Here is a 115343-nt window from a genome sequence, read left to right on the forward strand (position 1 = left end):
GTTAAAACTGTGTATGTTGATGATGGACCTGATGCTGTCGATTATAAAATTGTACAAATAGCGACAAGTGAGGACATTGTCATTACTCAAGATTATGGTTTGGCAAGTTTACTTATAGACAAAGTACGTGTAGTCATGCATCATAAAGGAAGTATATATCGTTCAGATAATATTCAAAGTTTGTTAGACCAACGTTATCTTAACGCACAAATTAGAAAGCAAGGTGGCCGTCATAAAGGTCCTCCACCTTTCACAAGAGAAGATAGATTAAAATTTGAACAAGCATTTTCGAAAATTATTAAACAACTTTAGGAGGTAAAACATGATAAGAAGAATCGCAGTTTATTGTGGTGCAAGCAAAGGAAATGATCCATCATATGTTAAAGAGGCTTATGAATTAGGTAAATATATGGCTGAACAAGGTTATGAACTTGTCTTTGGTGCTGGATCAGTTGGTATTATGGGCGCTATTCAAGATGGCGTACTTGATCATGGCGGTAAGGCTATAGGTGTCATGCCTAAGATGTTAGATGAACGAGAAATTACCAGTCAAAAAGTGAGTGAACTCATTTTAGTAGATTCCATGCATGAACGTAAAAATAAGATGACAGAATTAGCAGATGCATTTGTGATGGCTCCAGGCGGTGCTGGTTCTTTAGAAGAGTTCTTTGAAATGTATAGTTGGGCACAAATTGGCATTCACCAAAAACCTATCGGAGTTTTCAATCTTAATGGTTTCTTTGAACCGTTACAAGCTTTAATTGAACATATGATTAAAGAAGGATTTATTGATAAAAAATATAAAAAATTAGCACCACTGTTTGATACTAAAGAAGCATTGATAGAAGGTTTACACAACTATAAACCTCTTGGTGTACGTACATACGATTAAATGAAACGCATCTATAAGCAATTGAACACGCTTATAGATGCGTTATTAATTTAGGTTTTGAAAGAGAAAGTTGACTATATATAGGCAGTAGCTGACTGAATTGAAAATGCGCTTATGCTAAACTTTCTTCAACTCTAGTCATCCTTGCCGGGGCGATAATACGAATTCTTAAATTCTAGAATTCTGTATCGCTCCCATTGCATTAGAACTACTAACCTTCACTTTGTGAAGGAAGTACCCTCAAGGTTTACAATAACTTTGTTATTGCATAAGAGTTACTAACCTTCACTTTGTGAAGGAAGTATATTCAAGGTTTACAATAACTTTGTTATTGCATAAGAGTTACTAACCTTCACTTTGTGAAGGAAGTAACTCTTTATAATATCTGACGTGGCGTTTGAGTGGGTGGTATTTGCTGAGGTCAGGAAATTCAAAGTTATCTAAGAATGTCATACCAATTTTTTCCATTACCTTTCTAGAGGGTAAATTGGTTTCTGAGGTGAAACTATATAATTCAGTAATTCCTTTTTCCATCGCATAATCCATTACAGCTTCAGCGCCTTCTGTGGCAATACCATTCCCCCAAACTTCAGGAATAAGTCTCCAACCAATCTCGTATAATGGTAGTTCTTTAAAAGGATATTTACTCTCTTTAGGAAGATAATTCACTCCAATGAATCCTATCCATTCACCTGTTTCTTTTAATTCGACAGCAAAAAGTCCAATTCCCTTTTCTTTTATAATCTCATCCATTTTCCTCATATCTAATTCAGAACGACGATAACTTAATAAACTTGGAAAGTATCTTCTCACTTGGCGGTTCGCGTTCATTTGTTGAAAAGGTAATAAATCTTTTTCTTCCCAATCACGTAACTTTAAACGTTCAGTTTCAATGTAAGTTCCCATGTTAAACACTCCATTTTACCGAAAAAGCTAAATATATCCTTATTTTAATACAAAATTAACGCGTTATGAAGCTGTCCCCACTTTCATATCGCGCTAATTGAATAATATTAATATTAGTGATTTATGCCTTTGAGATATAACTAATTAATTCCACGTGAACTGGAATTTCTTTTAATCGGTCACGTTGTTCTTTAGGTGCAGTAAACGTTGCATCGATAAAATCATTTTGATGATTTAAACGATAAGTAGCAACGAATGTGTCAGTATCCGATTCAAAGTTTGGTAGGTGCGCAATGACACGTTTAATTTCACTAGTTGAATCGACGATTGTACGTCCTGTAATGTTTTCTAATTCTCTCCCTAATTCAGGCAGTGTAAGATTTTTACCTTCTAAAATATTAAAATCTTGTTCATGCATCGTTAATCTCTCCTCTTAAAGATGTATAAAATCAGTCATCTTTTGAAATTTTGAATCCAAAACTATGTTAAATGTTTAATTTGATTATTCATTAGAGTAATTTATCAATTATAATACCCGCTTCAATGCACCATCAAACGTTGATTAAATGGCAAGTTATGAGTTAGACGTGCTCTTTGAATCTTTGTTTTTATTTGTTGACGCTTTGTCCTGTGTTTTTTTATCAACATTTTGATTCTGTTCACTGGACTGCTTAGCGTCCTTAGATGATGCTTTAGATTGATCTGACTTCGATGTTTCTGTTGATTGTTTTGAATCGTTAGAAGATGCCTCGTCTGAACCATTTTCCTTACTAGAATTTGATTTGCTCTCTTTAGATGATTTTTTTGAAGTATCTTCAGCAGGCAGTTCATCAATATCTTTCTGAAGACGATCTTGCTTATCTTTGAGTTTATCTTTTTGAGTTTGTAAGTCTTTCTTTTGTTTCTTTAAATCTTTATTCTCTTTCTCTAATTGATTAATGCTTTTTTCTAAAGAAGCTTTTTCGTTACTTTTACCGCATGCTGTTAACATTAAAGTTGAGGCTAAGAGTAAAGTTAACCATTTTTTCATGATAGACTCCTTTGTAAGTACTTATAAATACAATTTATTTTAACATGATTTTTTAATTTATTCATTTTTTCCCTTTAAATTTTTAGTCATTTTCAAATGCGTTGTATGATATCCTAAATGATTATTCAGTTGTATCATGGAATGATTATCAATATTCACTGTACTTTCAATCACTGTCGCACCTATAGAAATTGCCCATTCCTCAATCGTGTTTTTAAGATGTGTGGCGATGCTCTGTTTTCTATATTCAGGTTTAACATATAATACCTCAATTTGAACAACGCTCATTTGCGGTTCATAGTGTGCCCATATAAACCCCTCGAGAGTAGTATTTTGTTCACTGACAAAAATCGCGTCTTGAGAATATTTTAGACGGGCTTTAAGCATTTCATATCTTAGAGAGATAGACGTTGTGGTAACTTGATAATTGGATTCATTTTCAGAAATTAAATGTTCATGTATTTTCGCAATTTCGTTCAACCATATTTTATCTTCTATGGTAATGACTTTCATCTTAAAAACACCTCAATCGTTAATGATATGATGAATACATTTATGATATTATTAGTCATAATAACATGCAAAACGTAGATGAGTTATCAATATATGATGGCTCACTGGTTTTATTTTCAGACAATAAAGGAGCACTTCAATTATCATGAAATCAACAGCACAATTAACAAAGGAGAATAATGTTAAATCTTTACGACTTAACAATACCGATCGTGAGATATTTGAAAACTACATGACGTATATCCGTGCCGATTTAAGCGTCAATCCTCATGACTCTGAGCTGATGTTAAATCGCATATTAAAGCATTTAATTCGTGCTGAAGATAAGGGAATGCTTGCGATGGAGTTCTTCGATCATGATCCTAAGGCACATGCTAAAAAAGAACTTAAGTCGCTACCTAACGAAACGATTAGGAATATTTTCAAATATATATACCATAATTTCATTTTCCTAATTGGAATATTTTGCTTTTTAAAGGGATTTATCGGCTTTTTTATTGGTGGCGATAGTAATTATTTATATCTCTATACTTTCCCAATTACTGTTATTGTAGGATTGTTTATTATTTTCCTTTTCATATGGATGAGCTTTCGAACCGTGCAATTGCAATGTTTCAGTAATTCGTATTGGGTATGGTGGCTCACTTATGGCGTGATTGCACTACTTTTAGTCGCGCTATTTTATGTGTTTTTTATTCCACAATCATTTTTAGCTTTTGGACCATACATTAACGTTAGTAATTGGACTTTTATAATTATTGCTATTGTAATTACGCCAATTGCCTTCTATATTAACCATCATTTCTATAATAAAGACGCAAATACACGCGTATAAAAAGGGAGAGGGACAGAAATATAATTCAGCAAAATTATATTCGTTGTCCCACCCCGGCAAGGATGGCTAGGATTAAAAGAAGCTTGATATAAGTGCACTTTTAATTCAGACATCTACTGCCAATATGTTAAGAAGGCTGAGACAATTAATTATGTCCCAGCCTCTTTTCATGATTAGAAAACGATGATTTAATTAAATAAAAACACATCGATAAAGAACCATATCACCATAATTACCATGATGATAGCTTGAGCAACTGTACTCGCTAAAAAAGCAACAACTGAACCTAAACTTACTTTTAAAGCGTTCTTTACATCAAAGCCATTCAGTAGCTCAACGACAAATACTGCTACTAATGGCACTAAAATAATACCGAAAGGCGGAAATACAAAGCACCCTAGTATGACGCCTGCAAGTGCAGTATACTCACCTAACTTGCTCCCACCAAATCGAGCCACGAAATATTTATTCATCATGAAATCCGCAATAAGAATCAACACTGTGAAGATAATCATTGCTACGTAGAACACCCACGATAAATGACCATCATTAAAACCAAATTGATAAATTAAAAATCCTATCCACATCACAAGAATAGAAGGAATGATGGGTTTGACTAATCCTACAAATGCTAAAATAAACATAAGGATAATAAGTATCCATAAAATGACAGACATAATGATCTACTCCATATTTTCTTCAGTTATTTTTTGATCTTTCGTAAAAAATATCAGTACCATTCCTACAAAAATTGAGCCAGCTGAAACAAAGAATACATTTTCCAAACCAACCCAATGACTCATGGCACCACCCAATAAATTACCACATAACTGCCCTATGACCATAGCGTTTGCAAATAATGTTGAGGCATAACCTGGGAAATCAGGTAATATATCTTGAAAGTAACTGATTCCTAGTCCAAGCAAGATAGCCAAGAAAATTGCTAAACACACTTGTCCGGCTAACATCATATAGAAGTTTTTAAACACACCAATGCTAAAATAGAATGCACCACCAAAGATTGAACCAATAATCAATAATGTACGTGTTGGAAGTTTAGCAGAAAGTATACCTAGTATCACCATAAAAGGAACTTCTAAACCGGCACATAAACTTGCTAAATAACCGACATAGCCTTCCTTTTCCTTTAAGTAATCTGTAACAAATAATGGCATATTCATCGTATACATCCATTGACCAATATGTAATAGAATAAATGCTATAAATGGAACCAATAAAGTCTTATCTTTGAACATGTTTGGTGCAGCCTTTTCAACATGTTGTTGAGAGGAGATTTGTTGTTCAGCTGGTAAATTCTGATAGAAAAAGATTTGTAAAATGAGCGTAAATAATATAATGGCAATTGTACCACCAAATAACCCTGAATATCCCTTCAATTCAATTAATTGCGCACCAATAAAGGGACCAAATAAAAAGCCAAGTGAAAACATAGAACGTAAAACGGTGTTCGCAAACTTCGCGCGGTCTCGTGAACTGGAAATATTAATTGATTCTCTTGCTGAGGCATATAGTTGTGGCATAGCGGGAGCAAATAAACCTTGAAAAATTGCATATAAGACAATAAATAACCATATTTGATGTACGTAAAAATAAATTGAAAAGCTAACTGCGCCCATGAATAAAGCAGATATAATGAGTATCTTTCGATTGACGTTATGTGTATCTGAAAATCTTGCAATGATTGAATTAACTGTAAATTGACTTATCGCTGCAAGAGCGAGTAATAATCCATACTGAGTTGTTGTCATTCCTAAATCTTTTGTTGCGAATAAGACGAGGTAAGGTACAGTCACTGCTATACCCATGCCAAGTAATAACATATTCACAACAAATAACTTATAGTTCTTAATTTGCAACAGTGCTGTAAACATCTTTCCAACCTCTATTCTTCTATATAAAATATACTTTCTGTAGTATATTAGAAAACTGCTTAAAAAACTAACGAATAAAGTTCAACATTAAATTCACGAAGGAATCAACTTGTGGAAGTTGTAACATACTTCCATCATAACTCATGTATGTTGAACGTATGAGTGGTTCATCTTCAATACTTACCTTTTCAAATTCAAACATATTCTTATCAATATTCTTCATCATAATTTCAGGAAGAACTGTCACACCAACACCACTTAATAACATTTCTTTACATGTGGCAACTTGGTCTACTGTGATGGTTGCATGATAATCCTGTCCTAAATTATCGTTATACCATTGTTTAATTTGATTGATGTATATTGGATCTGCTTGGAATTCTATAAATGGTAATTTTGTAACATCCTCACGACGGTCTTTCGGATAGATAAAGTAATGTTCATCATTAAATAAATGCGTGTTAGATAAGTTCATCACTTTATTTCCTCGCGTGATCATCACATGATAATCGCGGTGATTGGCTTTGATTTGCTCAGTAGAACCGACTTGAACTTGTATCTCAACGTTTGGAAATTGTGTATTATATAAGCTCAATACTTCAGGTAGTAACGTTTGACCTATTAATGATGAACAACCAATTGAAATGGTGCCATTCACTTCTCCAATATGTGCCTGCATTTTATCGAAAAACAAGCGTTCACGTTTTAACATATCTCGTGCATGATCAATGATCATAGCTCCTTCGGTTGTTGTGATAAGTTGTTTCTTTGTACGTATAAATATTTCAACTCCGAATGAACTTTCAATAGCTTTTAAACGTTGTGTTACAGCGGGTTGAGAAATATATAATATCTCAGCAGCTTTCCGTAACGTCTTTGTTTCATCTAATGTGATGAGTAAACGATAATCATCAATTTTCATAGCGTCCCCCTAAATATTTCTGTCCTTAAATCTTGCTATGATATTTTAGATTTCAGTTGATAAACTTTCTAAAATATTGTCCTTTTTATATTTTAATTTGTCTTACGTCGGTGCTGTCTATGTTTATTTCTCGGTTTGAAAGGACGTTTCTGTTTGTTCTTTTGAGCCTTATGATTAATCTTATGATAACAACGCATAACCTTTTCTTGCACATCTGAAAAGTTTTCTTCAATTTCAATCATTAATTGATGCGCAATAATATACGCCTCATGATATTGTTTCTTAGAAATTTGTTTATTCTGTAACGCAAACATCAAATCATCTTCATCTACAAGTTCATATTCACCTGAAGGTAGTACAAGGACATCTAGACATAAATCTAATGTGCGTGCATTTCCTTTTTGAGTAATATTCTTTATATTAATATCAAAATAATATTCTAGCGGATGACCTTTATCATCAAACATGACAGTGATGCTGTATCGCTTTTTTTCTGGTAGTATCTGCAACCATTTATAATTGTCATCTGCGACTATTATATTTTGTCCAACTACCGTCACCTCTAAAGGCTCACGAACCTTTTTCATCGTGACCAAGCCGATAATACCTTTAAATCTATTATTATTAACTTTAACCTCTGTATACTCTCTCTCTATCAGGCGACGCCAGTGACGTTTATCTATATATTTTACTTTCACAGTCACCAACTCCTTGTTTTTATTATATTAAACTGGTTAGTTAATGTCATCTTATGTTTTAGATTGATGACTTTTACATTTAAATTCTCAAAAGTATATTAACTCTATTTTACTATAGATTGATGCAATTTACTTAAAATCGACAAAAATACTATGCTTTAATCATACAAAAAATGACAAACAACAGAGGACACTAACAACTACTATTTTACTTACTAATGTAGTACGAGCTCCCACTAAAAAAAGCACGTCCAAAATAAATGGACATGCCTTCTATTTATGCTTTATAGCATACTTGTTTATTATGTTTTCCAAATTTGGATACTGCTCAAGCAGTTGATTTCGTTCAAATAATTCAAAGTGCTCAAACTCAAATGCAGGTTGGCACATACAACCGACTAAACTATAGCCCTCATTACCATCTAACGAAGAAGCGAAAATCGTACCCTTAGGAACACAATACTGCAGTACATCACCGTCAGAAATATTGCGTCCCAAGCGAGCTGTACGATAGACCCCATCTGGCATAATCATGTGAATAGTTAAAGTCTCTCCAGCATGATGATACCAAACTTCATCGGCATCAATTCTGTGAAAATGTGAGATCTTCTCATGCGTTAATAGAAAATATATACTACTATATGGCGCTCTATTTACATCACTATCTCGAAGTGTTTCTCTGTAATATCCACCTTCAGGATGGGCTATCAGTTCAAGTTGTTGAATCCACTCTTGTGCTGTTTGCATTATTTTAAATCTACATTGTGGAATACATTTTGAACATCTTCTAAATCTTCAAGTGCATCCACTAACTTTTCAAATGTAGCTTGGTCTTCTGCAGATAACTCAATATCTGTTTGTGGTAACATCTCAAATTCTGCAACTTTGAATTCTTCAATTCCTGATTCACGTAATGTATCTTGAACTTGCGCAAATTGATCAGGTTCTGCATAGATAATTGTAAGACCATCTTCGTCTATAACATCTCTCACATCAACATCTTGTTCCATTAATGTTTCTAGAATTTCATCGGCAGATTTACCTTCAACACCAAAAGTAGCTGTATGGTCAAACATGTAAGCGACTGAACCAGACACGCCCATGTTACCGCCATTTTTACCAAAGGCAGCACGAACGTCAGAAGCTGTGCGGTTAACGTTGTTAGTTAAAGCATCAACGATTAACATTGAGCCACTTGGACCAAAACCTTCATATCTTAAATGGTCATAATTTTCTTCTCCAGCACCTTTTGCTTTATCGATTGCTCTATCGATAATATGGTTGGGTACTGAATATGTTTTAGCACGTTCTAATACTAAACGTAATGCTTGGTTAGATTCTGGATTAGGTTCACCAGATTTTGCTGCTACATATATTTCTTTGCCGAATTTGGCATAAATTCTACTTGTATTTTTATCTTTTTGGGCTTTTTTCTCTTTAATGTTGTTCCATTTACGTCCCATAATGTCATCTCACTTTCGTACTCTATGCTCTTCATTATATATTTTGGATGAATTTTTGTAAAATCACATAATTCAATGTAAACCATTGTCATATCAATATTTTAATCGTCAAACCTTCCCTATTTACTTAGCTGTTTCAACTATCTATACAAAAAAGCTGTCATCAAAGTGAACACCTTTGACGACAGCCTATCATCGAGAACTAGACTTATATTATAAATATATTTTAAATGTCGATGAAACCTATTACTAAGCATCGACACCTTTAAGTTAAATGTCTAAGAATTTCTCAACATCATTAAATAAAGCATTAAATTTCTTTAAGTTATCCTCATTCATATATAGAAAAATTTTCCGTTCATCTCTAGTTGATCTTACTTTGCTTAATCTTTCTTTATCTATCAATCTACGAATTGAAACCAATAATTTTGTTCTACTCAATTCTAATTCATTTATTGCTGTTTTTAAAAATGCCTGCATGAGCACTTGTTCTTCTAAACAATATTTTCTAACTAAATCTAATACAGCAAGATCATTTAATGTCAACTTATATTCTTTATCTATATATTCAGATAATGCTTTATATCGTTTGTAAAAATCTAGTAGCTTTTCTAGTTTCTGTTCATTCAAGACGTGCACCTCCAAATATAAGTAGACAATGTATAGTAACATTATCCTAAATATATGAGTCATTGTCTTTGGCATTTGTTTTTAATCATTTGTCAAAATTACCAATAAATTTAAATTGAATTGCGTCACGCCTTTTTTAATCTGTTATCTTTTTTATAAATCTTTATGAGATAAACAGCGTTATATTTTAAATTCACTTTTAAAGACTTATCCTTAAAATCATGCTCAAAAATCTCAACATACGGTTTAAAATTATCTTCAACTTTAATTAGAAACTTAGTAGACCAGTCGTATTTGCTTCGCAATTCTTGAGAAATAATGTGATTGATATTACCACTTTCATTATCAATTTTAGCCATTACACAAATGTATTCATCTGCTAATTGTGGATCCTCAAAACTAATATCAACTTCTATATCATTGAAATTGTCTCCTTTTGATTCACTTTCAATCACGCGCCAATCAAATAGATAAAGCAAATATCTGTCTTCATTCTCTACAATATTATAGAAACGTTTTTCACACTTATTTTGATTAATCATCCAACTTAAATCATTAAATATAAGTCCTAATGTTGTTTTAAAGCCATTTTCATCAAATAAATGAACTGCGTTAAATAGATTGGGGTGAGAAAATAAGTTTAATCCATAACCAGAAAAGCTTTCTTTCAATTTAGCAACAGATTGATATAAAAGTGGAGCACTATTACTTAAATCAATTTCTTCATTATTTAATAATTGGTGGTTCACTAAATTTAGAAAAATAAGATTCTCTTTGTCAAAATCAAACTGTTCTAAATTAACATTCAAGTGTTGCAATTGGAGTATATTCTTTAGGAACAGACCCCCGTTGCTTCCCATCAAATAAGGAGAAGTTAACTGCGCATTATCTATATAAAGATAATCAAACTTTAATCTCTTAATTTGAGATTCTAATGCTTTAAATTGAGTAGGATCATCAACCATACAACTGATATCTAATCCTACTTTGTATTTCAACGGCATGTTTTGCATTTTTAAGATATCTCTATAAATATCGCGTATTTCTTTTTCTTTTAAATTAAAAATGAATTGAACTTCATAATCTTTATCTATCACAGAGGATTTGTCACTGAATTGATTTAGCCCCCACATGAAACTCTCTTTTAGTTCATTGACACGTTCAATTTCTTCAATATGAAATGCGACATGTAATTCATTCTCGATAATGGTCTGACTGATATAATTTTTTTCGTTTTCTGTTAAATCATTGCTATATTCGTATAAATGAGGCATAAAGTAAAAGATAATATTAGAATCTTTGAAGCCAATTCTTTTATATAAACCCTCTAAGAAGAGAACTTTGATTTCCTCGACAGTATTAATTTGAATCACTGAATAAAAAGTTGATGCCTCTGTATGAGGGGAGGCATCAATTTTAATTTTATCGTAAGCATCAGAAACGTTATTAGGTGTGACAGAACGAATAAGTTTTCTTAGCGGCGCTTTACGATGATCAGGTATTGAATCATCAGAACAGCCATTGTATTTATCATATTTCTTCATCGTTCGATATTCGTTAGGTGTAACACTTAAATAATTTTTAAACTGTTTTGAATAGGTTGAAGCATTACTAAAACCTAATTTGTCGCTGATTTGACTAATCGTTTTATCTGTAGTCAATAACATCTCTATCGATTTACTAATTTTTAAAGTATCAACATATTTTTTGAAACCCATCCCCATTAATATATGAAATTGAGAGGATAAATTAGACTTGGATACATATAATTGATTTGATATATCTTTTAAAGTCAATCTTTCACTCATATGGTTATATATATAATCTAATTCTTCTTTTAAGTCTCCATAAAATGCATATATGTATTGATCTTCGGCTATTTTTTTATCGATACTTGCCTCTTTCGCAAGTGTTTCAACAATTTTATTAATAAGTTCATGCTCTTTATCAGTATTATCATCAAGAAAATTTAATGCAAGTTCAGCCATTAGATATTTAACTTCATTCGTAGATTTAATCAGTTCAGCAGTATAATGATAATCAAAGAAATTGTATCCTAACTCTGTAAACCAATCGCTAGAAATATATATTTCTAGTGTTGTACCATTACTATTAATACCAAATACATCCATATTATTAACGATATATAATTCGTTCGTTAAGGTTCTATGTTTTCTAAATGGTTGAAGGTGCATGCTTCCCTCTATTGGCCAAAATAAAAGAATCCCATCTTGGCAACGAGTTGTCGAATACTCGCTTTTAGAAAGTATATGCAAACAGGAATTTGTCATTACTTTACCTCTTTTCCTATTTAAATAGCCTAATATAAAAATGATTTAAACGTCACTCATATTTAACAAGCGCCAATCTAACACAATACGAATGATATATCAAAAATGAAATTATATATATAATCAATTGTTTTTTATGTGTCTATTCCATCTAATTATATAGTATATAAAAAGATGGGGCGTTAAAATTCCTTTAAATAAACAATGATCAAGTCAATTATATAACTTCATTTCTTCTCATTAGGAACCAATACACCCACATCTTGAATATCACATATTATAGATTTAATAATTTAATTTTTAAAGCGATTAGCTAATCTTAGTATATCTTTTATTATATTTAATAAATTGATAAAAAGATTGAATCCCATTTCTCTTGGTGAAAACTGACCTCTTTTCATTCTATTAAAATCATAAAGCGTATAAAGTAAAAACAACAATAAACTTACGACTGTTATAACTGTATGAAATAGCGAATTATGAATAAATAAGCCTATTAAACTTGCAATAATTAACGCGATTAATGTTACAAATAAATATTTGCCAATACTTGAAGCATCATTAATTAAGAAATACCCAACAATTCCAAATGCTATAAAAGCGCCGATTGCGAGTAGTATATTTTTATAAAATACTTCTGCTCCTAAATTTTGCAAATAAGAAGTGAACATAGCATATGACAATAAACCAACAATGATTGCATATATATGTGAAATGACTATCCCGTACTTACGTGCTCGTTTAATAAATAAAGTGGCTAGTAAAATAACAAATAATGCTATAGATAATGGTCTTCGCCAAGACAAAGGTAAATATTGGCCAAAGTAACAACCAATCCCAAATATAATCCAATAATACATAAAGAATAACCAAACTTTGCCATAAGCGTGAGACTCATGCTTATCTTTAGTATAACTTTGAGCATTACCTCTACTGTGTGTCGATTGCGACATCAAGAAAACTCCTTTTTCTATCATTAAAATAACCGATTACTAAAAGTTTACAACAATATGTAAGATTTCAAAAGTGTTTGATTTAATAATGTCTAAATATATTGAAGTTTTCGAAAATTTGTTATTAATAATTATTACATTATTACAATTTCGAAAATTTTAATTTCGCTTAATTAAATTAAACTTCCTACAAACCCTGTAAAATCAACTATCACACATCAAAGACTTAAAGTATACAAAATGTTAACAATATTACAAGATAATAACAAAGCACACAGACGCTATTATTTTTGTTAGTATTGGGTACGTAATAAGAAAGTATAGTAAAAAGTAATTAAAGAGTTCGATTCATGAAAAAGACTTTTAGGGACAATAGGTCTACATATTAAACTCAATTAAAAATTTTAATTACATTTAAGGAGGAGTCACTTTGAAAAAGTTAGCCTTTGCAGTAACAGCCGCTTCAGGTGCAGCCGCAGTACTTTCACACCATGATGCTGAAGCTTCGACACAACATAAAGTTCAGTCAGGAGAATCATTATGGAGCATTGCTCAAAAATACAATACTTCAGTAGATAGTATTAAACAAAATAATAATCTAGATAGCAACATGGTGTTCCCTGGACAAGTCATTAATGTAGGTGGAAGTGCTTCACAAAGCTCAAATTCAAACACTTCTTCAAACTCTGGTTCAGTTTCTACACACAATGTGAAATCTGGAGAATCATTAAACATCATTGCAAATAAATATGGTGTATCAGTAAATGCTTTAATGAAAGCTAATAATTTAAATGGTTATTTAATTACACCTGGACAAACTTTAAAAATTCCTAGTGGTGGTTCAGGTTCTGGTGGAGCTGCAACTACTCAAACTGGTAATGGTAGTTATAACTCACCTACTTTTAATCACCAAAACCTATACACTGAAGGTCAATGTACTTGGTACGTATTTGATAAACGTGCGCAAGCTGGTAAATCAATTAGCACATACTGGTCAGACGCTAAATTTTGGGCAGATAATGCAGCTAATGACGGTTATCAAGTAGATAACCAACCTTCAGTTGGTGCGATTATGCAAAGTACACCTGGACCATATGGCCACGTGGCTTATGTTGAACGTGTGAATGGTGACGGAAGTATTTTAATTTCTGAAATGAATTATACTAACGGACCTTACAACACTGATTATCGTACAATTCCAGCTTCTGAAGTATCACTTTATGCATATATTCATTAATTTGTGATCATCACATAAATTCAAAATAAGAGCTCTAAGACACTTTCTTTAGCGAAAGCGTCTTAGAGCTTATTTTTGTTAATTAGGTCTAGATAGAGAGGATATATCCAACTATCACTCATTCAATTTAGTAGTGTTAGTTAAATGATACGAAAGCACCTTATCTTAATAGTATTTAAGGGCTCAATTACATGTTAATACGAAGTATTGAATATAAAAGTAGCAGTAAGAAGATTTCCATTAGGAATCCTCTTACTGCTATTATTTCTGGAATGATATTCCATGCTCTCACTCGATATCAATACAAAGTTCATCGAATAAGAACTTCATCTTTGTATATGAGATAGCATATATTTTTGTATCTTTATTTTAAGAATAGATGAATGATAAAGTATATAATTCCAGCTAAGATTGCTGAAATCGGTAATGTAATAACCCAAGTCACTACCATACGTTGTGCTGTACTCCATTTAACGCCTTTCGCACGGTTAGAAGCACCTACACCAAGAATTGATGAAGACACAACGTGTGTTGTTGATAATGGGAAATGTAGTGATGATGCTACGAAAATTGTCAATGCAGACGAAAGATCCGCTGCTGCACCGTTAGCTGGACGAATTTTCATGATATTACCGCCTACAGTTTTGATAATTTTCCAACCACCTACTGCTGTACCAAGACCCATTGCAGTGGCACAAGCAATTTTTACCCATAACTGAGGTTCTACACTAGCACCATTCTGAAGATTTGCAACGATTAATGCTAGAGTGATAATCCCCATTGATTTCTGAGCATCGTTAGTACCATGTGAGAATGATTGTAATGCTGCTGTGAAGATTTGGAAAAATCTAAAGTTACGGTTTGCACGTGTTAAATTCGCATTCTTAAACACGACTTTCACGATGGAATACATGATAAAACCAACGCAAAATGCAATGATTGGTGAAATAATCAATACGATAATAATCTTCGTAAAACCATGATAATGTAGAACAGCGAATGATCCTTGTGACGCGATAGCTGCACCTGCAATTGATCCGATTAACGCATGTGAAGAAGAACTTGGAATACCATACAACCAAGTTACTAAATTCCAAATAATTGCTGCAATAATCGCTGCTAATACAACAACTAAACCATGCTGTAACTTAAATGGATCAACAATATCCTTAGTAATAGTTCCAGCTACTCCAGTAAATGTTAAAGCACCAATAAAGTTCATAACTGCTGCTAACAAAATAGCAGTTCTAGGTGTTAACGCTCTTGTTGAAACCGCAGTTGCGACAGCGTTAGCTGTATCATGGAACCCATTAATAAAGTCAAATATTAATGAAAATATAACTATAGCTATCGTGACAATTAAAATATATGACATAAATGAAGACTCCCTTAGCTATTTTTCATGATTATAGTTTCAAAATTATTAGCAACTGTTTGGCATTTATCAGCAATTTCTTCCATGCTTTGATAAATATCTTTTATTTTAATTAATGTGATTGGATCCGTTTCACTGTTGAAGATGTGTTTCATTGATTGTCTTAAGATTCCGTCACAGTTTGTTTCAAATTCTTTAATATTAATAGAATGAATACGCATGTGAGATAACTTTTTATCTACTAATAATCCTACAGCAAGCTTCATTTCAGCTACTGCTTTTTGGATATTTTCAACAAATTCAGCCATGTACTCATCAGTGTACTCAATTGAATACATTTCAAACATAGCAGATGTCTCTTCCATCGCATCTAAAACATCGTCGATCGCATTACATAAAGATAGGATATCTTCACGCTCGATTGGTGTAATAAACGTTTGGTTTAAGTCAGTGATAACTTGATGCATTAATTCATCACCATGTGACTCATACGTTTTAATATTATCAGAATAAGCTTTCAAATCTAGGTGTGTATTAAAATCCATCTTACCGAATTCAATTGCTGCACGATCTAGGTTGAACACCATTTCTTCTAATTGAACCATGAACTTATCCTTTTTCTTACTAAACATTCAAAATCCTCCATTTTGAGCGATTGTCACCAATCACATTCGTAAATTTTTAATCCATAAGACAAGTGGTTTAGGAACTTATTTACAATTTTCAGAAAAAAGTAGCAAGCAACTTTCTCATTGTAAATACTATGTAAATTTATTATAAAGTAAAACATTGCGGACGTTCTTAAATATACCGTTTTGTCCCTACTTGAAAATATCACAAAATTTACATAACTACAATTCTATTTACAAATTCTTAACAAATAAGAAACTTAAATTTTACATATTTTTCTGATCAGTGTGTCGAAATTCCGAACCATTTAAATAAGAAACCTATATATCAATACTTAATACCTACTTATAACGTTCCCAACCGCTATTAAGTGAAAATAAATTGATATATGTGTTCCATGACAAAGTTAACGATTCATTTAATAAAATTCAACTATTTATTCACGACAAGCGACTTAAACAAAATAAAAAGCTTAGCATCAAAATTAAATTTACATGCTAAGCCTTTATTTTCCAGAAATGTAATAATCCGTTCCTGTCATTTTTATATTAAATTGAATGTCTAATTGTGCGTTTCGAGTGATTGTAGCCAATCACTGCGAATACTGCATAAATACCAGTATACACAGCCATAACTATAAAAATAGGTAGTTGATTGGTTACGCCCATAATATGCATGTATGCGAGAGATGCAAAATAGCCATGTAATAAAGCAACAATTAATGGTAAGCCAAAGTTAAATATGACCTTTAGCTTAAGTCCCTTCGACATATCTTGATGCGTAAATCCAAGTTTTCGCAAAATAGAATAATTTTCAAGTTCATCCTCAGTTTCATCAATTTGTTTAATATATATAATACAGCCAGCTGCAATGAGGAACGTAATACCTAAGAAAGATGTAACAAATAGCAAGACACCTGTTAAGCTTGTGATTTCACTTGCTGCTTCACTACGTGTTTCGATATTTTTACTAATATTTTGCACAATATTCTCTAATTCTGGCAGGTCTTTCTTATGTTTAATATCAAATCCATATTGAGATACAATATTTTTACCTTTAGCGTGCGCTCTAAGACTTTGATAATCTTCATCATTTAACACTAATGTAGCCCCACCTAAATCTACATCAGCCATGAAATAAACTTTATTTATAGCTTTTCTTAATTTTACTTTGACATGATGTGCTTTCGAACCAATATAAGTCGAGCCTTTTTTATCTACTTTTACAACGTCTTTAATAGACCCTCTAGGAATAATAATGTCAGTTTGTCCCTTATCAATATTAACGTTAGGAATATACTTGTCACTAGTCACAGCGATGAAACTTGGTCTAGCAATACCTTCTGTAAACATATGATCCTTGTATAATTTAGCATAAACGACTTCTTTATAATTGTAGTAATGTTCAACGTTACGATTGTTGAGATCATATGCCAATTGATTTGCTTGCTTTTGACTTTTCAATGTAACGTCGTGCGGCGAATTAAGTAATACTTCATTAGTTAATGTACTTCGACTTAATGCAGCGAAACAAAGTACAGATACTGTAATTGCCGAAACGATGGCCATTACCGTCAGTGAAAAAGCATTCTTTTTGATGCGATAGATAATTGAGGATGTGAACATGACATCCGTCACACTGATATTGCCATTTCTGAAGTGCTGAATTGTCTTAAATACTAAGGACACTGTACTTCTAAAAAAGAAATATGACCCTAGCACCGTTAGAAATAATATAATGAATGGCTGTAAGATAGAGTCGATATTTTCTATTAATTTAGTAGATAAAAAATATCCTCCCACTATCATAATAATGCCTAGTAATCCTAATGTGATTTCACTAAACGTAATTTTTGTTTCATTCACTTCTTTTTTAGTTAAATCTGATGCAAGTTCTGAAATAGAACGTTTGCGAATAAAAATATAACTTTGAATGATAACAAGTAAATATGCTACAGAAATGAGTACAAGTGTTTCTATAATAGCGTGATAACTAAATATGATAGATACACTAATGTTAATACCTAGTAAACGTAGCACAATCATTAGGAGTATCTTTGAACCAAAAATACCTAAAATAATACCAACGATGGCTGTCATTACAAAAGTCATGAGTTGTTCTATCATAATCATTCTCATGATATTCGATCGTGTTAAACCAATAATTTGCAATAGCGATAGTTCTCGCCCACGTCTTTTCATAAATAAAAAATTAGCATAAAGTAAAAAAACGACGATGATGATAAAAAGAAAATAACTTCCAACTTGTGAGCCTTCTTTAAGAATGGGATAGGATTGATTGCCGTGAAGATGGTGAGCATACTTTAATGTGACAAAACTAAAATAGAGTATAACGCTGATGATAAGTGATAATAAATATATGGCATAATGTGCAATATTCTGCTTAAAATTCTTAAATATAATTTCATTAAAACTCATAGTTGACTCCACCAAGTACACTTTGGGTTCTGATGATTTCTTTATAAAATGTATGTTTATCATCGTCACCTTGATAAATTTCGGTAAAAATCTGACCGTCTTTTAGCATGACAACTCTATTTGAAAAGCTTGCAGCAACTGGATCATGGGTAACCATGATGATTGTAGTATTAAATTTTTCATTCATTAGTTTTAATCTTTTAAGTAAATCTTGGGTGCTTTTAGAATCTAAAGCGCCCGTCGGCTCATCAGCAAAAATAATGGATGGAACATTAATAAACGCTCTTGCAGCAGATGTGCGTTGACGTTGTCCACCTGACAATTCTGATGGATATTTGTCGCTGATATCACTAATATTTAATGCTTCTGCGATACGATGATAACGTCGATTCATCTCTTCTTTATCGACTTTTTGAACAGATAATGGAAGCATAATATTTTCTTTTACTGTCAATGTATGCAAAATATTATAATCTTGGAAAATAAAACCAATGTCTTTTTTTCTGATCTCAGACAATTGTTTATTCGATAACTTTTCAAGTTGCTTACCATTTAAAGTAATAGAGCCCTTCGTCATATAATCTATTGAACTGAGTACATTCAATAACGTCGTTTTCCCTGAACCTGATGGTCCCATAATAGAGATGAATTCACCTTCATCAACGCTCAAATTAATATCTTTCAAAACTTCTTGAGCTAAATTTTTACTGCCATAAATTTTTGATAATTGTTTCACTTCTAGAATCGCCAAATTATCACTCCTGTCTTACTTCACACAACTTATCTCTTTTAAAAGTCAAAGCTAAACATGACTATTATTTGTTATATATACTCTTTTATTATAACGACAATAAATTACAAATGTGATAATTGTAAGTAACAAAACGCATGTTTAAAATGACAATCTTGTCACTTTAGACATGCGTGCTACAATTTCATTTTGCTGTGGAAAAATGAAATAAAATGTTGTTCCTTGACCTACTTCTGACTCTACTTTCACATCAATACCCAATTGATCCTTGACGCTATGAACTAAGTAAAGTCCCATACCAGAAGATGCCGTTTCATTTCGATTCATCGTAGATGTAAATCCTCTGTCGAAGATTCTAGGTAAATCTTTTTTACTTATTCCTCTACCATGGTCTTTGATTTTTAATACGACATGACCATCTGCCATATAACTAGATAAATCGATAGTCGTATTTTCACTATATTTTAATGAATTGGAGAGAATTTGTCTTATCATCATTCTGCACCATTTCACATCTGTATAAACCTTATCAACATCTTCAAAGTTTAATTCAAACCCAATATCCTTCGCTTGACTAATATGGCGAGTTAATTGAATTTCATCAATAACCATACGTTTCAATTCAACATGGTCGAAGTACATATCACGATTCTGTGATTCCAATCGCGTTAAGTATAGCTGTTTATCTAGCATTTCATTAATTCTAGCCCATTCAAATAATAATGCTTTTTTACGTTGATCATCCGCTTCTTGATCAATCAGTAATTTCATTGCGGTCACGGGCGTTTTAATATCATGCACGAATTCAGTTATCGTTTGTTCATGATTTTTTATTTGTAATTGTTGTTCAACGACTTTATCTTTTTGTGTTGCAATATGACGATACAAATAATCGACCATATGTTGTTGAAATGGTGTTTCAGCTAAATCTTTATGCTTGATTTCCTCAATTTCCTTATTTTTATAAAAATGTTTCGACAAACGTACTTCCTTAACAAAGGTAAATAACAAGAAGAGCACGCTCAACCCAAGATTTAAGAACACGATGTAAGCAACACTTTCGACAGAGATATCATAATCAATATACGAGATACCTAACATGACGAGGTTAAGGAATATAATCCACATAATCCAGTTAATGCGTGATCTTACAAATAACCAAAACCATTGTAAATTATTCATGTGCCATATATCCTTTACCAACTTTAGTCTCTATCGCTTCATCCATATTGATATCTGCCAATTTTTTTCTGAGACGGTTCACATTTACAGTTAAAGTATTATCACTTACAAAGGCTTCATCATCCCATAAAGCTGTAATTAAAGTATCACGAGTCACGATTTGATTTTGTTTGTTAATCAACATTTCTAAAATAATCATTTCCGTTTTCGATAGAAAGATGGTTTTATCACCTTTTTGAATGCTATCTTTGGATAAATCAACCACAGTATCTTGCCAATTTAGTGTCCGTTTTTCTTCTACACCAAATTCATATACACGTCTATAAATTGCTTGTAGCTTTGCGATAAGTACATTCGTGTAAAAAGGCTTTTGCATATAGTCATCGGCACCGAGCTCCATACTCATCACTTGATCCATCGGGTTATCTCTTGAAGATAGGAATAAAATAGGGACATTAGATTCCTGTCTCATTTTTCTACACCAATAGAATCCATCATATTTAGGGAGTTGAACATCTAAAATAACAATTTCTGGATTAAATTTTTCAAATGTATCCATCACATTGCCAAAATCCTCTACCCCTGCAACATTGAAATCCCATTGTTCTAATTCTTTTTTTAATTCTTGAAATAACGTATTATCATCTTCGACCAGAAGTATTTGCATAAAACATCACCCGATATCTATTTTGTATATTTGAATTTCTCGCCTGACTGGACACGCCCTTGGAAATGTTTGATTCTACAATCAATTTCAAATCCTCTCATAAACAGTCCTTGAATAGGTGCTTGAATAAAGTAATAAATCGGCCAGAATAATTTAGGTATATAATCATATAAATGCACCATGACTAATGAGCTACCTTTCAGCAGTCTAAACTCTAGTTTCCCTTGCTTTTTCAGGTTAGGTTTGACCAATTTACCGCCAACTAAATGTAATGTAATAATATCTTCAGCTGTTTTTGTTTTCTTGAAAATTGCTAATGGCTTTTTACTATTTTTGCGATAAATAATGTAATCTTCATTTTCTTTTTTAGCATGGACGAAAGTCCCTTTCGTTTCATCCAACCATTGACAATAGTAGTCCACAAGTTGATTTAAAGTCCATTTTTTCGGTAATACCATTTTCATAGCAGTTCGGACATCATCATATTTAGATGGTTGTAGTTCAACATTAATATACGGCCGTTTAACTTCAACATTCGTTCGTTCAACAGGTGCACCATAAGCACCTAAGCGCTCCATTGTTTCATTATCATGGCGACTTCCAGGTATATAGATTAATTTCTTAATTTGGTTCAATGCTGCAGCCCTACCAAAATTATCTGCTGCAATTAAATTTAAATCTCTTGCAGTCGCTTGTGTTAATTTCGCAGAGTTTTTAGTTGGATCTAAATAAAATACTGCTATATCCATACCTGCCATTGACTCAACAACATTTTCATAATTAAATATATCGCTCTTTAACCACGTTATTTCTTCTGCCGAACCTTTATCTGGCTTAGGGTATTTAGATAATGCGTAGAGCTCTGCATCATTTTCAATCACGCTACTTAAATATTTACCGATGTAGCCAGTACCACCTGCAAGTAAAACCTTAGGCTTCATGGTTATCGACTCCTTAATTTCCTTATATTTAATAATTATTACTGATTCAAGCACAAAGTCCCAAACTATACTATAATAGAAACTACAATTTACTTAACTGAAAATGGAGTGTTTTCATGGCCCACGTAATTCGTGAAATTAGTATAAAAGACGTTGAAAACTTTATAGATTTGTTAAGCAAGATTTATGATGAATCAGAATTTACATTTTATAATCCTGGTGAATACTCACCTAGTATAGCGTCGGCTAGTCAAAATTTAGAAAACTACATTACCTCGCCGTCTAAAGCTATATATGTAGCAGAAAGTGACGAACAGCTTGTTGGATACGCCTTTGTCAATACCGAAACATACGAACGAACGCAACATGAAGCTGTCATCTATCTCGGTGTTAAAAAGTACTATCAAAAACATGGTGTCGGCCAAGCGTTAATTAACGCCATTGAAGCCTGGTCACTCAATCATAAAATCCGACGCATTGAAGCCACAGTTGTCACTGAAAATGGACGTGCCGTTGAACTCTTCAAAGGGACAGGATTCCAAATTGAAGGCGAACTTAAAGACAAGCTCTATATCAACGGACATTATTACAATGAATACGTAATGGCAAAAATATTGAATTAATGTTTTGTCTCATTTCAAATTTTACCACATATTAGAAATTTTAAATAACGCTATCAATTTAAAGATTGTTGCTATCAATCAACGCTCCATCAATATTGAAGTTTGATAATATTTTCGTTGTGACATCTAATTTGAATGATGATAAATAATAAGAGGCAAATCGCTATCATTTAAATTCATGATAACGATTTGCCTCTTTTTCTAGTTTATTCGTATGGATATAGTGACACACTGTTATTGGTTTGATTACCAGAATTCACATCTGTAGATTCTCCACTTTCTACACCTGAAGATGAAGTATTTCTACTTAAGAATAATAGTACTTTCTTAATATTTTCTTTCGATTCAGGCTTCTCTAAATGGAATTGATACTGATGATGTAAATGATGTGTACCATTATAAAATAGTGTATCGACAGGTACATTTTCTGATTTAAGTGCTTTATAAAATGACTTATTCTGACTGTAAAATGGATCAGCATCTCCAACTGATAAATACGTTGGCGGATATTGTTTAGTTACTTGATTAATCGTTGACATTTGAGATAAATTCTTGAAATTTGTTTCCCAATTATTCATTCCAGTATAACTTTTCATAAATAGTTGAATTCTAGGAAATTCTGTCGCTTTCACTGTTTTCATATCATAGAAACCGCCAAAGAAGATGGCTGCTTTAATCTGAGAAGGCTCAAATTGTTGTTCGAAATGCATTTCTTTACGTAAGTCTTTATTCGTTTGCATTGCAACGTATTGACTTGTTAATTGAGCCCCCGCTGAATCACCGCCAATCACAACTTGGTTGAAATCAATTGGAAGTTCATGTTTATTTTTCTTTATAAATTTGACTGCTTGATTAAGTTGTTCAAGAGGTGTTGGATATTTATATTGTGGCGCTAATGCATAATTAACATTCACGACGATGTAACCTTGTTCAGCTATTTTAGATAGTAGAGGATTTTTATATTGCTTGTCTCCTGCTATAAATCCACCTCCATGCATCCAGAAGATGACGGGTAATTTCGTATCCTTACTCATATCTGAAGGTGTTATAATATCTAATTTACTATTAGGTAATCCCTCGCCATAAGAGATATTTTGAAATAATTTTACATTCTTATTATTGATTCGTACGTGTTCTCTACCTTGTTGCTTTTCTTGTCCTTTGTCATAATGACTTTTCAAGTGCAAACCTAATACCACTGCAACTAAGATAATGATGAGTGACGTCACCAACAACCATTTATACTTTTCTTTCATTATTGATAATCCTCTCACGTCATGACTTTCTATATATTATTTATGTCTAAACTTGTTCAGGCTTATTACTTTTCCAGAAAATAAAGAAAAAGCAATTCACCTTTTAAATGAAAGACGAATTGCTTTTAAGATTAAATCAATCGTTTTAAATTGTAAAGTGTATGCAAAGTAACAACTTATGCAATATGGTCTTCATCATCATTTTTACGTTTAAAGTACTTAATGAGTACTGCTACAACAATGAAGAGACCTACGACACCCATAAATTTATATAGTACATTAATTAAATCAGCAAAACCTACGAAACTTAATACATAGGCTGCAATCATCATAATGACTATAAAGACATGGTATTTCTTACTATATGGTATCGTGAAACGTGCTGCGAATGAATAGCACAATCCTAAAATTGTATTATACATTACAGCTAACATGATAAATGTTAGAACAAGCCCAATCCATGGATGAATGTCATTAGCTAAATTTAATGTAGGAATATCTGCGTTTTTAATTTTCGGATATTCTGTTTGTAGTGAAAAGTTAATTAATGCGAGTAAGATGGTATAAACGACACCGCCGAACAATGCACCAGCACCGGAAACTCTACGTTTAGATGCATCGCCGCCAATAGCAACAATCGTACTAAATCCAACTGCAAACGCAAGTCCACCATAAACAAGCCCCCAGAAAATACCTTTCCAAATGCTTGTGTCAGGTACCGTACTATTAACTTCCGCTATAGAAATATTTCCTGTAAATAAATAATATACAGCAATCAATATAACCATAACGATCAAGAATGGTGTCACAATACCTAGAGCTCTTACAATTTTATTAAAATCAAGTAATAAAGTTAAATAAATAATGATTGTCATAATAAGGGCGCCTAACCAAGTGGGAATATTAAAACTTTGGTTAAACGTTGAACCTGAACCGGCAATCATTGTTACGGCAATTCCAAATAAGAAAAAGACAAGAATGTAATCGAAAACTTTACTAAATTTTTCGCCAAAAATGTATTGTAATGTAGATTCATGGTTCGTAGCTGAAAAGGCTGTACCAATTTTAGCTACTTGTCTACCAATAAATCCTAAAATGAAACCTGAAATTAAAACACCGATATACGACCATAATCCAAACGGTGTAAAGAATTGCATGACTTCTTGTCCTGTTGAGAATCCCGCACCTACAACGATGCCAACGTATGCAAAGCCTATTTTTATTGCTTCTTTATTCAGCCCCATTTAAAAGATAACCTCCTTAGATTTTCACAGTGAGCATTATAACGTACTGTTTTTTATTTTCAACCCTGCTTGATCAACTTATAACGAAATGTATAAATCTTAGAAAAAGTGTATAAAAATAGCCATTAAAGTTGGGTAACTCTAATGACTATATCGAGAATGTTATATAATTACTTAACGTGCATCTCTATGTTTGTTTAATTCATTAATATCAACAACAATGTTGTCCATACGTTTTGCAGTGTCTTTAAGCACATTACGTGCTACATTATTATTTGGATCAAGTTTAAGAATTCGTTTAGCTACATCGAATGCTTTCTTGTCAGAAATGACTGGTTCAGGAATAGCATGAAGCAATAACATTTGTAGTAAACTTTTAACTTCATTTCCGTTAGTGAGTTTTATGGAAGAATCAGCATGATAATAAGCTGAATCTAAAGCACCTTCATATTCGCTCAACGGATATACAAGTAATAAAAATGCCAAATCATGCAATTCTGATGATTCTTCAACTTTAATCATATCCAGAATACATGTGTAAAACATCATACTTTCTACTTCATGAGCGCTAGAAATATATGCCTCTTCAAATTCCATAAAATCTGTTTCGGACATTAATTGTCTTACCTGCTCAAATTCGCCATTCAATACATGTTTCTTTATAAGATGTTGCATGGCTATGTCCTCCTATTACCCAGATTTTATTTAACAGTTATATTAATAATATCATACTTAAAGCTAAGTTTCACTCGAAAAATGAGTATTGTTTACCTCTTCGATAGCTTCTTTCATATTGCCTCCAGTTGATAACTTCACTGCCGCGGTAAAACTACCTTCAACAAGAGGTGCATTGATTTTAACAATCTCATATTGACCTTCATACATTTCAATTGCCATATCTAAATTCATTTCCGAAGATCCTAAATCATAAAAGCATAGTGCATCATCTTCTATATGATTAATCATCTTTTGTATTTCATCAAATGACGTACCAATCGAACCATCTTCTGTACCACCATGAGCCTTGATGTCGACATTATTTACCATCTGTTCAAGTAAATCCTTTGTACCTTTTGCAATATCAGCACTGTGACTAACTAATACAATCGTTGTCATTACGACTCATCTCCCATTAAAGCGTTCAGAATGTAAACCATGCTTTGCGCTCCTGGATCAATATATCCTTTTGAATCTTCTTTAAAATATGACGCACGACCTTTCGTTGCTACCATATCTTTAGTATCATCCGCATAACTTTGTAATTTTTCTAAATTTAATTTTTCATCTTTTTGAAGTGCTTCATTCGCTCTCTCAACCACGTCGTACATTGTTTTTTCATTTAATTCAACTTTACCTCTTTGCGCAATCGCATCCGCAAACGTTTTTAGTAACTCTTTTAAATTATCGTTATCAATTTCGTCTTTAACGACACTCGCCATTTTGACGAAACTAAAGCCATATAACGGACCTGAGGCACCACCAATTTTAGACATAAGCGTCATCCCAGTTGTTTTAAATAGTGAAGCCATGTCACTATCGTCAATATTGCCCTCTAAATGAGAGAAACCTCGTTCCATATTCACACCGTGGTCACCATCACCAATGGCTCTATCTAAGTCTGTTAATTCCTCTTCTTTTTCTTTAAAAGTATCTGCTAAACTTAGCAATTGTGCTTTCATTTCTTTTACGTTCATCTCTGACACCTCTACATTGTATAATTATTCATCATTTACTTTTACGCATTAAAATAAAGGCTTGTTGTAGGTGCTAAAAAGGCTTTAAGCCATTCTTCTTTAGCAGGTACAAGTGTGATTGAGAAGCCTTGCATATCAAGTGACGTCATGAAATTACCTACGTACCAATGTTTTACCCCGTAATGCTTGTCATTAAATAATTCACTCAGATATTTCGTTACAATATTCAGTTCAGATTGAGGTGTGCCTCCCATACCATTGACCATGACAATATAATCATCGGCAGAGATTTCTTGTTCTAATTTTTCAACTAATGTTGAAATAATTTGATTAATTGGTTGGATGGATTCACGATGTAAACCCTTTTCTCCATGTATACCAACACCAATTTCCATCTCATTGTCTTCAATATCGAAACCATATCTACCTGTCGTAGGAACCATTGGAGGTGTTAAAGCCATTCCAATACTTTTAATTTCTGGTAGCAATATTTCTACTTTTTCTTTTATTTCATTTAATGCTAGTCCTTTTTCCGCTAAAAATCCTGCGTACTTATGAACCAAAACAGTACCTGCAACACCTCTACGTTGATCAGGCTCGCTAATAGCAATATCATCTCTAACTATAACCGTTTCAACTTGTATGCCTTCCATTTCAGCCATTTCTTGTGCCATTTCAAAATTCATGACATCGCCAGCATAATTTTTAACTATAAGTAATACCCCGTCGCCATTATCTACTGCTTTGATTGCTTCTAATATTTTATCTGGAGTAGGCGAAGTAAAGACTTCCCCACAAACAGCTGCATCTAACATACCTTGAGCTACGTAACCCGCATGTGCAGGTTCATGACCACTTCCTCCTCCAGATACAAGTGCAACGCCCGATTGTTTTTTATCTTTACGTACCACTACCGTATCTTCAATTACATCTAATTCAGGATTTGCAATTTTTAGGCCATCTAACATGTCACTTAAAAATTGTTGTCTATCTTTTATTAATTTCTTCATGAAAACCCCTCCTTATTAATTTATCATCAGTATAAAACACGTCTATATATCATCGCTAATGTTATGTGTGTCTTCTATAAAATGTTCACAAATAGACTTACCTTTTCTAAAAAATGATTTCATCTTGTTTGAAATATATACAAAAGCCGCCATTAAAATCGATTTGATTTTAATGACGGCTATAACAAATTTATACGCTTTTTGTTCTATACATGAGATATAAGAAGTATGGTGCTCCAATAATGGCAACAACAATTCCTGCGGGCACGCCAGATGGTTGTAAGATGACTTTTCCTAATGTATCAGAGAATACAAGTAAAAATGCACCAACTAAAATCGCTATAGGTAAGAAAAGTTGATGACGAGGACCCACGATGCGTTTAGCAATATGAGGTCCCATTAAACCAATAAATGAAATCGCACCAGCAACGGCTACAGCTACTGAAGATAAGATAACAGCGATAAAGAACAAGATTATTCTTTCACGTTCAACTTTAATACCCAATCCTTTCGCTATATGTTCATGCGTATTAATAATATTTAATTCATTAGATTTAAATAGAAGATACGGAACAATGACGATCATCCATGGAATAAATGCGATAACAAATGTCCAATCGTCTCCCCATATACTACCTGCAAACCATGAGGCCATAAACTCAGATTGATCTTCATCAAATTTTGACATCAGTGTTATAGAGCCACCATATAGTGCGGTTTGCATACCAACACCGATCAATACCATACTTGCTGGAGTTAGCCCATGATATTTATTGATACTGAACACAAATATCACTAAAGCTGTAGCAATGCCGCCAATTAAACTAATCACAGGTAATGCGTATACGAAGTTATCTGGCTTCACTTGACCGATTGTCACAAATAAAGCAATCGCGAAACCACCGCCTGCATTAATACCTAGAATGCCAGGTTCTGCAATAGGGTTCTTCGTTACACTTTGAATAACAGCACCACTCAAACTTAATGCAGCACCCGCTAAAATCGTAATGAGCATTCGAGGTAAACGGAAATCGATAAGAATGAGCGAATCTGTATAATCTCCTTGACCTAATAGTGTTTTGAAGAAGTTAGACACTGGAATTTTATATTCACCAGAAGCGATACTCCATGTACATGCTGCAAAAAGTAGAACAGCAAATATGATGAAAGTAATGATTTGCTTGCGTCTTAATCTAGGATCTATCATATTGAGCGCCCTCCTTTTTTAACAAGGTATAAAAAGTATGGCACGCCAATAAATGAAATAATCGCTCCTACAGGGGCTTCACCTAATAATCTTGCAAGCATATCGGCAATCAGAACTAAAATGCCTCCAAATAATGCTGTAAGTGGAATGACTTTAGAATAATCTGTACCTATAATAAAACGAACAATATGTGGCACCATCAAACCTACAAAGGCAATTTGGCCAACCATCGCAACCGCTACGCCAGCAAGTATCATAGATAAAATCATGCTTATCCCACGAATGACTGAAACATTTTGACCTAAACCTTTAGCGAGTGATTCACCTAAATTTAAAATTGTAAGTTGTTTACTAATTAATAAGATGAAAATTAACGTAATGATAACTATGGGGCCACTCCAAATTAATTGTCCCCATGTCGTACCAGAGACGCCCCCTGCACTCCAAAATGTTAGTGACTGATTTAATCTAAATACGAGTGCAACACCTTGGCTTAAAGCTGTAAGCAACGCACTGATAGCTGCACCTGCTAAAATGATTCTCATTGGGTTAAATCCATCTCGTCTAGAACGTCCTATCATTAAAACGATAAAACCACCGAGTAATGCACCTAGAAACCCTGAAACCATTAATAATAAAAACGGCGCTTCTGGGTAGAAGGCATAAGTCATCGCCAGCCCAAACGTAGCGCCTGAATTCAAACCTATTAAACTCGGATCAGCAAGTCCATTTTTTGTAACACCTTGGATAACTGCACCAGAAACCGCTAAAGCCATACCAACTAATACTGCACCTAAATCTCTAGGGATTCTAATTTCGCTAATAATATTATGATCTTGATTTTTTGGATTATAATTGAAAATTGCATCAAAAATAGTTGGAATACTAACATGTGCTTTTCCAAATATAATAGAAAGAAATAGTGCTAGAATTAGCACTATTATACTTCCTATTATGAGAGAAACGAACTTGATGTTTTCATTTTTATTTTTTTCAAACATGGTTATTTATCCCTTTTGCCTTCCCTATTACGAATACGTCTTGCAAAATAAATCATAAGTAACAAGGAGGGGTTTACCAGTTCGCGGATCTTGATCAAGAACAACATCAATATTAAATACTTTTTCTAAAATGTCTTTCGTAAGTACTTCTTGTGTTGAGCCATTTGCAACGATATTTCCATCTTTCATTGCAATAAGATGATCTGAGAAACGAATTGCTTGATTAATATCATGTAATACCATCACGATCGTACAGCCTTGTTCTTCATTTAATTTTTGGACGAGTTCTAAAATTTCTAATTGGTGGCAAATATCTAGATAAGTGGTAGGTTCATCTAAAAAGATAATATCAGTACGTTGTGCTAGAGCCATTGCTATCCACACACGTTGTCTTTGACCACCACTTAAGTCATTAATTGAACGATGACGGAAATCACTTGTTCCTGTAACTGTTAACGCCCAATCAATTTCTTTTTTATCTTCAGCTGATAAACGACCAAAGCCTTTTTGATGTGGGAAACGTCCATAAGAAACTAACTCACCAACTGTTAAACCATCAGCAACTTCAGGTGATTGAGGTAAAATTGCGATTTTCTTAGCAATTTCTTTTGTGGATTGCGCGTGAATACTTTCGCCATCTAAATTAATTGCGCCATCTTTAATGGATAATAAACGAGATAGCGCTTTGAGCAATGTTGACTTCCCACAACCGTTTGGCCCAATAATAGAAGTCACCTTACCATCTGGTATTTCTACATCTAAATTATTAATAATCGTAGTGTCTCCATAACCAATTTTCACTTGTTCTCCGTTTAAACGACTCATAGTTCCCCTACTTTCATTTATAAATAATGCATTTATATCGTAAAAACATAGTATTTTCGTTAAAAGTTTATCGTTTATTTGATTACCAACTGTAATTGATAATCATTATCATAGACTATATTATAACATCTCTATTCAAGATTGACTAACAAATATTGATATGAATTGTTTAATACATTTTAATTTTTTCGAAAACTAGACTAACGAAAACGAAGTTGCAACGAGAAATTTAATACTAAATAGATGATTAAATTATGGATAAAAAATTAAGCTCTAAGACAATTTCTTAAAATCATCTTAGAGCTAATATTTCAGGATCAATATCCAATTCTAGCGTCATTTTTATTTAAATTTATTCATCTACTAAAAAGCCATTACCATACACATCACGTACATCGTGAATAACGAGAAAAGCATTTTCGTCAATATTTCTAATGATACGTTTTGCACGTGAAACTTGTGTTTTAGAAATCACTACATAGAGCACATCTTTTTCTTCGCGCGTATAATAACCATGGCCGTTTAAAATTGTTAAACCTCTACCCACTTGTTCATCGATTGCTTTTGCAACTTCATCAGGTGTACTTGAAATAATTGTCATTGCCTTTTTCGTATTGAGTCCTTCAATCACATATTCCATTACTTTCGTTCCAATATATAGCGAAATCACTGTGACAAGTGCTTTATCTAATGATATTTGAGTTAGTGAAATCAATACCACAAGTAAATCAAAGAATAGTAACGCATAAGGTGTACTAATATCCAGATATTTATTAACAATTCTTGCTAAAATAACTGTACCAGCAGTAGTTCCGCCTGCTAATACAATAACTCCTATACCGACGCCGATACATATTCCACCAAATACTGCGTTAACAATCAAGTTACCAGTATGAACATGCCAAGATTCTGTTAGATCTAAAAATATGGAAATAAGAATCGTCGCAACGATCGTTAGATACATGCTGCGCTTACTCAAGTACTTATATCCAACTATGATTAAAATAGCGTTGACTACAAAGTTAGTAATCGCAGGTGATAAATGGAATGCATAATATAACACAATCGCTATTCCGGTAACGCCTCCCTCACCTAAATTACCAGAGATAATAAACGCATTAACACCTGCTGAGAATATGAATGAACCAGCAATAACTAATAATATATCTCGAATTGTTTTATTCATTCAATCACCCCTTTAATTTTTCTCTCATGTATCAAAATGGTAGCATACGCTTATAATTTCTCACAATAATATACTCACAAATAATTTTATTTTTAACAAAAGCATTAATTATAGAACACAAATAAATTATTTTTTTATCCATACTGTGCTAGCTCGTAAAAAAACAGGTTAATAAAACGCCAATAGACAAATAAATTTAAATTTTCTGAATTTTTAATTTACTTTTAAAGAAAGGTCTGCTATAATGATTTTAACTTCTTGAAAGAGAAGTTATCTCCTTTGTGTTGTTTATAGTAACAAAACAAATTTTGCTCGAAGTACTGTGACAGTACCTAGTCCTTACCGTTACAAGTACATTAATATTCATTTCCCATAAAAGCCAAGTATAAGAAGTGTCTCCTCACTTTCTATACTTGGTTTTTATCATTTTCCTAAATATAAATATACCTCATAAAATACAAAAGAGTGAACGTTCGCTACCTACGACGTTCACTCTTTTTCATACTCTATTTATTAGAAATCATATTACCAAGCAAATAAACCTACAAATGCTGCAGTAAGTAATGACACTAAAATACCTGCAAGAAGCATCATCGGTACATACTTAGATACAAAATCTGATGTTTTCTTATCAACAATTCCTTTTAACGTACCTACAATCATACCAATCGTTGAGAAGTTCGCAAATGATACTAAGAACGTTGATATCACAGCACGATGATGTGGTGAGAATGAATTCACTTGTTTAGAAATCTCACCCATAACAACGAACTCATTAGTTACAATCTTCTTAGCCATTTGTTGTGCGACATCCCATCCTTCGTTGAAAGGTAGACCTAATAATAAAGCAAATGGATACATGAAGACACCTAAAATTTGGTTTAGACCAAAACTTCCTTTCCAGCCAAAACCTTGAGCAATTAGACCGGTAATCAGATTAATGAAACGATCGATTAAGTCTGCCAATGCGACGAAACTAATAACAAATGCGATTATAATAAGTACTAATTTACCTGCTGCTAAAACTGAATCTCCTAAGAAAGAGAAGAAAGGTTGACGTTCGACTTGATGATCTTTAATGCTATAGATGATATCTTCTTTTTCTTCCACTGAAACAGGATTCAGAATAGACGATACAATTATTGCGTTGATAATATTAAGTGGTATCGCTGTCAGTACAAGCTCACCAGGAATCATTTGTACATAAGCTCCGACAATCGCACCTGAGACTGAACTCATAGACATCATAGCTACTGTCAGTACACGCATTTCGTTCATACGTTTCAGTTGTTCATTAGATACAGCCAACGCTTCAGTATTTCCTAAGAACATCATTTCAACACCAAAGAATGACTCGAATTTAGGCTGACGTGTAATCTTCGCGAGCACCCAGCCAATTCCCCCAATAATCTTTGGAAGTATATTGAAATACATTAATATATCAAATAAAGGTACGATAAGTAAGATAGGAAACAGGGCACTTACAGCCATATCCATTTGCTTTCCAGATGTGAAACTGGCGAAAGCGAATCCTGTACCCTGATGCGCGGATTCTATGACCCAAGCAATACCATTTGCCGCGCCTTTAACTCCATTTCTTCCCCAATCAAAATAAATAAAGAACCATGCTAAGAATAAATTCAAAATAACTAAGATTAATATCGATTTCCATTGGATATTTTTGCGATTTCTTGAACATAACACAGCCACACCAAGAAAGACGATTAACCCAATGATATTAATTAATAAAAACATTTGGCACCTACCTATTTAATATTTGTCATTTATATATTTATTTAAAACTCACTCAAAACTGTAAGACCATCAAATATTTGATCATAATTATCCCTATAAATATTGAACAATATAAGACTTTAATATTTTGAAAACGTTTGTTTTCCGTACTATTTGACATTATGTATATAAAAAGTTCTCTTAATCTTACAAAATTCATTATACCACTTGTAAATTTGGGTTAAAATAACGATTTTACAAAATATTTACGTAAATAATACTAAAAAAACACGCTCCACATTTTCGTGGAACGTGACTTGACGCTAATCTGATAATTTTTGAGATGTGACAAAGTTTTTATATTTTTCATGGGATTGCATTAATTCTCCATGTGTACCTTTACCAGTAACTTGACCTTTATCAATGAAAATAATTTGACCTGCTTTTTTAATAGTAGAAAGACGATGCGCAATCACAACAGTTGTTCTACCTTCCATTAATGTTTCAAGTGCTTCTTGAATCTTAACTTCACTTTCACTATCTAAGTTAGCGGTAGCTTCATCTAATAAAAGAATATCTGGATTCTTAACAAAACTTCTAGCTATATCAATACGTTGACGTTGGCCACCAGATAATTTAAGTCCTCGTTCACCAACCATAGTGTCATATCCTTCATCGAACTGCATAATGAATTCATGACAATTTGCTAATTTGGCATATTCAATTAATTCTTCGTCTGTTACTTCTCTATTAATACCATATAAAATATTGTCTCTAATCGTACCGCTCATCATTGAGTTAGACTGCATCACGTAACCGATTTTAGTACGCCATTTTGATAGTGGAATATCATAAATACTACGGTCGTTATATTTAATGTCACCACTTTCAATCTCATACATACGCTCAATTAAATTGAAAATAGTACTTTTACCTGAACCAGAAGGTCCTACAAAGGCACTTACTTTACCTTGAGGTATATCAAATGATACATCATCAAGAATCTTCTTGATGTCATATTTGAAATCTACATGTTCAAAGCTTAATTCACCATCTTCTACAAGGTCATTTTCAGACTCAGATAGTGCTTCAGTTCGTTCAATTGGCTCTTGCATGATTTCATAGATACGGTGACTTGCTCCGACTGCTTTTTTATAATCTGTAACCAAAGTAGATAGATTGATCAATGGCATAGATAATTGAATCACATAGAAAATCATTGCAATTAATGTACCTGGTGTAATAGCACCTGTTCCGATTTCTAATGCACCAAATCCAAGAATAATCGCAATCGTAAGTAACATCACGACGCCTGAGATTGGTTGAACAATTGCTGAAATTTTAGCTTGTTTTAAACCTAGATGATAGATTTTCTTTAAATTTACATGTGCATTATCTAACTCTAATCTTTCAGTATTAGAAACTTTAACCAGTCTCATTTCAGTTAACACTCTACCAAGTAAACCACTAAAATTAGCGATTTCAGTTTGTGTATTTGTAGAAATTCTTTGCATCACACGTCCTAATGGGATCATGATAAAGACAAATACTGGTATGGTGATAAAGGTTAGCAATGTTAATTTCCAATCCATGATAAATAACATGATTAATGAACCTATTAAAGTTAATACAGATGGTAATAAATTAGGTAACTTTTGAGAAATAAATTCATTAATAACCTTTGTGTCATCAGTGAGACGGCTCATTAATTGACCACTTTCGTTTTTATCAAAGAACGGCATTTTTAATTGGATGATATGTTCCCACAATATTGATCGAATGGCATATATAATTTTCTCACCAATTTTACTGAGTAAGTATAGACCAACACCACTCAGCAATGCATTGACTAAGAAAATTGCACCAAAGATAGCTATCATGCCCCAATTCATACTACTTACAGAAAATTTATCAACTAAACGTCCTGTAAATAGAGGCACTAATAAACCACTTAAACTTCCTAACGAAGTAATAATGACCGCTGCAATGATTAACCCGTATGGCCACGAAAGCCTTTTAAATAAGAAAAATAAAGGGTTTTGTTGTTTCATTTGTTATACCTCGTCTTTAATTGTCATATTTTCATTTTGCTCAATCATACTATATATCCATCTCAATCCCAAATAATAAAGTGATTCGCAATTTATTTTATTAAAGAAAACATTTAGCTTCATTGGATAGATTTATTCTTAAAAATAACTAGCACTTACTCATATATATACGAGGCTGGGACCTTTAACATTTATGCTCTGGGAAACCGATTAACGGCGTCCCAAAAGCAGGATTTTCGGCAGTAACACTCACAATTCGACAAAATTTGAGAAACAATTTTGCTCACTGTTCGGTCCTGATCAAATCCTAAACTCTTTTGTCCCGACCGCTTGTTCTACGTTCATTATAACTATGTTCTTCGTAATTGTTATTATAACACCTTTTGATTGAACTGACGAAAGTGTTTCCCTATTCTTTTATACTTTTAAATAATAAAAAACAGACATACCATCTTTGGATAGTACATCTGTTTGATATTCTAAATTATTTCGCGTCTTTACCATATAATTCTTGTTTAATCTTAGTTGTTGAGATTCCTTCTGTACGATTAAGATAAATCACTTCGCATTTATCCTTTAAGAAATCAAATTCGCCTTCCCAATCGTGGCCCATAACAAAGACATCAACATCAAAGCGATCAACATCTTTTTCTTTTTGACCCCAACCTTCTTCAGGAATCACTAAATCAACATAACGAATTGACTCTAGCATCATTTTACGTTGTTCATAATCATAATAAGACTTTTTATTTTTGATTTGGTTGAATTCATCTGTAGAGAGTGCAACGATAAGGTAATCGCCCATTTCACGTGCTCTTCTCAATAATTCGATATGACCATAATGTAACAAATCATATGTACCATAAGTAATTACTCGTTTCATGATACGTATTCTCCTTAACTTAAAATTTAATAAAAATTTACAATCTTAATGTAGCATAAATATTTAACCCTTACCATTAATTCAATAATAGTTGATAACTTGGTTTTTCACACTATAAATGTGCTCTAAACCGAAATTTAATGTCTCTTAACTACTTTCTCAACACACGCTTGAGTGATTGCTTCCCTGAAAATGATACACGTTTCGGTAGCACTGACACTTTAAAGCGTAAGTAACCCGGACGTCCGATGCCTACTTCACTTAAAGCCTTCCTCCACTGCTGATACAAATCCTTTGTCCAATTTGTCGCGCTTTGTTCAACCGCTCTAACAATTCTAAACATGGCATTTCCGGAATAATGTGTATGTTGCATGGAATGAATATATGATATCACGCTATCCATCAATGATTGCGTCATTTGGCTATTCTTCATTAAGTGCGCTTGAATGAGATAGCTGACAATTAAATTATCCATTCGATAACTATAATATGTCTTTTCATCAGTCAATAATAATAAATCCATTACACGTTGGCGCACCTTCAAGGCATCTTTCATATAAGGTAAGAACGTATCAGCGCGTTGAGCAGTGACTGACCCTTCTCTCTCATTATATCCATAAACGATGTTAGGTATGAGTTGAATATCTCGTGCTTTAGAAAATGCCCTCACGATAAATGTATGTTCCTCACAAAATACGACATCTTCATCAAAACGTAATCCTGCGTACTTAGCACTGAACAACTTCGCTCCAGGGCCAATGGATTGCATAATTTCAGGCTTACGATCAAGTGTAACTAACGCATCTTCCACTATATCTTCATGAGTAGGAATCACTTTCCATTCTCCATTTACACCTCTAGCAATTTGTCCTATCACTACGTCAGTTTCTTCATTTTTCTGAAAGGCTTCTACCAATAAATCAATTCTACTTGGTAAGAATTCATCATCTGCATCTAAGAACAGGAATCCTTCAACGTCATCAGACATTGCATCTAAACCAACATTTCTACTACGGGCTGCACCTTGGTTATCTTGATTAATGACCTTAATATTTGGATGTACTTTTTGAAGTTCTGTAAGAACGCGTTTCGTATTGTCAGTCGAACCATCGTTAACACATATAATCTCATAATCTGATTGTGTATCAACTGAGAGTATCGCACGTTTTATCGTATCTTCAGCATTATACGCCGGAATAATTATTGCTAATTTCATTGTTTCACCAACTTATTTATAAAATTAACTAACTGGCTTAAACTTGCTTTCGTATTATATTGATGCCAAGAGTGAAATAGAGGTTGAAATTCTTTCTTCGCTTTCCCTAATGCCTGAATTAAACTTGTTTCATCAGCAAATTTATATTTTTTCGGAATTTCATAATAGAAAGGATTTAAACCTCTTACTTTTTCATAGTCTTCCTCATCATAGTTATAAAATAACGTAGGTTTATTTAATAGACTAGCTTCAATAGGCAATGAACTGTAATCACTTATAATGACATCTGCCATCACCATTAATGAAGCAACATCTATATCTTGAGAAGTATCTCTTTCGCTAATGGAAGGATGCAAGTGACTCATTAATGTATATTCTGGTAATTGTTGCTCAAATATTTCTTTATTTATTGTTCGATTTGCAACCTTCGATTCTCTATATGTCGGTACGTAAACAGCTAATTTGTTCTTAATATGATACTTCTCTTTTAATCTTTGTTGTTCTTTTTCAATATTCATATTCAAATATTTCACTAATCTAGGAAGTCCAAACTTTAACATTTGTTCAGGTTGAGCTTCAAACGATGCTTCAAAACAACGTGCCATTTCATCTCCACCAACCAAGTAATAATCTGTTGCATTATAAACACGTTTATATTGCTCGACCATCGCTTTATTATTCAAATCAACTTGGTGATCAGTAAGTCCAAAATCTTTAAGTGCCCCCGAAGCATGCCATGTTTGAATAACTGTTTGCCCTTTTTTCTTATGATATCCACCCATCATTAAGTAATAAGTGTCGATAACAATCACTTTTGCTGTACTTAACGCTTTCATGTGACTCACAATATTTTTATTCCCCGCTGGAATGAATGTTGTATTTTCCAAGCCTTCAATAAGTGAGTGATCTTGTATTTTACCAATAATTGTTAAGTGATAACCCTGTTGATGAAGCGCTTCGATAATCGGAAGTACATCCTGCTTGAAGGTCATCATCACAACAATATGGTCACGCTTTAACTTTAGTGGCTTATATATCATATTTAATAACGTAATCATTATCATATATACTTTTTTAATTAGAATTCTCATGTTTTCACCGTCTTTAATTACTCAATCGTATTTCTAAATTATATACGATTCTCTCTCACTTAGAAAATGATAGCCGCCACTTTCACGCTCGTAAATAAGTCTTAGATGGTTTCATTTTCAAAAAATGCCTCGATCCTAAATGGACCAAGGCAATTGATATATAGTATTACAAGAAATCAGCAAAATGATCTCTATAACGTTTATGAAGTATTGAACCAATAATAAAGAATACGATGATGATGCAAATGTTATATAACATCAACTTCCAATGGTCGATAAAATACCATTGATGGAATAAAATTGCTGCACGATATGACTCAGCGATAAAGTACACTGGATTAAACATCATAATTTTGTGAATAATGCCACTTACACCATGGTTCTTTGGTACCCAAAGAATTGGAGACATATAGAATAATATTCTCATTAATGCTTGCATGATCATTTGCGTATCTCTAACAAGTATCCCTAATGTAGACGTTAAAAGTGCTACAGATGATGTTAATAAATATGCAAAAGGCACATAAATCAATAATTGTATAATATGAATGGTAGGAAAAATCCCTTTAAACATACATGCTATGATAATAATGACTAACAGTCCTAAATGACCATAGAATCTACTTGTAACAATATATGTTGGAATAATTGATAACGGGAAATTCATTTTAGCAACTTGATTAAATTTTTGTGAAATAGATTTGGTACCTTCAAGTACCCCTTGGTTAATAAAGAACCACATACTAATTCCTACGAGTAACCAAAATACAAATGGAATACCATGAATAGGTGCGTTACTTCTAATTCCTAGACCGAAAACAATCCAGTAAACCATAATTTGTAAGGCAGGATTTAAAATTTCCCATGCCATACCTAAATAGTTACTATGATTTGAGATTTTAATTTGAAATTGTGCCAGTCTTTGAATTAAATAGAAGTTTTTAATATGTTCTTTTAAAACAGTTCCAACTGCTGACATTAAACCCAACCACGCTTTCTCAATGCAATAGAACACGATCTATTGTAAAACTTTAATAATGAGTCTTTTAAACTTACTTTTTCAATTTAACTTTATTTGAAATGATAGCTTATTGTTTATTACAAGCTTATTATATTATACAATCATTTACGTTAAAAACTGTAACGATCATCATCTTTAAATTTTATGTGTATAATAAGATGCTTAAAGGAATGACAAAATTTTTAATACATTCGTTCGTTTCACATATTTCTTAAAATAAGTATATGATGATTTAAATTTTACTTAGTTTTAACAAAATCACCTATACACTTTACACCAGGTTAATAAATTTAACAACTGATGTGTTGTATATTATAATCTATACAAATGTATATAAGGAAGGTACCAAAATGAGTGTTTCGGTAAATATTGAAAATGTAACAAAAGAATACCGTATATATAGAAATAATAAAGATCGTATCAAAGATGCCTTAATACCTAAAAATAAAAATAAAACTTTCTTCGCTTTAGATAACGTTTCACTCACTGCCCATGAAGGTGATGTCATCGGATTAGTGGGCATCAATGGGTCAGGCAAATCTACATTAAGTAATATGATTGGTGGATCATTGTCCCCTACTTCAGGAGAGATCGAAAGACATGGCGACGTTAGTGTGATTGCCATTAATGCAGGTCTTAATGGACAATTGACAGGCGTTGAAAATATTGAATTTAAAATGTTATGCATGGGGTTCAAACGTAAAGAAATCAAAGAATTAATGCCAAAGATTATTGATTTTAGTGAATTAGGTGAATTTATTTATCAACCTGTTAAAAAATATTCAAGTGGTATGCGTGCGAAGTTAGGTTTTTCAATTAACGTCACTGTTAATCCTGATATTTTAGTTATTGACGAAGCATTATCTGTTGGGGATCAAACTTTCACTCAAAAATGCTTAGATAAAATCTATGAATTTAAAGAGGCTAAAAAAACTATATTCTTTGTTAGCCATAATATTCGCCAAGTTAGAGAATTCTGTACTAAGATTGCTTGGATTGAAGGCGGCAAACTTAAAGATTTTGGCGAACTTGAGGACGTCTTACCTAAATATGAAGAATTTTTAAAATCATTTAAGAAGAAATCAAAAGCTGAACAAAAAGCCTTTAGAAATGAATTAGACGAAACACGTTTCGTGGTCAAATAATTATTTTCAATTAATTTGAGCTTATCCCTTTTCAAAATACGAAACTCGTATTATGATGAAAATAAGAGTTACACAAAGTTGTCACAAATAAAGCGTAAATTAAAGAGGGTGACAGAGATAGTATCTAATAAGAAAACCCAACAATTTGCGAATTTAGTACGCTCTTATCGTAAATCTTATATTGGTAAAGGTCCAGAACAAGTTAAAGTCTTTTTCAAAGATAATTGGGCAGTTTGTCATATGTCTGGAAGTTTAAGTAAAGTTGAAAATTTTTATTTGCGAAATAAAGATTTTGAGAGTATGCTTAAATATGGACGTACTGAAGAAATTAAAGAATTATATAAACAAAATCCTCCTGTAGAGATGGAGGAACTTGTCGGAGCAAAATTCGTAAAACTTTTTACAGATGTTAATTTAGAAGACGACGAAGTAGTGTCGATTTTCGTTTTTGATAGATCAATTGAAGAATAAATTTAATATTATGGGATTGGTGTAAGGTACTCAGTGCTGTTTGCTAACCCACTTTGTTCGAATAATTATGTGAGTCATACATATATTTGAGGAGGTGGTTAAAACAAATAGGCTGAGTATTTTTTTATAAACGTTATAAGTGCTCTCATCATAGAATTACTAAAGTTTTAGTAAAAAATTCTAAATTTAGGAGTGTATAGATTATGAAAATTGTAGCATTATTCCCAGAAACAGATGAAGGTTTAGATAACCAATTATTAAACACTGACAAAGCAATCGGTCTTAGAGAATTCTTAAAAGATTCAGACCATGAATTAGTTATCTTAAAAAATGGTGAAGAAGATTTAGATAAACACTTAAGTGACATGGACATTGTTATCAGTGCTCCATTCTATCCTGCATATATGACTAAAGAAAGAATCGAAAAAGCACCAAACTTAAAATTAGCTATCACAGCTGGTGTAGGTTCTGACCATGTTGATTTAGATGCAGCAAGTAAACACGATGTAGGTGTTGTTGAAGTAACTGGTAGTAATACAGTAAGTGTTGCTGAACATGCCGTAATGGACTTACTTATTGTATTACGTAACTTTATGGAAGGACACCGTCAATCAGTTGAAGGCGAATGGGATTTATCTAAAGTTGGTAACCAAGCTCGCGAACTACAAAATAAAACAATCGGTATCTTTGGTTTCGGTCGTATTGGTCAATTAGTTGCTGAACGCTTAAAACCATTCAACGTAACGATTCAACACTATGACCCAATCAATCAAAAAGATAACGAAAACTCTAAATTTGTTGAATTCGAAGAACTTGTAAAAACAAGTGATGCAATCACTATTCACGCACCATTAACACCTTCTACAGATAACTTATTCGATGAAGATGTGTTAAGCAAAATGAAAAAAGGTAGCTATTTAGTTAATACTGCACGTGGTAAAATCGTGAACACTCAAGCATTAGTTGATGCTGTTAATAGTGGTCAAATTCAAGGTTATGCCGGTGACGTATGGTACCCACAACCAGCTCCAGCAGATCACCCTTGGAGAACTATGCCTAGAAACGGTATGACTATTCACTATTCAGGTATGACTTTAGAATCTCAAAAACGTATTGAAGATGGTGTTAAAGATATCTTAAATCGTTTCTTTAATAATGAAGCATTCCAAGACAAAGATGTTATTGTTTCTAGCGGAAAAATTTCAAGCTCAAGCTATACTGCTAAATAATTGCACTATAACGGAAAAATAAATGTTATTCTGATTCATTTTTGTTCAAAATAAAAACTCAACTATTTCAATAATTACAACCCTAACTACAAATGAAATATTAAAAAGAGGCATGGCTATTAAAAGCGCCATATCAGACTTAATAGTTACGATGTACTCTTTGTGCTTAAGTCAATGTCTAGAAGGCTAATGCGTTAACGTTATACCTTTCCCAAAAATCAAAATTGTTATTAGCCGTGTAAGTTCCCCTGTTCGCTTACACTAAGACATTGAACAAGCTTTCAACAACCTTGATATTATTTATAAATCTAATTACACACTCAATTACTTTCTACCCCTTCCCTGTGAAGTAATTGAGTAGTCAAAACCTTAAAATAATGTTATCCCTTTTCAAATAGAAAGAGAGAGGTGGCCTCCCTGAACCACCTCTCTCTATTTTTAATTATTTCGATTTCATTTTTCTTTTTTGTTTTGCTACTTTTAGCATAAATTTTGGAATACTTACCATTCTTCCAATTCTCTTCCAATCAATGAGTAATCTAAATACCCATTCAATATTTAGCTTTTGGAATATCTTAGGCGCACGCTTTTTGGCACCACTTAGCACTTCAAAAGAGCCTCCAACACCCATCATTACTGTTTGTAATAATTTATCGTGATGTTTATGGATCCATTGTTCTTGTTTAGGGAAGCCCATACCTACAAAAATATAATCTGGATTGAAACTTGTTATACGTTTGACGACCGTTTCATCCTCTAAATTGATGTAACCGTGATGATGTGCAAAGGTAACATTAGGATATTTTAAATTTAACTTACGTTCAGCCGCTTCGATAATTTCATTTTTAGAACCAAGCAAATAAACACGTTGGTGCTTAGCATTAGCAATTTTTAAGCATTCTTCAAGTAATTCAATTCCTGGAACACGTCGTCTTAATGGTTCATTCAAACGTTTAGAGGCTTTAACAACCCCCGTGCCATCAGCTACAACATAATCTGCTTCATTGATTAAATCCATATATGAAGGGTGCTCTGTTGCATAATCTACAATTTCAGGGTTAGCTGTCACTATAAATAAATTTTGATTTTCATTTTTTTCAAAAAATGATTTAATATTTTTAGTCATTTCCAACATCGTCGTGTTGTTAAATTGAACACCTAGTATATTTACTTTACTGTTATTGAATTGCTCGTTATTCATCCCTAAAGCCCCACTTCACTTCGTGTATTATTCTATTTATATTATTTACCATTAGAATTTTAATTACTTTCTCTTTAAAAATGTACGGTCTATTTTACCACATCGAAAATTAAACTAGAAATGTTTACGTCCTAATTTACATCTAAAGTCCAAAAGCCATAAACTACATTTTCATTTATAATAAATTTTAAGTGATTATAATAAAATCTATTACACGAGGTTCACATTCATGACATACCTAGAAAACTTTTTCACAACAGTCATTCATTTAAATATTTATTTAATCATTTTGATAAGCATTGTATACATCGTCATTCATCAACATCGACATAAAAGTATCAATCAATTTTTAGATGTTTACCTTAATTATATTCCAGTTTTAACACATGAGTTCGGACATGTTTTATTTAATAGACTTGCAGGTGGACGCGCTAAAGATCTTGTTATTGTTACAAGTCCTAAAGAACGACAATCAACCTTGCAACAAGGCTACGCCATTACACAATCGAGAAGTTATCTTGGACAATTCATTACTACCATTGGCGGCTATTTAATGCCACCGATTATGTTTTTAATTGGCTTAGTAGCCGCACATTATCAACACCCAAGTATTTTCCTAGTATCATATCTATTTATTTTTATTTACTTTTTAATTTTAACATCTCGTAAATTATCACCTATCATAGTCATATTGCTTATTGGAATACTACTTTACTTTTTATTCAAACATGATAATCAAATGATAATGTATGATATTGTGTCACTAAGTTATCATTTCATTTTAGGTGTCCTTTTAGGGGAAATTCTTCAATCCTCATGGACGATATTTAACCTAACCTTCCAACGTCCTAAGCCGAGTTGGGATGGCAGTGCTTTAACTGAGATTACTAGAGTCCCTACAGTCATTTATAGTGTGTTATGGATTGCCTTCAATCTCTATACAGTTTATCTACTTATCAAATATACGATTTTATAAAAAAGCTTAAGCTCTTAATGATTTACACATTTTTTCATTAAGAACTTAAGCTTTTATTGTTTGTCAGCAAAGATATTCATCGCATTCTCATAACTTAATATCGTCACTATATCGTTTCGTTTAATGATAATCACTTTGTTTGTGTCATCCTTTGAAACGATTTCGACTTCATTGCCTATATAAATATCTTTACTGGAAAGATATACAAGTAGCTCTGTTTTATCACGTACACGTCTCACCACAACATGATCCCCAGGTTCAAATTCTAGTATAGATGTCGTATATAACTCTTTATATTGATGATCTCTTGGAATCACACCACCATGAGGACACGTTTCAGGATAATTTAATGTTTTATCTAAACGTTCTACAAACAAGTCGGAAATGCGGTGTTCAAGGATTTCCGCCTCTTGATGAACCTCTTCCCAATTGTAATGTAAGATTTCTATTAAAAATAACTCCAATAAACGATGACGTTTAATGATATCGAGCGTTTGGTTAAGACCCGCTTCTGTTAAACGTGCACCTTTATAGTGTTTTGTTTCTACATAGCCTTCCTTTTCTAAGCGTCCTATCATTTCACTGACAGATGGTGGTTTAATATTTAGAAATTGAGATAATTGTTTATTTGACACAAAGGATACATCGCCGTCATTCGTTAAAATTGCTTTCAAGTAATCCTCTTTTTCTTCAGTTAACATCATTTCACCTCACACGCATTCACCTTATTGTATCATGAATTCACTTGACATGTTAAAACTTCAACGTTTATTATAAAATAAATTAGGTTAACCTAAACTTTTAATTAGGAGGTTATAATTTTTGTTAAAAATAGACCAATTAAATCTATTTCTAGGGAAAAAGCATGTACTTAAAAATGTCTCTTTCTCTTTACCTATAAGTGGTGAAATTGTTGGCATCGTTGGTCCTAATGGCGCTGGGAAATCGTCATTACTGAAAGCTTTTATTGGGGAATTTAAAGCCACAGGGACAAAGTTGCTATATGACCGCCCTATACATACTCAACTAAGATATATCACATACATTCCTCAAAAAGCACAATTAGATTTAGATTTTCCTATCAAAGTAGAACAAGTTGTGCTTTCAGGTTGCTATCAAGTCATCGGATGGTTTAAAAGACCAGAAATCACCGAAAAGACTAAACTCAATCAATTGCTCAAAGATTTAGAATTAGACGAGTTACGTCATAGGCAAATTTCTCAATTAAGTGGTGGACAATTACAACGTGTACTTGTCGCAAGAGCATTAATGAGTGATAGTGATATCTACTGTTTTGATGAACCCTTTGTTGGCATCGATATTTACAGTGAACAACTCATCATGAATAAGATTAGACATCTTAAACATTTAGGGAAATTAATTTTGATTGTGCATCATGATTTATCAAAAGCTGAACAATACTTCGATCGTATTTTATTGCTCAATCAGACTATAAGATACTTAGGCGCACCTAAAGAAGCGTTATCTTCTGAACGTTTAAATGCAACATTCATGAATTTTGATAATCATTTATCACCACTTGAATCTACACAAGGGAGTGCGTGTGTTAAATGTTAGACTTCTTTAATCATTTGTTAAGTTATCAATTTTTAAATCGTGCATTAATCACTTCTATTCTAGTAGGGATTGTGTGCGGTACAGTGGGAAGCATTATCGTTCTTAGAGGACTATCTTTAATGGGAGACGCTATGAGTCATGCCGTACTACCTGGCGTGGCATTATCATTCCTCTTCAATATTCCAATGTTTATCGGAGCATTAGTGACAGGAATGATCGCAAGTTTATTTATCGGTTTTATCACTTCTAAGAGTAAGACAAAACCAGATGCTGCTATAGGGATTAGTTTTACAGCTTTCCTAGCTACAGGAGTCATTATTATTAGCTTAATTAACAGTACAACTGACCTATATCACATTTTATTCGGTAATTTACTTGCCATTACGAATCAATCATTTTGGACAACAATCATTATCGGTATAAGTGTGATTACACTCATTATTATATTCTACAGACCTTTAATGATTTCTACCTTTGATGAAACATTTAGCCGAATGAGTGGACTAAACACTACATTAATTCATTACTTCGTCATGCTCTTACTTGCACTTGTAACAGTCGCAAGTATTCAGACCGTAGGAATTATCCTTGTTGTCGCTTTACTCATCACACCTGCTTCAACAGCATTTCTAATCAGTAAGCAGTTGTACAGCATGATGATTATTGCAAGCATCATTAGTGTAGTAAGTTCAATTATCGGATTGTACTTTAGTTATATTTATAACGTACCAAGTGGCGCAACAATCGTCCTTTGTACATTCACAATTTACGTAATTACATTAGCTAGCACTAGAATTATAAACAGACAGAAAAGAGGCGCTTTAACTTGAAGAAAATCTTTGCTTTAGCATTAGCATTTATCATGATTCTTGCAGCATGTGGGAATCAGCACAATGAGCATAGCTCTCATGGTGGTAAGTTACAAGTTGTAACAACAAACTCAATTCTTTACGACATGGTTAAGCATGTTGGTGGCGATAAAGTGGACGTTCATAGCATTGTACCGGTCGGCCAAGACCCACATGAATATGAGGTGAAACCTAAAGATATCAAGGCGCTCACTGATGCTGATGTCATTTTCTATAATGGATTAAATCTTGAAACTGGTAACGGTTGGTTTGAAAAGGCACTTAAACAAGCAGGAAAGTCTACGAAAGATAAGAGTGTGATCGCAACATCTAAAGACGTCGATCCTATTTATTTAAATGGTGAAAATGGCAACAAGAGCAAACAAGATCCACATGCATGGTTAAGTTTAGATAACGGTATTAAATATGTTAAAACAATTCAACAAACGTTAATTCATTATGATAAACAACATCAATCAACATTTAAAAAGCATGGTAAAGCCTATTTGGCTGAACTTGAAAAGCTAAATAAAAATAGTAAAAACAAATTCGATGATATTCCTAAAGATCAACGTGCCATGATGACAAGTGAAGGTGCATTTAAATACTTTGCTAAACAATTTAACGTCAAACCAGGTTACATCTGGGAGATTAATACTGAGAAACAAGGAACTCCGGGACAAATGAAACAAGCGATTCGCTTTGTTAAAGACAACCACTTAAAACATCTATTAGTCGAAACAAGTGTTGATAAAAAAGCGATGCAAAGTCTATCTGAAGAAACAAATAAAGATATTTACGGAGAAGTATTTACAGATTCTATTGGTAAAGAAGGAACAAAAGGAGATTCATACTACAAAATGATGAAATCCAATATCGATACAATTCATGGCAGCATGAAGTAGTAGAGGTATATAGAAATATTTAGAATTCTCGGATGAACATATTTAGTCTATCTCACTATCACTTCCGTTCATACATTTAATACTGGACGCACAATAAAATGTGATGTGACTACTTACAACCATTCCATGATTATGTTCATCCTGAGTGATTCTAATGCATCAAACATACATATGTTGTAAGAATATAACTAGCAGTCCCATATCGTGTGTTTTTCATTTATATTACCCTCCTATAATATAAACTACATCTTTTTACACACGATATGGTGGTGTTAGTTAGGAGTATATTTCGCACAAACATAATAGAGCCCCACTCTCTCACTAAAAAATACGGAGTTATAATCACTGCGAAAACAACTCAAGCATTACTTTGTTTCTGAGCGATAAACAATAGTAATGTTACTAACAACATGTACTACTGTTACTTAACATCTATAACATCCCTCAAGTAGTACATAACAGTTCTATTCAACTCTGAGTAGTTACTGAAGCCACAAATAATCACTTGATGTGATAGCTTCATCTATCACTAAGCTATCTCCATGGTATTTTTAATCCTCCCCCATGGAGTACCCAGTTGCACTAATTATGTTGAGATTAGTGCAACTTTTTTATTTTGCATTTATACGTGTATCATAAAATTTAAATGCCAAATAAATTAAAAAAATACGAAGTAGAATTTCCGTAATAATCAAAACATTCAATAAGCAACGTAGAATTGCATATATAAAAAGCAATAAAATGGATTCTAGTTGAAACCATCTTATTGCTCATATCATAGTTATTCATTTCTCTATCCCATCAATATTTACAGATTAAGCTATCGTTTTTTAAATAAGATTATGTCTTACTATCAACAATAACCATTTCGTCATAGTTGATGGATTCTCTTAATTTCAACGCTGTACCTTCTGTAATTTCTTCATCTTCAATTAACTCTCGTAAAACACGACGTTGCTCTCTTAAAGCATTTAACTTAATTCGCGTAATGGTATCTTCACTTGGAGAATTAAAGAAATTATTCGGCGTTAAGTTGTCAATACGCATGAGATAACCATCACAAATCATACCTACTTCTAACTTGTTATCTGTTGTCGCTTCTTTTGAAAGTCGACTTACTACATTATAGTGAACTAATTTATTAATCTTACCTAATTCGAGCAAGTTATCCGTTACGCTTAATGATGATGCTGAATTAATTTTCGTTTTAACACGACGTTTTAATAACATTCCTCTTAATGCCACCGTAATTCTTCGGAAGAGTGAGGCTTGCTTATACACTTGCGTACGTTCAGCATAACGCATATAGTTTTCAAGCACACTATCAGTAATGTCTCCATCATCGACAAGTTTTTCCAATGTCTTAGTTTCAACATTAAAGGCAATTTTTTGAAGTCGTTCTAACTCTTTAGAGTTTTCGTCTTCTTTTTCAACCGTTTTAAGAAACGTGAGTTTATCGTGATATTCTTTAATCACATTGCCATAACGATAACTTGTTTCAAACGTTGATTTTTGATTTAAGTAATCTATGACATGCTCTAAAATATATACTCTGGCTTCTTTGAACGTCATATTTCCTACTTTCACTTTAGGTTTATCTGGCGTCACAAGAGGGAGCAATACTTGAGCAATCACTAAACTAATAATAACCATGCCAGATGCAATAAATAATAAATCATTTCTATATTGGAATGAGTGATGATCGGCTAAGTAATAAGGTAATGTTAACGCGATAGCTAATGAAATTGTACCGTGTACCCCGCAGAGCGTCATAATTAGTGCGTATAAACTTCTCTTAGGTTTTTTCTCTGTCTTTTTATCATCATCGTCTTTAGAAATCATTTTCTGGAATGGACTGACTGATAAATAAAAATAAGGATAAAGGACATAGACCCACACAAATCTGAACAAGTATACTGCTAAAGCCACAAGTACTGTAATCACGATTAAGAATAATAAATTGTGTGGTTCAGTTTTAATAATCTTCACAATGACTTCAGGAACTAAGAATCCTAGTATTGAAAAGACAAAACCATTTAAAACGTAACCTAAAATATTCCAAGTATGGTTATAACTCATTTGTAACTGCGTACGCGTTTGAGCGATACGATCACGTTCAAAGCCATGCACAAGGCCTGCAACGACCGCCGCAATAATACCAGATGCATGGAAAAGTTCAGCAATGATATACGTTACAAATGGTGTTAATAATTGAATAAAGGTAAACATATTAATGTTTTCAATACCGCGTCGCATTAATGTGAGACGGAATCGAACAAGTGCCATACCTATAAGTAGACCTACAATTGCACCACCAATAGATGCGATAAGAAATTGTTGAACTGCATCGAAGATTGAAAACGTACCTGTAATTAACACGCCAACAGCAATTTTAAAAGAAATGATACCGGCAGCATCATTAAGTAGTGATTCACCTTCGAGAATCGTTAACGACCCTTTTGGTAATACCTTCCCATTTGTAATAGCTTGAACTGCAACCGCATCAGTAGGACATAATATTGCTGCAATCGCGAATGCAGCGCCAATTGGTAAATCCGGCCAGATCCAATGTACAAATAGACCTACCCCAATGACTGTTGTAATAACGAGACCTAGGGCCATCATCATTACGGGTTTAATATACTTTCTTAAATGTACTCTTGAAACATTAACCCCTTCAACGAATAATAACGGCGCGATAAGCGTTACCATAAACAACTCAGAGTCAAAGTTAAATTGTACTGGAATTGGAGTGAGGTATAACAACATCCCAAGAACGATTTGGATAAATGCAAGAGGTACTTTAGGTATGAAAGTATGGACAAAGGAGCTTACAATAACTACTGTAGTAAAAATGAGTAAAGTTTCAAATATCTCCAAACTTTCACCTCTCTATTAATTTTTAATTGAAAATTAAGTAATAAATATCAAATATAAATGTCTCTCTCGATGTTGAAAATTAGAGTGGTGCATCAACTAAATGATTTACAAACGAGGAAGTAAATAAGAAGAATGTAGAGAAATTGCTTACTCTTATTGGTTAGATAAACAAATATAAATTAATTATTTAGAATATTTTATCAATTTTAATGATGCATATTCCACTATCAGTGAAATCAAACATGAACATTTTAAACGACTATGCACTTGAACTCGCTTCTTCAAACGAGAAAATGTTTATGTGTAATCTCATTGAATCAACATTTTACTACTTAAATTTACAATTATTCTTGTCTACAATTTTATCACTAATCGTATCAATGCTTAAATAAATCGCACTCTTTTCTTTTATAATTCGTACTTTAGTCTCAATAAAAAGAAAAACCGTCAACACCTAGATACCAACTCTAGTATGTTAACGGTAATAATTAATCATGATTTTCAAATTTTTTCTCTTTTTCTCGTTCTTTGTAATAAAGTTTTTCTCTCTGCTGTTCACGTAACTTGGCACGAGATTTCAATTCTTCGGGTGAATTAAACTCATTTTGACTTAACAAAATAGACGATTGTCTTGGGCCTTCATCCTTTCGGTACATATAGGCACCATTACGATATGCAGCGCGTGCAACTAAATGCATACCTACAGGGGAAGTAAGATTGATAAATACTAAAGATAAGAGTAATCGAACACTAAAGAACCCGGTGTTGACAATAAAGTATATCAAAACGCCAATAATAGTTAAGAGTACGGATAACGTCGAACTCTTTGTTGAAGCATGACTACGTAAGAAGACATCTTGGAATTTAACGATACCTATTGCACTAATCAACGCAATGACGCTTCCTAGAAAAATGAGAATGGCCGAAATTAAACTAACGATTTCTTTTGTTATTTGCATTAAAGACACGACCTCCCCCAATAAATCTAGAAATAGATACGGAACTGACGAAAGAAATAATCGCAATTAACATGATGGAATCTAAGAATGAAACCGAATTGAGCACTACGCTCATCACTCCTACAATAGACATGACAACCGCACTTGTCGCATCAAATGAAACAACTCTATCTGCCGTTGTAGGCCCTTTGATTAATCTGAAGAGACAGACGATCAAAGCGATGCCAAATATAATTAATGCACTTATTATAAAGAACTGTGTAATCGCCTCTATCATCGTGTCACCTCCAAGATTAAATCTTCATACTGTTTAATACTTTTTAAAAGTTTTTGCTTGTCTTTTTCAGAAACATCAATACTATGAATAAAGAATTTATTAGTATTTTTAGAAATACGAATAACTGTTGAACCTGGTGTAATAATGATTAAAATAGTTAAAAACGTAATTGCCCAATCGTTTTTTAACGAGGTTTCATAAGTAAGTAAACCAGGATTCATCTCTTTCGTTTTAAATAGAATGTAATTAATCGTACTTATACTAGATGTTAATAATTGATATATATAAACTGCTAAAAACTTGATTGCTACCCATATCTTTTTCAAATAAAATTCTTCACCAAAGAATCGATGTAGTATATAAATCACAATTAAACCAATTAGAAATCCGGAGAAGAAGGTTGTAAATTTAAATTCATCTTCGTCTTGGAATAACACCCATAGAAATGCGATGACAATATTCAACACGACTTGTTTCATCTATTTTTCAACCTCCTTCAAATGCGGATTTACATTTTCTTGAAAAACATGTTCCTTCATATTGAGGTTTGTAGCATTTTCTGTCACTTTTAAAATAACTGGCGCTGCGATTCCCATAGCTAGTACGACTGCGACAAGAAGACCAAGAATGCCTTTACGATGTGCTGGAATCTTCTTAAATTTGACCTCTTCACCATCAGAATCACCAAAATACATGACAAACATTACTCTAAATAGACTGTACATTGCAATGAGGCTTGTCACAATCATTAACGCAAGACCAATGTAATTACCGTTTTGAATGGCACCTTGAAAGATTAGCACCTTACCAGGGAATCCACTAAACGGGGGCACACCACCAATAGCGAATATCATAACCACAAACGCCACGCCAAAGAAGGGTTCTCTCTTCGCTAAACCACTTAAATATTGATAATTTCGATAACCCGAAATATAAACTAAGCTACCAATAATAAAGAATAATAATGTTTTAACAATAATGTCATTAGATAAATAGAAAATTGCACCATTGACACCTGCGAATGTATTAGAGCCTAATCCTAAAATGATAAATCCAATCGACAATATGACTTGATAGGCTGCTATCTTCTTAATGTCTTTATACGCAATTACACCTAATGCGCCGATAATCATCGTGAGACACGCCATGAATACTAGTAACGGATGTGTAATACCAGAATGATGATTGAATATTAATGTGAAAAATCGTATTAACGCGTACGCCCCCACCTTCGTCATCAATGCAGCAAATAATGCAGCGAGTTCTGTATTTAGTACAGCGTAAGCTTTAGGTAACCACATAAATATAACAAGCGCAGCTTTAGAACTGAACGCTACTAAGAAGATGAGAGATATGATAGTCACAGTCTGATTACTTTCCATATGATCTAAACGCATTGCGATATGAGAGAAATTCAACGTACCAACTACTTTATATAGCATGCCGATACCAAGTAAGAATAACCACGAACCAATGATATTAAGCACAACATAAATAATTGCTGCACGTAATTGTTCAACCGATTGTCCTAACGTCACAAGTACAAATGACGCGAGTAACATAATTTCAAACATGACATATAAGTTAAATAAATCTGATGTTAAAAATGACCCAATCACACCAACAGTGAGTAATAAGATAAATGTTGGTAAATGGAAACGATTTACCCGCTTCTCTCCACGTCCAAATCCATAAGCCATAATAAGTGTCACAACAAAAGATGATACGGTCACCATCAATAAGCTCAGTGAATCACCTAAAAATTGAATACCAAAAGGTGCTTTCCATCCACCGAAGTCCAATGTAATCGGCTTATGATTCACTACATATATTAATAATGCTAAAGAAATTAACGTTGTAACAACCATTGTCATAATAGAAAGTATTTTCGACGTTTGGTTTTTATTTTTCGTAAATACAAGAATCAATGCGCATAGGAAAGGAAGAAGCATAGGTAAAATTAATAAGTTACTCATCATCTTCTTCACCTCTCAATGCACTAATTTCGTCCTCTTTCGTTACACGATATGTTCGATAAATTAACACGAGTAAAAATGCCGTCATACCAAACCCTATGACAATTGCAGTGAGCACAATCGCTTGCAATAATGGATCAACGAAATGGGTATGATGATTTTGAATTAATGGCTCCGACACATGTGAGCCATATTTCCCCATACTCATAATGATTAAGTTACCAGCATGTGTATAGATTGAAATACCAATAACGATACGAATTAAATTAATAGATAGGATCATGTATGTCCCTATAAATACTAAGAAACCTATCACAAGTAATAGTATTAAATTCATGACTTACCACCACTTATGGACAGCATCACTGTAACAATGACACCTACTACTGTAAGTAAGACACCTAATTCAAATAACGTGACAGTCGTAATATGAACGTGACCTAATAATGGAAATGCCACGTTCGCTTCTGTTTGATATAGGAAAGGTTTACCAAAGAACATAGGAACAATTGCCGTAGCAAGCGAAACTAATGACCCGAGAATCATTAATTTTTTGAAATCAATTGGTAAACTTGTTAATACCTCCTTAACATCAAAGGCGAGGAACATAAGAATAAAAGCTGAACTAAATATAAGTCCGCCAATAAACCCGCCACCTGGATTGTTATGTCCAGCGAAGAAGACATAAAATCCAAATGTTAACAGTATGAAGACAACAATCTTAGTGACTGTTTTTAGTACAACATCATTCTCTTTCATCTTGTCCCCTCCTATCTTTATAGTTAAGTAGCGTATAAATACCTAGTCCTGCGATGATTAAAACCAAGCCTTCGAATAATGTATCTAGCGCTCTGAAATCGCCTAAAATGGCATTCACAATATTTTTTCCACCTGTTAATTGATAGGCATTTTTGTAGTATTTCGAAATGGACGCCATTCCATCTGCTTGTTGTGCTATAAAGATGAGTGAAACTACAGATAATGCCATGATAAGTGAAACGATTATTTTAAGTGTTTCCTTTTTCATATTTGCTTTAGCTCTTGGTATATTTGGTAATCTTGAAAAGCTCACAATAAATAAAATTGTTGTAATTGTTTCTACCACAAGTTGCGTGAGCGCTAAATCTGGCGCTTTCATCGCGATAAAATACAATGTGACAGCAAAGCCGATAATCCCGTTAAGAATAACCATAGTTAAACGCTGACGGATAAATATAAGCGAAATCCCTATGATGACAGTCACAACTGAAAGAATTACCTCTAAAGGTCCGAAAGACGAAACGTGCAGTTCATGGACTTTTGGAAAGCCAACCGAAATATATCCATAACCCACAATCACAATGAATATAAGGAGTGTAATGATAATATAATAATTAAGCTTACTACTCATTAAACTACGTATACCAATACCTGAATAAGATTCAAATTCTCTATAAACTTTACGATAAGCATTGGTAATTGAAGCCTGTTTAATCACTTTGTGCGTAATAGACTTCCAATTGACTGTAAGTGCTAAAAGTGTTCCCACGATAATTACAATCACACTTAAAATTAATGGAAGGTTTACCCCATGCCATTGTGAAATGTGTGGCGCTACAGTATCTACTTTGCTTCCTACACCTGATACCGATCTCAATGCCGGTAAAATAACATTGTGTCCAAAGACGTTTGGAATAACGAACACTATAGGTATAAGCACCATTAGAATAACGGCTGGTAGACTAAATAACCATGGTTCGTGAATTTGTTTTTTTGAAAACTTTTCGAAATTGAATTTTCCCCAAAAAGTCTCTTTAATCATGTAAAGTGCATAAGTAAATGTAAAAATACTCGCAATGACACCGAGAGCCACAATCATTACTGTGAGTGTCATGTCAAATTGTTCAAGTTCAATCGCTTTGACGAGAGAATCAAAGAACATTTCTTTACTGAGGAAACCATTTAAAAGTGGTACACCAGCCATAGATAAAGCGGCAAGCAACATGACTATGTGCATCTTAGGAAAGACTTTGCGCATCCCATTCAGTGAGCGGATATCTCTTGTTCCTGATTCATGGTCAATGATTCCAACGCCCATAAATAATGCACATTTAAAGATGGCATGATTCATTAAATGGAACAAGCCGGCAAAGAGTACTAACGCATAAAATTCAGATAAACCATCAGACGTATGTTGCGCATAGCCCCCACCTATACCAACCATTGACATGATCATGCCAAGTTGACTAATTGTGGAATAGGCTAAAATACCTTTCAAATCATATTGTCGCAATGCTGTTAAAGAACCGAAAAGCATTGTAATCAGTCCTACAAAAGTGACTGTATAAATGTAAGCATCGCTGAGTCCTAATAAAGGTGTAAATCTAAATAATAGAAAGATTCCTGCTTTTACCATTGTGGCTGAGTGAAGATAAGCACTGACAGGTGTTGGTGCTGCCATTGCTTTCGGCAACCATATATGAAACGGAAATTGCGCCGATTTTGTAAAAGCACCTAACAACAACATGAGCATCATTGGAATAAATAATGAATGACGTTCAATTGTATGACGTTGTTCGAGGATTTCTGAAATTGTATTTGTACCAGTTATGACATAAAGCATGATAAAACCGGTTAATAAGGCTAAACCACCAAATACTGTGATGATAAAAGACTGTATTGCACCTAATTGACTATCACCATTGTTATACCAGTACGAAATAAGTAAAAATGAAGAAACGCTAGTTAATTCCCAAAATACGTACATCAATATCGTGTTATTAGCAATCACGATGCCAATCATACTAAACATGAATAATAGTAGATAGACGAAGAATCTAGGAAGATTATCTGTTTGGGTTGATAAATATTGAGTTGCGTAGAAAAATACGCCTACACCTATAAGTGAAATAATGAGTCCAAACATTAAACTTAGTCCGTCTAATCTCATATCTAGATTGATATCTAGTGAAGACATCCAGGGTATATGTACAGATGGATAATGATGATGAACAACATTAGGTATTTGAGTAATAAAATAAATAGATGAAAGTATAGGCGCTAGCAATGATAGATAGCCAGCTATTTTTCTAAGCTTGCGATGACTAAGTGTAAGCAACACTAAAACCATCATAACTATGAGCGCGCCCATAAGGTATACCAAACTCATTTAATGCCTCCTTTATTTAATACTATATTTTATAAATTGAGTGCGATAACTGTACGCTTAATTGATTTATCTTTGATTCCAATAAATTTCATTGTTTCTTGTGTCGTTTGGTGTCCTAAATATTTCTGTATAATTGAGATGGATATGCCTGATTGATAAGCATGATAAGCAAATGTCTTCCTTAACGTCGTCAATCCAATATGTCGCATTCCAAGTCGTGCTGCAGCTTGATGAATAATTCTATAAGCTTGCTGTCTTGATAAACATTGTTGTGTTCTCATTGACCGAAAGACCAAATCTTCGTCTTTTAAATGATGTTCTTCTATGTAACTTTTTATTTCGAGTTGCAATTCAGTTGGCAACATAATTTTAATACTGGGCTCATAATCTACAATCCAAGCAGTTTTTATATTCCCTGTTTCAGTCATTTTAAGATGTTTAACTTTCATATTTAATAATTCTGTCAGTTTAACACCCGTATGTATTGCAAATTTAAAAAACAAATAATCCCTTTGCGTCCGTTCTTGTAATACTTTATACATTTGATAAATCTCTTCTTTATGTTTAATTGGCTCTACCTGATTCATAAGTCCTCCAACATTAAGTTTCTCATTCAATGATAAATGATATTTATGTAACATCAAAGATTTTTGCTTTATTTTTTTGTAGAAAAGGTGTCCCTTTTTTCATTCTCAAACGATATATAAAGTGAAAGGAGGTCATAAAGATGAACGAAGTCAACCAAATGACAGCACTCTTCACAGAAATCAAACATAATTCTGAAGGAAAAGCAGTCGAACATAAACGTCGTTTCGCAAACTTGAACCCATCGGCTTCTAATAACCAAGTAAGAACTTTCAGTACAATTATTGAACGTTTAACTGGTGAAAAGTACGACAAAGTAGAAGTTGTAAAGACAGAAGCATTAATTTAAAGAGGAGGATTATTATGTCAAAAACGTTAGAACTTATCTTCAAATCTAACCTTAACAAGCCGGTAAAATTACAATTACCACAATTCGATGCTGTCCTAACAGAACAAGTCGTTAAAGACAGTATGAACCAAATTCTAGAATTAGATATACTAAAATCGAATGTGGGTAAGCCAGTAAAAGCTTATTCAGCTCAAGTGATTGATAAGACTACAACAGTTATTTTCGAAGATAAAAAATAAACTTAACCACTATTTATAATTCAGTAAACATCATTAATGAGCATAAAAATAGAATCATTGATGGTGTTTTTTGTTGTGTTGAAAATTGCAATTTACATATATAAACGTGTTAATCAATGAAGAGGTTCTATTCATCAATCATCGGCTATTTAGAATCTCAACAATGAATGGTATCATGAATATGATTAAATTTGGGAAAGTTGGTATTGCAATGCTATTTTTATACTTTTTAGGGATATTTGTGGGGATGTTACTTCCTATTCAAACCTCAATTAATTCAAGATTAGGACAATTTACACGTTCCACATTCTATGCATCAACGATTTCGTTTGCAGTCGGAACAATTTGTTTATTTATCCTTAATCTCATTATCAATCCTCATATTTTTACGCCATCATTCTTCTCAAATCAATCGTTAAACTACACATGGTTCTTGGGTGGATTATTAGGTGTCATCTTTCTAACAGGAAATCTATTGTTATTACCTAGATTAGGGGCTGCACTTACCGTCGTGATGACTGTCACAGGTCAGATTTTAATGGGAGTGATCATCGACACCTTTGGATTATTTGGGGCTACGCAACATTCATTCACTTTTTTCAAAGGTATCGGTATTATATTTTTACTTTTTGGTATCTTATTGATGAATTACATTCCTAAACAGAAAGTGCAACAAAAGTCTGATTCAACCTTTTTATTATGGTTAGCTATTGGTCTTGTGTTTGGTTCTGCACCACCTATTCAAACAACAATCAATAGTGCACTCGCTCAACAGACACACTCATCTATATTTGCATCACTAATTTCATTTACCGTCGGGACAACTGCTCTATTTATTCTTACATTGATTTTTCATCGTAGTTTAAAAATTAAACATTTCCATACAGAGTTAGGTCAGATAAAGCCTGTTTACTTTATCGGTGGCATTTTAGGAATGGCATTCGTTACAGCAAATATTATTTTAATGCCTTTCTTAGGTGCTGCGCTTACAACGATTGTCGCGATGTTAGGACAAATGTTGATGGGTATCATCATCGATCACTTCGGATTACTCGGTTCTCCTAAAAATAAAATCACCGTACGTAAAGTATGTGGCTTAATATGTATCGCCATTGGCATCATCTTATTAAGATTATTTTAAACTTAGATTTCACACTATAAAAATTCAATTTGGGAGCACGCACAAATTGTAGACTGAGCTATCGTTGATTTTGTAGAAGAAAAAAAGTTTTTTACTTAATAATAAATGAAGTATTGATGGCGACACGCCTGCAGGAATAGCATGCGTCTTGAGACTACTTGTAAGTCAGTTGATTTTTAAAAGACAGGCTACGCAGTAGCTGATTGATATTGAGCTCATAAAATGGCTCAACATCTAATCATCCTTGCGGGGGTGATAATACGAATTCTTAAATTCTAGAATTCTGTATCACTCCCAAGCCATGCCCGCGGCAAGGGAGCTAAGCAATACGAAGTATTGACATAATATATTGTGCTAAATGTTTCAATCCCAATTTTTTCTTTTTAAAGGTAAAGTATTAATGGTTTTTCAAATATTGATAAAATCAGAATGTCTGAATCAAACTATTTTCATTTAAACTAAAAATATCTACTTATTATTAAATTAATATTGTATAATACCTTTAACTCCACATCTAGAGGTGAACATCTATGAATACAAAGCGTATAACATTATTTATTTTAATTTTAGTCTTTCTTCTAACCAGTTTAGGATTTGGATATCACACCTATTCAAAGATAAAATCTAATACTGACGACTTAAATTCCATAAAAATAATTAAAGTTAAACCCAAAATACTTCTCTCCACCACAGGTATTCAAACTCCTAAGCAAAGCTACACTTTCCACTTTAATTCTTCACTAGGACAAATTAACCGTATCTTAGTTAAAAATAACGAAAAAATATCCGCCAAAAGACCGATTTTAGAATATTATAATTCTGAAAAAGAAATAAAAGTAAACAGTTTTAAAGGTGTTCTTAACCAAATTAAACTCCCTACGAACGCCCCTTCACATTTAAAAGCTAATCCCTATCTAACCGCACCACAGCTGTATTCTCAGCTTCTTCAAGAACAAAATTCAATCTACACAACACAAGTTTCTCCTATTAATGGCAATGTCTCTATTATTAATCCACATCCTGCAAAGACAGATGATAAGGTAGTGCAAATTGATAGCGAGGAACGTGTCATTCATGCTAATATATCAGAATCTGAAGTGAATTTATTAAAAATTAATCAAAATGTTTCTATAACTACTAGTGACGCTACTCAATTCATTAGCAAAGTTAAATCAATCTCAATGATTCCTTCTGAAGTTAAAAATCATATATCTTACTTTCAGGTTGTGCTGACCACTCAGGCCAAATACCCTATTGGAACACACTTTAAAATAAGTTTGATTTCGAACGATATTGAACTTCCACAATCCAGCATTGTAGATAACAAGTATGTTTTAGTGATCCATAACAAGAAAATCGTAAAAAGAGAGATTAATTATAAAAAATCTTCAAAAAGTGGGTATATTATTGTGACGAGTGGGCTTTCGATTAATGAAAAAGTAGTAAAAAGTCCTTCTTCTAAAATGGCAAAAGCTTACAACAGTCAAAGGTTGTAAAAAACATTTCAAAATAATTACTTTTTAGTATTATTTTTATTAAATTAAGGGAAATTCTAAATATTTGTGATATTTTTGAATAAGTCAATTGCTATTTTGATAATTCAATGACATTGTAGAAACAATAATTAGTTTTATAAACACTTATTTGTTTACTTCTTATTTTTATTTAGTTATAATTAACTAAATAATATAGCATTAAATATATTTGTTAAAATTTTATTTAATACTAAATTATGGCAGACACTTCGTATTTTTTCAAAAAAATAGATACAAATTAATAAATTCGGGTAGAGTACTCATACAGGTCTTAACTTAATAACATATTCAGATAAATAAAATATAGTATGTTTTAAAAAGGTCTTTTATGAGTAAGCTATAAATAGGGAGGTTTCAATAATGGCTATTTCAAAAATTAATGACTGCTTTGAATTATTAGCTATGGTCACTTATGCTGATCGCTTAAAAAGTATTATCAAAAAGGAATTCTCAATTAGTTTTGAAGAATTTGCTGTTTTAACTTATATTAGTGAAAACAAAGAGGAAGAATATTATCTTAAAGATATTATTAATCACTTAAATTACAAACAACCTCAAGTGGTAAAAGCTGTTAAAAACTTATCACAAGAAGACTACTTCAATAAAAAACGTAATGAACACGACGAAAGAACAGTGTTAATTTTAGTTAACTCTAAACAACGTAAGAAAATCGACGAGTTATTAAAACGCGTTAACAAAAGAATCACTGAAGCCAACGACGAAAACGAAGTTTAATGCTATAGATTTGTAGGAGTAAGACCGAAATGTGATGTTTATCAATTAATTTCGGAATCTTGCTCTTTTTTAGTGGGGGTCAACCATTCTAAAATACAGTGTGTCTGAACAAATACTAAAGTAGACTAAAGGGCAATCAAATTTCGCGATTTGATTGCCCTTTTAATATCATTTATAAAATATAAAACTAAATTCCTACATTGGGTTAAATTCCCCAAACTTTATTCTAAGTCATCTTCTACTTTCTGAATAAAGTCTAAATATTGTTCTAAAAATCGTTCAGGTTCTTCAATATGTGGTGCATGCCCTGAACCGCTAAATATACTTTTCCTAACATTTTCAAAATAATTATCTATTCGATAATGTTGTTTATCAAAGATTAACGGATCGTGTTCACCATTAACTATAAACGTAGGTACGGTTACTTTATTATGAACATCTTTCGTAACATCTACACTGTTTAACAATGCTCTTATCGCAATAGCACTATCTTCTGGTGTAGGCCTACTGTATAACTTCTGACGTTGATACCATCTCATAGCCTTATCTTGATTATGGAATAATTTTGGAAATAGAATAATCATTGCTTCAGACTTATTAAATCCGGCTACTTCTTCTTGATTATCCACCATCAGTTTTGTAAATCCGTGCGTAATATCTTCTCTTTTAGCAGAGACAATAGTTAATGAAATCACTTTGTGTTGATATGTTTCTGTAAATTCTCTACCAATGATGCCCCCCATGTCATGTCCTAAAATATGTGCAGAACTCACATTTAATGCATCCATTAAATACCTTAAGTCCTCAACATGATCTTTTAAGTCATAAGATTCTGAACGTGAGGATTTTCCATGCCCTCTCACATCATAAGTAATCACTCTGTGTGATTGGAGGAGTTCATTTTTTAAATCCTGAAAGCCTGATAAGTTACCGTCTAATCCATGAATTAAAATAATGGGGATGCCCTGTCCTTCATCATTATATGCGAGTTCAATTTGATTACATGTTAGAATTTTTTCCATCGTGGCACCTCCCTTTAATAATTACTATACCCACATCAAATCATAGTTACGCCTTTGATATGACGAACGAATAATTAATTTAATATTCATTTAATATAATTATTTAAGTCAGTGTTGCTTCTTATTCTTCTTTTCTGAAAAAAATAAACCTATTTATTACATCTTAATTTATACATAAAAAAAGTCTTATATATAGCAGTAGTTGATAGCTAATATATAAGACTTTATCGACGTATTATTACGATCTTGTACGTGCTGATAATTTAATTGTGTAAAAAATAATGAGTACAACAAGTAAAATCCAAATGGCTAATGAGAAAAATTGAGCAATTTCGGGATTTGTGATCATTGCATCTATCGTTTTCTGACAGAATAATAATCCTATTCCAGTAAATTCTAACCTTTTAAAGAATATACCTACAAGACCTAAAATAATTCCAACGAAGAATACAAATTGATGTCCATAAATATTAATAGGAATAATGGCCCAATTGAAATGAAAAGCTTGCATAGTTATAAGTATCAAGGCAATAATTGCAATCGCGATACCTACCCACATCTCAAATTTATTAGAATATAAATAATTTTTCCTTGCGATTCTAGTATAAAGAATAATTGTAATTGGAAAAATAACGATACAATAAAATAGACTTATTCCTGTAATAGCTTGAAACTGTACATATTGTTTATCATACAAATAGGAAATGAGAATAAAATTAATAATAAAAAAGATAACTGGATTAAGTTGTAATGCAAATAAATTACGTTGTATCGTAAGTATAATTTGCGCTGGTGACTTGCCTCTATATTCAATATAATCTTGGTCTTGTTCTTCGGATTTCTTAATATCTGAGCGGAACTTTTCCTTAATATCATCTATTAAATTAGGGGACATACCTTTATGGCTAAAATAATCATTGATATTCTCGAGCAATACTTTATCATTAGTACGCATGATTAACTCCTTCTTCATACAAATCTAGATGTAATTACGAATTAAGCAATATTTTAGTTAAATGATATTCAGTATAAGATTTTACCACACAATACGTTTTATTTCTTGAAAATTCAACTAAACTTTACCTTTATCGACATTAAAATACAAAGTAAAAGGAGCAAAAGCGAAATGTCATTCTTTATAGAATCATTTCAGCTTCATGCTCCTTACTCATATTATAAAATTATTTATATTCAATTTATATCAACAACTTAGCTTTATTTAGCGATGTCTATGCGATATAATTTCACATTTTTATCTTTTGGTGATTCTGAACTAAATTGATAGCTTGCTTTACCATTTTGGATATAACCAAAGTTGCCAGTTACTTTATTATAATGTACGCGACTTACGGCTTTGTTACCAAATGTATCTTTGACAGATTTATAAGTTGGTCCGTTAGCATGATTATAAGTCATAGAAACGCGAGTCACGTGACCTTTATCTTTTTTACCATTTGTTGTTACGAGTAAGACACCTTTATGAGTTCTAAATTCATAATAGTGTTCAGTGCCTTGTTGATTATATGAATAGATTGGATGACTATATTTGTTTAAAACGCTTTTTATAGATTCGCCGATTCTAACTTTTTCTAAAGATTGATCGCCATGATTGATTTGTTGAACTGTTTTCATTGAGTTACCTGTAGCAGCTTCAGCGTGATGACCAGCGCTTACTCCTGTTAAAACTAATCCTGAAACAAGTAATGAAGCCATTAGCTTTTTCATAAGCACTCTCTCCTTTATTCAATATCTCTGCTTTGTGCTTAAATTTATTATACTACATATATTACTAAAATGACAATAATATTACAAAAACGTTACAAAACAATATTTTTAACTTTCAAAAAACTGTTTATAAAGAAAAATTGAACTTTCGTTAGTCATGTATACCAACTTCGAGTTCAATTTAATCTTTATTATTTATGCCTTTTGATGTGGAAAATGATCTTTAATAAATGAAGTTACTTCGTCGATAAACTGACTTTGTTCTTCAACAAATGGGTATAAACTTGATTGAGCGTAAACATTAAATTGGCCGTGTTCAATCAAATCGCTAACTTCTTTAGCTTCCAATGTTGTTGTACGCTCTCCGTATTCTCCCGCAATAATTAATGTTGGCGCTTGAACATTTCTAAAAACTTCTGAAATATTAGCTGTCTTAAAGACATCTTTCACCGCTTGTATTTCTTCTTTAGTCGAGATTGCATTCGTATCTTCCACATGTTTTAAAAATTTGTTCATTTTACGTGGTTTATAATATTTCTTCTTATTCAAGAATTTATCTTGTTCTTCATCGTCCCAATTTCTAATCGTATGGGCATACTTTCTAAACAGACGTTCTTCAGGTAATTCACCCTCAATAGAGGTTGGATTGACTAACGTAAGCGATGAGACATAGTCTGGATATCTCACTGCAACATCTGAAGCAACAATTGCTCCCATCTCATGTCCTATATAGGCTGCTTGGTCAATGTAAATATAATCTAATAAAGCTTTAACATCATCCGCAAACTCATGAAATTCAATATGCCTTGGTTTATCCGAATATCCGTGACCTCTTAAATCAATTAACACCACTTGAAAAGATTTCGATAACGCTTTAGCTACATCATTAAACACTGAATAATTATCATAAGCCGTATGAATAAGTACGACCGGATAGCCTTCGCCCATAGTATTATAATGAATTGTCGTTCCATCTTTACTCGTAAATAAATCCATTGCCATTGCGCTCTTCTCCTTCTGGTTCAAAATTTTCAGGTAAAATATTCAATAATTCTTCAATCGTTGTAATTGTATAATCCACTTCATCTTCAAGTGGTTCTAATTCCGCATCTTCTTGTTTATACCATACACTTACCATACCCATTGCACGAGCTGGCGCAACATCATTGAGCGCGTCATCTCCAACATACATAACTTCCTCAGGTTTCACACCTAATTGTTCAATCATATCTTCAAATATTTTAGGATGCGGTTTGCGGTACCCCACTGTTTCAGATGTTGTTAAGTAGTTAATCACATGCATAATACCTAATGAATGTAATCTAAATTGTTTTATTTTTGATCTACCATTTGCGATGACGCCGATAAGGTAGTCATGTTCTGATAACTTTTCCAAAGTATATAACGTATCATAATATGGAAAGACATAACGGTAAAAATGCATTTCAAAGTCATGAAATAAATCTTTCCACGTTAAGCGATCAATATGAAACTGTTTAATAATTTGCTTATATAAATCAGGTTTATCGTTATCTTCATCATCATCTAACTCGATGAATTTATTCTTAAAATCAGCCAATTGAACATGTACAAAATAATCATGAAATCGTTCAAATTGCTCTTCGATAAATTTCTCACGTGATTTGACTCTATCTAACAACGTGCCTTCTAAATCAAAGACGATTGCTTTAATATGACTTAAATCCATTTTAAGTTACCTCTTCACTTTATAGTAGTTTCTATTTTAGCAAATGAATACATTTATCGTAATACCTTAGATTGTGTAATAAGAATATAAAATAAAACTGGTATACCTAACAATGCCATGATAATACTAGCTGGTATTTGAACAGGTTGAATGATGGTTCCTCCTATAAAATCTGCTATCAACATCACGGCGCTCCCAACGATAAGGTTAAGTAGCATGTGCGTTCCTAACTCATAACGCCAATAAAATCGTCGTATCAATTGAGGCACAATCATACCTATAAATCCTATGATACCTACATAAGCCACTACGACAGCTGTGATGATTGACGAAATCGTTAGGACTAGAAACGTGATTGTTTGAACATTAAGCCCCAATGATTGACTCTTCAACTCACCTAATTGTAGTAATTTAATGCTTTTTTGCATTGAAAATAAAATCACTATAGCGATACTTAACGTTACTGTTATGATCACGACATCGTGATACTCTGCCGATGCAAATCCTCCGAATAAGTAGTTTGCAATTGAATTCATTTTCCGTGGCTGCATTAGAACCAACATATAAAGAGGTGCATTAAACAAAGCACCTATCATCAAACCTAATAGAATAAGCACACTTACAGGATAACCTCGTGACAATATTGCTGAAAGGCCGAGTACTAATATCAGTGTAATTAAACTGAGTGTAATCGAGAAGAATGGTAACCATAAAAAACTCAATCCGAAAAATAAAGCAAGCCCCGAACCTAATGACGCCCCACTCGCTAATCCAAGCGTAAAACTATCAGCTAATGGATTATTTAAAACCGTTTGAAACATTTGACCGGCAAGTGTCAGCGTAGCTCCAGTTAGAACCGCTTCAATGACTCTCGGAAGTCTTACTTTCAATAATATCGTTTGATTAAAGGTATCATTTAAATTTCCCAAATCCCACCATAAGCTCACAAACATAATGATTATTAATACGATTAGCCAGGTGAATATAATTTGAAATTTCCTCATCATTATCTCTTTTCTTTTTTATATTTATCAATATAATAACAAAATCGTATTAAAAAAGTCAGTGCTCGTATGACCACTGACTTTCTGTAAATATTACTTTTTATAAATAGCATCTCTTAATTCTTTTAAGCCTTCGTCTATTCGAGGTCCTGGACGAGAAATTTCGTCTCCGTTAACTGATTCAATACGTGTATTTTTTACCGCATTGATTTTATCGAAACCGCCACGTTTTTTTATCATTTTAATGTAATCCGATTTGGATTTACCTTCTGTAGAAATCAATATATCCGGATTATGCTTAATAATACTTTCTTTACTTACAGACTTCCAGCCACTTATATCTGAGAAACTATTCTTCGCATCTAATTTGTTCAACATATCATTGAAAATTGTACCCTTACCTGCAGTATAAATATCTGGTTTAGATGATACCTCCATAAATATACTTTGCTTTTGATGATGATTTGGAACAGAATTAATGACTTTATCAACATTATTTTTCGTTTCATCTACTAAATCCTTAGCTTGTTTCTCACGTCCTGTTAATTTACCAATAGATTTAAATGTATCATATGTTTCGTTAATTGATTGAGCATCTTTTACATAGACCACTTTGACGCCATCTTTCTTCAACGAATTTAACACTTTACCTGAAGAATGCTTCTGTGATTCATGTGCCAAAATCAAGTCTGGCTTCGCCTTAAGCAATTTCTCTTTATTCAAATTCATCGCATCAAATTGTTTTTTGCCTTTTTTGACGTCTTTAGGATAATCATCAACTGTTGAAACACCAACAATATTTTTACCTAAACCGAGTCGATACAAAATTTCAGTATTACTAGGCATTAAAGAAACTATTCTGTGATATTTGGTTTTATTGTCATCATTTTTAGTCGATGCCGAATCTTTATCTGATGATTGGTTTGAGTCGTGGCTACATGCTGCTAATAATAAAACGAGCACGAGAATCATCATACATAGTTTATTTCTCATTCTGTGAGCATTCCCTTCTCTGACTATGATATATGTATCTTCACTTCGTATTTATCATATCAAAAACAACAAATATTTCATTAGTTTTTTGAAATTTTAAATGATTACTTTTATTTTAATAATCTATTAATTAAAATAATCCAAAAATTAAGTATCTCCGCCAATCTAGCAAAGATACTTAGATCATTCTTATTCACCTTTAGGGTTTGGGCCATATTGATTTGTGCCTTTTTGACTGTCTCTCACACTATACACAAGACTCATAATACAAATTACAATTATAAATAACGATAATATAATTGCAACGACACTTAAAATACCATTTAACACTTGATTTTGCGTTTGTAGAGATAATTGAGAAGTTTGATTATCTCTAAATAAATTATTGTAAATACCTAATAAACTAATGACTAAAAAGATACTTGGAATGACCATTGATTTACCTATGTCATGGAAACGTCTAACTGCAGCTGTATACGTTCCAATAAGTATTACTAGGTTTATCATTACCTCAATAATATTGTAAATCATATCACTATGTGGAAATAGACGACTCAAACTGAAAATGATTACGCCAATAATTCCACTAAGTATTGTGTTAATCAAAAATGGCCACCAGAAATCTCGACGTCTTGAACGTCCTTCTAATTTAAAATAGTTCTGCCAAAATAGCTTATATGATTCGATCATTGTTAGTCTCCTTCACATTTGAATTGTATTCATCATTATTTTTGGGGTAAGGTCCATATTTATTAGCCCCCTCTTCACTATCTCGTACACAAAAGATAATGGCAAATACACCCATTACTATCATGGCTATGATATATATAAACATAAGCAGCACAAGAAACATCAATATAACAAAGTCTATACTAGCGGTAAATATAATTTCTACAATTTTGCCAATATTGCCAATGTTATCATCATAATAATTATTAAAGTGTTGAAAATATTGAAATAAGACGATACGAAATCCTATAGGAATAACAGCCATTATCATATAAAAAATTGGAAAAGTTAAATCTTTACCTATATCATGGAATCTTCTTACAGATAAAGAGAACGTCCCAATTGTAAATACAACAGATATAATATCACTTAATCCTACAACAAGATGGGGGTAATAATGATAAATTGCCGAATCAACCGAATCAGTCAAACTTATGATAATAAAGTTAAAGAGCATCGGCCACCAAAAATCTTGCCTTCTTGTTCGGCCTTTAAAATTAAAATAATTCTGCCAATAAAGCTTGTAAGAGTGGAGCAATTGCCCATCCTCCTTATTTATATATGTAAAATTTTTGAAGCTACAAAAACATTATAATATTAATCAATTTAAAATTAAATCAATATTAGAAATTAAAGTTAATTTTATTAATAAGAATTATTAAATATAAAAAGCACCTCCATTAACGGAAGTGCTTAAAATGAATTTTATATCTTTAATTCGCGATATATTCATGGATTGCATCAGCGATATATTGGTTCAATCCTCCATGACGATTTTTATTAATATTTTTAGCAAATCTCTCATCTTCAACATATGTTTGTGCCATATAACTCAAAAATTGATGATCACAGTTAGGCACTTGTGATTGAAGAATCATTTTTAATTTTTCAATTTTTGGACTTGCTTCATGCGCTGTCACTTTTTCTTGATATAATTGATTCATTTCATCAAAAAATATGTTTAATTGATTATTTACTACCTCTTCATTACTTTCCTTTTCAGCTTCATTCTTGCTTTCGTGTTGCTCCTTATAAGCTTGATAATATTTTGTATCTCCATACTTAAGCGTTGCTTCATTTTCATATTGTGCATTTAAATCAAATTCCTTCATATTCGTCACCTCAATTTCTTCATTCTTATCGGAGTCAAAATGATATTTCAATTGTTGAATAATTGTATTTAGTCTGTCCCTTTTCATAACGATATAACCGTAATTCTCACGGAGCACTTCATTTTTAAATTGAGTATCTTTAGAAAAGTAATCCTTGATTTGACTCAACGTTAAGTCTAATTCTCTAAGAAATAAGATATGTTGCAACTTTGTAATATCTTCTACACTATAATAGCGATAGCCATTGTCGCCAATTTGATCTGGAATTAATAATTCTTTCTCATGATAAAAATGAAGTGTACGTAAACTTACTCCAGTAATATCACATAGCTCCTTAGGACTAAAATACTCTTTCATTTCTTCACCTCCTGAAATAAAGTATGAGGTATGACGTTACGTAAGGGTCAATACTTAATTTTCAAAGAATGAATCCAAAAAGGTATAACGATGTTCTCCCTTACCATTAAAGTAATTCTTTCCGAAATTATCGAGTAACGCGTGAAATTCATTGGCATCTTGATTCGTGAAGTTGGAGGGTAATTGAATCACTTTCTTAAACTTATCGTATGTTTCAGTCTCCGCGTAGCCTAATTTGGCATAAATCCGTCGCGTGTAACTATCTGGAATAAATTCAACGCCATTAAATATATATACTAGTAAGACATCAGCCGTTTCACTACCGATACCTCGAATTTTTAATAATTCTTTTCTCAAATTTTCACCGTAATGTTGCGCAATTGATTGATAATCAAAGTGATGTTGGTTCAACCAATCCATCAAGGCATGAATCGCTTTACCTTTATTTTTATAGAAACCACTTGAACGAATCGTTTGTTGTAATTGTTCGAGCGGCATTTGCAATATCTTCTTACCATCAAATTGTGTTTCCTCATAAAGACGCGTCAGAGCCATATCAGCATTCTTCCAATTCGTATTTTGCACGAGTATTGCCCCTAGCATCATCTCAATAGGGCTCTCAGCTGGCCACCAACGTTGCTCACCCATATTGTTATAAAGTTTCTGATATAATTCCTCAGTCGAAAGCATGTTATCACTCCAATTCTACACATAACAATACCCTCATAAATAGTTATTTATGAGGGCAGTTGTCTAATTATTTAGTTAAAATGTTTAATCAATTACATTGATTCTGGTGCTGTAACACCTACAAGTGTTAAAGCATTATGCAACGTAATACGTACTGCTTCAATCATTGCTACATGTGCTTTTGTTTTCTCAGCATCATCAGTTAAAACTTTCTCAGCATTATAGAATTTATGGAACGCTGATGCTAAATCTTGAATATAATTTGTTAAACGATGAGGTGCACGGTGTTCTGCTGCACTTTCAATTGTAGTTTCAAACTCAGCCACTTTTTTCAATAATTCAATGGCCTTTTCATTTGTAATTGTAGTGAAATCCGCATCCGTTGTGATCTCTACACCTTGCTCTTTCGCTTGTTTCAAGATAGAACAAATACGTGCATGTGCGTATTGCGCGTAATAAATCGGATTATCTTGCGATTGTTCTTTAGCTAGTTCTAAGTCAAAATCAAAATGAGAATCTGGACTACGCATAGTTAAGAAATAACGTGCTGCGTCTATTCCTACTTCATCCATAATTTCACGTAAAGTAATGGCATTACCTGTACGTTTACTCATTTTAACTTCTTCACCATTTTGCATTAAACGAACCATCTGCATAATTTGAATTTCAAGACGATCACTATCTACGCCAAATGTTTCAAGACTTGCTTTCAGACGATTAATATAACCATGGTGGTCGGCACCCATTAAGTCGATTAAGATATCATTGCCACGATTAATCTTGTTATAGTGATAAGCCGTATCTGGAGTAAAGTATGTGTAGTTACCATCTTTTTTAATTAATACACGGTCTTTATCATCTTTAAAGTCACTTGTACGTAACCAAGTTGCGCCATCTGCTTCATACGTATAACCTAATTCTTTCATTTTAGCCAACGTATTGTCGATTGCGCCATTTTCATATAGAGAAGTCTCACTGAACCAGTTATCGAAATGTACATTGAAAGCTGCTAAGTCTTTCTTCAATTTGTCCATTTCATAATCGACACCTAATTGTCTAAATGTTTTAAGACGTTCTTCATCAGAATAATCTTTGATTTCAGGATGTTTATCTGCTAAGTCCTTACCAATTTCAATAATATCTTTACCGTTATATCCATCTTCAGGCATTTCATGACTTGTATCACCTAAAGCTTCGAAATAACGTGTTTCAATTGAACGCGCTAAGTTTGTAATTTGATTACCTGCATCGTTAATGTAATATTCGCGAGTGACATTATATCCTGCCGCAATTAAAATATTCGCTAAAGAATCACCTACAGCAGCATTTCTGGCATGTCCAATATGTAAGTCACCTGTCGGATTAGCAGACACATATTCTAATAGGATATTCTTATTTTTTGGTTCATCTGCATAACCAAATTTGTCACCTTTATGAATGGCTTCTGGAATAACTTCTGTTAAGTAATGGTTATCTAGATAAAAGTTAATAAAACCTGGACCTGCAATGTCTACTTCTTTCACATGTGCTTTACTTGTATCAAGATGATCAACAATAGCTTGTGCAATTTCACGTGGGTTACGTTTGGCGATTTTAGTTAATACCATCGCAATATTAGATGAATAATCTCCATTTTTAGTGTCTTTAGGTATTTCAATTTTAATTTCTGGAATATCTTCAGCTAATCTAGCTTTTTTGATACTAGCTTCAATTTCTTCAATTAATGTCTGTTTTACTTGATCGATAATATTCATTTGCTTATCTCCTTATAATTTAATTCATATTGATAAGAACCCATTTTTTCCTCGTTTTGATATAACTCATAATGAATTTTTAATTTCCCACCATCTGGAGTAACAAAATGTAAAATACTCAATGTTTTTACAGTTAAGGGAATCCGTCCTGCAGGTGTATCATATAATGTAGTCGTTTCTTCCCCTTCGACGAAGTGTAAATTCATATTTATGTCGCCTTTACGAATTAACTTTACGCCATTATCTTCAATTTTTATTGTAACATTGACTTTTGCTTCTTCAATTTTTTCTTCGTATCGGATAAATTCCGCTCTCCGTTTTTGCCAAGCACCTTCTGTAGTAAACTCAAATTTTTGTTTCTCATCATTTTGTTTCAAAACTTGTTTTGTTTGAATCTTAATGTTTTTATCCAATTTACTACTCACCTTAATCTTTCAAATAATACAAGTCATTATAGCATAAAAACACTATAGCTTGTAGTGTTCTCACTGTGATTCCACAGTTACCTTTATATTATTGAAAATTAAAAAAACGTGCTCATACCATAAAGATATGAACACGATTTTATGTCGTTAATTACTTCAATTTATCACTTAAACTCAATATCAACGATATCTACGTTATACTTTTTCAAAATATAGCGATACTTTTTGAAATATATGATGCCGAATACAGTTGCTGCAATGATGAATATATAATTTTTCACCTTAATACCTCATATTTCATAAATTTTGTTGTACATCTCCATACATTATATCACTATATTTTTAAATTGTTCAAAACTATTAGAAAATAATATAAAAGTCGCGAGATATTTTCGAGACTTTTTCAAAAGTTATCCGTTGTTATTAAACGAAGTGCCCATCTTTAAAAATCACTCGAGATTTTTCACCTTGAATAAAGCGATTATAATTTTCACTTTGGAAATCACTTAATAATGCTTTTGAAGTTCCATATTGAAATGCGATTTCTTCTGTCTCAATAATCATTTTTCTATATACTAAACCATCTTTCAATCTAATCTCTTTAACGAGACTATAATCTAATGGTTCAGCTTTAATATACTCAAATGTATTAAAAGCTACAGTTAACACTGCAAAAAAATCTTTCCCTAAATAATAAACATCCAAAGGTTCTTTTTTATTTTGTCCTACCAATAAACGCCCTTTTTCAAAAGTTTGATCTGGAAAGTTTAATTCTAAGAAATCTAAAATATCGTCTTCTTTTAGTTTAAATTGCATAGTATGACCGCCCCTTTTTTATCTTTAGTTAAAAGAAAAGGTATGGAACGACTCAAATTCCATACCTTTAGAGTTACTCTCGTTGATCTAAATTAAAATTTTAATAACCTGCAACTTGCGCAATCATTGCACCTAATACCGTACCTAATAACGCAAAAATAATAGCAGCTACAATAATAATGATACCGTGAACTTTTTTACCTCTTGAAATAGTTAAAGCTCCGAATACTATCCCAGCAATTCCAAAAACAATTGGTAAAACTAGTAAAGATAATACTGAAAATACCCATCCAAGTATGATGAATACTAAAGTACTTTTATCATTTTGTTGCTGTTCCATTTAATTCAATCCTTTCTTTAAACGATAATATGTAAATTATAGTTCTAAAAGAGAATCTTGTTATTTCAAATAATAAATCATCACATTTATTATTTGTGTTAATTATACATAAATTAAAATTTAATGTATATAGCCTTTTTTAATCTTCAATTTTACGTATTTGTAAAAATATTTAAAATAGAAAAGAAATAAAACATGTTTATCTTTCATTAATTATTTTTCAAAAAGACATCTTAGATTTATTTCCACGCGTATCTCTTCGATAATGGTGCTATTCTTTCACCATTTAAATAATCTCATCGAAACTAAAATAACTATACTTACAATCACTTTTTCATAAATTAAAATATTCTAAAAATTATGCTACAATTTAAATATAATAATCGTGTTATGTTGTATTATTAAGGGTTTATAAGACTTTGTGGTAGTGATTTTTTGATAAATGGAGGGATATATGTGAAGACAGAAGTGTTGTATGGAAAATCTGAAATTGAGGTAAATGTACCAGATGACAGTACAATCATCGAACCTCAAAATATCGACGCTATTGAAGACTATGAAACAGCTATCAAAGACGTTTTGAAGCATCCAACCAATTCAAAGCCTTTAAAAGAAATGGTTAAAAGTGATGACATCGTATCAATAGTCATTAGTGACATCACGCGTCCTACGCCAAATCATATTCTTGTGCCTTTACTAATTGAGGAATTGAATCATGTACCAAGAGAAAATTTCGTAATTATTAATGGTACAGGAACACATCGTGACCAAACACGTGATGAATTAATTCAAATGTTAGGTGAAGACATTGTAGATACAGTTAAAATTGTTCATAACCACTGCACTGAAGCAGAGCGTCTTATCAAAGTTGGGGAGAGTAAGTATGGTTGTGATGCGTATTTAAATAAAGATTATGTTGAATCAGACTTCAAAATCGTCACTGGTTTCATAGAACCTCATTTCTTTGCAGGTTTCTCAGGCGGACCTAAAGGAATCATGCCGGGTATCGCTGGTTTAGAGACGATTCAAACATTTCATAACGCCAAAATGATTGGAGACCCACGTTCTACATGGGGCAATTTAGAAGATAACCCCGTACAGGATATGGCTAGAGAAGTGAACCGTATGTGCAAACCTGATTTTATGTTGAATGTTGCTTTAAATAAGAACAAAGAAATTACAGCTGCATTCGCCGGAGAAGTATTTGAAGCACATAAAGAAGGCTGTGCTTATGTTAAAGAACACGCGATGTTCAAATGCGACCATCGATTTGATGTCGTTATCGCTTCTAATTCGGGTTATCCTTTAGACCAAAACTTGTATCAAACTGTTAAAGGGATGAGTGCTGCAAGTAAAGTTGTTAAAGAAGGCGGCAACATTATCATGGTTTCCGAATGTGCTGATGGCTTCCCTGATCATGGTAAATTCGCTGAAATCTTTAAAATGGCCGACACCCCACAAGGGATTCTGGACCTCATCCATGATCCAAACTTTAAAGAAATGGACCAATGGCAAGTTCAGAAACAAGCGAGCATCCAAACATTCGCTAATGTGTACGTATACTCACAATTAACAGATCAACAATTGAAAGATTCAATGTTAAATCCAACTTCAAATATCGAACAAACGCTACAAGAATTAGAAGAACAATATGGACGTAAATTATCAATCGGAGTTATGCCACAAGGTCCATTAACTATTCCATATGTTGAGAATGAAGAATAATTTGGGAGGATGATGAGAATGACTGAATTAATGAATAAAGAAATGAAATTAGATCACTTACTTAAAGAAATGCGAAGTGTGGTTATTGCCTTTTCAGGTGGTGTAGATAGTAGTTTAGTGCTCAAAAAAGCTATAGATGTATTAGGTGCTGAACATGTCAAACCTGTAGTTGTGAAATCAGAACTTTTCAGAAATGAAGAATTCGATCAAGCAATTGAATTAGGCCGAAGCCTAGGTGTAGATGTATTAGAAACTGAAATGGCTGAACTCGAAGACGATAATATCGTAAAGAACACGCCCGACAGTTGGTATTTCAGTAAACGCCTGCTATACGGCAAGCTTGATGAAATCAAAGAAGGTTTAGGCTTTAATTATGTACTTGATGGCATGATTATGGACGACCTCGAAGATTTCCGCCCTGGTTTAAAAGCTAGAGACGAATTCGGTGTTCGTAGTGTGCTTCAAGAAGCCAATCTTTATAAATCAGAAATTAGAGAATTAAGTAAACAACATGATTTACCTGTATGGAATAAACCTGCACTATGTAGTTTAGCTTCAAGAATTCCTTACGGTGAAGCGTTAAGCTTTGCTAAAGTAAATAAAGTCAACGAAGCAGAGAAATATATTTTACAATTAGGAATTAATCATGTGCGTGTACGCTACCATCATAATATCGCTCGTATCGAAGTGGTTGAAGATGATTTAGCTACAATCTTAAAAAATAAAGACAACATCACTTTACGTTTAAAAGAATTAGGTTTTGACTATGTCACTGTAGATTTAGAAGGTTACAGAACAGGTAGTATGAACGAAGTTATTGATACGAAAGCAACAAATTTAGTATAAGGATGTATACACATAATGAGTAATCATGAACATTCTATTGAAGCATTGCTCGAAGGTGTAAAATCAAATCACATTTCTATAGACGAAGCTAAAGCCCAACTCAGTCATTATGATGAATTGGGCTTTGCTAAAATTGATTTACATCGAGCACAACGACAAGGCTTTCCCGAAGTCATTTTCGGTGAAGGTAAAACTAAAGAACAAATTCATCAAATTATTGAAAGTCTCACGCAACACAATCATGTGATTTTAGTTACACGTATTGATGAAACAAAGGCTAAATTTGTACTCAAACAGCACCCTTATCTTCAATATCACGCAACAGCCAATATCGTTTGTACGCCGATAGAAGAAATTAATAAATCTCAAAATTATATTTCTGTCCTTTGTGCCGGTACTTCTGATTTAGCAGTAGCCGAAGAAGCTGCTTTAACTGCAGAAGTAATGGGAATCCAAGTTAAACGCTTTTACGACGTTGGCGTGTCTGGTATTCATCGATTATTCAATCATATTCATGAAATACGCCAAGGTAAGGTATCCGTAGTCATTGCTGGAATGGAAGGCGCCTTAGCAAGCGTTGTAGGAGGACTTGTCAATCACCCCGTCTATGCTGTCCCTACAAGTGTTGGTTATGGTGCAAATTTAGATGGCGTCACTACCCTGCTCTCCATGATTAATTCATGTGCGCCTGGTACAAGTGTGCTCAATATTGATAATGGCTTTGGTGGAGGTTATAACGCTGGAATGATAGTGAAAATGATTGAAAATAACTAGAATGGAGCATCTATATGACAAATGCAATTTATTTAGATTGTCATGCAGGCATTGCCGGTGACATGTTGTTGTCAGCTTTAGTCGACTTAGGCGCTGACCCCCATGAAATTGAAAGCGAACTTAAGACTTTACCGCTAGATCATTTTGAACTTCATTTTCAGAAGAAGATGAAGCAAGGCATTCATGCAATGACATTAAACATTGATTTCGATGAACCACATCATCATCGCCACGCATCAGATATCTTGAAAATGATTGACGACAGCACATTATCGCCTCGGGTCAAAGCCAGAAGCAAGCGAATATTTGAAGTGATTGGACATGCAGAAGCTAAAATTCATGGCATGTCATTTGAAGATGTACACTTTCATGAAGTTGGCGCGATGGACTCTATCATCGATATTATAGGCGGATGTATCGCATTAGAATCATTAGACATTGATGAATTATATTGTTCACCAATTCCTACAGGCAATGGCAAAATCAATATTGCACATGGTGTGTATCCCGTACCAGCACCAGCGACTGCCGAAATTCTTAAAGGGATACCACTTGCAGCGTTTGATGTCCAAAGTGAGTTAACCACTCCCACTGGTGCAGCCTTTGCGAAAAGTTTAGTGTCATCTTTCGGCGCATTCCCTTCTGCTACGATGAAAGAAATTGGGTATGGTGCAGGGAGTAAAGACTTTGATTTCCCAAACGTGTTAAGAGTCATTCAATTTGAGACGCAATCAAAAAAGCAAGATGAAGTCCAGGTTATCGAATGCCAAATTGATGATATGACGCCGGAATCATTAGGACATTTCATGGATATGGCATTAGAACGAGGTGCTCTAGATACTTATTACACCCCGATATTTATGAAGAAAGGACGTCCTAGTACACATTTGACAGTAATTTGTAAACCAGACACTGCATTTGAGTTTGAAACGCTTGTCTTACAAGAGACATCTTCACTCGGAGTTCGCAGTTACGCAGTTCGTAGAAATATATTAGATCGAACTTTTAGAGATATTGATACCGGATATGGTAAGATTTCTGTGAAATTCGCATTGCGAGAGGGTAAGATTTTGAAAATGAAGCCCGAATATGAAGACGTGAAACAAGTTGCTGAAAGATTTGAAAGACCTTTTCATATGATTCATAATGAAATTGTTAAAACCTTATTTGAAAAGTACAGTATTGGCGATGAACTCGAATAACTCGTTTACAAAGGAGATTAAAATGAACCAAGAAAGTTTAAAATCGACCATTGAAAAACTTTATAAGGATATTTTAATCAATCTTGATGTTGAGAAAATTAATATGTACTTTGCCCCTTCTTATATTCAAACGACAGATCATCACACGTCGGATATTAATGAATTTACAGATCACCTTAAGAAACTCAAAGAGGTTGTGGCTCGTCTTTCCATTAATGAATTTAAAACCATGCTTATAGATGAATCTCAAAATACGATTTTCTTACGCTATGATGTCAATGTTGAGAAGAAAGATGGTTTCAAAGGGAAAGTAGAAGTTTATGCAGAATTTGTATTTAACGAAGATGGAAAAGTTATCTCTTGTAACGAATTAACGCAACCTTATAGCGAAGAACTTAACGGAATTGGTAGTGTGAAATAATAACAAGCTATACAATATAAAAGCCTTTAAATGATTTTGTAACATACTCATTTAAAGGCTTGAATTATATTCTGATATCGTCATCATCAAAATATTAAATTTTTTGGTACTTATTCAAATACTTGATATAATTCGTCGCTAGAGTTATTCCACATGTCTTCATTATGGCTCTTCAAGAATTCTTTCAAGATTTGTTTATTTTCATCACCAATTTGATCGATAATAAATTGATGTTTCATAGATTTATCCATCATATTCACATGTTCTGGCATACTCTTATAGCCACGACGTATACTTCTATTCACTAATAAATAACAAGCTGTGACTCCCGCATAGTAAGGTCCTTGTTCACTGCGTTCTGTAGTGACCCAACATAACCAATATTCTTTCGCTTCGTCACCTTCTACTTGTGCTTTATCATTAATCCATTTTACGCCCTTTTCAACTTTAGCACGGGCATGCATGCCACCAATATCTATAAAGGCTTCCTTGTTTTCTACATCTATAAAAACTGGCGCAATATTGTCTAAACTTATTGAGCCAATATTAGTGCCTTTGTGTCCGTCTAGTGGGTCATTTTTTATAATATTAAAATTAAACCCCTTTTTCTCAGCCAAATTAGATACCTCCCAATCTACATCATAATTATTCAAAGATATTTATTTCAATCTTATCTAAGAGAGGCGACAAGCGCAAACCTTTAATTCAATTCATTTAATAAATTGATAATAGCACCTTTAATTTCGAGATTGTCTATATTAAGTATCAGTTCTTTAGGATAATATAATTTATGGTCTTCACGATTAATACCAGTAATACTATTAATTACCATAGATTGATGACTTATTTCTGTGATAGATCCATTACTTCGTAACAAATGAATCGGTTTACGATTAGATCCAGGACGATCATAATCGTAAGGTAAATCTGAAAATGCCTCACTTACAAAGTAATAGTCAGGATTAATGCCACCCGCTTCAAATAATTCTTGTAATTCTGAAATAGTAATAATTGAACCATCGAATGGAATGTATTTAAATAAATCTCGATTAATAAAACGATGTGATAAATCACTTAGAATCGCATCTTCTTCATTTATCCATTTCTTCAAGTAATATAAGACAACCGCTTCATCTAGTTCAACGTATTGTTCTATGGTCATCGTACCTTCAAAGAAAGGTACAAAATCTTGAGGGTACATTTTAAATTGATACCCTTCATTATAGAGTTGCTTGGCACGTTTAAGGCAATTATTTAATAACACTTCCCCTCCGCGACTTACTGGATGGAAGTAAATTTGCCAATACATTTGGTAACGACTCATAATGAAATTTTCAACTGCATGCATGCCACTTTCCTTAATTAATACTTCATCTTTTGAAGGACGCATTAACCTTAAAATACGTTCCATATCAAATGAACCATACGTCACACCTGTGAAATACGCATCACGTTGTAAATAATCCATTCGATCAGCATCAATTTGAGAAGATATCATAGATATGATTAACTTGTTATCGTGTGTTTTATTGATAACATCCGCAACTTCTTGTGGGAATGTTTCAGAAACACGACTAAGCACTTCATTGACTTCCGTGTCCTCAGTAATAATTGCCTGAGTAAATGCTTCATGGTCAGTATTAAATATCTTTTCAAAACTGTGGGAGAAAGGACCATGACCCAAATCATGTAGTAAGGCTGCACATAAAGCGAGTGGGCGATCATTATTATCCCAAGCATCTCGACCTATAAATGATTCATCAATCATACGTCGAACAATTTCATACACACCTAGTGAATGTCCGAAACGACTATGTTCTGCAGTATGGAATGATAAATATAGCGTTCCTAATTGTTTAATACGTCTTAATCGTTGAAATTCTTTTGTTTTTATCAAATCCCAAATGAGTTGATCATTGACATGTATGTATCGGTGAATTGGATCTTTGAATACCTTTTCCTCAGCTAATTTACTTGTTGCATATGATGATAGAGCCATATTTCCCCTCCTTAGGAACACTTGAATTGAAATTCACAGTGATCTTTATTTCATAGACAATTGTCTATTGTAGATAGTTAAGAAAATCTCGATTTCACTCACATATTATTCGTATAATGGACTTCTTCAGTGTTGCGTCGCTTTACTCAGTGTGCAACTATTATCTGCTTAAAATGATTTCTTCATTAATGCTAAGTCCATTGTTTCGCCGTACATTTCTGGTTGATATGAACGAACGATTTCAAAGCCATTTTCTTTATAATAATCAATACCATGATTATTTTTATTATCAACTTCTAAATAAACCGTATCGTATTGACCTTTAAATTGGTTTAAACCTTCTGTTAGCAAGCTTGTACCATAACCTTTATGTTGAGATTCTGGTCTGACATAGTGCGCAGCTAAGTACAATTCCTCGCCATAGATAAAGTTAGCAAAACCTATAATTTCTTCATCTTCTTCTGCTACTAAGAATAATTGTTCTGTTAATCTCTTTTTTAAATGTGTTTCATTATATGAAGCAGCTAATAATTCATTGACTGTAGAAGCTGCGTAAATATTTAAATACGTATTATACCAAGCTTTCGTAGCAACATCTCTAATAGCTACAACATCATTCTCAGTTGCCTGTCTCACTCTATACATGTTACTTTCTCCCCTAACTATTACAAGCTATTAATAAAGGCATTATATCACATTTATGTTAACTTAATTCAATTCAAACATTTAAAAACCCTATACAAAAATTATTTTAAAACTATTAATAACCAAGCCCTATTAAATAATTAATTTTCGATAAATAGAATTAATCGAAACTACTAACTCTCAAAAAATAAAAAACAACGAAAGATAACATCAAAATTCAAAATGTTTCTTCCGTTGAATTGTAATAAGCTTATTGACCTAGTTCTTTGTTCCATTCTTTTGCGCGTTCTAAAGCATATGTATCTTTCTTGATATCTCCTGGCTTTTCAGCAGTTCCAATAATATAACCTTTCAATTCGCCACCTAAAAACTCTACACTATATTTCATCTGAGTAATACATGGCTTAGCTTTGACTTTAGGACAATCACCGCCGACTAGAATTAATCGAAAATCCTTTTTAGCCATTACAGATTTAAAATCCCGATAGTCTTTATCTTGCATTGTCTCAGACCAATGATCAATAAACGCCTTTAAAGAAGCTGAAATACTGTACCAATAAACTGGCGATGCGAATATCACTGTATCACTTTCTAAAACTAAATCGATCAGTTGTTTATAATCATCCTCATAAGATTCAATAAAGTAATTTTCATGTCTCACATCACGTACAGGATTTAATTGATATTGAGTTACATCTACCCAGTTATAATCTAAACCTTCCAAAGCATATTGAGTTAATTCTGCCGTATTCCCATCAGGACGACTACCACCAAACAACACTGTAATCATTATTAATTTCCTCCGCAATTTAAAGGTATTCATAGTTATGTATTTATAGTACTTTTCATACCCGTTATTTTGAAGACTACTTCAATTTTTATGTTGAAAATTTTAAAATATCAAAAAGGGGGGGCGTAATTTTTCACCTATGTTCTAGTTTCACACATCGCATCCATCGTTTCATTATTCATCTCTATTCAAAATCGTAAAGTGAATTAAAAAAGTAATTATCATTACAACTACATTAACCACGCCTAAAATAATTGCTAATAAAGGCGCATCAAACATTTTAAATGCTTCTGCTGTGGCCATAACGTCCATAAATAAATGTGTACACAGTACTGAAAATGAAACACCCATTATTTTAACAATCAACGTATAAAGAAAGTAACTTATTGTTTTAAGATACCAACCTAAGCCAACAGGATAGATAATGAGTAAAATACAAATCCATGAAGTACGCGTTTGATAAATCGTTGTAGCCATAACATATTCAATTGGTATAAGAGAAAGCAAACCTAAAATTATTAATTTAGAAAGTTTCACTTTAAATCACCATAATTCATATAATTATTTATTTTATTTTTTCATTTAATATAACATTCTTAATAGGCATCTTTAAAACCAAAAAAGAAGCTGGGACATAATTAATCGTCTCAGCTTTCTTTAACATATTGGCAGTAGATGTCTGAATTAAAAGTGCGCTTATATCAAGCTTCTTTTAATCCTAGCCATCCTTGCCGGCGGGGCCCCAACATAGAGAATTTCTTAAAAATTACTTTTCAATTGGGAATAATTGATCAATCTTATCAATTTCTTCTTGTGTTAATTCAATATTTGCAGCATCGATATTCTCTACAACTTGTTCAGCACGTTTGGCACCTGGAATTACAACGTCTAGTGATGGACGTGTTAAGTAGAATGCTAGTACGACATTCGCAATGGATGTGTTGTGCGCTTCAGCAATATCAGTTAACTCTTTCACGCGACGCACATTATCTTTAAACACCTCAGGTTGGAAGTCACGACGTGTAGCACGATGATCATTAAATGTTTGGTCTTCATCATATTTACCTGCAAGAATTCCTGAAGCTAATGGGAAATATGGCACAAATGTAATGTTATTTTCCGCTGCATATGCCATCACTTCTTCATTTTCTCGATGCAATAAATTATATTCTAATTGTACGACATCAACATACCCATCTTTATTGGCTTCTTTCAATTGTTCTAATGAGAAATTAGATACACCGATGGCTTTAATTTTACCTTCATCTTTGAGTTCTTTTAACGCTGCAACAGCTTTATCTTTTGGCGTCTCTTCATCAGGAAAATGAATATAATATAAATCAATATAATCTACTTGGAGACGTTTCAAACTATTCTCAACTTGCTGTTTTAAATATTCAGGATCATTATTCTGTACAACTTCATCGTTATCTTTGATGACATGTGATCCTTTAGTCGCAATTTGAACTTGCTCGCGAGGATATTCTTGTACAACTTGTCCAACAAGTTCTTCAGAACGTTCCGGTCCATAAATATATGCTGTATCAAGTAACGTTATACCATTATCAATTGCTTTACGTACAACCTCTTTGCCTTGTTCTTCATCTAAATTTGGATATAAATTATGTCCACCTACTGCATTAGTACCAAGTGCAATTGGGAAGACTTTAACATCTGATTTACCTAATTGTACTTTATTAGCCATTGAAGTCATCTCCTTCATTATCATTACTGTTTTTTATTTCATTTTCAAAAATGAACTTACAAATCATATTTACCCTACTTAAAGTATATAAAATCACGAAAAGTTTGTGACTAAAATGTAAAGATTGATATATGTTTCGCCATTCTAACATTTCAATTTAAATTGAGAGCTTCAACTTACTTTAAAACTTTAGTTACATTTGCAGCAGGCTAAGAATAATAAGTCGCCCTCATCGAAGAATAACTGAAAATGTATGGTGGAACATTTATAAATAGAAAATGTGCATACTTCCATATAGACATTATATTCAGATGACCTTATTCTTAATACCTATTATTAATTTTAAAAATTTTATATTTTTGTAAAACGCCTTTTTATAACTTTTATTTTAAGTTATTGTAAGCATAAGAAGAAGTGGTTCTGTATTCGGAAGGTCAAGTTAAAATAGCTAGTAAAATATAAAATAAGACTCAAACTTTTGTTTTAATAGTTTCATAATAAATAAGGATGATTTTTATGAGTAACAATGACAAAGAACATAATATGCCTAAATCACAGCAAATACTTCTAGCAATTGTGATAATATTAGCTGTTCTAAATTTTATTTTAGGTATGTTTGTATTACCATTATCTTCTTTCACTTTAAGGGTACTTCAATTTATTAATGTTATAGTTTTTGGTGTTTTTGTGTATAGACAGATAAAAAGAAAAGGATTTTAAATTCACCCCACCATTAAGGTGGGGGTTTAGTTTATAAAATCACGAAAAATTTGTGACGGAGACTTAAAAATTGACTAAGTATTAAATCTACGCTTTAATGTAACTAAATAAGTTACATTAAGGTGAGTAGATATGAATTTAGAATTCAACATTGCGATACATGTGTTAACCTTCCTCACAAAGCACAAAGATGAAAAATTCAATAGTAAGGAACTGGCTGAACTCACATGTCTTAACCCTGTACAACTAAGACGCGTTGTTTCAGTCTTAAGTGATCAGCATTACATCACCACTATGCGAGGAAAAGGTGGCGGATACCAATCGAATCAACATACAGCTTCAGTCAATCTGGCAACACTGTATCAACAATTTGTCTTAAATAAAGAAAGTAAACATAGAATTTATACCGGAGATACATCTAGTCATTGCGATATTTCTAAACATATTGCTCACACAATGTCAGACTACTACGATGAAGAAATTCAACTTATCTTAAATTTTTATCGTAACAAAACGATTCAAGATGTCTTAAACGACATTTTGCAGGAGGTAAACAAATCATGACAACTTATGACCTTATCATCATTGGATTTGGAAAAGCAGGTAAAACTTTAGCAGCGTATGCAGCAGGCCAAGGACAACACGTCGCACTCATAGAACAATCAGCAAAAATGTATGGCGGAACATGCATAAATATTGGCTGTATACCTTCGAAGACGTTAGTGCATGATGGTATTGAAGGCGCATCTTTTGGTGAGGCATTTTCAAGAAAAAATGAAGTAGTGTCAGCGCTAAATAACAAGAATTATAACAACTTAGCATCAATTGAAAATATCGATATATTAGATTATAAAGCTAAATTTATTTCTAATAATGAAATTGCGTTATTGGATGAAGCAGGAAATGTAAAAAATAGACTCACTGGAGACAAAATTGTCATTAATACTGGCGCACAAGCAAATATTCCAAATATTAAAGGTATAGATACTACTAAAAATATTTACGATTCAACGGGTTTATTAAATATTGACTTCCAACCACAAGAATTAGTCATTGTAGGTGGCGGTTATATTGCACTTGAGTTCGCTTCAATGTTTAGTAATTTAGGCTCGAACGTGACAGTATTAGAATATGGAAATGTAATGATGCCACGTGAAGACCGCGAAGTTGCTGAACTTGCAATTCAAGACTTACGCAATAAAGGAATTTCAGTTTATACAAATGTAGAGACGACAGCATTTTCAAATGAGGGAGATGCGACGATTGTTCACACAAATCAAGGTGACTTTAAGTCAGATGCGGCATTATTAGCGACGGGGCGTAAACCAAATACAGATGGTTTAGGACTTGAGAATACTGATATCAATATCGGTCAACATGGTGAAATTGTCGTTAATGACAAACTTCAAACTACAGTAGAACACATTTACGCAGCTGGAGATGTCAAAGGTGGTCTTCAATTCACATATATTTCGCTCGATGACTTTAGAATTCTTCAATCTCAATTCTTTGGAAATGGAACTAGAACAACGGAGAACCGAGGTCTCATTCCTTATACAGTGTTTATTGATCCTCCACTTTCAAGAGTTGGTCTAACTGCCATTGAAGCTAAGGCACAAGGTTTTAATTTCCTGGAAAATAAAATCTACGTAAATACAATCCCACGTCATAAGATCAATAATGACCCGAGAGGCGTATTCAAAGTCGTGATAAATCAAGACAATAATGAAATACTAGGTGCAAGCTTGTATGGCAAGAAATCAGAAGAATTGATTAACATAATCAAACTTGCGATAGATCAACATATTCCTTATACAGTACTGAGAGATAATATTTATACACACCCTACCATGGCCGAATCCTTCAACGATTTATTTAAATTATAAAAATTAATAATGAAAAAGACATATGTTTATAGATAAACATAGAAGTGATTATTAAATTATACGGAAATGCCTTACTTTTTAAAAGTAAATCGATGTAAAATTACATGTAGATACGTAGTATTTATGGCGAGACTCCTGATTCTTTTAAAAATGAACTTAAGTGCTTAGCACTTAAGTAAGCAATTCTAATGATTGAAATCAAAGAATTGCTTTAAAGACCAAGGCTGAGACAGCACCCTAGGAACGCGAAGCCATACAATACGAAGTATTGAATATAAAAGTAGCAGTAAGAAGATTTCGATTAGAAATCAACTTACTGCTATTGTTTTTAGGATTTATATCTCAACCTCTTATAAAGCACGAGGATGATATGATTTAGAACCATCTCAGTGCTTTCATATACGACTATTTAGCTGTTTTACGTTTTTCTAGTTTCTCTTTAAGTTTTCGGTCTTGCTCTTCTTTACGGCGTTTACGTTCTTCATTACGCTTTCTTAAACGCTCCTCTTCTTCAGGATCGCGTGGCTTTTTCAATTGTTTTGTAACCTTTTCCATTAACTCGTCTTCAGTCAACGCAGCAAGTGGGCGATTGTTTACGAATGCAAAGGTCTTACGTCTTCCCGGACCACAATAAGACTGACAGCCAATTTCAATTTCAGCTTCAGGATCTAATTTTTCCAATTTTTTCTTCAACGTTTTGATATTTACTGCCTGACATTCATCGCAAATCAGAAATTTATTCTGCATCTTGCTACCCACCTTTCTCATTAAATCATTTCTAATGACCTTAACGTTTAAATATAACTCTAACTATTTTACTCTTTTTATCATAAATTTCAAGTTGATTTAAACCAAATAATTATCCATAGAAAAAGGGAGTGGAACAGAAATATAATTCAGCAAAATTATTTTCGTCGTCCCTCTCCCAACTTTCATTGTTTGTAGAATTTCTTAAAAAGAAATTCTCTGTGTTGGGGCCCCGCCGGCAAGGATGGCTAGGATTGAAAGAAGCTTGATATAAGTGCACTTTTAATTCAGACATCTACTGCCAATATGTTAAAGAAAGCTGAGACAATTAATTATGTCCCAGCCTCTTGACGTTACTGACCGTGATAAATCTTAAATTCTAATGGTTTAATACCGTTCGCAATCCATTCATCATAAATTAATTGCTTATCAATGACGTTATTAATAATCGTGATACCACAGTCGCCACCACCAGCGCCTGATGTTTTAGACGCACCGCCGTGTTTCTCACCAATTTCACATAATTGTTTCAACTTATCTGTTTCGATATTCACTGTCGCTTCAACATCCATTGATTGAATCACAAGTCGGTTTTGGCGTATCATCTTCTGCACGCCTTTGATGTTATTCGTTTTGAACGCTTGTATTAAACTTTCTACACACATGTGTGATTGATCAAGAAATTCTCCGTAGAAGCTTGGATCAGATTTTAATCGCTTTACTTCACTCACTAAATGTGGTGAAGAAGCTGGAGAACCTGTCCACCCTATCAAAACTTCCATATTTTCAGGTGCTTGTAATGGTTCAATGTGAAGACCTGGCCAGTTCTTTTCCAAAACTTCATTCACAGAAGTCTCTTCCATCTGTTGTTTAACCCATTCATGATCAAATGTACTATACGCAAGCCATCCACTGTAGACACTCACTGCTATGTCACCACAAGAACTTAAGCTTTGCAATTTCATATTAGCGATAACTGCTAATTTATAGATATATAAATTTGAAAGTTGCATCTCGTAAAATTCATTCAATGCTTTGACTACTGATACAAGTACTGCAGCACTTGAGCCTAAACCATACTTCTGACCTGAAGCGTCTGCTAAATTACTATCGATGGTTAAATGGAAATGCTTAAGCTTAGTATTACAACTCCGCGCGTACTGTTCAAAGACTTCAATCGCAGTAACGACATATTTTAATTGTTTTGCAGCTTGAACATCTGAAATCTCTATCCTATCTTCATTACGATCAAATTTAACAGGCTCATAATGCAATGTTTTAGAATAAATACTGCCCTCAACTTCATTAGAGGCTTCTATTGCTGCCGTAACAAATCTGTCGACTGCAATAAGAACAGATTTGTAGCCTGGTTCTGTTACAGCATATTCACCTGCAATATAAAGTTTTCCGGGTGCTTTGACCTGTATCATCCTATCTCTTCCTTACATAATAATTTCTACGCCAGTACTGATTATATCACTTGCAATAATTTGCTTTTCATCAAACGCTTTTAAAAATTGGTCAATAACAGCTTGCTTGTTTTTCTTTTCAACAAGAACTTTAACATTTGGACCTGCATCCATCGTAAAGTAACAAGGTAAGCCTGCTTCACGACACTGATGCACAATGGCCATAGCGTCGTAACTTTCTTGAACCATGTATGTAAATGGTGGTTGTGCGCCTAAATTCGTCGCATGCATTCTTAAACCATTTGCTTCAATAACTTCTCCAAGATGTTTAAAATCTTTATGATGTATTGCTTCTTTTGCATCAGCTAAATCTTGGTCTACATGATCAAGCCAGTACTGATAGAAACGAGATGTATCACGTGTTAAAGACATCCCAGAACGACTTGACACTTTTTTAGACTTATTATTGATAACTACGAAAATCATTGAAAGTTCGTCTTCCCAATGTTGTGCGTCAATTGGATGTGCGAAAGATGTAGCATCATCATGACCTTTTTCCCATTCAGCAAAGCCACCAAAGATACTTCTAGAAGCAGAACCTGAACCTCGACGTGCTAACCTTGATAAATCTTTATCTGATAAACCTAAGTGAAGGGCTTCGTTACAAGCCGCAGCTAACGCAGCATACGCACTGGCTGAAGAAGCTAACCCTGCTGAAGTAGGAACAAAGTTTTCGCTTTCAATAACCGCATATAACTCTGTATCTGCAACTTCTCTGACAATATCCATATATTTTTGGATTTTAGCCGTTTCTTTATCGTCCACTTTTTCTCCGTTTAGAATAAGTTTATCTTCAGTTAAGCTACTATCGAAAGTGACTTTCGTTTCAGTATAAAAGCGATCGAGCGTGATAGATAAACTATTATTCATCGGAATGATATATGCTTCATCAGCTTTGCCCCAATATTTAATTAACGCAATATTTGTGTGCGCACGTGCTTTGCCACTTTTCACCAATGATTTACCCTCCTAAATGTTCAATCCACGTATGTGCTGCGCCTGCTTTTTCAACTGCTGCTACAATGTTCTTCGCAGTTTGTAAATCATGCGCAAGAAGAAGCATGCTACCACCACGTCCTCCGCCAGTTAATTTACCAGCAATGGCACCATGTTCTTTACCTATATTCAATAATCTTTCAATTTTATCATGACTTACTGTGAGTTGTTTTAAATCTTCTTGGCATTGATTAAAGATGTCCGCAAGATGATTAAAGTCATGCTTCTCAATTGAATCACTCGCTTCATGTACAAGTTTACCGATATGTTCAACATAAGTCATATATTCAGGATTCTCACATAAAATATGAACGTCTTCTACGGCTTGCTTAGTAGAACCCTTTACGCCAGTGTCTATAACGACCATGTAACCGCCAAGTTGCAGTGATTTAAGGGTTTCTACATGACCTTGTTTGAACCAGACAGGTTTGTTAGAAACAATCGTTTGTGTATCAATACCACTTGGTTTACCATGCGCTATTCGTTCAGCCCAGTTCGCTTCTTTAATCAATGTTTCATCATCTAAAGGTATGCCCATAAAATCATAGCTCGCTCTAACAAAAGCTACAGCGACTGCTGCACTAGAACCTAATCCTCTTGAAGGTGGTAAGTTCGTTTGAATTTTCACTGAAAGTGGTTCTTTCACCCCACTTCTCTCTATAAAGCGATTAACAATAGACTTTAGATGTTCAGGCGCATCATATAACATACCGTCATATACATCACTTGTAATAGAAGAGTAATTCCCTTCTTCCATGCTTTCGATTAATATTTTAATTTTACCGGCATTAAATGGGATAGCGATGGCTGGTTGACCAAATGTTACTGCGTGTTCACCAATTAGAATAATCTTTCCGGTAGACTCCCCGTATCCTTGTCTAGTCATGTTTTCTCACCTTTTATATACCTTCTCTATACTTTTTGTTAAATTGATTCATCGACACTGCGTTATTAATTATATTTTTGAAAATGTTAAATACATCGTTTTTCGACTGTTTTAAACGTCACTTAAATGACTATTTTAGCGAAAATTAAGGTATTATCGCTACTGTTTTAACATGTAATATATCGTAAAAAGAAATTTTTCACTACAAAAGAGTATAATAACTCTTTTTCAAATACATCACAACACTTTAATATTATAAAACTCTCCTAGAGAGTTATCAAAATCATGAATTATATTTACCTTTAACTTCAAATATGTAAACATTTAATAATTTTTTACTAAAGTTTTCTAAAATTTTCCACCTCAACTATAATACTACAAAATGTGGTGAGAATATATACAAAGCTGTTTATTATATTTTAATTTAGTTACTTTTTCAGTATGTTTGATTTGAATTGAGATAAAAAAGAAAGTCAGAAGTGGCATAGAAATATAATTTAGCAAAATTGTTTTCTGTGGCATGGCCCCCACCTTGGTTTGGCTTGAAAGAAGATTGATATATTCGCATTTAATTCAAACACATACTTCAAATATGTTAAAAGAGGTTGAGATAATCAATATATCCCAACCTCGCTATTTAACTTACTCATCTATTTATTGATACATATGCTCTTACTTTATAAGTCTAATTTTTGATGCATCTTCGCATTACGTTCGATCATTTTCTCAAAATATCCTTCATAGCGTTGCCATTCATCATCAGTGACAGGATCCATATTCAGACGAGCACCTAAATCTTTTAGAGCGTATAAAAGTAAGAACATGACATCCTGAACTTTAATTTCTCTATTTAAAAGTGTTTCGAGTGAAGCCATGCATGAAGGATCAATATTAGGAAAATGAAACTTGGTCGTTTCACCTTTCAGCGCATGTTGATAAAATTCTCGCATCATGCTAGCACGGTCAGAGCCTGAACCTTCAACACATAAGTAAATTTGTACCGCAATGCCACCACGAACGCGTCTTTGGGATATACCGGCGAATTTCTTACCATCAATGCTTAGGTCAAACTTGCCGGGACAATAGGAACGCTCTATTTCATGAGTAGATATCTCTACATCTTCATCTTCAAACATTTTGCAGATAAGAAGGTACATGACAGTGAATGCCTCGTCTATCGTCGCTTCAGTTTGTCCTTTGAATATAAGCGAAATATTCAGCACACCTTGATCTAATACGACGCCAAGTCCGCCTGAATTTCGCACAATCGCATTGTAGCCTGCTTCATTAGTAAGGTAACGGATTCCATCGCTTAAGAACGGTAAACGGGAGTCATGTATACCTAAAATAACGGTATGTTGGTGAATCCAAGTACGCACAACGTTACACGATAAATCTTTACCTACACTCTCTGAGAACGTATCATCAAATGCAAAAGATTGCATTGGCTCTAGACCACTCGAATGGTCTACATAACGCCAGTCGATTTGATTAAAATATTTACTTGATAAGTCCATTATTGTAGTGATTGAGCTGCAGTAATAATAGATAAGTTATACACATCTTCTATTGAGCAACCACGAGATAAATCATTAACTGGTGAGTTTAAACCTTGAAGTACAGGTCCCACAGCGTCATAACCACCTAAACGTTGCGCAATTTTATAACCAATGTTACCCGCTTCTAAACTAGGGAAGATAAACACATTGGCATCGCCTTGGATTTTTGCACCGGGTGCTTTCTTTTCAGCAACACTTGGTAAGATGGCTGCATCAAATTGAAACTCTCCATCAATAACAACATTCTCAATGTTGTCAGCTTCAACTTTTTCTTGTGCTAATTTCAATGCATCTTGAACTTTAGTTACGTCATCAGATTTTGCTGAGCCTTTCGTAGAGAAACTTAACATCGCTACTTTAGGTTCCATTCCAAAACTTTGTGCAGACTTAGCACTTTCAACTGCAATTTCTGCTAGTCCTTGCGCATCTAGTTCAGGATTAATCGCACAATCACCAAAGATATATTGTTCATCACCTTTAATCATGAAGAAAATACCAGAAGTTTTGGACACGCCCGGTTTTGTTTTGATAATTTGTAAAGCTGGACGCACTGTGTCACCAGTTGAATGCGCAGCACCACTTACTAATCCAGCTGCTTTGCCAGTGTAAACAAGCATTGTACCGAAGTAATTCACATTTTCCAGTAACTCCTCTGCTTGTTCTTTAGTCGCTTTTCCTTTTCTGCGTTCAACAAACGCATCTACAAGTTCAGGTTTTAAATCACTTGAAGAAGGATCGATCATTTCAATATTAGCTATATCAAGAGATTTTTCTTCTGCTAAAGATTTAATTTTGTCCACATTACCTAAGACAATCGGTGAAACATAATCTCTTTCCTGTAATTGTGTTGCTGCCGTTAAAATTCTTTCATCTTCACCTTCAGGTAATACAATTTTTACATTTTTTCCAGATAGCTTGTCTTGTAAAACATTTAATAAATCAGCCATAATGTCCTCCTCAATTCACATTCATAATAACGTTTACATCTCAGATTATACGTCATTTTGTAGTAGAATTCCATTTCACCTAATTGTAATCATTTACTTAGGAGTTCGTTGTTTTTTTATGATAAAATTTAATTTGAATTGGCTAAGAATTTAGATATAAGGAGCGATAAATATGAGTGAAGCAGCTGAAACTTTAGACGGTTGGTATAGTTTGCATTTATTTTATGCAATGGATTGGACAACTTTCCGTTTAGTTCCAGAAGAAGAACGAGAATCTATGATTTCTGAATTGAAATCATTCGTTGAAGATAAAACGAGCGCTAGAGATTCACATACTGGCGATCATGCAATTTATAATATTACAGGACAAAAAGCAGATTTATTATTATGGTTTTTACGCCCTGAAATGAAAGATTTAAATACCATTGAAAATGAATTCAATAAATTGCGTATTGCCGATTATTTAATCCCTACGTATTCATATGTTTCAGTGATTGAATTAAGTAATTATTTAGCAGGCAAATCTGACGAAGACCCGTATGAAAATCCACACGTAAAAGCAAGATTATATCCTGAACTTCCACATTCAGAATATATTTGTTTCTATCCAATGGATAAACGCCGTAATGAAACATATAACTGGTATATGTTACCTATCGAAGACCGTAAAAAATTAATGTATAACCATGGTATGATTGGTCGTAAATACGCTGGTAAAATCAAACAATTCATAACTGGATCTGTTGGTTTCGATGATTTTGAATGGGGCGTAACACTTTTCTCTGATGATGTATTACAATTCAAGAAAATCGTATACGAAATGCGCTTCGATGAAACAACTGCACGTTATGGCGAATTCGGTAGTTTCTATGTAGGCCATATTTTAAATACAGAAGACTTTAATGAATTTTTCAATATATAATGTTTAACTAGGGAGTGGGACAACGAAATTAATTTTCCTAAATTATATTTCAGCCCCACTCCCTTAACTTATCTACAGAGCATATTTAACGTAACAGATTGTAAGAAAACAGTATTCAATCAAGCAATCATATTCACTAAAAAGCACATGAGTTTTGAATTCATGTGTAAATTTTATTCACCACAGAAATACGAAGTATTGATATATGAGTCTTAATTTAAAAAGTTGTCTACAGTCTATAAGCACTAGCTGATGATTTATTTATAATATGTGATGATTTCAAATAAGCTATCTTTTTCAAAAAAAGAAACACACTCCGGAGAACTCGAAGTGTGCTTCCTAGTAGTATCCTTAGGAGAACTTTAACCACTACTACGTATTAAGTTAACTTTAGAGAATATACAGTCGCTACCCAATATATCCTTTGTAATCGTTAACTAATATTTCATTAACCATTTTGAAATATTTGAAACATATTAAAATGATAATAGTACACTCTTTCGGTATAAATTCATTATTAGTTTAAAAATAATGCTATTTTAATAAATTAATTATACTTTCCCAGCTCTTCATTTATCCTTCTCACAAGCTCCCTTCAAACTTGTGCCGTCAAACGCTGGTTGTGGTCTTTTCAAATTACTTCTACTATAATAATAATTAAATTCATAATATTTTAAAAATTTGGTGATGTCATGACTATTAATTCAAATGAAACAGCGCATGAAAGTCTCATCAAGGACGTGGTCATGTTAGCTGCACGTATATTATTAGAATCTGGTGCTGAAGGTACTAGAGTAGAAGATACTATGTCACGTATTGCTATGAAGCTGGGTTATTCTGAAAGTAATAGCTTTGTAACAAATACTGTAATTCAATTTACCCTACATAATGAGTCCTATCCGCGTTTATATAGAATTAAATCTCGCGATACAAATTTAATTAAAATTTCTCAGGCTAACGAGATTTCAAGACAAATTACTCATGGCTCTATCAGTCTTGAAGATGCAAAGAAGAAATTAGAAGAAATATATGTAGCTAAGAGAGACAGCAGTCTTCCCTTTAAAGGTATAGCAGCAGCGATTATCGCGGTAAGTTTTCTGTATTTACAAGGGGGACGTCTTATTGATATCGCTACAGCCTTACTTGCTGGAAGTATTGGTTATCTTGTTGTTGAAATTTTAGACCGTAAATTACATGCACAATTTATACCGGAATTTCTAGGTTCGCTTGTTATTGGTATCATTGCCGTTTTAGGACATTCCCTTGTACCAAGCGGAGATCTGGCAACAATTATTATTGCAGCAGTGATGCCGATTGTACCTGGTGTATTGATTACAAATGCCATTCAAGATTTATTTGGTGGGCATATGTTGATGTTTACAACTAAATCTTTAGAAGCATTAGTCACTTCATTTGGTATCGGTGCGGGCGTAAGTTCCGTTTTAATTTTAGTTTAGGAGGCGGTTAGAAATGTTTTGGATATTTAACTTCATATTTAGCTTTCTCGCCTCACTCTTTTTCTGTGTGATATTTGATGCACCAAGAAAGTTATATTTATCATGTGGCTTCGTAGGTGCTTGCGGTTGGATGGTTTATATTCTTTTCTTTGATGGATTGGAAGTTCATACGATTTATTCAAGCTTCTTTGGTAGCTTAGCTTTAGGCTTGTTAAGTCACTATATGGCTAGACACATGAGAGAGCCTGTGATTATCTTTATGGTAACCGGTATCATTCCATTAGTACCAGGTGGTCTGGCTTATGATGCAACCAAAAATTTAGTGCTACTTCATTTCAGTACTGCAATTAATACAATGCTTGAAGTCACGCTAATAGCTGGAGCCATTGCGTTAGGCTTATTATTTGCAGATCAAATTTCAAAAATTGTTATTTCAGGGTTCGACCGTACTCGAAAAAGATTATAAGACATAAATAAAGTGGAGGCTATGGATTTTGTCCTAGCACTCCACTTTTTAAATAACGCATAAAAGTATTTTTAAATCTATTTATTAGGTTCATCAATCATGTCTTCGACTTCATTTTCAGAGCGATTAAGAATAAGTCGACTGAGTTCGTCATTATCCATTCTCTTAAGTTTTGGATAACGTATAAAGAAGAATACTAATCCAATGACTAACCAAATAGCCAATGCAATATAAGATGGTCCTGGCAGTGTTGCTGGAGATCCAGGGATAAGTAATAATCCTAAGAAAATGAATGATACGATTGAACCAATTATTGCAAATGTTTTATATATCGGTGCATACGTATTACTTTGTTTATCATAACTAAATAATTTCGCTGCTGATAGGCAAGTAATGAAGTATGCAATAGAGACACCAGTTGACGACATGGTAACAATCCAATTTAATGCATTACGGCCTAACCAAGGCGCTACTAATGCTACCGCCACTAAGAAAATGATTGCTACATATGGCGTCTTATATTTACTATGCAATTTGCTGAATACTGTAGGCATAATTCCTGAACGTCCCATAGAGAATAACAGACGACTTGAACTCATTAAGAAGCCGTTTAAACCTGTAAAGATACCCATCGCAATCGCAATAGCTAACACACCAAGGCCAATATAACCAAAGGCTTCTTGAGTTACTGCTCCAGTTAACCATAAGTTACCATTTAAACTTTTCGTATGCGTACCTAACCAACCTGTATAAAGTAACATCACAACGTAAGTTAATGATGCTGCAAGTAAACTATAAACGATTAATTTAAATGTTTTGTTTGGTGCGAAATCAAATTCTTCAGCTGTTTGTGGAATATTATCAAAGCCTACATATGCCCATGGTGCAATGGCGACAATCATAATAATAGACTTAAACCATCCTTTATCAGAATTAGCTAAAGGCTGTAAATTACTGATTTCGAAGTTGTTACCAAAGAAAGATCCAAAGAACATAAGTAACACAACGATAACCATCGCTACACAGAAATAATATTGTAGTGAGCCTGAGACACTTGCACCTCTAATAGCTACAAACATAAAGATTAATAATAGTACTGTAGCTATAATGATTTCAGTTATGTAGACATCCCAACCTGCAACAGTATAAAGCTTCCCATTATTTAATACGTTAGGTAACAAGAATTTGATTAATAAACTAAACGCCGTTGCATTAAGTGCTACGACACAGACATACCCAAACGTTAAAAACCATGACGAGAAGAAACTTACATATCTCCCAAAACTTAAGAAACTAAAAGCAAATGCGCCACCTGAAACTGGAAATTTCTCAACTAAGGCACCATAGCTGACAGCGATTAAAATCATTAATAGTGCCCCGATAACAATACCTATTGAGGATGCAATCGGACCTGATTGTTTAATCCAATCTCCAGGTAAAATAAAGGCGCCCCATCCTATACATGAGCCGTAAGCGATAGCCCACACAAATTTTTCAGATAGGTTTTGCTTAAGGTCACCTCTATCTACTTGTTTATTTTTATTTTCCATAAATAAAACTCACCTCGAAGGTATCCTATACCCAAAAAGGTGAGTTTTTAATCTGTAATTTTTTGTAAAATTTTAGGGTTTCAATCGTTTTAAAAGTTAACTATTTTAATGTGCGCTTAGTAATAATTTATCCAGCAAATTTAAATGTTGCGATAATGAGCATAAGCCATCCTGCTATAAACAATACGCCTCCAATTGGCGTAATCGCACCTAAAATACGAATTTGAGTTAAAGCTAAGATATATAAAGAACCGCTAAAGAAGACAATTCCGAAGAACATTAGCCAGCCTGCCCAATTAACATTAATTGCTGTTGTACCACTAATGACACCAATAACTAATAGTCCTAAACCATGATACATTTGGTACATTGTCGCTTTTTCCCAGACGGACATGTATTTTTCTGATAACTTATTCTCTAAACCATGTGCACCAAATGCTCCTGTTCCTACAGCCATCATCGTGTTGAGTGCACCTAAAATTATAAATAATTTCATCATTTCAATTGTGCTCCTTTTTAATTAAAAATCGAAAATAGATTCGCCATTTCCTATATTGTCATCTGTTGACATTAAATTTGAATTTGAAGTATGTGCATTTTTCATAGATTGAGGCACTTTTCCACCCATTGCTTCAATTTCTGCTGCTGTCACTTCACTCTTATGTGAAGTTGACTGACTTTCTTTCTGATTAGCAGATGAGAAAGTATGGTTCACAGATGTTTGGCTCATATTATGAGATGAAGTTTGACTATCATTTGAGGTATATAAAGAAGTTAAAGTATGTATCGCATACATATGCTTTTCAAATTCAGATTCAGTTTGCGCTTCATCCGCTTGTACGAGTTCTTGTTCGATCAATTGAATCAATTTATCTTTATTCATTGCCAATCACCTTAACCTTCGCACCAATTGATAGGTGCTTTGCCTTTAGATTGCAAATAGTCATTAGTTCTAGAGTATGGTTTCGAACCAAAGAAACCTCTAAACGCAGATAATGGACTTGGATGAGGAGATTTAATAACTAGATGCTTAGATGTATCAATAAGTTTTTCTTTTTGTTGTGCTGGTTTGCCCCACAAAATAAAGACCACATCTTCGCGATGTTTTGAAACTGCCTCAATGACTTCATCTGTAAATATTTCCCAGCCAATATCTCTATGAGAATGCGCTTCACCTTGTCTCACTGTAAGTACAGTATTTAATAATAATACGCCTTCTCTGGCCCAATCTTGTAAATGTGGTGAAGTTCTATGGCAACCAATATCATCTTCTAGTTCCTGATACATATTTTTTAATGATGGTGGAAATTTAGCATTAGGTTGCACTGAAAATGCTAAACCATGTGCTTGATTAGGTCCATGATAGGGATCCTGACCTAGTATAACTACTTTAATATTTTCAAACGGTGTTAACTCGAATGCTTGGTAAATGTTCTTTCTATCAGGGTATACAATTTGCGTCGTATACTCCTTTTCTAAGAAGTCGTGCATTGCCTGAAAGTCATGTCGTGACGTTATATCATGAAAAATTTCTGACCATTTCATCGTATTCACCTCTCGCCATATTTTAACATATCCAAGCGTAAGAGGTGATGTTTATTATAATATGCTAGAGCTAATGTAAACTGTTTAGTTTTAAAAGTTTACAAATTGAGTGATTTTGACTATAGTACTACTAAATCATTAATTTTCTATAAGTTTGGAGCGTAGACATATGTGTACTGGTTTTTCATTTTTCACAAAGAAAAAACATCATTACTTAGCTAGAACAATGGATTTCGCATTCGAATTTAATGGTATTCCTACAGTTGTACCACGTCATTATAACTATCAATTTGACTTAGAGTCTGAAATGCGTCTTGAATATGGATTCGTCGGAACAAATCTGAAGGTTGGTCGATACCGTTTCGGGGATGGTATTAATGAACAAGGCGTAGCTATCTCCAATCACTACTTTACAGGTGAAGCTTCCTACAGTAGTCATAGAAGATACGGATATTTAAATTTAGCTCCCGAAGAATTCATCGTATGGGTACTCGGCTTCATTAAAAATGTTGATGAGTTAAAACAAAAAGTGAAGACAATTAATATTATGAATGAGAAAAACACTACTTTAAACGTCGTTCCCCCATTACACTTTATTATCACAGATAACAGTGGTCATACGGTTGCTGTTGAACCTCATAACGGCTTACTTATCGTTAAAGATAACCATGTTAAAGTGCTAACAAATGCCCCTAAGTTAGAATGGCATGTTGAAAATTTAAGAAATTATGCATTTCTACAACCTGAAAAATCAGCAAATCAACTTGTAGGAAAAGTTTTAGTGCGTTCAATGGGTTGTGAAGCTGGTACGAATGGCTTACCTGGAGGTTATACTTCCACTGAACGCTTTGTAAGAGCGACATATTTAAGACATCATCTTCAATCCGCAGACGATGAAGATATTAACCTTATGAATTGTTTTAAAATTTTAGATTCTGTAAGCATTCCTCAAGGCGCTGTACTTGATGCTGGTGAAACACATTACACGCAATACCAACTGGTGATGGATAGTAAAGATAAAACTTATTACATTAAGCCGTACTTCAGCAATCAACTTTTCAAAGTTCAATTAACTGAAGAAGTTTTAACTAAAGACGAAATGACGTTTCTTCCTATTAATTCTAAATTGATGATGTCTGAATTAAATGGCTAATATGGTGATTTGTGGACCTCATTTTCAATAAGTATAAATATTTAGCTTACCCGATAAACGTGGTATGATTAAAGATATATTAGAATTTAACGGGAGTGAATCGATGATGGCTTTAAAAAAAGTATTAACAATTGCAGGTTCTGATACTAGTGCTGGCGCTGGTATGCAAGCGGATCTTAAAACTTTCCAAGAATTAGATACGTATGGAATGGTAGCTTTAACTTCTATCGTAACAATGGATAAAGAAACTTGGTCACATGATGTGACACCTCTAGATATGGATGTCTTTGAAAAGCAACTTCAAACAGCAATTTCTATCGGCCCAGATGCAATTAAAACGGGAATGTTAGGTACGGAAGAAATTATCAAACGTGCTGGCGAAGCATTTGAAGAATCTGGTGCGAAATATTTCGTAGTGGACCCAGTCATGGTATGTAAAGGTGAAGACGAAGTACTTAACCCAGGAAATACTGACGCTATGATTAAATATTTATTACCTAAAGCTACTGTTGTAACTCCAAACTTATTTGAAGCTGGTCAACTTTCAGGCTTAGGAAAATTAACTTCCATTGAAGACATGAAAGAAGCTGCTCAAAAGATTTATGATGCAGGTACACCTCATGTCATCATTAAAGGCGGAAAAGCATTAGATCAAGATAAATCTTACGACTTATATTATGACGGACAAACGTTCTATCAATTAACGACTGACATGTTCCAACAAAGCTATAATCACGGAGCAGGTTGTACGTTCGCAGCTGCAACGACAGCTTACTTAGCGAACGGTAAATCTCCAAAAGAGGCTGTCATTGCTGCCAAAGCCTTCGTTGCTTCAGCAATTAAAAATGGATGGAAAATGAATGATTTCGTCGGTCCAGTTGACCATGGCGCTTACAACCGCATTGAACACATCGACGTAGATGTTACCGAGGTTTAAAGAAGCACTGCATTTTTATAAAAAATGCTAGTACTTCTTATGGGAGTGGGACAGAAATATAATTTAGCAAAATTATTTTCGTTGTCCCGCTCCCAACTTTCATTGTTTGTAGAATTTCTTTTTAAGAAATTCTCTATGTTGGGGCCCCGCCGGCAAGGATGGCTAGGATTAAAAGAAGCTTGATATAAGCGCACTTTTAATTCAGACATCTACTGCCAATATGTTAAAGGAAGCTGAGACGATTAATTATGTCCCAGCTTCGTTTTTTCATGAGAAAATAGCTTCACGTCAATGATTGGGCACATTGAAATTTGATATATATTTTCTCTCAATTTCTAGGTACAAAGTCCTAGATTGTTCTCCGATGTTCGTTGTATAAAAAGTTGATACCATAGGCCCATGTTTTTCTATGGAAATTCATTTACTATATAAAGTGTAGAGAGACAAAGGAGGAAATGAACAACATGATTATCTACAAGCAAAATATAGAAAATGGAGTACCGATTTACGAAATCATAACTAAATCTTTCAAGACAATTACAGTAAAATGTGATGAGACCTTCAATAAATTTGAAATCTATAAATTGCTCTCTCTACTAGAAAATGACGTTGACAACATGAGAATGAGTTATTAAAACAAAGAACGTTATTTTCACACCTAGACAATGCACAAAAATCCAATTAAGAATTTGAGAATTAGAATTTGTTTTCTAATAATTCCCTAAACAGATGCGCTTTTAAAGTTTTCTGTCCCCTAACTCTTTAGACTTTTAAAGCCATTCTATCATCCCTAAAAAACTCACCTTAATATGTAAAAACGTTAATGTTAGCTAAAATTGTCCCTAATAAGCTCAGAGAGAACCTTTGAGCGTTGCTAACATTAGCGTTTTAATTTTTTGTATGAAAAAGGCAAGGCGTCTCGGCGCCTTGCCTTCAAATATAATTTTAGAAATCTTCTTTTTCTTTTCTTTCTTTAACCCACCATAAAGCTTTTTTCGGATTATCTTCATAGTATTTTCTATCTTTTTCATTGTCCACGTTAGGATAAGAACCTTTAAGCGACTTACCTGCAGTGCTGACATGCAAGAATGTAATTACTAAGAATCCGATTAAACTAATCGCAGTTAAATAATAAGCGGGTGCTAAAATATTTCCAGTTCTCTCTACTAGCCAAGAAGCAAGTAATGGTGTTGTACCACCAAATAGAGAAACAGATACGTTAAATGTTACAGATAATGTACGATACCTAATATGCGTATAGAACATTGTTGGTAATGAACCTGGCATTGTGGCTTCATATGTTGATAAGAAGAAACCTAAAATAAATACACCAATAATAATTAAAGGTAATGATTTAGTACTTAATAAACTGTACGCCACGATACTTAATAAAGTAAGACCGCCTGTACCTATTAAGAATACTTTTTTCTCACCAACTTTGTCTGCCAATTTACCAAACATTAAAGCTAATGGAATCATCATTGCCATCACACATGTGATAAGTACACTCGTAGTTGTTTCATCTAGCTTAACAACCTGACCGAGGTAAGTTGGTAAGTATGCCGTTACTGAATAGTTTGTAACGTTAAAGAATACTACCGCTACGAAACAAACTAAAATATCTTTGTAGTAGTAACGGATAATTGTAAAGAATCCAATGTTATCTCTTTGTGGCGTAGTCGCAACATCATTTTCATATACAGGTGATTCTTCAAGTTTACGACGTAAATAAAGTCCAAATAAACCTAAGAATAAACCTAAAATAAATGGAATTCTCCAACCCCATGCTTGCATTTGATCGTGATTAAGGAAGAAGCTTAGTATAGCAATCATAATTGAAGCTGCAATGTAACCTGAAAGCGTACCAATTTCAAGTCCACTTCCTAAACTATTACGACGTTTATCTGGTGATGATTCAGCAACATATGTCATAGCGCCGGCATATTCCCCACCAGTTGAGAAACCTTGTAAAACCCTAGCAAGTAGTAATAATATAGGCGCCCATAAACCTATAGTATCGTAATTTGGCAGCAAGCCTATCGTTAGCGTAGATAGCGCCATTAAAATAATTGTAGTAGTTAATACAACTTTACGTCCGTATTTATCCCCAATGATACCAAATACAATACCACCAATAGGTCTTAATAAGAACGCAATGGCTAAAGCTGCAAATGTTAATATTTGTTGTATTTGAGGATTTTGTACTGGAGAGAAGAAATTCGCTCCTATGTATGCAGTCGTGTACGCATAAACCCCAAAGTCAAACCATTCCATGGCGTTACCGATTCCGGTAGCTACGACGGTTTTTTTCGCTTCTTTACCGTCTACCACATTAATTTGATTTTTATCGAAATCCATTTCAATAACACTCCCTTGTGATATGTTACATAATTATACGTTGTTAATCTCTAATGTCAAATTAATTCAAGTTTAATAATTTTCAATAATTCAAGTTTATTCATTTTACAGATATTTAATTTTGACATTTGAAATTGCTTTCATTAATTATGATTACCGGAAATAAAACTTTAAAAATATAATTTTTAATCTAAATTCTTAATATTACTAATTTTACCCCGTCTAAATTATTCGAAACTTTTATTTTCGTTTCATCCTCAACAAAAAAACGTATATCATCATGTATATCAATGGGTCTGAGATATTTAATTTTATAGTTATCCCAGTGAATGTTAAGCTCTGAAAATGCGATTTCGCATACCAATTGACCTGGAACAATTTCATTGTGAACTGGATTTTTATCGTTAACTAATGATAAATATGTTTCAATTAATTCATTTGAAATTTTCATTTTAACGCTTTACCTCGATAAATTCTTGTTCTATATATATACATTTATAGTTATTTTTATTAATTTCCAAACTATATCTATACTTGACAATATTTTTGATTATTTTCTCTGAAATTTTGCGTAAAATCGCGCTATAGTCTTCATTAGTTACTAATTTATTAATTTCTTTAATATATGTCTCTTTTAAAATTAAAGTTTCCTTTACAAAACTTTTATAAATTTCAAATTCAGGCCATAACTTTGCACACATCAAAGTAGGAACGTGACCATTGAATTCTATATTGAAAAGGAGACAATATTTTTGAACATCACTTTCATGAAACGTAACCGTTCTTCTTTCTTCACCATCTTTCAAATAATACTGCATTACCCATGCCTCCCCCTATCCCCATAGTAGCAATAGATCTATAATAGGATTTCATATGAAATAATCGAGCGACTAAAGCTGCTCCACTTGCACCATATGGATGGCCAGATGCAATGGCACCACCCCATCGATTCAGTTTCGCAATCGGTATATTCAGTTCATCCTGGCATGCGATGACTTGAGAACTAAACGCTTCATTAAGTTCCAATGTATCGATAGCCTCCATACTTATATTGGTTCTTTTCATCAACTTTGTTACAGCTGGCACTGGACCTATACCTAAATACTTAGGATCAACACCCACTGTGCTACTTTCTATAAATTTTAATCCCTCTTTAAAACCTAACCTTTTTGCAAGTGATTCTTCCATAATAAGCAGTAAAACTGCCCCATCATTTTTCATGCAACTATTTCCTACTGTAACAGTACCTTCATTTAGCAAAGGTTTAAATCTATTTAATTTTTCTAAAGTAAGTCGTGGTTTAATACTTTCGTCTCTATCAAACCAAGCACCTTTAACTTTAATAGGAAGTATTTCTCGGGAAATATTCCCGTTATTTATATGTTCATTGGTCAATTGATGACTTCGATAGGCAAACTCGTCTTGTCTTTCTCTTGAAATGTGGTATGTTTGAGCGACATTTTCTGCTGCTTCAATCATTGAGGGATCTTGCCCATCAGGTGCAAATGATGCTCTTTCGAAGAATTGAGGAAACTCCGCTTCATAAACTGATTGTGGACGTTTTAGTTTCCATGGCGCTCTACTCACACTCTCCACACCACCAGCAATATAAACTTGGCCCGCATTACTCTGTATCATCCTACACGCTTGGATGATGGTTTCTAATCCTGACCCGCATTGTCGATCTATAGTAACACCTGGAATCGTGTGGCTTAAACCTGCTTCAAGTAATGATTTCCTAGCAATATTCCCACCATTGCCAACTGTATTTCCAATTATTACGTCCTCAATATATTCCATTATTTCAGGGTATTCTTCCTTAAAATGATTAAACAATGGTTGTAACAATTGCTCAGGTTCTAAATGCTTTAAGTTTCCACCATATTTACCAAAAGTCGTTCGTTTGGCAGCAACAATCACTGGTTGCTTCATGATTATATCTCTCCATTCAAATATTTAGATTTCATCTTTCCTCTAGCAATTTTTCCAGACTCTGTATAAATCATAGCGTCGATTTTCTTTATTTTAGACGGAACTTCATACCTAGAAAGATACTTCGTTAAATACTGTTTCAACTTTATATATTCCAATTCTTCATTACCTGTATATAACAGAACTAATATTTCTCCAAATTTGTGATGAGGTTGACCAATAATTATCGCCTCTTCAACACAATTAAGCTTCATTACCAATCGTTCAATTTCAGATGGATAGACATTCACACCGCCAACTATAAGTCGGTCACTCTTCCTACCCACTAAATATAAATTTCTGTTTTCAAAATAGGCATAGTCACCTGTCTCAATCCATGTTTCATCAACTACGTGTTCATTTACATATCCACTAAATGTCATGTCACTTCGCACCATCAATAAACCGATTTGATTCGAATCTTGCTCTAAAAGTTGAATTTCAACATTCGGAAACAGTGTACCAACCGACTGCTCCGGTGCTGATTGATTCAAGTTATAACTTATAAAACTTGCTTCAGAAGTACCGAAAAACTCGATTAAATCTATATAAGGATAGCGTTGTGTCACATTGTCGAATTGCTCTTTTGAAAGCTTCGCTCCACTACTAAAAATAGTTTTAATATTAGAAGCATATAAATCTTTATTAACAAGTTGATGGAGCATTGTCGGCACAACAAACAAAGCACTCGGTTGATGAACCTTGATTATGTTATCTATTAATGCTTCTGCATTAAATACTTTTTGTCCGATAAATGTTCTTCCAGTAAACAATGCGTAAATACACGCATATAGTGAGAGTGAATGCGATAGAGGCCCAGGCGCTACAATCACTTGTGACGTATGATTAATTAATTTTTCATTTTCTTCATAAGAACTTAACCACGAAGGTTCATTCCGATAATAAGCTTTAGGCAAACCTGTCGTTCCTGAAGTAAATCCAATGTGAAGTAACGGATTTTTAATATTATCTTCAAAGTTTTTATCATCACATCCAGTTGAAAGTAACTCTTTATCTTGAATTAACCATTCAATTTGATACTTCTCAACGAGTTGCTTTACTGTAGATTCACTCCATTGATGATTTAAAAAGCATGGAAGACCACCAAGATTATGAATTGCGAAATAATTAATAAGATTATTTATAGGATGATCGCTCAATAAACCTACTCTCTCATTCTTTTGGATATCAGTTAATAGATTCGTTCTTTCATCAATCACTTGAATGAACTCTCTATAGGTAAACTTCTCTTCATCAAAGACGAGTGCTAATTGATGAGGTTTACTCTCTGAAAAACGATATAAATTTTTTACTATTTCTAACATGTCATCACCATATGTAAACTTTATACATTAATATGTTAACATTATTTACTGCAGAACTCATCGCAAAAAAGAACGCCTCAACTTCCATCACAGAAATTAAGGCGTTATATACTTATAAAATTGTAATAATTTCTTCTGGTTCATTAACTACATAATGAGGATTTTCTTGTAATAAATCATGAGCAGATTGTGCTCCCCAAGTCACCACACATGATTTAATATTTGAAGCATTGGCACTTTTAACATCATAAATTGTATCGCCAATATAAACTGTTCGACCTGAATTCAAATGATTATTTTGAATCAGCGTCTGTAACGTTTCATGATGTGGCTTCAAATGTTCCCTTGAATGTAATCCTAACGCATCTGTCATAAAACGATTCAGTCCCAAATAATTTAAGTGCTTTGTCACAACATCTGATTTTTTACTGGATACCACAAAGAGTTTTTTCTTTTTATTATGTAACAATTGCAGCATTTCGCTGATGCCTGCATATTCTTTTAAATGATGTACCTCATAACGATCATAGTATTGATGATACGCTTGGATAAATGCTTCAACTTGTGCTTTCGTCACATCTTTATTAACTAAATACTTAAATCCCTCTTCTAAAGGTTGATTCATTACTTTTAATATCTCTTCTTCACTAGGTATTTCTAATTCTAAATTTTTAAAAGCTTCTTGCGTTGCATACACATGACATGAAGTCGTATCTGCTAAAGTCCCATCAAAATCAAAAATATAGTTGTCAAAATTCATGATGTTTCACCTCTTAAATAGTAATCACATTATAAATATACACTTTTTTGATTAAAATTTCGATAAATTGTAAAAAAAGCCATCGACTTTGTATCAAATTCACAAAATCAATGGCTTAATTATTCATTATTCTAAATTTGCATGGTTCTTCTGCATTGTTTCTTCATCAATGTGAAATGCATCCATTAATGGTATTACCACGCTATCTAAAAATACGAGCGATGCTTGTTCAAACAAACTACCTAATGGTTGCTTTGAACCTTCAACCTCATGTTTAGTCCCTGCCGGTAATTCAACTATTGTTTCAGCTAATTCTCCAATAGAGGACTCAGCTTTTGTAGTAATCAAGACAACTTTTGCACCGATTGATTTTGCTTTATCAGCTAATAATCTTAAGTGCTCAGTTGAACCTGATCCTGAAATAATAATAAATAAATCATGTTCTTTAATAGATGGTGTTGTTGATTCCCCTACAACAAACGCATCTTCACCAAGTTGATTTAAACGCATCGCAAAACTATTTGCTACAAAACCTGAACGGCCTTTGCCGGCTACGAAGATTCTGTCTGCACCAATGACATCATTCGTAAAGCGTTCATAATCCGTATCATCAACATGAGATAACGTATGCTCTAATTCTTCAAGTATAAGACGGTAATTATTAAATTCTGACATCCTATCTACCTTCAATCGCATCGCGACATTGTTTTGCTGCTTCTACAGGATCGTCAGCATTTGCGATACCGCCACCAACAATAACTAAATCTGGTTCTTCGGCAACAATATCTTTAATTGTATCTGGTTTAATACCACCAGCTACAGCGACTTTAGAGTTTTTAATCACTGATTTAACAGTACGTAAACTATCTAATGGTGATTGACCTTCAGCTTGTAAGTCATAACCAGTGTGTACAGCGATATAATCTGCACCCATTTCATCTAATTCTTTCGCGCGTTTTTCTAAATCTTGAACGGCAATCATATCCACTAATAATTCTTTACCATGTTTATGCGCTTCTTCAACTGCAGCTTTAATTGAAGCATCTTCTGCTACACCTAAAATAGTTACAACATCTGCGCCAAATTTAACGGCTTGGCTTACTTCATAATCTGCTGCGTCCATAATTTTTAAATCTGCTAATACTTTTGCATTATTAATATTTTCATTTAAGTGTTGTACTGATGGTAAACCTTCATTAATCACAATCGGTGTACCAATTTCAACAATATCTACGTATTCTTCAACTTTTTTCGCTAATTCAGCGGCTTCTTCTTTATTTAATAAATCAATTGCTAATTGTAATTCCAATGAAAACATCCTTTCATTTTCGAGTATTTAACTCTTATATGAACGTGTTTACCCTTCATTACTTTTTTAAAACTGACCTAAATATAATCACCTTAGCGATGTTCTTATTCATTACTGTCTGGTGCCGCTTCATCATCTACATATACTTCCACATTCGGATGGGCATGTAAAATTGTAGAAGGAATGTCTCTTGTTACTTGGTTCGTCATCAATTTATGAATGGCTTCTTTCTTTTTTTCACCAAATGCTAGTAAAATAATTCGTTTCGCTTTTAATATACTTGCAAGTCCCATTGAAACTGCTTGTTTTGGTACATCTTGCTCACTTTCAAAATAACGACTATTTGCACGTATTGTACTTTCAGTTAAATCAACAATATGTGTCTCGCTATGCAAATCCGTACCTGGTTCATTGAATCCTATATGACCATTCTCACCAATACCTAATATTTGTATATCTACTGGTCCTTTATCATTGAGTAATTGATTATAACGTTCTGCTTCCTCTTCTAAATGCTTGCTATCCCCTTTTGGTATATGAATATTACCCTTTTTAAAATGAGGATATGCGTTAAATAATACTTCGTCCATGTAATGATGGTAACTTTGAGGATGCTTAGGCTGTAACCCGACATATTCATCTAAATTAAATGTTTCTACATGTGAGACGTCTAGTTGATTCTTTTCTAATAAACCTACTAAATATCGATATACATCAGTCATTGTCCCGCCAGTAGCTAGACCTAACTTGCTATTAGGTTGTTGACTCATTTCTTTAAATAGTTCACACGCTACGTAAAATGAAGCAAGTTTTTTTGTACCTAAATTGATGATTTTCACTTTAAACACCTCGGCATATTTTAATTCTGTCTACTTACACCTTTCCAACTTACCATTATAATATACTCGTTATATACACATTTAACAAAATATAATTCTTAATTTAAAGTAATTTAACAAACTTAAATATGTCCTCTTTAATCCGGTATTGAAAATTTTCCTAACTAAATCAAGCATTCGTGTACAAATATTTAACGCTTTCTAGTAAAATAGATAGATAAACGAATTTGCAGATATTCTATTATCGCATTATGTTATTTATAGCCATCATTTTTAAATCAATTATGAATAATAGATGCTTTATAAACAAACAAGTTGCGATATACCTTTACTAAAGCTTTACAATAGACTGCAAATGATAAGGGAGTGAACGTGTTGGAACCTATTAATGAGCAAGAAGTATTAAATTTGTTAACTTCTTATGAGAATAAACCCATATACTTACACGTTGAGACAACAAATGGAGCCTATGCAAACCATTTCGATGAACGTGTATTTAACGCTGGTACATTTCTAAGAAATATTCAAGTCACATACGAACATGCACAACTTAAAGGTGGCGAAAAAGATCCTTATCGTGTAGGTCTCAAATTACGCGATGGCGGTTGGGTTTATGTACAAGGGCTAACACACTTTGAAGTCAACGAAGACAACGAATTCCTCATCGCAGGATTTAATTACGAAGGACAATTGGCAGCTACAATAGAAATGAGCGAAAAGCCATTTACAATTTAAAAGGAGGTTATGATTCATGACTGATGAAAGACACGTACTTGTCATCTTCCCACATCCAGATGACGAAACTTTCTCATCTGCTGGAACTATTGCAAGTTACATTGATGCAGGCGTCCCAGTCACATACGCTTGCTTAACACTAGGACAAATGGGCCGTAACTTAGGTAATCCTCCTTTTGCGACAAGAGAATCACTACCTAAAGTTCGTGAACGCGAACTTGAAGATGCTTGCCGAGCAATCGGTATTACAGACTTACGAAAAATGGGATTACGAGATAAAACTGTAGAATTCGAACCTCATGATCAGATGGATAATATGATTAAAAATCTAATTGAAGAAACAAATCCATCATTAATCATTTCATTCTATCCTAAATTCGCAGTACATCCTGACCACGAAGCGACTGCCGAAGCTGTCGTTCGTACAGTTGGTCGCATGCCAGAATCTGAACGTCCAAGACTTACACTTGTCGCATTTAGTAACGACGCACCAGATATTCTAGGACAACCAGATATCCAAAACGATATTTCTAAATATAGTGATTTAAAACTCAAAGCCTTTGAAGCACATGCTTCACAAACAGGACCTTTTTTAAAACAAATTGCGAGTCCTGATATTGATGGACAAGCACAAAGTTTCTTAAAAGTTGAGCCATTTTGGACATATCACTTCGAATCTTAAATGGAGGTAAAACATGACAGAATTTGATTTATCTACTCGAGAGGGTCGCTGGAAACATTTCGGCTCTGTAGACCCTGTCGAAGGTACAAAACCTACAACTAAAAATGAAATGACCGATTTACAAAGTACACATAAAAATTTCCTATTTGAAATAGAAGAAGTAGGAATTAAAAATTTAACATATCCTGTGTTGATTGATCAGTATCAAACTGCTGGATTATTTAGTTTTTCAACGAGTTTAAATAAAGATGAAAAAGGCATCAACATGAGCCGTATATTAGAAAGCGTTGAAAAGCATTATAACAACGGCATTGAACTTGAATTCAATACGCTTTATCAAGTTTTGCGTACACTTCAAGAAAAAATGAACCAAAATGCAGCTGGGGTTGATGTATCAGGAAAATGGTTCTTTGACCGTTTTAGCCCTGTCACTCATATTAAAGCGATTGGAAATGCTGATGTCACATACGGTTTAGCCATCGACGGCGAAAAAGTGACACGTAAAGAACTAACTATCGAAGCTGCAGTGACAACGTTATGTCCTTGCTCTAAAGAGATTAGTGAATACTCAGCGCACAATCAACGTGGTATCGTTACGGTCAAAACTTATTTAAATAAAGACACAGATGTCGTTGATGATTATAAAGATAAAATTTTAGATGCGATGGAAGCCAATGCGAGTTCGATTTTATATCCAATCTTGAAACGTCCAGATGAAAAACGTGTAACAGAACGTGCATATGAAAACCCACGCTTTGTAGAAGATTTAATTCGATTAATTGCAGCAGATTTAGTTGATTTTGATTGGATTGATGGCTTCGATATAGAATGTCGTAACGAAGAATCTATTCACCAACACGACGCATTCGCCCGCTTAAAATATAGAAAATAAAAGCACATGTCGCCAAAAGGAGTATTGTGGCGACACGCCTGCAGGAATAGCATGCGTCTTGAGACTACTTGTAAGTCAGTTGATTTTTAAAAGACAGGCTACGCAGTAGCTGATTGATATTGAGCTCATAAAATGGCTCAACATCTAATCATCCTTGCGGGGGTGATAATACGAATTCTTAAATTCTAGAATTCTGTATCACTCCCAAGCCATGCCCGCGGCAAGGGAGCTAAACAATACGAAGTATTAATTTCCCTACTTAATCGTTTAATAAGGTTCTCTACAGTCTAAATAATATACTTTTATTGTTATGAAAACAGGCATTGCCTCACTACGTGCGAAGCAATGCCTGTTTTTTCTTTAATTAAATTTATAACTTCTCATGAGCGTAAAGCATAGACCTTTTACCAAATAAAAGTTGCGTCAGGCGTAAGCTAATGTTTGGCCATCTTCTTCTCACCTGGTTTAACAAAGCACATTGCTACAATACTAACGATTGAAGCGACAACCGCTGAGATAAACATTGTTGAATAACCATGTGTTGCAACGAGATAACCTGTTAAAGTTGGTGCAATCACAGTAGCGGTATTAACGAAGAAGTGTGTAATCCCTCCATATGTGCCTGTTTTATTTGGTGCTGTATCAATAATGACTGCCCAATAAACAGCGTTTGGTAGGAAGATAAATGCGTTACCGAGCATCATAAGTATCATGACAGCGACAATACTATGTGTGAATGGAATAATTAAGAAACAGATTGCCGCACAAATCATGCCTGCAATTGAAAAATATGATCGTGCGATTCTTAAACTACCCGTCTTTTTACGAAGCCAATCGGACATTTGACCGCCGAAATAGGCAGTAAAACATGCGCCAATCCATGGAATCATTCCTAGATACCATAATGAATGAATTTGAAAATGATATTCATCTTGGAGATACTTTGGTGTCCAAGTCAAAATGAGAAAGTTCACATACTGGAATCCAAAGTAACCAATCATATTCCCGACAAGTGTTGGACTTTTGAAAAAATGATACCATTTTTCACTTGCGTCTTCTGTTTCGACTGTTTTCTCGACATTTAGACTATCTTCCGTGGATCGGATTTCGTCCAACTCTTCTTCTGAAACCTTTTTATTATCTTCTGGGTAATCTGTAAAAACCTTTGCCCAAACCATAACCCAGACTAGACCGAGAATCCCTAATAAAACAAAGAGTATACGCCAGTTCGCGACTGTTAGGAAACCTGACACAATTGGTGCAGTAATGAGTGCGCCTAATGGAACACCAATTAATCCTAAGGCTGATAATACGCCACGTTCTTTTGGCGCTGCCCAGTTGGCATTTGTTTTACTAATTGTTGAAAAGATTGGTCCTTCTGAGATACCGAAAAGTACGCGCAGTAAACCAAAACCTGCAAGTGCTGAACCTCCAAATACAGCTATACCGAGCTCACCCGCAAATGCCATGGCAATTTCAACGATTGACCATGCTGCTCCTGCTAAAATCCATACAAATTTTGGTCCTTTTTTATCTGCTGTAATTCCACCTAGTAATGAACCAAACATATAACCGTAACCGAAGTAGCCTAGGATAGACCCCCAAGCAATATTGTCAAAACCAAATTCCTTTATGATATCTTCTTGTGCATAAGAAATTGCGCCACGATCGATGTAGTTAATCATTGTCATAATAACAATCATCGTAATAATAAAATATCGATAACGTTTCATTGTATCCCCCACCCCTTTATTTGAAACATCTCTTCCGTGTAAGTCTATCATAAAAATGTGTGTAAGCGCTAACAATATTTTAAATTTTCTGACTGTTAGGTCGGTTTGATTACATGCAAATCGTTGATATTAGTAGGATTAATCAATTTTTCTATTTTTTTATTTTTAGTTCATTTTATATTTAAAGATTTTATTATGTTACAATATTTGTAAAATAAATTTAAACTTAAGAGGTATTGAATGTTTTATTTT

The 115343-nt window shown here is 33.4% G+C and carries 123 protein-coding genes and 1 pseudogene (2 of these 124 running past the window's edge); 35 read left to right on the plus strand and 89 right to left on the minus strand.

Going from position 1 to position 115343, the window contains the following annotated elements; translation table 11 throughout:
• Both JMUB898_RS10820 and JMUB898_RS10825 read left to right on the plus strand, forming a co-directional pair.
• A protein-coding gene (locus tag JMUB898_RS10820) for a YaiI/YqxD family protein (protein ID WP_002441395.1) crosses the window boundary here: on the plus strand, positions 1 to 312 show its 3' portion. The gene continues 135 nt to the left of window position 1, outside the view; only the last 312 of its 447 coding nucleotides appear in the window; its start codon lies beyond the left edge, outside the window; it ends in the stop codon at positions 310 to 312.
• 13 nt (positions 313 to 325) lie between these two features.
• On the plus strand, positions 326 to 892 hold the full coding sequence (locus JMUB898_RS10825) for an LOG family protein (protein ID WP_037541529.1): 567 nt from the start codon (positions 326 to 328) through the stop codon (positions 890 to 892).
• Positions 893 to 1237: 345 nt separating this feature from the next.
• On the opposite strand, the gene JMUB898_RS10830 is transcribed toward JMUB898_RS10825, so the two are convergent.
• The 4 genes from JMUB898_RS10830 to JMUB898_RS10845 form a co-directional block, all read right to left on the minus strand.
• Positions 1238 to 1798, minus strand: coding sequence for a GNAT family N-acetyltransferase (locus JMUB898_RS10830; protein ID WP_002441390.1), 561 nt, complete (start codon positions 1796 to 1798; stop codon positions 1238 to 1240).
• Between the two features lie 121 nt (positions 1799 to 1919).
• On the minus strand, positions 1920 to 2216 hold the full coding sequence (locus JMUB898_RS10835; RefSeq protein WP_002441387.1) for a hypothetical protein: 297 nt from the start codon (positions 2214 to 2216) through the stop codon (positions 1920 to 1922).
• A gap of 156 nt (positions 2217 to 2372) precedes the next feature.
• Positions 2373 to 2828: an SA0632 family lipoprotein gene (locus JMUB898_RS10840; RefSeq protein WP_002441386.1), complete on the minus strand. Its 456-nt coding sequence runs from the start codon at positions 2826 to 2828 to the stop codon at positions 2373 to 2375.
• A gap of 57 nt (positions 2829 to 2885) precedes the next feature.
• The gene (locus tag JMUB898_RS10845; RefSeq protein WP_002441384.1) at positions 2886 to 3341 is read right to left on the minus strand and encodes a GNAT family N-acetyltransferase; all 456 of its coding nucleotides are present in this window, start codon (positions 3339 to 3341) and stop codon (positions 2886 to 2888) included.
• 145 nt (positions 3342 to 3486) lie between these two features.
• Between JMUB898_RS10845 and JMUB898_RS10850 the strand changes: the two genes are divergently transcribed.
• On the plus strand, positions 3487 to 4176 hold the full coding sequence (locus JMUB898_RS10850) for a DUF1129 family protein (RefSeq protein WP_002441382.1): 690 nt from the start codon (positions 3487 to 3489) through the stop codon (positions 4174 to 4176).
• A gap of 188 nt (positions 4177 to 4364) precedes the next feature.
• On the opposite strand, the gene JMUB898_RS10855 is transcribed toward JMUB898_RS10850, so the two are convergent.
• From JMUB898_RS10855 to JMUB898_RS10895, 9 genes are all read right to left on the minus strand, one after another.
• Positions 4365 to 4853, minus strand: a complete 489-nt coding sequence (locus tag JMUB898_RS10855) for a DUF456 domain-containing protein (protein WP_002441380.1) — start codon at positions 4851 to 4853, stop codon at positions 4365 to 4367.
• A gap of 6 nt (positions 4854 to 4859) precedes the next feature.
• A complete protein-coding gene (locus JMUB898_RS10860; RefSeq protein ID WP_002441378.1) occupies positions 4860 to 6068 on the minus strand; it encodes a sugar efflux transporter in 1209 nt (402 codons plus the stop codon).
• A gap of 67 nt (positions 6069 to 6135) precedes the next feature.
• The gene (locus JMUB898_RS10865; protein WP_002441376.1) at positions 6136 to 6990 is read right to left on the minus strand and encodes a LysR family transcriptional regulator; all 855 of its coding nucleotides are present in this window, start codon (positions 6988 to 6990) and stop codon (positions 6136 to 6138) included.
• Between the two features lie 92 nt (positions 6991 to 7082).
• A complete protein-coding gene (locus JMUB898_RS10870) occupies positions 7083 to 7688 on the minus strand; it encodes a ribonuclease FAU-1 family protein (protein ID WP_037541165.1) in 606 nt (201 codons plus the stop codon).
• 273 nt (positions 7689 to 7961) lie between these two features.
• The gene (locus tag JMUB898_RS10875; protein ID WP_002441373.1) at positions 7962 to 8435 is read right to left on the minus strand and encodes a cupin domain-containing protein; all 474 of its coding nucleotides are present in this window, start codon (positions 8433 to 8435) and stop codon (positions 7962 to 7964) included.
• Positions 8435 to 9151, minus strand: a complete 717-nt coding sequence (locus JMUB898_RS10880) for a YebC/PmpR family DNA-binding transcriptional regulator (protein ID WP_002441371.1) — start codon at positions 9149 to 9151, stop codon at positions 8435 to 8437. Before JMUB898_RS10880 ends, JMUB898_RS10875 begins: the two co-directional genes overlap by 1 nt.
• Before the next feature lie 270 nt (positions 9152 to 9421).
• A complete protein-coding gene (locus JMUB898_RS10885) occupies positions 9422 to 9781 on the minus strand; it encodes a transcriptional regulator, SarA/Rot family (protein ID WP_126502001.1) in 360 nt (119 codons plus the stop codon).
• A gap of 125 nt (positions 9782 to 9906) precedes the next feature.
• Positions 9907 to 12072 carry an AraC family transcriptional regulator gene (locus JMUB898_RS10890; protein ID WP_145985564.1) on the minus strand — a complete coding sequence of 722 codons (2166 nt, stop codon included), beginning with the start codon at positions 12070 to 12072 and terminating at the stop codon, positions 9907 to 9909.
• Between the two features lie 293 nt (positions 12073 to 12365).
• Positions 12366 to 13025, minus strand: coding sequence for a Bax inhibitor-1/YccA family protein (locus tag JMUB898_RS10895; RefSeq protein WP_037541161.1), 660 nt, complete (start codon positions 13023 to 13025; stop codon positions 12366 to 12368).
• A gap of 430 nt (positions 13026 to 13455) precedes the next feature.
• Between JMUB898_RS10895 and JMUB898_RS10900 the strand changes: the two genes are divergently transcribed.
• Entirely contained in the window at positions 13456 to 14262 is an 807-nt protein-coding gene (locus JMUB898_RS10900) for a LysM peptidoglycan-binding domain-containing protein (protein ID WP_002441362.1), read from the plus strand.
• A 364-nt stretch (positions 14263 to 14626) separates the two neighbouring features.
• Here JMUB898_RS10900 and JMUB898_RS10905 read toward each other — a convergent pair whose 3' ends face one another.
• The 7 genes from JMUB898_RS10905 to JMUB898_RS10935 all read right to left on the minus strand — a co-directional run bounded on the left by JMUB898_RS10905 (position 14627) and on the right by JMUB898_RS10935 (position 22246).
• Positions 14627 to 15637, minus strand: coding sequence for an inorganic phosphate transporter (locus tag JMUB898_RS10905; protein WP_126502003.1), 1011 nt, complete (start codon positions 15635 to 15637; stop codon positions 14627 to 14629).
• A 14-nt stretch (positions 15638 to 15651) separates the two neighbouring features.
• Positions 15652 to 16269, minus strand: coding sequence for a DUF47 domain-containing protein (locus JMUB898_RS10910; RefSeq protein ID WP_002433514.1), 618 nt, complete (start codon positions 16267 to 16269; stop codon positions 15652 to 15654).
• A gap of 546 nt (positions 16270 to 16815) precedes the next feature.
• Complete coding sequence (locus JMUB898_RS10915) at positions 16816 to 18705, minus strand: FtsX-like permease family protein (protein WP_002441358.1); 1890 nt, start codon at positions 18703 to 18705, stop codon at positions 16816 to 16818.
• Positions 18695 to 19456, minus strand: a complete 762-nt coding sequence (gene vraF, locus JMUB898_RS10920) for an ABC transporter ATP-binding protein VraF (protein WP_002441355.1) — start codon at positions 19454 to 19456, stop codon at positions 18695 to 18697. The genes JMUB898_RS10915 and vraF overlap by 11 nt, the downstream gene beginning before the upstream one ends.
• Before the next feature lie 141 nt (positions 19457 to 19597).
• A complete protein-coding gene (gene graS / locus JMUB898_RS10925; protein ID WP_002441353.1) occupies positions 19598 to 20638 on the minus strand; it encodes a histidine kinase GraS/ApsS in 1041 nt (346 codons plus the stop codon).
• A complete protein-coding gene (gene graR / locus JMUB898_RS10930; protein ID WP_002441351.1) occupies positions 20631 to 21305 on the minus strand; it encodes a response regulator transcription factor GraR/ApsR in 675 nt (224 codons plus the stop codon). Before graR ends, graS begins: the two co-directional genes overlap by 8 nt.
• Positions 21306 to 21322: 17 nt before the next feature.
• Entirely contained in the window at positions 21323 to 22246 is a 924-nt protein-coding gene (locus JMUB898_RS10935) for a Rossmann-fold NAD(P)-binding domain-containing protein (RefSeq protein ID WP_037541160.1), read from the minus strand.
• A gap of 116 nt (positions 22247 to 22362) precedes the next feature.
• On the opposite strand from JMUB898_RS10935, the gene JMUB898_RS10940 reads away from it, so the two are divergent.
• Positions 22363 to 22869, plus strand: a complete 507-nt coding sequence (locus JMUB898_RS10940; RefSeq protein WP_002441345.1) for a GNAT family N-acetyltransferase — start codon at positions 22363 to 22365, stop codon at positions 22867 to 22869.
• Between the two features lie 206 nt (positions 22870 to 23075).
• Here JMUB898_RS10940 and JMUB898_RS10945 read toward each other — a convergent pair whose 3' ends face one another.
• The 17 genes and pseudogenes from JMUB898_RS10945 to tagG form a co-directional block, all read right to left on the minus strand.
• The gene (locus tag JMUB898_RS10945; protein WP_002441344.1) at positions 23076 to 24125 is read right to left on the minus strand and encodes an alpha/beta hydrolase; all 1050 of its coding nucleotides are present in this window, start codon (positions 24123 to 24125) and stop codon (positions 23076 to 23078) included.
• A gap of 176 nt (positions 24126 to 24301) precedes the next feature.
• Positions 24302 to 25369, minus strand: a complete 1068-nt coding sequence (locus tag JMUB898_RS10950) for a YkvI family membrane protein (RefSeq protein WP_002441342.1) — start codon at positions 25367 to 25369, stop codon at positions 24302 to 24304.
• A 174-nt stretch (positions 25370 to 25543) separates the two neighbouring features.
• Positions 25544 to 26044 carry a hypothetical protein gene (locus JMUB898_RS10955; protein ID WP_002441340.1) on the minus strand — a complete coding sequence of 167 codons (501 nt, stop codon included), beginning with the start codon at positions 26042 to 26044 and terminating at the stop codon, positions 25544 to 25546.
• 63 nt (positions 26045 to 26107) lie between these two features.
• Entirely contained in the window at positions 26108 to 26485 is a 378-nt protein-coding gene (dhaM, locus tag JMUB898_RS10960) for a dihydroxyacetone kinase phosphoryl donor subunit DhaM (RefSeq protein WP_002441338.1), read from the minus strand.
• Positions 26485 to 27063 (minus strand): dihydroxyacetone kinase subunit DhaL, encoded by a 579-nt coding sequence (dhaL, locus tag JMUB898_RS10965; RefSeq protein WP_002441336.1) that lies wholly within the window; start codon positions 27061 to 27063, stop codon positions 26485 to 26487. Before dhaL ends, dhaM begins: the two co-directional genes overlap by 1 nt.
• 41 nt (positions 27064 to 27104) lie before the next feature.
• Positions 27105 to 28073 carry a dihydroxyacetone kinase subunit DhaK gene (gene dhaK / locus JMUB898_RS10970; RefSeq protein ID WP_002441334.1) on the minus strand — a complete coding sequence of 323 codons (969 nt, stop codon included), beginning with the start codon at positions 28071 to 28073 and terminating at the stop codon, positions 27105 to 27107.
• Positions 28074 to 28263: 190 nt separating this feature from the next.
• Positions 28264 to 29280 carry a FecCD family ABC transporter permease gene (locus JMUB898_RS10975; protein WP_002441332.1) on the minus strand — a complete coding sequence of 339 codons (1017 nt, stop codon included), beginning with the start codon at positions 29278 to 29280 and terminating at the stop codon, positions 28264 to 28266.
• Positions 29277 to 30281, minus strand: a complete 1005-nt coding sequence (locus JMUB898_RS10980; RefSeq protein WP_002441329.1) for a FecCD family ABC transporter permease — start codon at positions 30279 to 30281, stop codon at positions 29277 to 29279. Before JMUB898_RS10980 ends, JMUB898_RS10975 begins: the two co-directional genes overlap by 4 nt.
• Before the next feature lie 27 nt (positions 30282 to 30308).
• Positions 30309 to 31106 carry an ABC transporter ATP-binding protein gene (locus tag JMUB898_RS10985; protein ID WP_002441326.1) on the minus strand — a complete coding sequence of 266 codons (798 nt, stop codon included), beginning with the start codon at positions 31104 to 31106 and terminating at the stop codon, positions 30309 to 30311.
• Positions 31107 to 31458: 352 nt separating this feature from the next.
• Positions 31459 to 32292 carry a YitT family protein gene (locus tag JMUB898_RS10990; RefSeq protein ID WP_002441324.1) on the minus strand — a complete coding sequence of 278 codons (834 nt, stop codon included), beginning with the start codon at positions 32290 to 32292 and terminating at the stop codon, positions 31459 to 31461.
• 213 nt (positions 32293 to 32505) lie between these two features.
• Positions 32506 to 32597: pseudogene (locus JMUB898_RS10995) on the minus strand (hypothetical protein).
• A 220-nt stretch (positions 32598 to 32817) separates the two neighbouring features.
• Positions 32818 to 34047: a NupC/NupG family nucleoside CNT transporter gene (locus JMUB898_RS11000; RefSeq protein ID WP_002441322.1), complete on the minus strand. Its 1230-nt coding sequence runs from the start codon at positions 34045 to 34047 to the stop codon at positions 32818 to 32820.
• 302 nt (positions 34048 to 34349) lie between these two features.
• Complete coding sequence (locus JMUB898_RS11005; RefSeq protein WP_002441320.1) at positions 34350 to 36077, minus strand: ABC transporter ATP-binding protein; 1728 nt, start codon at positions 36075 to 36077, stop codon at positions 34350 to 34352.
• Between the two features lie 484 nt (positions 36078 to 36561).
• Positions 36562 to 36960, minus strand: a complete 399-nt coding sequence (gene tagD, locus JMUB898_RS11010) for a glycerol-3-phosphate cytidylyltransferase (RefSeq protein WP_002441318.1) — start codon at positions 36958 to 36960, stop codon at positions 36562 to 36564.
• A 151-nt stretch (positions 36961 to 37111) separates the two neighbouring features.
• Positions 37112 to 38176 carry a glycosyltransferase family 2 protein gene (locus tag JMUB898_RS11015; RefSeq protein ID WP_002441317.1) on the minus strand — a complete coding sequence of 355 codons (1065 nt, stop codon included), beginning with the start codon at positions 38174 to 38176 and terminating at the stop codon, positions 37112 to 37114.
• Entirely contained in the window at positions 38173 to 39267 is a 1095-nt protein-coding gene (gene tarB, locus JMUB898_RS11020) for a teichoic acid glycerol-phosphate primase TarB (protein WP_044466940.1), read from the minus strand. The genes JMUB898_RS11015 and tarB overlap by 4 nt, the downstream gene beginning before the upstream one ends.
• 166 nt (positions 39268 to 39433) lie before the next feature.
• Positions 39434 to 40246, minus strand: a complete 813-nt coding sequence (tagG, locus tag JMUB898_RS11025; protein ID WP_002441312.1) for a teichoic acids export ABC transporter permease subunit TagG — start codon at positions 40244 to 40246, stop codon at positions 39434 to 39436.
• A gap of 392 nt (positions 40247 to 40638) precedes the next feature.
• Here tagG and tagH point away from each other — a divergent pair, with 392 nt between their 5' ends.
• The 3 genes from tagH to JMUB898_RS11040 all read left to right on the plus strand — a co-directional run bounded on the left by tagH (position 40639) and on the right by JMUB898_RS11040 (position 43133).
• Positions 40639 to 41433, plus strand: coding sequence for a teichoic acids export ABC transporter ATP-binding subunit TagH (gene tagH, locus JMUB898_RS11030; protein WP_037541157.1), 795 nt, complete (start codon positions 40639 to 40641; stop codon positions 41431 to 41433).
• A 108-nt stretch (positions 41434 to 41541) separates the two neighbouring features.
• Entirely contained in the window at positions 41542 to 41904 is a 363-nt protein-coding gene (locus JMUB898_RS11035) for a Na-translocating system protein MpsC family protein (RefSeq protein WP_037541156.1), read from the plus strand.
• Positions 41905 to 42107: 203 nt separating this feature from the next.
• On the plus strand, positions 42108 to 43133 hold the full coding sequence (locus JMUB898_RS11040) for an NAD-dependent formate dehydrogenase (protein ID WP_002441306.1): 1026 nt from the start codon (positions 42108 to 42110) through the stop codon (positions 43131 to 43133).
• A 442-nt stretch (positions 43134 to 43575) separates the two neighbouring features.
• On the opposite strand, the gene tarA is transcribed toward JMUB898_RS11040, so the two are convergent.
• Entirely contained in the window at positions 43576 to 44334 is a 759-nt protein-coding gene (tarA, locus tag JMUB898_RS11045; protein ID WP_002441304.1) for an N-acetylglucosaminyldiphosphoundecaprenol N-acetyl-beta-D-mannosaminyltransferase TarA, read from the minus strand.
• A gap of 229 nt (positions 44335 to 44563) precedes the next feature.
• Between tarA and JMUB898_RS11050 the strand changes: the two genes are divergently transcribed.
• Positions 44564 to 45310, plus strand: coding sequence for a M50 family metallopeptidase (locus JMUB898_RS11050; RefSeq protein WP_002441302.1), 747 nt, complete (start codon positions 44564 to 44566; stop codon positions 45308 to 45310).
• A gap of 53 nt (positions 45311 to 45363) precedes the next feature.
• Here the strand turns inward: JMUB898_RS11050 and JMUB898_RS11055 are convergent, their stop codons facing one another.
• A complete protein-coding gene (locus tag JMUB898_RS11055; protein ID WP_002441300.1) occupies positions 45364 to 46011 on the minus strand; it encodes a metal-dependent transcriptional regulator in 648 nt (215 codons plus the stop codon).
• 121 nt (positions 46012 to 46132) lie between these two features.
• Between JMUB898_RS11055 and JMUB898_RS11060 the strand changes: the two genes are divergently transcribed.
• The 3 genes from JMUB898_RS11060 to mntC are packed head-to-tail and all read left to right on the plus strand — an operon-like array spanning position 46133 to position 48641.
• A complete protein-coding gene (locus JMUB898_RS11060) occupies positions 46133 to 46888 on the plus strand; it encodes a metal ABC transporter ATP-binding protein (RefSeq protein ID WP_002441298.1) in 756 nt (251 codons plus the stop codon).
• Entirely contained in the window at positions 46882 to 47718 is an 837-nt protein-coding gene (locus JMUB898_RS11065) for a metal ABC transporter permease (protein ID WP_002441296.1), read from the plus strand. Before JMUB898_RS11060 ends, JMUB898_RS11065 begins: the two co-directional genes overlap by 7 nt.
• Positions 47715 to 48641, plus strand: a complete 927-nt coding sequence (gene mntC / locus JMUB898_RS11070; RefSeq protein WP_002441293.1) for a manganese ABC transporter substrate-binding lipoprotein MntC — start codon at positions 47715 to 47717, stop codon at positions 48639 to 48641. The genes JMUB898_RS11065 and mntC overlap by 4 nt, the downstream gene beginning before the upstream one ends.
• A gap of 840 nt (positions 48642 to 49481) precedes the next feature.
• Here the strand turns inward: mntC and JMUB898_RS11075 are convergent.
• The 9 genes from JMUB898_RS11075 to JMUB898_RS11115 form a co-directional block, all read right to left on the minus strand.
• On the minus strand, positions 49482 to 51521 hold the full coding sequence (locus tag JMUB898_RS11075; RefSeq protein ID WP_002441291.1) for a cation:proton antiporter: 2040 nt from the start codon (positions 51519 to 51521) through the stop codon (positions 49482 to 49484).
• Positions 51522 to 52009: 488 nt separating this feature from the next.
• Complete coding sequence (gene mnhG2 / locus JMUB898_RS11080) at positions 52010 to 52480, minus strand: Na+/H+ antiporter Mnh2 subunit G (RefSeq protein WP_002441288.1); 471 nt, start codon at positions 52478 to 52480, stop codon at positions 52010 to 52012.
• Positions 52455 to 52757 (minus strand): Na+/H+ antiporter Mnh2 subunit F, encoded by a 303-nt coding sequence (mnhF2, locus tag JMUB898_RS11085; RefSeq protein ID WP_002441286.1) that lies wholly within the window; start codon positions 52755 to 52757, stop codon positions 52455 to 52457. The genes mnhG2 and mnhF2 overlap by 26 nt, the downstream gene beginning before the upstream one ends.
• Positions 52754 to 53236 (minus strand): Na+/H+ antiporter Mnh2 subunit E, encoded by a 483-nt coding sequence (mnhE2, locus tag JMUB898_RS11090; RefSeq protein ID WP_044466942.1) that lies wholly within the window; start codon positions 53234 to 53236, stop codon positions 52754 to 52756. Before mnhE2 ends, mnhF2 begins: the two co-directional genes overlap by 4 nt.
• The gene (gene mnhD2, locus JMUB898_RS11095; RefSeq protein WP_002441280.1) at positions 53237 to 54736 is read right to left on the minus strand and encodes a Na+/H+ antiporter Mnh2 subunit D; all 1500 of its coding nucleotides are present in this window, start codon (positions 54734 to 54736) and stop codon (positions 53237 to 53239) included.
• On the minus strand, positions 54726 to 55070 hold the full coding sequence (mnhC2, locus tag JMUB898_RS11100) for a Na+/H+ antiporter Mnh2 subunit C (RefSeq protein WP_002441278.1): 345 nt from the start codon (positions 55068 to 55070) through the stop codon (positions 54726 to 54728). The genes mnhD2 and mnhC2 overlap by 11 nt, the downstream gene beginning before the upstream one ends.
• The gene (mnhB2, locus tag JMUB898_RS11105; RefSeq protein WP_002441276.1) at positions 55067 to 55492 is read right to left on the minus strand and encodes a Na+/H+ antiporter Mnh2 subunit B; all 426 of its coding nucleotides are present in this window, start codon (positions 55490 to 55492) and stop codon (positions 55067 to 55069) included. Before mnhB2 ends, mnhC2 begins: the two co-directional genes overlap by 4 nt.
• Positions 55479 to 57881 carry a Na+/H+ antiporter Mnh2 subunit A gene (gene mnhA2 / locus JMUB898_RS11110; RefSeq protein ID WP_126502004.1) on the minus strand — a complete coding sequence of 801 codons (2403 nt, stop codon included), beginning with the start codon at positions 57879 to 57881 and terminating at the stop codon, positions 55479 to 55481. The genes mnhB2 and mnhA2 overlap by 14 nt, the downstream gene beginning before the upstream one ends.
• Before the next feature lie 29 nt (positions 57882 to 57910).
• Positions 57911 to 58468: a tyrosine-type recombinase/integrase gene (locus JMUB898_RS11115; RefSeq protein WP_037541154.1), complete on the minus strand. Its 558-nt coding sequence runs from the start codon at positions 58466 to 58468 to the stop codon at positions 57911 to 57913.
• A gap of 140 nt (positions 58469 to 58608) precedes the next feature.
• Between JMUB898_RS11115 and sroA the strand changes: the two genes are divergently transcribed.
• The 5 genes from sroA to sarA all read left to right on the plus strand — a co-directional run bounded on the left by sroA (position 58609) and on the right by sarA (position 62465).
• Complete coding sequence (sroA, locus tag JMUB898_RS11120; RefSeq protein WP_002441271.1) at positions 58609 to 58815, plus strand: sigS mRNA-stabilizing protein SroA; 207 nt, start codon at positions 58609 to 58611, stop codon at positions 58813 to 58815.
• Between the two features lie 14 nt (positions 58816 to 58829).
• On the plus strand, positions 58830 to 59054 hold the full coding sequence (locus JMUB898_RS11125) for a DUF2922 domain-containing protein (protein WP_002441269.1): 225 nt from the start codon (positions 58830 to 58832) through the stop codon (positions 59052 to 59054).
• A 211-nt stretch (positions 59055 to 59265) separates the two neighbouring features.
• A complete protein-coding gene (locus JMUB898_RS11130) occupies positions 59266 to 60195 on the plus strand; it encodes a DMT family transporter (RefSeq protein WP_037541528.1) in 930 nt (309 codons plus the stop codon).
• A gap of 530 nt (positions 60196 to 60725) precedes the next feature.
• The gene (locus JMUB898_RS11135) at positions 60726 to 61691 is read left to right on the plus strand and encodes an efflux RND transporter periplasmic adaptor subunit (RefSeq protein ID WP_002441265.1); all 966 of its coding nucleotides are present in this window, start codon (positions 60726 to 60728) and stop codon (positions 61689 to 61691) included.
• A gap of 399 nt (positions 61692 to 62090) precedes the next feature.
• Positions 62091 to 62465, plus strand: coding sequence for a global transcriptional regulator SarA (gene sarA / locus JMUB898_RS11140; RefSeq protein ID WP_002441263.1), 375 nt, complete (start codon positions 62091 to 62093; stop codon positions 62463 to 62465).
• Between the two features lie 221 nt (positions 62466 to 62686).
• On the opposite strand, the gene JMUB898_RS11145 is transcribed toward sarA, so the two are convergent.
• From JMUB898_RS11145 to JMUB898_RS11215, 15 genes are all read right to left on the minus strand, one after another.
• Positions 62687 to 63487, minus strand: a complete 801-nt coding sequence (locus JMUB898_RS11145; protein ID WP_002441261.1) for an alpha/beta fold hydrolase — start codon at positions 63485 to 63487, stop codon at positions 62687 to 62689.
• A gap of 238 nt (positions 63488 to 63725) precedes the next feature.
• Complete coding sequence (locus tag JMUB898_RS11150) at positions 63726 to 64442, minus strand: hypothetical protein (RefSeq protein ID WP_037541153.1); 717 nt, start codon at positions 64440 to 64442, stop codon at positions 63726 to 63728.
• 260 nt (positions 64443 to 64702) lie between these two features.
• The gene (locus JMUB898_RS11155; protein WP_002441257.1) at positions 64703 to 65212 is read right to left on the minus strand and encodes an SA0570 family protein; all 510 of its coding nucleotides are present in this window, start codon (positions 65210 to 65212) and stop codon (positions 64703 to 64705) included.
• A 195-nt stretch (positions 65213 to 65407) separates the two neighbouring features.
• Positions 65408 to 66214: an alpha/beta fold hydrolase gene (locus JMUB898_RS11160; protein WP_002441255.1), complete on the minus strand. Its 807-nt coding sequence runs from the start codon at positions 66212 to 66214 to the stop codon at positions 65408 to 65410.
• Complete coding sequence (locus JMUB898_RS11165) at positions 66189 to 66920, minus strand: HAD family hydrolase (RefSeq protein WP_002441254.1); 732 nt, start codon at positions 66918 to 66920, stop codon at positions 66189 to 66191. Before JMUB898_RS11165 ends, JMUB898_RS11160 begins: the two co-directional genes overlap by 26 nt.
• Positions 66921 to 66973: 53 nt before the next feature.
• Positions 66974 to 67924: a FecCD family ABC transporter permease gene (locus JMUB898_RS11170; protein ID WP_172594636.1), complete on the minus strand. Its 951-nt coding sequence runs from the start codon at positions 67922 to 67924 to the stop codon at positions 66974 to 66976.
• 93 nt (positions 67925 to 68017) lie between these two features.
• Positions 68018 to 68917, minus strand: coding sequence for an ABC transporter substrate-binding protein (locus JMUB898_RS11175; RefSeq protein WP_002441250.1), 900 nt, complete (start codon positions 68915 to 68917; stop codon positions 68018 to 68020).
• A gap of 189 nt (positions 68918 to 69106) precedes the next feature.
• Complete coding sequence (locus tag JMUB898_RS11180; RefSeq protein ID WP_002441248.1) at positions 69107 to 69607, minus strand: DUF805 domain-containing protein; 501 nt, start codon at positions 69605 to 69607, stop codon at positions 69107 to 69109.
• A complete protein-coding gene (locus tag JMUB898_RS11185) occupies positions 69591 to 70184 on the minus strand; it encodes a DUF805 domain-containing protein (protein WP_002441246.1) in 594 nt (197 codons plus the stop codon). Before JMUB898_RS11185 ends, JMUB898_RS11180 begins: the two co-directional genes overlap by 17 nt.
• Before the next feature lie 175 nt (positions 70185 to 70359).
• On the minus strand, positions 70360 to 71115 hold the full coding sequence (locus tag JMUB898_RS11190; protein WP_002441244.1) for a MerR family transcriptional regulator: 756 nt from the start codon (positions 71113 to 71115) through the stop codon (positions 70360 to 70362).
• Between the two features lie 54 nt (positions 71116 to 71169).
• Complete coding sequence (locus tag JMUB898_RS11195) at positions 71170 to 71805, minus strand: endonuclease III domain-containing protein (RefSeq protein WP_002441242.1); 636 nt, start codon at positions 71803 to 71805, stop codon at positions 71170 to 71172.
• Between the two features lie 92 nt (positions 71806 to 71897).
• Positions 71898 to 73559, minus strand: a complete 1662-nt coding sequence (argS, locus tag JMUB898_RS11200) for an arginine--tRNA ligase (RefSeq protein WP_002441240.1) — start codon at positions 73557 to 73559, stop codon at positions 71898 to 71900.
• Complete coding sequence (locus JMUB898_RS11205; protein ID WP_037541149.1) at positions 73556 to 73972, minus strand: YwiB family protein; 417 nt, start codon at positions 73970 to 73972, stop codon at positions 73556 to 73558. Before JMUB898_RS11205 ends, argS begins: the two co-directional genes overlap by 4 nt.
• Before the next feature lie 435 nt (positions 73973 to 74407).
• Positions 74408 to 74800: a hypothetical protein gene (locus JMUB898_RS11210; protein ID WP_002441235.1), complete on the minus strand. Its 393-nt coding sequence runs from the start codon at positions 74798 to 74800 to the stop codon at positions 74408 to 74410.
• 100 nt (positions 74801 to 74900) lie between these two features.
• On the minus strand, positions 74901 to 75140 hold the full coding sequence (locus tag JMUB898_RS11215) for a hypothetical protein (RefSeq protein WP_002441233.1): 240 nt from the start codon (positions 75138 to 75140) through the stop codon (positions 74901 to 74903).
• A gap of 456 nt (positions 75141 to 75596) precedes the next feature.
• Between JMUB898_RS11215 and larA the strand changes: the two genes are divergently transcribed.
• From larA to JMUB898_RS11240, 5 genes are read left to right on the plus strand one after another with little or no spacing between them, the layout of a single operon-like run.
• Entirely contained in the window at positions 75597 to 76865 is a 1269-nt protein-coding gene (gene larA / locus JMUB898_RS11220; protein WP_002441231.1) for a nickel-dependent lactate racemase, read from the plus strand.
• An 18-nt stretch (positions 76866 to 76883) separates the two neighbouring features.
• Positions 76884 to 77711 carry an ATP-dependent sacrificial sulfur transferase LarE gene (gene larE, locus JMUB898_RS11225; protein ID WP_037541147.1) on the plus strand — a complete coding sequence of 276 codons (828 nt, stop codon included), beginning with the start codon at positions 76884 to 76886 and terminating at the stop codon, positions 77709 to 77711.
• Positions 77712 to 77726: 15 nt separating this feature from the next.
• On the plus strand, positions 77727 to 78485 hold the full coding sequence (gene larB, locus JMUB898_RS11230; protein ID WP_002441227.1) for a nickel pincer cofactor biosynthesis protein LarB: 759 nt from the start codon (positions 77727 to 77729) through the stop codon (positions 78483 to 78485).
• A 14-nt stretch (positions 78486 to 78499) separates the two neighbouring features.
• Positions 78500 to 79687, plus strand: coding sequence for a nickel pincer cofactor biosynthesis protein LarC (larC, locus tag JMUB898_RS11235; protein WP_002441226.1), 1188 nt, complete (start codon positions 78500 to 78502; stop codon positions 79685 to 79687).
• 22 nt (positions 79688 to 79709) lie between these two features.
• On the plus strand, positions 79710 to 80108 hold the full coding sequence (locus tag JMUB898_RS11240) for a hypothetical protein (RefSeq protein WP_037541144.1): 399 nt from the start codon (positions 79710 to 79712) through the stop codon (positions 80106 to 80108).
• Positions 80109 to 80218: 110 nt separating this feature from the next.
• On the opposite strand, the gene JMUB898_RS11245 is transcribed toward JMUB898_RS11240, so the two are convergent.
• From JMUB898_RS11245 to JMUB898_RS11270, 6 genes are all read right to left on the minus strand, one after another.
• On the minus strand, positions 80219 to 80725 hold the full coding sequence (locus tag JMUB898_RS11245; RefSeq protein WP_037541142.1) for a YwhD family protein: 507 nt from the start codon (positions 80723 to 80725) through the stop codon (positions 80219 to 80221).
• A gap of 83 nt (positions 80726 to 80808) precedes the next feature.
• A complete protein-coding gene (locus JMUB898_RS11250; protein WP_002441222.1) occupies positions 80809 to 82107 on the minus strand; it encodes an HD domain-containing protein in 1299 nt (432 codons plus the stop codon).
• 168 nt (positions 82108 to 82275) lie between these two features.
• Positions 82276 to 82752 carry a GNAT family N-acetyltransferase gene (locus tag JMUB898_RS11255; RefSeq protein ID WP_002441220.1) on the minus strand — a complete coding sequence of 159 codons (477 nt, stop codon included), beginning with the start codon at positions 82750 to 82752 and terminating at the stop codon, positions 82276 to 82278.
• A gap of 250 nt (positions 82753 to 83002) precedes the next feature.
• Positions 83003 to 83542, minus strand: a complete 540-nt coding sequence (locus JMUB898_RS11260; protein WP_002441218.1) for a flavodoxin family protein — start codon at positions 83540 to 83542, stop codon at positions 83003 to 83005.
• 174 nt (positions 83543 to 83716) lie between these two features.
• Positions 83717 to 84079 carry a hypothetical protein gene (locus JMUB898_RS11265; RefSeq protein ID WP_002441216.1) on the minus strand — a complete coding sequence of 121 codons (363 nt, stop codon included), beginning with the start codon at positions 84077 to 84079 and terminating at the stop codon, positions 83717 to 83719.
• Between the two features lie 229 nt (positions 84080 to 84308).
• Positions 84309 to 85247, minus strand: coding sequence for an aldo/keto reductase (locus tag JMUB898_RS11270; protein ID WP_037541139.1), 939 nt, complete (start codon positions 85245 to 85247; stop codon positions 84309 to 84311).
• Between the two features lie 516 nt (positions 85248 to 85763).
• Here JMUB898_RS11270 and JMUB898_RS11275 point away from each other — a divergent pair.
• The 3 genes from JMUB898_RS11275 (at position 85764) to merA (ending at position 87853) form a co-directional block, all read left to right on the plus strand.
• Positions 85764 to 85967, plus strand: coding sequence for a hypothetical protein (locus JMUB898_RS11275; RefSeq protein ID WP_037541138.1), 204 nt, complete (start codon positions 85764 to 85766; stop codon positions 85965 to 85967).
• A 132-nt stretch (positions 85968 to 86099) separates the two neighbouring features.
• Positions 86100 to 86531 carry a redox-sensitive transcriptional regulator HypR gene (gene hypR, locus JMUB898_RS11280; RefSeq protein ID WP_126502006.1) on the plus strand — a complete coding sequence of 144 codons (432 nt, stop codon included), beginning with the start codon at positions 86100 to 86102 and terminating at the stop codon, positions 86529 to 86531.
• Complete coding sequence (merA, locus tag JMUB898_RS11285) at positions 86528 to 87853, plus strand: hypothiocyanous acid reductase MerA (RefSeq protein ID WP_049401960.1); 1326 nt, start codon at positions 86528 to 86530, stop codon at positions 87851 to 87853. The genes hypR and merA overlap by 4 nt, the downstream gene beginning before the upstream one ends.
• Before the next feature lie 405 nt (positions 87854 to 88258).
• Here merA and JMUB898_RS11290 read toward each other — a convergent pair whose 3' ends face one another.
• From JMUB898_RS11290 to pta, 6 genes are all read right to left on the minus strand, one after another.
• On the minus strand, positions 88259 to 88600 hold the full coding sequence (locus JMUB898_RS11290) for a YuzB family protein (RefSeq protein WP_037541136.1): 342 nt from the start codon (positions 88598 to 88600) through the stop codon (positions 88259 to 88261).
• A 353-nt stretch (positions 88601 to 88953) separates the two neighbouring features.
• Positions 88954 to 90030: a phosphomevalonate kinase gene (locus tag JMUB898_RS11295; protein WP_002441202.1), complete on the minus strand. Its 1077-nt coding sequence runs from the start codon at positions 90028 to 90030 to the stop codon at positions 88954 to 88956.
• A gap of 12 nt (positions 90031 to 90042) precedes the next feature.
• Positions 90043 to 91026, minus strand: coding sequence for a diphosphomevalonate decarboxylase (mvaD, locus tag JMUB898_RS11300; RefSeq protein ID WP_037541135.1), 984 nt, complete (start codon positions 91024 to 91026; stop codon positions 90043 to 90045).
• A gap of 4 nt (positions 91027 to 91030) precedes the next feature.
• The gene (gene mvk / locus JMUB898_RS11305; RefSeq protein ID WP_002441198.1) at positions 91031 to 91951 is read right to left on the minus strand and encodes a mevalonate kinase; all 921 of its coding nucleotides are present in this window, start codon (positions 91949 to 91951) and stop codon (positions 91031 to 91033) included.
• A 677-nt stretch (positions 91952 to 92628) separates the two neighbouring features.
• A complete protein-coding gene (locus tag JMUB898_RS11310; RefSeq protein WP_002441196.1) occupies positions 92629 to 93468 on the minus strand; it encodes a lipoate--protein ligase family protein in 840 nt (279 codons plus the stop codon).
• Entirely contained in the window at positions 93468 to 94457 is a 990-nt protein-coding gene (gene pta / locus JMUB898_RS11315; RefSeq protein ID WP_002441194.1) for a phosphate acetyltransferase, read from the minus strand. The genes JMUB898_RS11310 and pta overlap by 1 nt, the downstream gene beginning before the upstream one ends.
• A 172-nt stretch (positions 94458 to 94629) precedes the next feature.
• Between pta and hemQ the strand changes: the two genes are divergently transcribed.
• The 3 genes from hemQ (at position 94630) to JMUB898_RS11330 (ending at position 97302) form a co-directional block, all read left to right on the plus strand.
• Positions 94630 to 95379 (plus strand): hydrogen peroxide-dependent heme synthase, encoded by a 750-nt coding sequence (gene hemQ, locus JMUB898_RS11320; RefSeq protein ID WP_002441192.1) that lies wholly within the window; start codon positions 94630 to 94632, stop codon positions 95377 to 95379.
• Between the two features lie 692 nt (positions 95380 to 96071).
• Positions 96072 to 96836, plus strand: coding sequence for a threonine/serine exporter family protein (locus JMUB898_RS11325; RefSeq protein ID WP_002441191.1), 765 nt, complete (start codon positions 96072 to 96074; stop codon positions 96834 to 96836).
• A gap of 13 nt (positions 96837 to 96849) precedes the next feature.
• Positions 96850 to 97302: a threonine/serine exporter family protein gene (locus JMUB898_RS11330; RefSeq protein WP_002441189.1), complete on the plus strand. Its 453-nt coding sequence runs from the start codon at positions 96850 to 96852 to the stop codon at positions 97300 to 97302.
• 77 nt (positions 97303 to 97379) lie between these two features.
• Here JMUB898_RS11330 and JMUB898_RS11335 read toward each other — a convergent pair whose 3' ends face one another.
• The 4 genes from JMUB898_RS11335 to JMUB898_RS11350 all read right to left on the minus strand — a co-directional run bounded on the left by JMUB898_RS11335 (position 97380) and on the right by JMUB898_RS11350 (position 100397).
• On the minus strand, positions 97380 to 98852 hold the full coding sequence (locus tag JMUB898_RS11335) for an APC family permease (RefSeq protein ID WP_002441187.1): 1473 nt from the start codon (positions 98850 to 98852) through the stop codon (positions 97380 to 97382).
• 127 nt (positions 98853 to 98979) lie between these two features.
• Positions 98980 to 99348, minus strand: a complete 369-nt coding sequence (locus JMUB898_RS11340; RefSeq protein ID WP_002441185.1) for a DUF423 domain-containing protein — start codon at positions 99346 to 99348, stop codon at positions 98980 to 98982.
• A 24-nt stretch (positions 99349 to 99372) separates the two neighbouring features.
• The gene (locus JMUB898_RS11345) at positions 99373 to 99735 is read right to left on the minus strand and encodes a DUF5327 family protein (RefSeq protein ID WP_002441183.1); all 363 of its coding nucleotides are present in this window, start codon (positions 99733 to 99735) and stop codon (positions 99373 to 99375) included.
• 11 nt (positions 99736 to 99746) lie between these two features.
• The gene (locus JMUB898_RS11350) at positions 99747 to 100397 is read right to left on the minus strand and encodes a uracil-DNA glycosylase (RefSeq protein WP_002441181.1); all 651 of its coding nucleotides are present in this window, start codon (positions 100395 to 100397) and stop codon (positions 99747 to 99749) included.
• Between the two features lie 169 nt (positions 100398 to 100566).
• Between JMUB898_RS11350 and JMUB898_RS11355 the strand changes: the two genes are divergently transcribed.
• The 3 genes from JMUB898_RS11355 (at position 100567) to vraX (ending at position 103122) form a co-directional block, all read left to right on the plus strand.
• Positions 100567 to 101550, plus strand: a complete 984-nt coding sequence (locus JMUB898_RS11355) for a choloylglycine hydrolase family protein (RefSeq protein ID WP_002441178.1) — start codon at positions 100567 to 100569, stop codon at positions 101548 to 101550.
• Positions 101551 to 101656: 106 nt separating this feature from the next.
• Positions 101657 to 102487 (plus strand): bifunctional hydroxymethylpyrimidine kinase/phosphomethylpyrimidine kinase, encoded by an 831-nt coding sequence (thiD, locus tag JMUB898_RS11360; protein ID WP_037541527.1) that lies wholly within the window; start codon positions 101657 to 101659, stop codon positions 102485 to 102487.
• Positions 102488 to 102951: 464 nt separating this feature from the next.
• Positions 102952 to 103122, plus strand: a complete 171-nt coding sequence (gene vraX, locus JMUB898_RS12700; protein WP_002441175.1) for a C1q-binding complement inhibitor VraX — start codon at positions 102952 to 102954, stop codon at positions 103120 to 103122.
• Positions 103123 to 103432: 310 nt separating this feature from the next.
• Here vraX and JMUB898_RS11365 read toward each other — a convergent pair whose 3' ends face one another.
• From JMUB898_RS11365 to nagB, 9 genes are all read right to left on the minus strand, one after another.
• Positions 103433 to 104845 (minus strand): MFS transporter, encoded by a 1413-nt coding sequence (locus JMUB898_RS11365; RefSeq protein WP_002441172.1) that lies wholly within the window; start codon positions 104843 to 104845, stop codon positions 103433 to 103435.
• Between the two features lie 190 nt (positions 104846 to 105035).
• A complete protein-coding gene (locus tag JMUB898_RS11370; protein ID WP_002441170.1) occupies positions 105036 to 105296 on the minus strand; it encodes a hypothetical protein in 261 nt (86 codons plus the stop codon).
• Position 105297: 1 nt separating this feature from the next.
• On the minus strand, positions 105298 to 105663 hold the full coding sequence (locus JMUB898_RS11375; RefSeq protein ID WP_002441168.1) for a hypothetical protein: 366 nt from the start codon (positions 105661 to 105663) through the stop codon (positions 105298 to 105300).
• Positions 105638 to 106777 carry an acetyl-CoA C-acyltransferase gene (locus JMUB898_RS11380; RefSeq protein WP_002441166.1) on the minus strand — a complete coding sequence of 380 codons (1140 nt, stop codon included), beginning with the start codon at positions 106775 to 106777 and terminating at the stop codon, positions 105638 to 105640. Before JMUB898_RS11380 ends, JMUB898_RS11375 begins: the two co-directional genes overlap by 26 nt.
• 2 nt (positions 106778 to 106779) lie before the next feature.
• Positions 106780 to 108141, minus strand: a complete 1362-nt coding sequence (locus JMUB898_RS11385) for an AMP-binding protein (RefSeq protein WP_002441163.1) — start codon at positions 108139 to 108141, stop codon at positions 106780 to 106782.
• A gap of 112 nt (positions 108142 to 108253) precedes the next feature.
• On the minus strand, positions 108254 to 108901 hold the full coding sequence (locus JMUB898_RS11390; RefSeq protein WP_002441162.1) for an HAD family hydrolase: 648 nt from the start codon (positions 108899 to 108901) through the stop codon (positions 108254 to 108256).
• 126 nt (positions 108902 to 109027) lie between these two features.
• Positions 109028 to 109576: a 6-phospho-3-hexuloisomerase gene (gene hxlB / locus JMUB898_RS11395; protein ID WP_037541132.1), complete on the minus strand. Its 549-nt coding sequence runs from the start codon at positions 109574 to 109576 to the stop codon at positions 109028 to 109030.
• A gap of 1 nt (position 109577) precedes the next feature.
• The gene (gene hxlA / locus JMUB898_RS11400; protein WP_037541131.1) at positions 109578 to 110210 is read right to left on the minus strand and encodes a 3-hexulose-6-phosphate synthase; all 633 of its coding nucleotides are present in this window, start codon (positions 110208 to 110210) and stop codon (positions 109578 to 109580) included.
• Positions 110211 to 110314: 104 nt separating this feature from the next.
• Positions 110315 to 111049, minus strand: a complete 735-nt coding sequence (gene nagB, locus JMUB898_RS11405; RefSeq protein WP_002441156.1) for a glucosamine-6-phosphate deaminase — start codon at positions 111047 to 111049, stop codon at positions 110315 to 110317.
• Between the two features lie 372 nt (positions 111050 to 111421).
• Here nagB and JMUB898_RS11410 point away from each other — a divergent pair, with 372 nt between their 5' ends.
• From JMUB898_RS11410 to folE2, 3 genes are read left to right on the plus strand one after another with little or no spacing between them, the layout of a single operon-like run.
• Entirely contained in the window at positions 111422 to 111784 is a 363-nt protein-coding gene (locus tag JMUB898_RS11410) for a YojF family protein (RefSeq protein ID WP_002441153.1), read from the plus strand.
• A 16-nt stretch (positions 111785 to 111800) separates the two neighbouring features.
• Positions 111801 to 112466 carry a bacillithiol biosynthesis deacetylase BshB2 gene (gene bshB2, locus JMUB898_RS11415; RefSeq protein ID WP_002441151.1) on the plus strand — a complete coding sequence of 222 codons (666 nt, stop codon included), beginning with the start codon at positions 111801 to 111803 and terminating at the stop codon, positions 112464 to 112466.
• 13 nt (positions 112467 to 112479) lie between these two features.
• Positions 112480 to 113358: a GTP cyclohydrolase FolE2 gene (gene folE2 / locus JMUB898_RS11420; protein WP_002441149.1), complete on the plus strand. Its 879-nt coding sequence runs from the start codon at positions 112480 to 112482 to the stop codon at positions 113356 to 113358.
• Positions 113359 to 113792: 434 nt separating this feature from the next.
• Here the strand turns inward: folE2 and JMUB898_RS11425 are convergent, their stop codons facing one another.
• Positions 113793 to 115091 carry an MFS transporter gene (locus tag JMUB898_RS11425; RefSeq protein WP_044466948.1) on the minus strand — a complete coding sequence of 433 codons (1299 nt, stop codon included), beginning with the start codon at positions 115089 to 115091 and terminating at the stop codon, positions 113793 to 113795.
• 240 nt (positions 115092 to 115331) lie between these two features.
• On the opposite strand from JMUB898_RS11425, the gene JMUB898_RS11430 reads away from it, so the two are divergent.
• Positions 115332 to 115343 carry the 5' portion of a glycosyltransferase family 4 protein gene (locus JMUB898_RS11430; protein WP_002441144.1) on the plus strand. Its footprint extends 1479 nt past the window's final position, so the window shows 12 of its 1491 coding nt (coding positions 1-12); it begins with the start codon at positions 115332 to 115334; its stop codon lies beyond the right edge, outside the window.

The organism is Staphylococcus caprae (genome assembly GCF_003966625.1).
Classification (GTDB): Bacteria; Bacillota; Bacilli; order Staphylococcales; family Staphylococcaceae; genus Staphylococcus; species Staphylococcus caprae.

Bases quoted from the DNA above. Each gene is read 5' to 3' on its own strand.
- JMUB898_RS11015 (WP_002441317.1), bottom strand. From the start codon at position 38,176: ATGAAATTAGCAATAATTATTCCGGCGTATAATGCTGAAGATACGATA.
- JMUB898_RS11055 (WP_002441300.1), bottom strand. From the start codon at position 46,011: ATGTTAACTGAAGAAAAAGAGGATTACTTGAAAGCAATTTTAACGAAT.
- JMUB898_RS11355 (WP_002441178.1), top strand. From the start codon at position 100,567: ATGTGTACTGGTTTTTCATTTTTCACAAAGAAAAAACATCATTACTTA.
- larE (WP_037541147.1), top strand. From the start codon at position 76,884: ATGACTGAATTAATGAATAAAGAAATGAAATTAGATCACTTACTTAAA.
- JMUB898_RS11190 (WP_002441244.1), bottom strand. From the start codon at position 71,115: ATGAAAGAGTATTTTAGTCCTAAGGAGCTATGTGATATTACTGGAGTA.
- JMUB898_RS11150 (WP_037541153.1), bottom strand. From the start codon at position 64,442: ATGCGTACTAATGATAAAGTATTGCTCGAGAATATCAATGATTATTTT.
- hxlB (WP_037541132.1), bottom strand. From the start codon at position 109,576: ATGTCAGAATTTAATAATTACCGTCTTATACTTGAAGAATTAGAGCAT.
- JMUB898_RS11000 (WP_002441322.1), bottom strand. From the start codon at position 34,047: ATGTTTTTATTAATTAATATCATTGGGTTAATCGTCTTTCTTGGTGTG.
- JMUB898_RS10875 (WP_002441373.1), bottom strand. From the start codon at position 8,435: ATGCAAACAGCACAAGAGTGGATTCAACAACTTGAACTGATAGCCCAT.
- tagG (WP_002441312.1), bottom strand. From the start codon at position 40,246: ATGTCAGCAGTTGGAACTGTTTTAAAAGAACATATTAAAAACTTCTAT.
- tagD (WP_002441318.1), bottom strand. From the start codon at position 36,960: ATGAAACGAGTAATTACTTATGGTACATATGATTTGTTACATTATGGT.
- JMUB898_RS11310 (WP_002441196.1), bottom strand. From the start codon at position 93,468: ATGGACTTATCAAGTAAATATTTTAATCAAATCGACTGGCGTTATGTA.
- thiD (WP_037541527.1), top strand. From the start codon at position 101,657: ATGGCTTTAAAAAAAGTATTAACAATTGCAGGTTCTGATACTAGTGCT.
- JMUB898_RS10860 (WP_002441378.1), bottom strand. From the start codon at position 6,068: ATGTTTACAGCACTGTTGCAAATTAAGAACTATAAGTTATTTGTTGTG.
- JMUB898_RS11385 (WP_002441163.1), bottom strand. From the start codon at position 108,141: ATGTTAGAAATAGTAAAAAATTTATATCGTTTTTCAGAGAGTAAACCT.
- tarB (WP_044466940.1), bottom strand. From the start codon at position 39,267: ATGAGAATTCTAATTAAAAAAGTATATATGATAATGATTACGTTATTA.
- mnhD2 (WP_002441280.1), bottom strand. From the start codon at position 54,736: ATGATGAGTAACTTATTAATTTTACCTATGCTTCTTCCTTTCCTATGC.
- JMUB898_RS11115 (WP_037541154.1), bottom strand. From the start codon at position 58,468: ATGAATCAGGTAGAGCCAATTAAACATAAAGAAGAGATTTATCAAATG.
- JMUB898_RS11155 (WP_002441257.1), bottom strand. From the start codon at position 65,212: ATGAAAAAGCTAATGGCTTCATTACTTGTTTCAGGATTAGTTTTAACA.
- JMUB898_RS10980 (WP_002441329.1), bottom strand. From the start codon at position 30,281: ATGTTTGAAAAAAATAAAAATGAAAACATCAAGTTCGTTTCTCTCATA.
- JMUB898_RS11335 (WP_002441187.1), bottom strand. From the start codon at position 98,852: ATGGAAAATAAAAATAAACAAGTAGATAGAGGTGACCTTAAGCAAAAC.
- mnhA2 (WP_126502004.1), bottom strand. From the start codon at position 57,881: ATGAGTTTGGTATACCTTATGGGCGCGCTCATAGTTATGATGGTTTTA.
- JMUB898_RS11170 (WP_172594636.1), bottom strand. From the start codon at position 67,924: ATGAGGAAATTTCAAATTATATTCACCTGGCTAATCGTATTAATAATC.
- JMUB898_RS10850 (WP_002441382.1), top strand. From the start codon at position 3,487: ATGAAATCAACAGCACAATTAACAAAGGAGAATAATGTTAAATCTTTA.
- mvk (WP_002441198.1), bottom strand. From the start codon at position 91,951: ATGACTAGACAAGGATACGGGGAGTCTACCGGAAAGATTATTCTAATT.
- JMUB898_RS11175 (WP_002441250.1), bottom strand. From the start codon at position 68,917: ATGAGAAATAAACTATGTATGATGATTCTCGTGCTCGTTTTATTATTA.
- folE2 (WP_002441149.1), top strand. From the start codon at position 112,480: ATGACAGAATTTGATTTATCTACTCGAGAGGGTCGCTGGAAACATTTC.
- JMUB898_RS11050 (WP_002441302.1), top strand. From the start codon at position 44,564: ATGACATACCTAGAAAACTTTTTCACAACAGTCATTCATTTAAATATT.
- JMUB898_RS10830 (WP_002441390.1), bottom strand. From the start codon at position 1,798: ATGGGAACTTACATTGAAACTGAACGTTTAAAGTTACGTGATTGGGAA.
- JMUB898_RS11270 (WP_037541139.1), bottom strand. From the start codon at position 85,247: ATGGCTAATAAAGTACAATTAGGTAAATCAGATGTTAAAGTCTTCCCA.
- dhaL (WP_002441336.1), bottom strand. From the start codon at position 27,063: ATGAACGTAAAAGAAATGAAAGCACAATTGCTAAGTTTAGCAGATACT.
- JMUB898_RS11295 (WP_002441202.1), bottom strand. From the start codon at position 90,030: ATGATACAGGTCAAAGCACCCGGAAAACTTTATATTGCAGGTGAATAT.
- JMUB898_RS11210 (WP_002441235.1), bottom strand. From the start codon at position 74,800: ATGCAATTTAAACTAAAAGAAGACGATATTTTAGATTTCTTAGAATTA.
- sroA (WP_002441271.1), top strand. From the start codon at position 58,609: ATGAACGAAGTCAACCAAATGACAGCACTCTTCACAGAAATCAAACAT.
- JMUB898_RS11380 (WP_002441166.1), bottom strand. From the start codon at position 106,777: ATGAAGCAACCAGTGATTGTTGCTGCCAAACGAACGACTTTTGGTAAA.
- JMUB898_RS11330 (WP_002441189.1), top strand. From the start codon at position 96,850: ATGTTTTGGATATTTAACTTCATATTTAGCTTTCTCGCCTCACTCTTT.
- JMUB898_RS11135 (WP_002441265.1), top strand. From the start codon at position 60,726: ATGAATACAAAGCGTATAACATTATTTATTTTAATTTTAGTCTTTCTT.
- JMUB898_RS11125 (WP_002441269.1), top strand. From the start codon at position 58,830: ATGTCAAAAACGTTAGAACTTATCTTCAAATCTAACCTTAACAAGCCG.
- pta (WP_002441194.1), bottom strand. From the start codon at position 94,457: ATGGCTGATTTATTAAATGTTTTACAAGACAAGCTATCTGGAAAAAAT.
- JMUB898_RS10910 (WP_002433514.1), bottom strand. From the start codon at position 16,269: ATGTTTAGTAAGAAAAAGGATAAGTTCATGGTTCAATTAGAAGAAATG.
- JMUB898_RS11390 (WP_002441162.1), bottom strand. From the start codon at position 108,901: ATGAATTTTGACAACTATATTTTTGATTTTGATGGGACTTTAGCAGAT.
- merA (WP_049401960.1), top strand. From the start codon at position 86,528: ATGACAACTTATGACCTTATCATCATTGGATTTGGAAAAGCAGGTAAA.
- JMUB898_RS11005 (WP_002441320.1), bottom strand. From the start codon at position 36,077: ATGAAACAACAAAACCCTTTATTTTTCTTATTTAAAAGGCTTTCGTGG.
- JMUB898_RS10935 (WP_037541160.1), bottom strand. From the start codon at position 22,246: ATGAAGCCTAAGGTTTTACTTGCAGGTGGTACTGGCTACATCGGTAAA.
- sarA (WP_002441263.1), top strand. From the start codon at position 62,091: ATGGCTATTTCAAAAATTAATGACTGCTTTGAATTATTAGCTATGGTC.
- JMUB898_RS10955 (WP_002441340.1), bottom strand. From the start codon at position 26,044: ATGCAACATCTTATAAAGAAACATGTATTGAATGGCGAATTTGAGCAG.
- JMUB898_RS11065 (WP_002441296.1), top strand. From the start codon at position 46,882: ATGTTAGACTTCTTTAATCATTTGTTAAGTTATCAATTTTTAAATCGT.
- JMUB898_RS11040 (WP_002441306.1), top strand. From the start codon at position 42,108: ATGAAAATTGTAGCATTATTCCCAGAAACAGATGAAGGTTTAGATAAC.
- mnhE2 (WP_044466942.1), bottom strand. From the start codon at position 53,236: ATGAAACAAGTCGTGTTGAATATTGTCATCGCATTTCTATGGGTGTTA.
- dhaM (WP_002441338.1), bottom strand. From the start codon at position 26,485: ATGACAACGATTGTATTAGTTAGTCACAGTGCTGATATTGCAAAAGGT.
- tagH (WP_037541157.1), top strand. From the start codon at position 40,639: ATGAGTGTTTCGGTAAATATTGAAAATGTAACAAAAGAATACCGTATA.
- JMUB898_RS11350 (WP_002441181.1), bottom strand. From the start codon at position 100,397: ATGAAATGGTCAGAAATTTTTCATGATATAACGTCACGACATGACTTT.
- JMUB898_RS11425 (WP_044466948.1), bottom strand. From the start codon at position 115,091: ATGAAACGTTATCGATATTTTATTATTACGATGATTGTTATTATGACA.
- JMUB898_RS10895 (WP_037541161.1), bottom strand. From the start codon at position 13,025: ATGTCGCAATCGACACACAGTAGAGGTAATGCTCAAAGTTATACTAAA.
- JMUB898_RS11340 (WP_002441185.1), bottom strand. From the start codon at position 99,348: ATGAAATTATTTATAATTTTAGGTGCACTCAACACGATGATGGCTGTA.
- larC (WP_002441226.1), top strand. From the start codon at position 78,500: ATGACAAATGCAATTTATTTAGATTGTCATGCAGGCATTGCCGGTGAC.
- JMUB898_RS10905 (WP_126502003.1), bottom strand. From the start codon at position 15,637: ATGTCATATATTTTAATTGTCACGATAGCTATAGTTATATTTTCATTA.
- bshB2 (WP_002441151.1), top strand. From the start codon at position 111,801: ATGACTGATGAAAGACACGTACTTGTCATCTTCCCACATCCAGATGAC.
- larB (WP_002441227.1), top strand. From the start codon at position 77,727: ATGAGTAATCATGAACATTCTATTGAAGCATTGCTCGAAGGTGTAAAA.
- JMUB898_RS10865 (WP_002441376.1), bottom strand. From the start codon at position 6,990: ATGAAAATTGATGATTATCGTTTACTCATCACATTAGATGAAACAAAG.
- graR (WP_002441351.1), bottom strand. From the start codon at position 21,305: ATGCAAATACTTCTGGTCGAAGATGATAATACGTTATTTCAAGAATTA.
- mnhG2 (WP_002441288.1), bottom strand. From the start codon at position 52,480: ATGCAAATAACAAAAGAAATCGTTAGTTTAATTTCGGCCATTCTCATT.
- hypR (WP_126502006.1), top strand. From the start codon at position 86,100: ATGAATTTAGAATTCAACATTGCGATACATGTGTTAACCTTCCTCACA.
- dhaK (WP_002441334.1), bottom strand. From the start codon at position 28,073: ATGAAGAAATTAATAAAAGATAGACAACAATTTTTAAGTGACATGTTA.
- JMUB898_RS10880 (WP_002441371.1), bottom strand. From the start codon at position 9,151: ATGGGACGTAAATGGAACAACATTAAAGAGAAAAAAGCCCAAAAAGAT.
- JMUB898_RS11240 (WP_037541144.1), top strand. From the start codon at position 79,710: ATGAACCAAGAAAGTTTAAAATCGACCATTGAAAAACTTTATAAGGAT.
- mnhC2 (WP_002441278.1), bottom strand. From the start codon at position 55,070: ATGAATTTAATACTATTACTTGTGATAGGTTTCTTAGTATTTATAGGG.
- hemQ (WP_002441192.1), top strand. From the start codon at position 94,630: ATGAGTGAAGCAGCTGAAACTTTAGACGGTTGGTATAGTTTGCATTTA.
- JMUB898_RS10890 (WP_145985564.1), bottom strand. From the start codon at position 12,072: ATGACAAATTCCTGTTTGCATATACTTTCTAAAAGCGAGTATTCGACA.
- JMUB898_RS11345 (WP_002441183.1), bottom strand. From the start codon at position 99,735: ATGAATAAAGATAAATTGATTCAATTGATCGAACAAGAACTCGTACAA.
- JMUB898_RS10840 (WP_002441386.1), bottom strand. From the start codon at position 2,828: ATGAAAAAATGGTTAACTTTACTCTTAGCCTCAACTTTAATGTTAACA.
- JMUB898_RS10990 (WP_002441324.1), bottom strand. From the start codon at position 32,292: ATGAATAAAACAATTCGAGATATATTATTAGTTATTGCTGGTTCATTC.
- JMUB898_RS11165 (WP_002441254.1), bottom strand. From the start codon at position 66,920: ATGGATTTAAGTCATATTAAAGCAATCGTCTTTGATTTAGAAGGCACG.
- mnhF2 (WP_002441286.1), bottom strand. From the start codon at position 52,757: ATGATAGAGGCGATTACACAGTTCTTTATAATAAGTGCATTAATTATA.
- JMUB898_RS11130 (WP_037541528.1), top strand. From the start codon at position 59,266: ATGCTATTTTTATACTTTTTAGGGATATTTGTGGGGATGTTACTTCCT.
- JMUB898_RS10950 (WP_002441342.1), bottom strand. From the start codon at position 25,369: ATGGGGCTGAATAAAGAAGCAATAAAAATAGGCTTTGCATACGTTGGC.
- JMUB898_RS11195 (WP_002441242.1), bottom strand. From the start codon at position 71,805: ATGCTTTCGACTGAGGAATTATATCAGAAACTTTATAACAATATGGGT.
- JMUB898_RS11250 (WP_002441222.1), bottom strand. From the start codon at position 82,107: ATGGCTCTATCATCATATGCAACAAGTAAATTAGCTGAGGAAAAGGTA.
- JMUB898_RS10975 (WP_002441332.1), bottom strand. From the start codon at position 29,280: ATGATAGATCCTAGATTAAGACGCAAGCAAATCATTACTTTCATCATA.
- JMUB898_RS11275 (WP_037541138.1), top strand. From the start codon at position 85,764: ATGAGTAACAATGACAAAGAACATAATATGCCTAAATCACAGCAAATA.
- JMUB898_RS10845 (WP_002441384.1), bottom strand. From the start codon at position 3,341: ATGAAAGTCATTACCATAGAAGATAAAATATGGTTGAACGAAATTGCG.
- JMUB898_RS10915 (WP_002441358.1), bottom strand. From the start codon at position 18,705: ATGAGTTTTAATGAAATTATATTTAAGAATTTTAAGCAGAATATTGCA.
- JMUB898_RS10940 (WP_002441345.1), top strand. From the start codon at position 22,363: ATGGCCCACGTAATTCGTGAAATTAGTATAAAAGACGTTGAAAACTTT.
- JMUB898_RS11260 (WP_002441218.1), bottom strand. From the start codon at position 83,542: ATGATTACAGTGTTGTTTGGTGGTAGTCGTCCTGATGGGAATACGGCA.
- JMUB898_RS11325 (WP_002441191.1), top strand. From the start codon at position 96,072: ATGACTATTAATTCAAATGAAACAGCGCATGAAAGTCTCATCAAGGAC.
- JMUB898_RS11160 (WP_002441255.1), bottom strand. From the start codon at position 66,214: ATGGCAATGGATTTATTTACGAGTAAAGATGGAACGACAATTCATTAT.
- vraX (WP_002441175.1), top strand. From the start codon at position 102,952: ATGATTATCTACAAGCAAAATATAGAAAATGGAGTACCGATTTACGAA.
- argS (WP_002441240.1), bottom strand. From the start codon at position 73,559: ATGAATATTATCGATCAAGTAAAACAGACATTAATTGAAGAAATTGAA.
- JMUB898_RS11215 (WP_002441233.1), bottom strand. From the start codon at position 75,140: ATGGAACAGCAACAAAATGATAAAAGTACTTTAGTATTCATCATACTT.
- JMUB898_RS10835 (WP_002441387.1), bottom strand. From the start codon at position 2,216: ATGCATGAACAAGATTTTAATATTTTAGAAGGTAAAAATCTTACACTG.
- graS (WP_002441353.1), bottom strand. From the start codon at position 20,638: ATGAATAATTTACAATGGTTTTGGTTATTTGTAAGATCACGCATTAAC.
- JMUB898_RS10985 (WP_002441326.1), bottom strand. From the start codon at position 31,106: ATGAGTCGTTTAAACGGAGAACAAGTGAAAATTGGTTATGGAGACACT.
- JMUB898_RS11375 (WP_002441168.1), bottom strand. From the start codon at position 105,663: ATGCAGTATTATTTGAAAGATGGTGAAGAAAGAAGAACGGTTACGTTT.
- JMUB898_RS11290 (WP_037541136.1), bottom strand. From the start codon at position 88,600: ATGCAGAATAAATTTCTGATTTGCGATGAATGTCAGGCAGTAAATATC.
- JMUB898_RS11145 (WP_002441261.1), bottom strand. From the start codon at position 63,487: ATGGAAAAAATTCTAACATGTAATCAAATTGAACTCGCATATAATGAT.
- JMUB898_RS11365 (WP_002441172.1), bottom strand. From the start codon at position 104,845: ATGGATTTCGATAAAAATCAAATTAATGTGGTAGACGGTAAAGAAGCG.
- mnhB2 (WP_002441276.1), bottom strand. From the start codon at position 55,492: ATGAAAGAGAATGATGTTGTACTAAAAACAGTCACTAAGATTGTTGTC.
- JMUB898_RS11255 (WP_002441220.1), bottom strand. From the start codon at position 82,752: ATGTATAGAGTGAGACAGGCAACTGAGAATGATGTTGTAGCTATTAGA.
- JMUB898_RS10945 (WP_002441344.1), bottom strand. From the start codon at position 24,125: ATGAAAGAAAAGTATAAATGGTTGTTGGTGACGTCACTCATCATTATC.
- tarA (WP_002441304.1), bottom strand. From the start codon at position 44,334: ATGAATAACGAGCAATTCAATAACAGTAAAGTAAATATACTAGGTGTT.
- JMUB898_RS11180 (WP_002441248.1), bottom strand. From the start codon at position 69,607: ATGATCGAATCATATAAGCTATTTTGGCAGAACTATTTTAAATTAGAA.
- JMUB898_RS10855 (WP_002441380.1), bottom strand. From the start codon at position 4,853: ATGTCTGTCATTTTATGGATACTTATTATCCTTATGTTTATTTTAGCA.
- JMUB898_RS11370 (WP_002441170.1), bottom strand. From the start codon at position 105,296: ATGAAAATTTCAAATGAATTAATTGAAACATATTTATCATTAGTTAAC.